The organism is Brevundimonas sp. (assembly GCF_027487935.1).
GTDB lineage: Bacteria > Pseudomonadota > Alphaproteobacteria > Caulobacterales > Caulobacteraceae > Brevundimonas.
Genome location: NZ_JAIYCP010000009.1, coordinates 1 through 113,973, shown reverse-complemented (window position 1 = coordinate 113,973; position 113,973 = coordinate 1). Strand labels below are relative to the sequence as shown.

The window sequence follows — 113,973 nt, the reverse complement described above, 5'->3', positions numbered from 1 at the left end:
GACCGTTGCTCGGCTCGCGGATATCCAATGTGGGCGACAAGATCCACAAGGCCGCCGCGGTGATCGCGAGCCGGTCGACGGATGATCTTTACCAGACCCTGATCTCCACCAACCCCGAGGCGGCGCGGGCGATGCGGGGCGGCGGCGGGAGCGCGATTGACCTGCCGTCCCTGTGCGATCGACCCGGCCATGAGGCCCTGTCGGACGCAGAGACCATGATGGCCCTCGACGCCGTCGGCTACCTGCCGGGCGACGTCCTGACCAAGGTCGACCGCGCGGCCATGGCGCAGTCGCTCGAGACGCGGGTGCCGTTCCTCGATCCCGACGTCTTCGCGTTCGCCTGGACGTTGCCCACCGGTATGAAGATCCGGGACGGCGTGTCGAAATGGCCGTTGCGTCAGGTGCTTTACCGGCATGTGCCCAAGGCCCTGATCGAGCGGCCCAAGATGGGTTTCGGCGTCCCGATCGGCGCCTGGCTGAGGGGGCCGTTGAAGCCCTGGGCCGCCGCCCTGCTCGACGCCCGGTCCCTCGAGGACGGCGGGATCTTCGACCCGGTCGGCGTGACCCGTCTGTGGGACGAACATCAGTCGGGGGTGAGAAACAACCAGCATCAGCTGTGGCCGATTCTCATGGCGCAGGCCTGGCTTGAGCAGAGCTAGCCCCGGCGTGGTACACGGGCCCGCACCCGCCCTTACTTCAGCGTGACCGAAAGCGACATGAAGACGATTCATACCGGAGTAATACGTTGCGTAGACTTCGCCGCCGCCCTCGGCGGCGGCCTGCTGCTGCTGCCTGTCGTCGTTGTGGTCGGGCTGCTTGTGCGGCGTGACAGCCCCGGCCCGGCCCTGTTCCGCCAGGAACGGGTGGGGCTGAACGAGCGGCGATTCACCTGCCTCAAACTCCGCACCATGTCGATGGGTACGCCGGTGGCCGGAACGCACGAGGTGCAGGCCTCGGCGGTGACCCCGCTGGGCCGCCGGCTTCGCCATCTCAAGCTTGATGAGCTGCCGCAGCTCTGGAACGTGATCCGGGGGGACATGAGCCTGGTGGGCCCGCGTCCCTGCCTGCCCAGCCAGGTCGAACTGATCGAAGCCCGTCGCGCGCGGGGCGTCTTCCAGGTGCGCCCCGGGGTGACCGGACCCGCCCAGGTCCAGGGCCTGGACATGTCAACGCCGGTCGCCCTGGCCGAAGAAGATGCGATCTGGGCCGCGCGACCGTCCGTGCCGCAGTATTTCGGACTGATTTTCCAGACCCTCGGCGGTCGTGGCCAGGGCGACCGGATCCGCGCAGGTTAGCGCGACCCGAGCCCCGCCCCTCGACCACGACCCCCTGTCATTTGGCGATTTTCTACCCATGCAGTCTTCGGCCCCGATCTCCTCACCCCTCGTGCTTTTCGTGACGAGCAGCACGGCGTCGTTCTTCAACCATCGCATCGGGGTTGCCCGCGAAGCCTTGCGGCGGGGGTACCGTGTCGCGCTGGCCGCGCCGGACATGGAGGGGTTCACGGCGCAGCTGACGGTCGAGCAGGTGACCCCGGTCTTCCTGTCCGGCGGACGCCGAGGCATTGATCCGCTTGGGGACATGACGGCGGCCTTCAACCTGGCCCGCCACGTCGGGACCGCGAAGCCGGACGTGGTGCACGCCACGGGCCTGAAAGGGATGTTCGTCACAGCCCTGGCGCGGCTCTTCGGCCGTTTGCCGCGGACCGTGACGACCGTCACCGGCCTCGGGGCTACCTATATCTCCGACGGGTTCAAGAACCGGCTGATCCGGGGCGGTATCGAGCAGGTCCTGAAGACGCTGTTGTGGAACCGGAACACGGTGACCATCTTCCAGAACGGCGACGACATGAAGCTTTTCGTGTCGCGAGGCGTCGCCCCGGCAGCCCAGTCTGTGCTGATCCCGGGGTCCGGCGTCGACATTTCGGAGTTCGCCCTCTCGCCGGAACCTGATACCGATGTGCCGGTCATCGTCTTCCCGGCCCGGCTTATCGCGACCAAGGGGCTTCGGGAGTTCATCTCAGCGGCTCAGCTTCTGCGCCAGCGTGGCGTGAAGGCCCGGTTTGCGCTGGTCGGCTCTGTCGACCCCGTCAATCCCGACGCTGTCTCCCAGGAGGAGATCGACCAGGCCGTCGCGCAGGGTAGCGTGGAGGCCTGGGGTTTCCGGTCCGACATGACCGCAGTGCTGGCGGGCTGCAATCTCGTCTGTTTGCCGTCCTACCGAGAGGGCGTTCCCAAGGCCCTGATCGAGGCCGCGGCCGTCGGTCGCGCGATCGTCGCCACGGACGTGCCCGGATGCCGGGAAATTGTCGTGTCGGGCGAGACCGGCCTGCTCGCCCCGGCGCGCGAGTTCGAGCGTCTGGCTGATGCCCTCCAGAGCCTGATCGAGGACGGTGCACTGCGAAGGCAGTATGGCCTGGCGGGTCGACGATTGGTCGAGACCGAATTCGCCCTCGACCATGTCGTGGCGCGGACCATCGCCCTTTATGATCCGCCTTCGAGATAAGAACCGGACGGTCCGGACCGCCTCATAGTCGGTGCCGAATCATGGTCCGTCCGGCGGCCAGGATGCTTGCGGAACAGCGTCGCTCCGGTCCCTGACATCCCGACTCGAACCAAATGACCCGACCGACCCCGCTCCGGCACAGCAATGTCGGAATTCGGAGTCCTTTGGTGTAAGCAAGGGTGGGGTGTTAAGCTCAGGTGAAAAGATGACGTTTTCCGCTGGACAACTGATCGGCGAATCCTCTGCCTTTCCCGCCATTGGTGACTTCAACAACGATGGACTGCTTGAGCCCTTCGGCTTTTTGAACCTGGGCGACTGGACGTTCAACATCGCGCCATCGCTCGCGCTGGACCTCATCGTTGCAGGCTATCAGGGGCGCATAAACCGTGACAACCGCGTTCTGGATCTCGATGGCGACGGCAATCTGGATGTCGTCTGGAACGTCTATTCAGATGCCAACGTGACCGGTTCCTTCACCCTGATCCTGTTCGGCGACGGTGCCGGCGGCTTCTCACGGGTGGAAGAACGACCGGACATCATCGGGTTCGGCGAGACGATTGTCGCCGCCGACTTCAACAACGATGGGCTCGTCGATATCTATAGCCCCGTCTACACACACCTTTTGGGCGTTGATTCCGCTTATCTTCTTCTCAACGAAGGCGGCGGGGTTCTGGGCGATAACGTCGCCGAGGTCTAGAATGTCGGCCTTTCCAACCTGCCTGCCCGGTATCGGGTGGAGGGTGCCCAGGGTGCCGATGTCAATTTTGACGGCTGAATCGACCTTTATGTCGGCAGCCACCTGTTCCTCAACCAGGGCGACCATTTCCTCGCCCAGCCCCTGTCGACCTTCCTGTTCGACGAAGGCGCAAACCTGGTCGATTTTGACAATGACGGGGATTTCGACCTCGTCCTGCGTCCCCAGCATCTCGGCCCGCAACTGGTCGAAAATGTCGACGGTGCCTTTGTCGACAGGGGGGTTCTGACCGGCTCCCAGTTCGTCGGCGGCTACGGCAGCAATGTCGGCGACCTCGACGGGAACGGTTGGCAGGACATCATCATCGGGGGACCGGGGATGATCTCGATCTTCATGAGTTACGAAGGGGTGTTCGAGCGCCTCGACATCGCCGCCGCAGGAAGCACCGACTTCGAGGCGATGGCGCTGGCCGACCTGAACGGCGATGGGGCGCTGAATATCGTGGGGCACGCGGACGATTTCGTCTATGTCTTCTGGAACCAGTTCGTCCAGGGGGATGTCGTCACCTTCAGGGTCCTCGGTGAGAACGGCGAGGATAACCAGTTCGGCCGGTCGCTGAGACTGACGCCCCTCGAGCAAAGCGATCTGGTCCTCGCCCGGGTGGTGGACAGCGGTTCCGGCTACCTCAGCCAGGGGCAGTACGACCTCGTGGTCGGCCTGCCGATCGGGGGTGTCTATAACGCCGAGGTCGCGCTGGCGACGGGAATGCTGCGTTTCGTGATCAGCGCAAATCAGCAGGTCACGACCTTTGCAGACGGACGGGTGGCGATTGTCGGCTCTGGTGATGCCGATACGATGGGCGGCGCGAACGGTGACGATGTGCTGACATCCGCCGGAGGGGACGACCTCATCCTCGGGTCGCTCGGCGTTGACGCCATCGACGGCGGTACCGGGCGCGACATCGTCGACTTCAGTGGGATGGCTGGCGGCATTGTCGCTGATCTGGCGGCGGGAACGGCGCTTGTCAGTGGCGAGGGCCAGACTCTTGCGGGCATCGAGGGCTTGATCGGCACCTCGGGCGATGACGAGTTGCACGGAGACGCAGCCTCCAATGAGCTGACTGGCGGCGATGGCGACGACCTTCTCGATGGCAACGCGGGGGCGGACATACTGCGCGGTGGCCGCGGTAACGACGTCTATATCGTGGACTCGGCGCTCGACGACGTCGCTGAGGCCTCCGGTGAAGGCGACGACGAGGTTCAGACCTCGCTCGCCAGCTATGCCCTGGGCGCAAGCGTTGAACGCCTCACGGGGACGTCGTCCGGCGGCCAGTCCCTTACCGGCAACGATACCGCCAACCTGATCCAGGGCGGAGCGGGCGCGGACACGTTCACGGGCGGTCTTGGCGATTACACCTATATCGTCGGCGACGCAGACGGGGTCGTCGAACTGGCCGATGGTGGGTACGATACGGTCCGGACCCATCTTGCGAGCTATGCGCTGGCGGACAATGTCGAGGACCTGGTCGGCCTTGCGGTTTCGGGACAGGCGCTGACGGACAACAGCCTCGGCAATCACCTCTCCGGAGGGGCCGGCGCGGATACCTTCGTGGGCGCGGGCGGCGACGACGTCTATACTGTCGGAACGGGCGACATTGTTGTGGAGGCACCGGGCGAGGGTGTGGACGAGGTGCGTACCGCGCTGGCCACTTATACACTCACCGAAAACGTCGAGATCCTGAGGGGCACATCCAACAGCGCCCAACACCTGTTCGGCAATGCATCGGCGAATACCATCGCCGGTGGGACCGGGCGTGATACATTCGAAGGGGGCGCTGGCGACGACCTCTATCTGGTGGGCCGGGGCGACATGGTTGTCGAGCTCACGGGAGCCGGAATCGACGAGGTCCGGACCGAACTGTCCACCTATACCCTGACCGCCAATGTTGAAAACCTGACGGGAATGTCAAACCTGGGTCAGAAACTGGTCGGAAACGACCTCGGCAACGAGATCCGGTCAGGGGGCGGGCTGGACGTTCTGATCGGCCGGGGCGGAGACGACTCCTACTGGATCACCAACACGTTTGACTCGATCGCAGAGGTGGATGGCGAGGGCTTCGATACCGTATTCACGACGGTCGATTTCATGCTTCAGGAAGGGGTTTTTGTGGAGGCCGTCGCGGCCGCCGACGCGGCCGGTACCTTGAATCTCACGCTGACGGGCAACAGTCTGGCCAACCAGATCACCGGCAATGCCGGGGCCAACATGATCTTCGGTGGCGGTGGCGCGGATGTCCTGGCGGGCCTGGGGGGCGATGACCGCTATTACATCGACAACCTCGGCGTCAGCGTTGTCGAGGCGGCAGCCGGGGGCAATGACGCTGTCCTGACCAGCGTCAATTTCGTGCTGGCCGAGGGCACCTATGTCGAGACCCTGCAGACCCGCGACAGTGGGGGAACCAGCAGCATCGACCTGACCGGCAACAGCCTGCCCAACACATTGATCGGCAATGCCGGGAACAATGTGCTCGACGGCGGAGCGGGTGATGATGTCCTCAACGGCCTGGGGGGCAGTGACGTTATGAACGGAGGCAACGGTCAGGACGAGGCTCACTTCCGGGGGAGCAAGAGCCAGTATACTGTGACAGCTGAAGGGGCGGGCTACCGCGTGGTCGACAGCGTCGCGGGCCGTGACGGTTCAACGTTCGTCAACAGCGTCGAAACGTTGCGCTTTCTGTCCGACGGCACCACGACAGTGCTCACCTATGGCTCAAACGCTGCCCAGCCTTCGGGCTCGACTGACGAGGGAGAGTCGAGCGGTCAGGCGCAATCCGGTCCGGGTGCCTTCGTCAGTCCTCACGCGGCAGACCTCCCGCCGACCCACACAGACGCCTTTGAGGGCCCTTCGGTCAGGGAGATCCGTCGGTCGCCGACGACCCGATCGCCGGGCTCGACGGCGTGCAGGGGATGAACCGGCACGGCGTTTTCCAGGCCAAGGTGCTGCCGGCGTTGCACGACGCCTTCCTGGTGCCTTCCCATTCCGGAGACCCGCAGGTGCTCCCCGGAAATCTCGACGTTATCCATCTCGATCCTGGCCCGACCCGTCCTGACGGTGACGATCTGCTGTGGTCGTTGCAACTCCCTGGTGACAATGCCCTGACGGTCCACGGACCTCATGGTCTACATCTTCTGCAGGAGGATTTCGGGGATATCCCCCGGCTGACGGACTTCGATCCCTGGCATTGAGGAATGGGCCGGCCAAATTCTCAGTCTTCCCGCCCCCCCACCAACGCCTCCACCACCCCCGGATCCGCCAGTGTCGACGTATCCCCCAGCGCCCCGACATCCCCCTCGGCGATCTTGCGCAGGATCCGTCGCATGATCTTCCCAGACCGGGTCTTCGGCAGGCCCGGGGCCCAGTGGATGACGTCCGGGGCGGCGATCGGGCCGATCTCCTTGCGGACGTGGGCGACCAGCGCCCGTTTCAGGTCGTCGTGCGGCTCGACGCCGGCGTTCAGGGTCACATAGGCGTAGATGCCCTGGCCCTTGATGTCGTGGGGGTAGCCGACGACCGCCGCCTCGGCGACGTCTGCGTGCAGGACCAGGGCACTCTCGACCTCGGCCGTGCCCATGCGGTGGCCCGAGACATTGATGACGTCGTCGACCCGGCCGGTGATCCAGTAATAACCGTCCGCGTCGCGGCGGCAGCCGTCGCCGGTGAAATATTTGCCCGGATAGGCGCTGAAATAGGTGTCGAAGAAGCGCTGGTGGTCGCCCCAGACGGTGCGCATCTGGCCGGGCCAGCTGTCGGTGATGACCAGATTGCCCGAGGCTGCGCCTTCCAGAACGACGCCCTCGGCATCGACCAGCTGCAGCTCGACGCCGGGCAGGGGTCTGGTCGCCGAGCCGGGCTTGAGGTCGGTGGCGCCGGGCAGGGGGGAGACCAGAATCCCGCCGGTCTCGGTCTGCCACCAGGTGTCGACGATGGGGCAGCGGCCCTCGCCGACGACCTCGTGATACCAGCGCCAGGCCTCGGGATTGATCGGCTCGCCGACACTGCCCAGCAGGCGCAGCGACTTGCGGCGGGTCGCCTTCACCGGCCCGTCGCCCTCGCGCATCAGGGCCCTGAGCGCGGTGGGGGCGGTGTAGAAGATTTCGACCTGATGCTTGTCGATCACCTGCCAGAAACGGCTGTGGTCGGGATAGTTGGGCACACCCTCGAACATCAGGGTGGTCGCGCCATTGGCCAGGGGGCCATAGACGCAATAGCTGTGCCCGGTGACCCAGCCGACGTCGGCGGTGCACCAGAAGACCTCGCCCGGCCGGTAGTCGAACACCAGCTCATGCGTCCAGGCCACCCAGAACAGATAGCCGCCCGTGGTGTGCAGCACCCCCTTGGGCTTTCCCGTCGAGCCCGAGGTGTAGAGGATGAACAGCGGGTCCTCGGCCTTCATCGGCTCGCAGGGGCAGTCGGCGCCGACGCCGCGTTTGGCCTCACCGTAGCGGACATCCCGGCCCGCGATGATCGGGACGTCGGCGTTCGTGTGGGCGATGACCAGCACGGTCTCGACGATGCCGGTGCCCGGCCGTTCCAGCGCCGCATCGACATTGGCCTTGAGCGGCACCCGCTTGCCGCCGCGCAGGCCCTCGTCGGCGGTGATGACGACCTTCGAGCCGCAGTCCGCGATCCGTCCCGCCAGACTGTCGGGGGAGAAGCCGCCGAAGACGACCGAGTGGACGGCGCCGATGCGGGCGCAGGCCAGCATGGCGACAGCGGCGGCCGGGATCATCGGCAGATACAGGGTGACCCGGTCGCCCTTCACCACGCCGAGACCCTTGAGGACATTGGCCATGCGGCAGACTTCGGCGTGGAGTTCGCGGTAGGTCAGGCCGCCGGACACCGTCGGCTCGTCGCCCTCCCAGAGGATGGCCGTGTCGTCGCCGCGGGTCTGGAGATGCCGGTCGAGGCAGTTGTGCGCGACATTGAGCACCCCGTCCCCGAACCAGCGGATCCGGAAATCGGCCTTGTCGAAGGAGACGTCCTTGATGTCGGTCGGCGGGGTGAACCAGTCCAGCCGCCGCGCCTGTTCGGCCCAGAAGGCATCGGGGGTTTCGCGGGCTGCGGTGCGGGCGGCGTCATATCCCGCACGCGTCATCCACGCGCGCTGCGCCCATTCGGACGGGACGGGGTAGACGGCGGGGTCGGTCATGGCGATGGACTCGATCTGCGGTGAACCGGGCTGGCGGGTTCTGGTTCCGGAAGATTAGGCGCTAAGCGGGAGGCTGCACATCGCGTTTGCCTTGCCCCTCTGATAGAACCCATCGCCGGACCCGTGCCGGTGTATGGAGCCGATACATTGGCGAACGACCGTTTCAAGTCCAGGCACGACAATCCCTCGCTTCCCTGGATTGCGACCGGCGTTCTGCTGGTCCTGGTTATCGCCCTGCTGGCCACCTATGTGCTGCGGCCCGGGCGCAGTCCGGCGGACGACGCACAGACGGCAGAGGCCGTTCGCAAGATGGATCAGTCCCAGAGCCAGGCGGATGCCCGGCGTGAAGAGAAGCGCAACGCCACCTCCCTGCTGTAGCCGGCCCGGGCCCTGTCAGGCGTGCAGGTCCACATCCTTCCGGTCACGGATGAACAGGAAGCCGACCACCACAGTGACGAGCGCCACCACGACCGGATACCAGAGGCCGTAGTAGATGTTGCCGGTCGCGGCGACCATGGCGAAGGCTGTGGTCGGAAGGAAGCCGCCGAACCAGCCGTTGCCGATGTGATAGGGCAGGGACATCGAGGTGTAGCGGATGTTGGTCGGGAACATCTCCACCAGGGCCGCCGCGATCGGGCCGTAGACCATGGTCACAAACATCACCAGTACGAACAGGATGGCGACCACCAGCGGCCTGTTGACGAGCGCGCTGTCGGCCTTTGCGGGATAGCCGGCTGAGGCCAGGGCGGTGCCGAGGCCGGCTTCCCATTCCGTCTTGCGGGCGGCGAAGTCGGGGCGGGACAGATCGCCGCCATCGAAGCTGTTGACGACGACATCACCGATACGGACCTCGGCCGTCGATCCCGCCGGAGCGGCGACATTGACGTAGGTGACACCGGCCTTGGCCAGGTACGACTTGGCCAGATCGCAGGAGCTGTCGAACACGGTCTTGCCGACCGGGTCGAACTGGAAGGCGCAGTCGGAAGGATCGGCATGGACGCTGACCGGGGCGCTGGCCGTGGCTGCGGCCAGTTGCGGATTGGCCGCGCCGGTCAGGGCATGGAAGAGGGGAAAGTAGGTCAGGGCCGCCAGCAGGCAGCCGGTCAGGATGATCGGCTTGCGGCCGACCTTGTCCGACAGCCAGCCCCAGAAGACGAAGAAGGGCGTCGCCAGGAGGAGCGAGATGGCGATCAGGATATTGGCCAGGGGGCCGTCGACCTTGAGCGTCTTTTCGAGAAAGAACAGGGCATAGAACTGGCCCGTATACCAGACCACCGCCTGACCTGCCGTCAGGCCGACCAGGGCCAGAAGCACCAGTTTCAGGTTCGGCCATTTGCCGAAACTGTCCTTGAGCGGCGTTTTCGATCCCTTGCCCTCGGCCTTCATGCGGGCAAAAGCCGGGCTTTCGGCCAGTCTGAGCCGGATCCACAGCGACACGCCCAGCAGCAGGATCGAGACGAGGAAGGGGATGCGCCAGCCCCAGTCCTTGAAGGCGTCCTCGCCGACAACCGTCCGTACACCGAGGATGACCACAAGGCTGAGCAGGAGGCCGGCGGTCGCGGTGATCTGGATGAAGCTGGTGTAGAGGCCTCGCTTTCCGGGCGGCGCGTGTTCGGCGACATAGGTGGCGGCCCCGCCATACTCCCCGCCGAGCGCCAGTCCCTGCAGCAGCCGCATGGCGATGAGGATGATCGGCGCCGCCACGCCGATGGCGGCGTAGGATGGCAGGAGGCCGACCACAAAGGTCGACAACCCCATCAGCAGCATGGTCACCAGAAAGGTATTCTTGCGCCCCCAAAGGTCACCCAGCCGGCCGAAGAAGATGGCCCCGAACGGCCGCACGGCAAAGCCGGCGGCGAAGGCCATCAGGGCAAAGATATAGCCGGTCGTCTCATTTACCCCCGAGAAGAACTGGACGGTGATGATCGCGGCCAGTGAGCCGTAGAGGTAGAAGTCGTACCATTCGATCACCGTCCCGACCGAGGAGGCGAGGATGACGAGCCGGTCGTCACGATCGACGGTGTGATCGGCGGCTGAGGCGTTGTCGGTCATTGGGTCCCTCCCCGGACTCAGGTCGGGACGAGCCTAGACCGGGAAACGGGAATGCGCACCCGGTTGCGTCAGGGGCGCTGATTCGAGGTCCGGGCGCGCGGTTCGGGGCCAAAGAAAAACCCCCGCCGCTGGTGCGACGGGGGCGATTCTCTCAGCCGAGAGGCTGGAAAGCTTAGTTGCTGTCGCTGTCGTCGTCGGTGGCGACAACGATCACGCCGATCAGGGCAGCGCCGCCGATGAGCAGCACGGCGATCGGGATGCCGGCGAATTCGCTGGAGGCACCGGCCTGGGCACCGACGCGGTCACCGACGCGGACGGTCGCGCTGTTGTTCTGGGCGACGGCCTGGCCCGCAACGAGCAGGAGGCCGGCGGTGATGGCGGCAATGGTTTTTTTCATCAGACGGACTCCGGGGGAGATGAGTTGAGAAGTAACTATAGGTCCATTAGCCGCAGCTGACTACAAAATTGTGAACGCCCATCTGAATTTCCCGGATTTCGCTGACCGTCGCGCCCGATTTTTCAGATGTCCGGCCCGCGAGGCAGCGGCTCGGAGGCAGTGCCCGTAACCGGCATTTGGTTATCGTGAGCCGGAGGCGTTTACCTTAATCAGCCATCCGGCCCGGCGAGGTCGGTCAGGTCGGCCCAGACGCTTTCGGCCGTCGGCCTTCGCCCGGCACCCCGTCCGCGCGCGGTGAAGACCCGTCCGTCCGCTGTGGTGACCCGCAGGGCGTTCCACTCGTCCGGAAGTTCGGCGAAGAGCGGGTCGCCGTCGACGGCGCAAAGGGTGACCCCGAGCGCGCCGCAGGTGACATCCAGCCGCGCCTGCTGCCGCAGCCGACCGGGCGGACGCGTCCCGTCGGCAGCGAGGGTCTCGCGGACGATTCCCTCCACCGCCGGCAGGGTGCCCAGCGCCTCATGGGCCAGGATGGCCAGCTTGGCGGCGGCATCCAGACCGGTCAGATCGGCGGACGGGTCCGCCTCCGCAAATCCGGCCTCCCGGGCGGCCTGCAGCGCGGCCTCAAACGGCCGATTCTCGGCCAGCCGATTGAGGATGAAGTTGCAGGTCCCGTTCAGAACCGCCTCAATCCGCACGACCGCGCCATGGGCCCTGGCGCGCCGGACCGTCTCGATCATCGGGACACCGCCGCCGACGCTGGCGGCATAGCGCAGGCGTGCGCCGGCCGCGGCGGCCAGGGCGGTCAGGCCGGGCAGGTCGGCGCCGATGGCCTGTTTGTTGGCACTGACCACATCCACGCCGCGCGACAGGGCCGCCCGGATCAGGGCCAGGCCGTCAGAGGCGTCGGATATGGCCTCGACCAGGATGTCGGGTTCGCGGGCCAGCAGGGCGGCGGGGTCCCGGAGGGCGAGGCCCGCCGGGATGACGGTGTCGCGCGGCCGGGCCGGATCGCGAATCAGCACGCCGACCACCTCGAACCGGGGATCGGCAAGGAGGCGCGGCAGCAGACCGCCGCCCACCACATCGCATCCGGCCAGGGCGATGCGCAGCACGCGCGCCGGGCTGCGGCGCTTTCGGCCCGGGACGGTTTCCGGGCCGGGCACCAGGGTCACCCCCGCGCCGAGCACGGCCGATCCGGACACGGGCTGGAGGGCGATGACGCCGATCGCATCGAGGGCGCCGGACAGGCGGGCCGCTGCGGTTGGGCCGCCACAGGCGACGGCGACGACCCGGCGGCCGCGCCGCACCTCCCGATAGACGGCCGAGGCCGCCTCGACGGGATCGGAGCCATCGAGCTGAAGCAGGGCGACTGGTTCATCCGTATACGGAGCGCCGTTCTGATGCGGGAGGGGCGAGGGGGTCCGGGCAAGGGGCAGTGCGGTCATGGCGGTCTCCTCAGGCGGCTTCGGCGGCCAGCGGCAGCGCAAGGGCATCCAGCGCCGCCGACAGGTCGGCCAGCAGGTCATCCTCATGTTCCAGGCCGATCGACAGCCGGAGCAGGCCGTCGGTGATGCCGGCGGTGATGCGCGCCTCGGGCGTCATGGCGGCGTGGGTCATCAGGGCCGGGTGGGCGATCAGGCTTTCGACCCCGCCCAGGGACTCGGCCAGGGTGAAGACCTTCAGCCGGTCGACAAAGGCCCGGACTGCATGGATGTCATACAGTTCGAAACTGAGCATGGCACCGAAGCCGGACTGCTGCCGGGAGGCGATCTCATGGCCCGGATGCCCGGCGAGGCCCGGATAGTGGACCCCGCGCACGGCGGGCTGTGTCAGCAGCCATTCGGCCACGCGGCCGGCGGTCGCCTGCTGGCGCTCGATCCGGGCGAACAGGGTGCGGACGCCCCGCAGGGTCAGCCAGGCGTCAAACGGCGACCCGGTAACGCCGAGGCAATTGGCCCACCAGGTCAGCCGCTCCAGATCGGCGGGGTCCCTTGCCACCACACAGCCGCCGACCACGTCGGAATGGCCGTTGATGTATTTGGTGGTCGAATGGATCACCAGATCGGCCCCCAGCGCGATCGGCTGTTGCAGGGCGGGTGACAGGAAGGTGTTGTCCACCGCCGCCTTGCAGCCGACGGCATGGGCCCGGGCGCAGAGGTCGGCCACGTCCACCACCCGCATCAGGGGATTGGACGGGGTCTCGATCAGGATCAGTTTCGGCTTCAGGGCGAAGGCGGCGTCCAGGGCGGCGCGATCGTTCTGGTCGACGAACTGCACCCTGAAATGGCCACGGCCGGCGCGGGCGCAGAGCAGGCGGTGCGTACCGCCGTAGAGGTCATGCGGGGCGATCAGCAGGTCACCGGGCTCAAGGGGGAAGAGCGCCAGATCGACGGCCGCCATGCCGGTGGCGGTCACCACCGCGCCGCAGCCCCCCTCGAGTTGCGCCAGGGTTTCGCCGAGCATGTCACGGGTGGGATTGCCCGAGCGGGTGTAGTCGTAGCGCCGCTTACCCTCCAGGCCGTCGAAACTGTAGTTCGAGGACAGATAGAGCGGCGGCATCACCGCACCGTGCGCCGGATCGCTGTTCACGCCGTAACGGGCGGCGGTCGTACAGGGGTGGGGGTCGGACGGACAGGTCATGCGGCGATCTCCTGGGTCGGAAGGGAAAGGGTGCTGAGGATGTCGTGCAGGGCGTGGCTGACCCGCTCGCGTTCCTTCAGGAAGGCGTCGTGGCCGAAGATCGAGGGGGCCTCGATGAAGCGGCGCAGGTTCGGGGCGCCGGCAGCCAGGTCGCGACTGTCCTCGATCGGAACCAGCCGGTCCGAGGTGAAACCGATGACGGTGAGGGGGCAGCGGATCGCCCCGGGCGCGACGGTGTGCCGATCCAGTGAATCCGACAGGGCGATCCAGCGTGCGGCGTCGGTCACGTCGCTGTAGGCGGCGCCGCGGGCGATCAGATAGTCGCAGACCGGATAGGGATCACCGGCCCGGGTGGGCGGGGTCGAGGCGAAGCGCACGCCGAACTCCTCGGCCGTGCGATAGCTGGTCATGGCCAGTTCACGGGCCAGGGCGATCCCCTCGGCCTCCCGACCGCAGTCACGGGCGAAGGCCAGCAGACGGCGCTGCACCCCGCGCAGCGCGGTCGCTGTCGGATGGGTCCGGTGCGCGGCCGAGATCACCGCCAGTTCGCCGATCCACTCCGGAAAGGCCGCCGCAAAGGCCAGACCGATGCAGCCGCCATAGGAGGCGCCGATAAAGAGGTCGACCCTCGGCTCTCCGATCCCGTCCAGCAGCCGGGCCAGCAGCCGGGCCTGGTCCGTGGTGGTCAGGGTGACCTCGGTCTCTCCGGTGCCGGGCGCGAGGTCAAAGGCCAGCACCCGCAGGCCGTCCAGATCGATCGGGCCGCCGGCCCTGACCGCCCAGGGCCACCAGCGCGTCGCGAAGCGCCCGCCGGAGATACCGCCGGCGACGACCACGAGGGGGCCCTGGCCCGGGCCGTGCAGCCGGCCGACGATCTCCGACGCGGCCAGCCGTTGGCCGGACTCCAGCCGAAATTCGGCGGCGATGGGCACCCGGACATCCTGTCCCGGCGCATCGTCAAAATGTCTCTTGGTGGACGCCACGGTCCGCTCCGCTCTCGCTCAGCGAAACCGGAGGGGCAGACCAATTCTTGCGTGACAGACCCGTGAAGTCAGCCGGTCCCCGGACGTAAGGGAACCGTCGCTTCACTCATCTCTCGCGGCTTCCGGGGAGGCCTCGCAGGAGTTGGCACCATCTCCGGGACTGGGTCGTCCCGGAAGGTTGCCCCGGCATCAAAGGGCCTATCCCTCCGCCGGTCTTGATGAGTGACTTCAAGGTGTCGAAGACTTCCGGTGCCGTCAATCCCCCTTGTTGCGGTGCGAAAGGAGGTCGGCCGTCAGGGCCGGGCGACCGGGTGATGGTCCGGTTCAGGCTTGTCGACAGATGATGACATCGCCATAGACTGGCGGCTCAGGGGCTAGTCGGGAGGAGCAGGCCATTGTTTTGCCAAGTCACGCCCCGGCCGAGGAATGCCGAGGCGACCCGCGCCGCCATCCTGACGGCCGCCCGGGAGCGTTTCTCGCGCGAGAGTTATGACGATGTCGGCATGCGCGATATCGCCGGGGATGTGGGCGTGGATGCGGCCCTGGTGTCCCGCTATTTCGGCTCCAAGGAAGACCTGTTTCTCAAGGTGCTGGAACACTGCGGCGACGCCCCTGACCTGATGGACGGGGATCGCGCCACCTTCGGCGACCGGGTCGCCCGGGAAGCCATTTTCGGCAGCGAACATGACGGGCAGCTGGAGCATCTGCTGGTGCTGTTGCGGTCGATCGGCTCGGCCAAGGCCAGCGAACTGGTGCGGCGCACGGCGGACGAAAGCTTCTTCGGTCCCTTCCAGGCCTGGATCGGCGGGAGCGACGCCCCCGTGCGGGCGCGCCTGGCGGCGGCCTTCATCATGGGCATGGAGGTCAGCCGTGAGCTGACCGGCGGACAGACCCTGACCCGCGAACAGTCCGAAAACATGCAAGCGCGAATGGCGGCAATCCTTCAGGACATCATTGACGGCTGACAGCGGTTTCGGCTGCCGGGGCCTGGCCGCGCGGCTGGAATTTCCGGATCACGCCGGACCAGGTCATCAGTATCCGCTCGCCGGCATGGATTTGGCCGCGGACGAAGATCAGGCTCTTGCCGGCGCGAACCACCTCGCCGGTCGCCTCGACCAGTTCCCCCACCCAGGCCGCATCGATGAAGGTGGAGTCCAGCGACACGGTCACCCCCGACGCCCCCTCCATCTCCTGATAGGCGATCTGGAACAGGGCGATGTCGGCGAAGGTCATCAGACAGCCGCCGTGCATCCGGTGCCCGGCATTCATGTGTTTGGCCTCGGCGCGGAAGGCGCAGCGCATCCGCCCGTCCGCGTCCGGGCGGAAATAGAAGGGGCCGACCACCTGATCGAAGGTGCCCTGCAGGTCGTACATCTGCCAGCCGGCGAACTCGCCTTCGGTGACGGTGACTTTCTGAACCATGCGGACCCTGCCTTCTTATTGCTCTCGCAATGCAGCATATAGGCACGATGAGCGACCCCATCGAATCCGCCATCTTCGAAAAACTGGCGAAGGCCGACCCCAAGGGCGTCGGCGGCAAGAGCATTGAACCGGCCGATGTGGCCAAGGCACTCCAGCCCGAGCAGTGGCAGCGAATGCTGCCCAAGGTGCGCCACAGCGCCCTGGCCCTGATGCGGCAGGGGAAGCTGACCATCACCAAGAAGGGCAAGCCGGTCGATCCCAATGCCTTCAAGGGGGTGATCCGCCTGCGCCTGCCGACCGAGGCCGAAACCGCCGCGGCTCTGGCGGCCCTGCCGCCGGCCGTCGAGGACGATGACGACTTCGCCTGATCATGCCTGGTTGGCAGGGTGAGGCCATGATGCGGTCCTGCGCAGCCTTGTTTGCGGTCCTGGCGCTCGCCGCCTGCGCCACGCCCGCCATCCAGCGGCCCCTGACCCCGCCGCCGGGCTTCACCGGTCCCGCCGTCGAGGCCGGTGGTCTGCGGATGGACGACGGTGCCCGCCTGCCGCTGGCGCGCTGGACGCCGGAAACGGGTGAACCCTGGGCCGTCATCATTGCCCTGCACGGCATGAATGACAGTCGCGCCGCCTTCCGGCTGGCCGGGCCCTGGTGGGCCGAGCGCGGGATCGAGACCTGGGCCATCGACCAGCGCGGCTTCGGCGAGGCGCCCGGCCGCGGCGTCTGGGCCGGAGAGGCGCGGATGACCGAAGACCTGCGCACCGCCGTCGCCCTGGCTCGCGCCCGTTATCCGCGCGCCGTCATCGCCGTCGCGGGCGAGAGTATGGGCGGGGCGGTGACCATCGCGGCCTTCGCCTCCGGCAGACCGCCCGACGCGGACCGGGTCATCCTGCTGGCCCCGGCCGTCTGGGGCTGGTCGGCGCAGGGACCGGTCAACGCCGCCGGCCTGTGGATCGCCGCCCGCACCATGGGCGAGCGGGCCGTGGAGGCACCGGAGTGGGCGGTGCGTGCCTTTCCAGCCTCCGACAACCGGCTGGAGCTGTTCCGTAACGGCCGCGATCCCAACAGCCTGATCTCGACCCGGTTCGACGCGCTCTATGGTCTGGTCGATCTGATGGAGACCGCCTCGATGCGGCTGGGTCAGGTGCGGGCCCCAACCCTGCTGCTGTACGGGGCCAATGACAATGTGATCCAGCGCGACCCCATGCGGCTGGCGCTGGAGCGGGCGGGCGAGCGGCCCGGATTCCGGACCGGCTTCTATCCGGACGGCTGGCACATCCTGAACCGCGACCTCCAGGCCGAGGTCATGTACCGCGACGTCGAAGCCTGGCTCAGCGACGCGGCGGCACCGCTGCCGTCCGGGGCGGGCGCTGTGCTGTCGGCCTTGCAAGAGGCGGGGCGGGACGCCGACTAGGCGCTCGCCGGCCGCTCTTCGAGATCCTCCCGGGATGCGACCGGACGCGGTGTTCCGACATTCCAGACGAGACCGACTTTCTCCATCGCCCGAATGACGGCCCAGCCGGGATCGACCTGCCCGGGCTCAAGACCGATCCGCGCGGATTCCGGGAAGGCATGGTGGTTATTGTGCCAGCATTCCCCGTAGGTCAGCAGCCCTAGGCCCGGGAGATTCGAGGCCTGGACCGAGGCTCCCCTGACGTTCCACCGACCGGCGCCCGGGTTGTGGCAGAAATAGGTGATCGTCCAGTGGCCGACGGTACTGACCAGCACGCGTGCGCATACGCCCCAGACCACCCACGGCCATCCACCGATCAGGAACAGGACGATCGCCAGCGGCACCTGCTGCCAGCGCCAGGTCGTTTCGAGGAATCGGTAGAACCCGTCGTCGGCAATTCGTGGCTCGATCCGCAGAACAGGCGGGCGGTCAAATCTGAACCGGTAGAACAACTGCCAGCTGAGGTCGCGAAACAGACCGCGCCGGTGGGAGAAGAAGTCGTGGCAGGCCGGCTGCCGCTGCGCCCAGTCACGCATGTCATGGACCTTGATGATTCCCATGGGCCCCGCCACGCCGACGATCACGCCGACGTAGATCAGAAACCGTTCCAGGGGCTTCCCGCACTGGAAGGCGCGGTGGATGAGCATCCTGTGCATGCCGACGCTGTGCCCGATCAGCAGCGTCAGATAGGTCGTGACGAGAAACAGGACGAAAGCGGACCATGAGAAAAACAGCGGACCGCCGATGATCGTGATTCCCAGCAAGCCGCCATTCCATAGCGCCTTGGGCCAGTCGATGACGGGGGTGCCTTCGGTCGGACTGGCGTTCGTGCCGTCTACGCGCAGGACCGGCTTCATCATCGCGACGCTCCCCTTTTCAGGCGGCATCCATAGCCGATGCAGCGATGCGTGTCCGACCCCACCCGTCGCGAAACCGCCATGCTTGCCCTGTTAAGCGTCACCGCGTATCAGCCGCCAAAATAAAAAATACCCCGGGAGACGCTCAAATGAGCATGACGCTGTTCGATTCCCCGTCGTTCGCGAACCACGAAGGCGTGCACGCCTTCTTTGACGAAAAGACCGGCCTGCGCGCCATCGTCGCGGTTCATTCCACGGCGCGCGGCCCGGCCTGTGGCGGTACCCGGATGTGGAACTATGCGTCCAGCGCCGAGGCGCTCGAGGATGTGCTGCGTCTGTCCAAGGGCATGAGCTACAAGAATGCGGTCGCCGATCTGGAGATGGGCGGCGGCAAGTCGGTCATCATCGGCGATTCCCGGACCCAGAAGACGCCCGAGCTGTTCCGCGCCTTCGGCCGGGCGGTCGATGCCCTGGGCGGCCTCTACTATGCGGCGGAAGACGTCGGCGTGTCGGTGTCCGACATCGCCGAGGCCCGCAAGGTCACCCCGTTTGTGCTGGGCCTGAACGACGGTCCGGAGGCTTCGGGCGACCCCAGCCCGGTCACCGCCGAGGGCGTCTATCGCTCATCCCTGGCCGTCGCCCGCCGGCTCTGGAAACAGGATGACCTGACCGGCCTGACCGTTTCGCTGCAGGGCATCGGCCATGTCGGCGGCTATCTGGCTGACAAGCTGCACGCCGCCGGTGCGAAACTGGTCATGACCGACGTCAATACCGCCCTGCTGGCCGAGGTCGCGGCCCGCACCGGTGCGGAGATCGTGACCCCCGACGCCATCTATGACGTCAAGGCCGACATCTATGCCCCCTGCGCCCTCGGTGCGACGCTGAACCCCCAGACGCTGGACCGGCTGACGGTCAAGGCCGTGGTCGGCGCCGCCAACAACCAGCTGGCCACCCCGGATATCGGCCGGATGCTGTTCGAGCGCGGCGTGCTCTATGCGCCCGACTATGTCGTCAACGGCGGCGGTATCATCAATGTCGCCTCCGAGCTGCGCGCCCGCCAGACCGGCACCGCCTATGACCCGGCCTGGGTAGAGGCCAAGCTGTCGCGCCTGATGGAAACCTTCGAGGAGGTGCTGGACCGTTCGGCCGCCGAGCAGCGCCCGACGCACCAGATCGCCGACGCCATCGCCGAGGCCCGTATCAACGCCGCCCGCGACGCCAAGGCCGAGCAGCGCCAGGCGGCCTGACGGCCGGATTCGCGCGCGGGGCGCATACGGAACACTATGGCGCATGCTTCCCGTTCTGATTCGGGCTGAGGCGCCATGACCGCAACTGCCGTGACCTCCTCCAGGGGCCGTTCCTTCGATCCGCTGCTGATCGTGATGGCGGTCGGATTCGTAATGGCCGTCGGGGCCCTGGCCTATCCGGCGTTCCGAGCCGATCCGACGAGTGCGCCCGGTCTGGTGCTGATCTTCACCGTCGGGGCCGTGGCCCTGATCGGCCTGTTCGCCTTCGCCCGTGGCGAGTCGCGCAAGCCCCTCGGCGACGCGACGGTCGAGCTGCTGGACGCCATGGGCGAGCCGGCGGCGCTGGTCTGGTCGACAGGGCAGGTGCTGGCGTTCAACGGGGCCTGGGCCGAGGCCAACGGCGCCACGGTCGCCCTGCCGAAGGGCAAGTCCGCCTCGGCCCTCTATATGGCGTTCGCCCAGGCCCGCGCGGGCGAACAGGGCCGCGCCATTGTGGTCATCGGCGATCGCGAACAGGAGGTCCTGATCGGACTGGCCGGGGAGGGGCGGTTCCTCGTCCGCGCCGCGCCCGAGGCCGTGCTGCCGGTCGGCACGGCCGTCTCGCCCCGTCATGCCGCGACCTCCAATGCGGTCGAGAGCCGGGCCATGGCCGCCGGTGCGCCCTTCGGCTCCGCCGTGATCGCCGCCGATGACCTGTTCTCCGGCAAGGTGGAGGAGGCCAACGCCGCCCTCGCCGTCCTCACCGGTCCCGCCGCCGCCCGCGACGCCGCCTTCGGCCATCTGTTTGATCCGGCCGGTGTCGCCGAGGCGCGGCTGAAGCTGGACAGCGGCTCATCGGGCCCGATCGAACTGGTCGCCCGCGCCCATCCCGACCGGATGCTGCATCTTTATGTCGCCCCCGAGGGGGATCGCCGTCGTGTCTGGCTGTTCGATGTCTCGGCCCAGAAGTCGATGGAGCTGCAGCTGTCGCAGGCCCAGAAGATGCAGGCCGTGGGCCAGCTGGCCGGCGGTGTGGCGCACGATTTCAACAACCTTCTGACCGCCATACAGCTGCAGCTGTCGGGCCTGCTGGAGCGCCATCCGGTCGGTGATCCCTCCTATGAGGGGCTCAACGAAATCCGCCAGACGGCCATCCGTGCCGCCGATCTGGTGCGCAAACTGTTGGCCTTCTCGCGCAAGTCGACCGTGCGGCGCGAGCGGCTGGACCTCGGTGAACTGGTCGGCGAGTTCGCGGTCCTGCTGCGCCGCCTGCTGCGCGAGGATGTGCGGCTGGAAACCGACTATGGCCGCGACCTGCCGGTGGTGCTGGCCGACAAGAGCCAGCTCGAGACGGCGGTGATGAACCTGGCCGTCAATGCCCGGGACGCCATGCGCGGCGTGGTGGAGCCGGGCGCGGGCGTGGTCACCATCCGCACCGCCCGTCTGACCGCCGACGAGGCCCGTCTGTTGGGCTGGAGCGCGGCCCCCACCTCCGCCGTCGCCCTGATCGAGGTGGCCGACAGCGGGCCGGGCGTCCCGCCCGAACTGCTCGACAAGATCTTCGAGCCCTTCTTCACCACCAAGGCGGTAAACGAGGGCACGGGCATGGGCCTGGCCACGGTCTACGGCATCGTCGAACAGGCGGGCGGCCATATCAATGTGTCGAACGCCGCGGCGGGCGGGGCCGTCTTCCGCATCTTCCTGCCCGAGGCGGCCGAGGCCGAACTGGCGGCGGTTCCGGTGGTCGAGAAGGTCGCGAAGGCGCCGAGGGACCTGTCCGGCGCGGGCCGTATCCTGTTCGTGGAGGACGAGGCCGCCGTGCGCGGCATCGCGGCCCGCCTGCTGCGTCAGCGCGGCTATGAGGTGATCGAGGCCGAGGATGGCGAACAGGCCCTCGAACTGGCCGAACAGCACGCGGGCACCATCGACATGATGATCTCCGACGTCATCATGCCCGGTCTGGACGGTCCGGCCCTGCTGAAGAAGGCGCGGCAATACCTCGGCGACGCCCCGGTCCTGTTCATCTCGGGCTATGCCGAAAGCGACTTTTCCGACCTGCTCCAGGACGAGGCCGGTGTGTCCTTCCTGCCCAAGCCGCTGGACATCAAGACCCTCGCCGAGCGCGTGAAGCAGGAACTCCACGCCGGCTGAAGCATCCGTAACTTGCCATTCGTGGCCGGGCGGCGTCCTCTGTCGTTTCGTGCCAAGGGAGCTTGCCGCCATGATGATCGATCGCCGCCGTCTTATGTTCACCGCTGCCGCCGGCGCGGGTCTCGCCGCCTGTGGCCAGGCCCTGGCGCAGACGCCCGGCGGCTCGGCCTCCGCCGCCCTGACGGCCCTGATGAACGGGATCGTCCAGACCTTCCTGCTGCAGTCGCCCGAGACCCTGACCGGACTGGGCATGGACAAGGGCCCGATGGCGGCCATGAAGTCCCGCCTCGATGACCGGTCCCAGGCCAAGATCGACGCCGACCGGGCGGTGTTCCGGGCGCAGATGGACCAGCTCAAGGCCATCGACCGCAATGCCCTGCCCGAGACCGAGGGCGTCTATCACGATACCCTGACCTTCTTCGGCGACACCCAGATCATGGGCGAGCGCTTCCCCTATGGCGGCGGCGGCTTCGGCCCCGCGCCCTATACGATCTCGCAGCTGACCGGGTCGTACCAGGGCCTGCCCGACTTCCTCGATACCCAGCATTCGATCGAGACCGCCGAGGATGCCGAGGCCTATCTGGCGCGTGTCGCCGCCTTCCCGACGGCCCTGGATCAGGAGACCGCCCGGATGCAGGCCGATTTTGCGGCCGGTGCCGTGCCGCCGGACTTCGTCATCGACAAGACCCTGCTCCAGCTGGCCAACCTCTATGAAACGCCTGCCGACCGGATGGTCCTGACGACCTCCATCGTGCGGCGGACGGGCGAGAAGAACATCGCCGGCGACTGGGCGGCCCGGGCACAGCGGATCGTCGAGGGCGAGGTCTATCCGGCCCTGCGCCGCCAGGCCGAGGCCATGCGCGCCCGCCGTGCCGAAGCGACCCACGACGCCGGCGTCTGGCGGCTGCCGGACGGCGAGGCCTATTACGACTGGGGCATCCGCAGCTATACCACCTCGACCCTGTCCGGTGCCGAGATCCATGAACTCGGCCTGCAACAGGTGGCGGAACTCTCGGCCCGGGCCGATGTCCTGCTCAAGGCCCAGGGCCTCACCCAGGGCACGGTCGGCGAGCGTATCGCCGCCCTCGGTCGGGACCCGAGCCAGCTCTATCCGAACACCGATGCAGGCAAGGAACAGCTGCTGGCCGACCTCAATGCCCAGATGGCCGACATGGCCAAACGCCTGCCCGAGTATTTCGGCCGGATCCCCGCCTCCACGGTCGAGATCCGCCGGGTGCCGGTCTTCATCGAGGCGGGCGCGCCCGGCGGCTATTACAATTCGCCGGCGCTGGATGGTTCGCGACCCGGTGCCTATTACATCAACCTGCGCGACACCTCGGAATGGCCGCGCATGCAACTGCCGACCCTGACCTATCACGAGGCCTCGCCGGGCCATCACCACCAGATCGCCCTGCAGCAGGAACAGGCCGACCGCCCGCTGCTGATGAAGGTGCTGGGCTTCTCGGCCTATTCCGAGGGCTGGGCCCTGTATTCGGAACAACTGGCCGACGAGATGGGGGTCTATGCCGACAATCCGGTCGGCCAGATCGGCTATCTGCAGTCCCTGCTGTTCCGCGCCACCCGGCTGGTCGCCGACTCGGGGCTCCATCACAAGCGCTGGAGCCGCGAACAGACCATCCGCTACATGGTCGATACCCTGGGCGACTCCGAGACTGCGGTCACGACCGAGGTCGAACGCTACTGCGTCTGGCCGGGCCAGGCCTCCAGCTACAAGGTCGGCCACAACAAATGGGTCGAGCTGCGCGCCCGCGCCCAGGCCGCCCTGGGCAGCCGGTTCGACATCAAGGCCTTCCACGACGCCGGCATGAATGCGGGCGGCGTGCCCCTGACCGTGCTCGACAAGATCATGACCGACTGGATCGCGGCCCAGCGGGGCTGAATGCCTGATGCGGTTTTCCGGGGTTCGCCAGCGGCGGCCCCGGAGCGTTCTTCCTGCCTCGAATGGATATCCCGATGATCGACCGCCGCCGCCTGATGCTGTCCTCCGCCGGCCTCGGCCTGATGGCGGCCATGCCTGCCATGGCCCAGACCGCGGCCCCCACGATGTCGCCGGCCGACGCCCGGCTGGACGCCATGCTCACCCGCTGGTTCGAGGAAAATGTCGACCTGTCGCCGGAATATGCGACCAACCTCGGGCTCGACCGGGGTGCACGCGCCCATCTGGCCGGCAAGCTGCGCCCGCTCGGCCTGGCGGACGCGGAGGCGGACCGCGCCCGCGCCCGCGCCCGCTGGGCCGAGATCCGGACGGTGTCGGACGAGGGCCTGTCGGATCAGGCGAAGGTGTCCCTGGCCGTCTATCGGTTCACGGCGGAAGGCGCGGCCCGGGCCGCCGACATCCCCTATGGCGGCGGTATCGGTCCCTATGTCGTAACCCAGCGGTCGGGGGCCTATTTCTCGGTCCCGGACTTCATGGCCAACCAGCACCGGGTCGAGACAGAGGCCGATGCGGCGGCCTTCATCGCGCGTCTGTCCGCCTTCGCGACCGTGCTGGATCAGGAAAGCGAGCGGATCGCGGCCGACGCCGCCATCGGCGTCAGGCTGCCGTCCTTCCTGATGGACAAGACCCTGACCCAGCTGCGGACGCTCCGCGATACGCCGGCCAATGACATGGCCATGCTGCAGGCGCTGATCCGCAAGACCGGCGAGCGCAACATCGGCGGCGACTGGGGTGCCCGGGCGGCCGGCGTGATCGACACCGAGATCAAGCCGGCCCTGACCCGCCAGATCGCGGTCTTCGAGGCCCAGCGCCCGAATGCGACCGAGGATGCGGGGGCCTGGAAACTGCCGCAGGGCGATACCGTCTATGCTCTGGCCCTGCGCGCCTTCACCACCACCGACTACAGCGCCCAGGACATCCACGACATCGGCCTGCAGCAGGTCGCTGAAATCCAGGCCGAGATCGACACCATCCTCAAGGGCATGGGGATGGCCGAGGGTTCGGTCGGCGCGCGGATCAAGGCGCTCAGCGAGGACCCGCAGCATCTCTGGCCCAATACGGACGAGGCCAAGGTCGAGCTGATCGGCTCACTGAACCAGCAGATGGCCGCGCTGGAGCCGTTGCTGCCGCGGGTGTTCAACACCCTGCCGGGTGCGAAGGTCGAGATCCGCCGGGTGCCGCCCTCGATCGAGCTGGGCGCGCCGGGCGGCTACTATCAGGCCGCCTCGCTGGATGGGTCGCGGCCGGGTGCCTATTACATCAACCTGTCGAACACGGCGAACTGGCCCAAATGGGGCCTGCCGACCCTGACCTATCACGAGGCCTCGCCGGGCCACCATTTCCAGATCACCGTCGCACGCGAGGCGGGCAGCCTGCCGCTGTATCGCCGGGTGGCCGGCAACTCCGCCTTCAACGAGGGCTGGGCCCTGTATGCCGAGCGGGTCGCCGCGGACGATCTGGATGTCTATGCCGGCAATCCGCTGGGTCGGGTCGGCTATCTGCAGTCCTATCTGTTCCGCGCGGTCCGGCTGGTGGTCGACACCGGCCTGCACCACAAGCGCTGGAGCCGCGACCAGGCCATCCGCTACATGATCGAGGAATGCGGCGAGCCGCCCGAGTCGGCCGAGAAGGAGATCGACCGCTACTGCGTCTCGATCGGCCAGGCCTGTTCCTACAAACTGGGTCAGACCGTGATCGCCCGGCTGCGGGCCGAGGCCGAGGCGCGACCGGGCTTCGACCTGAAGGCCTTCCACGACCGGGTGCTGCTGAACGGCTCCGTGCCGCTGGCGGTGCTGGAAGGGCTGATGCGGACCTGAGGGCCCGGACAGGCGGCCTTTACGGGGCTGCGCCCCTTTGCGCCCGCCCGCATGCCCCGCTATACCGCCGCCACACATTCATTCCCAATCAGAGGCGCGAAACCGCATGACCAGGATCAAGGTCGCCAATCCCATCGTGGACATCGACGGCGATGAGATGACCCGCATCATCTGGCAGATGATCAAGGACAAGCTGGTCTTCCCCTTCCTTGATGTCGAGCTCGACTATTACGACCTTGGCATGGAGCACCGCGACGCCACCGACGACCAGGTGACGATCGACGCAGCCCACGCCATCCAGAAGCACGGCGTCGGCGTCAAATGCGCCACCATCACCCCCGACGAGGCCCGGGTGAAGGAGTTCGGCCTGAAGAAGATGTGGAAGTCGCCGAACGGCACCATCCGCAACATCCTGGGCGGCGTGGTCTTCCGTGAGCCGATCATCTGCTCGAACGTGCCGCGCCTGGTGCCCGGCTGGACCCAGCCGATCGTGGTCGGCCGTCACGCCTTCGGCGACCAGTACAAGGCCACCGACTTCCTCGTCCCCGGCCCCGGCAAGCTGATGATGACCTTCACCGGCGACGACGGCCAAGTCATCGAGCATGAGGTGTTCCAGTTCCCGTCGGCCGGCGTGGCCATGGGCATGTACAACCTCGACGACTCGATCACCGAGTTCGCCCGCGCCAGCTTCGCCTTCGGTCTGGGCCGCAATTTCCCGGTCTATCTGTCGACCAAGAACACCATCCTGAAAGCCTATGACGGCCGCTTCAAGGACATCTTCCAGGACGTGTTCGACCGGGAATTCGCCGAAGATTTCAAGGCCGCAGGCCTGACCTATGAGCACCGGCTGATCGACGACATGGTGGCCGCGGCGATCAAATGGTCGGGCGGCTTCGTCTGGGCGTGCAAGAACTACGACGGCGACGTCCAGTCCGACGTCGTGGCCCAGGGCTTCGGCTCGCTGGGTCTGATGACCTCGGTCCTGATGACCCCGGACGGCAAGATCCTCGAGTCGGAAGCGGCCCACGGCACGGTCACCCGCCACTACCGCCAGCACCAGAAGGGCGAGGCGACCTCGACCAACTCCATCGCCTCGATCTACGCCTGGACGCGCGGCTTCTCGCACCGCGCCAAGCTGGACGACAACGCCGAACTGGCCACCTTCGCCGAGACCCTCGAGCGGGTCGTCGTCGAGACCGTCGAGGCCGGCTACATGACCAAGGACCTGGCGCTGCTGGTCGGCGACACCCAGGGCTGGCTGAGCACCGAGGGCTTCCTCGACAAGGTGGCAGAGAACCTCACCGTCGCGATGAAGAAATAGGCCCCGGCCGCGTCGGGTCGGGAGGTCCCGAAGGGCCGACGACCGCGGCCAAACAAGCAGAGGCCCGTCGGACTCGCGTCCGGCGGGCCTTTCGTTTGAGCCCGGCACCGGTTCGTGCATTGATGGGGCCTGTTGAGGGGGAGACGGTCTTGAACACGCCATCCGACGACCATCACCAGCCGGTCTGGGCCCGGAGCCCGAAGCGTCGTGGCGACGGCGGGGGCCTGCTCGGCAGGCTGGTCGGTTTCGTCGTCCTGGCCTCGGTCTTGATCTTCTTCGCCGCGCCCGCCGTGGCCTTCTTCGCCATCCGTTCGGCGGCCGAGACCAGCGACGTCGCCGGTCTGGCGCGACTGATCGACTACCCCGCCGTGCGCCAGTCCCTGAGGCCCCAGCTTGACGGTAACCCGGCGGCGTCCGCGCCCGCGCCGACGTTCCTGGAAGACCCCATCGGCGCGGTAAGACGTCAGATCGAGCAGGCGACCGCGCCCCGCACGCCGGATGTCGACTCCTATCTGACCCCTGCCGCCCTTGCGGCCCTGACCCGGGGCGAGGGACGCTCCGCCTCGCAGTATGTCGACGGCGGCCTGCCGTCACCGGACAATACGAATACCGGCGGTCCGATGCCGAAGCCGGTCTACTGGAGCATCAACCGGGCCCGGTTGAGCGTCGCCGACGAGGGCGGGGCCGAAACCGTGTTCACTTTCGAGCGCAAGGGGCCGTTCGAGTGGATGCTGGTCCACATCGGCCTGCCTGACGGTGTCGCGCCAGTGCCGGAGCCAGTGCCGGCACCGGTGACAGCGCCGCCGGCGCCGATGGTCGGCAAGAGCGGAGCGCGGGGCGGCTGACGGCGGCCCCCTTGGCGGCCCTCCGCGACTCGGGCAACCGTAGCGGCAAGGAGGCGTTACAACGCCAGAGGGTTGAATGAAGAAGTCACTGATCGTCAGCGTTTCTGTCGGGGCCCTGGCCCTCTTCGGTATCGCCTGGGCCGCCGCCCCGGTGCTGACGGCGCAGGCCCTGGTCCGCGCGGCCAAGGCCGGGGATGAGCGCAAGATCGAGGCGCTGGTCGATTTCCCGGCCCTGCGCGAAAGTGTGAAGGCCGAGCTCACTGCCGAGCTCGCGGCGCGGATGAGCCGCGATCCCCGCCTTGCCGACAGCGGGCTCGGCGGTCTCGGCATGATGCTGGCACCGTTGGTCCTGTCCGGCGCGGTAGATGCGGTGGTCACGCCGCGGGTGGTCGCTCACATGGTCACCACGGCCCAGGCTCCCCATGCGGCCCGCGGTCCGGAGCCCGAACCGGCCGGGGACAAGGCCGCCGGCGACGACATCCATCAGGCCTGGGGCTTTCGCAGCCTGAATGAATTCGCCGTCACCCTGACGGATCGCGACCAACCCGATGACCACCTCGCCCTGATCCTTGAGCGGCGTGGCCTGTTCGACTGGAAGCTTGCGGCCGTGGACCTGCAGACCGGGGCGGGAGCCTAGCCCGCCAGCGCCGTCCGGATCGCCGCCAGACCGTCTTCCGCCTTCGACCCGTCGGGCGCGCCGCCCTGGGCGAAGTCCGGCTTGCCGCCGGCCCCCTGTCCACCCATGGCGATGACGGCGGCGCGGGCGAGGTCGGCGGCGTTGACGCGTTCGATGATGTCACTCGTCGCGGCCACGGTGACCGCCGCCTTGCCGTCGGTGCCGCCGATCAGGGCGACGACGCCGGAGCCGCCCTGTTTCCTGAAGTCCTCGGCCACGCCGCGCAGGCCCTTGCCGTCGACGCCGTCGAGGATGCGGGCGATGACCGCTCAACCGGCTTGGGCTGACAATGCCCCGCGCGGCTCTCTATAGCTCACTAGCTCGGTACTGCCTATCCCATGGCAAGAATGAAGCCGGAAACGACAATGGAAAATAAGACAACGTAGAGAAGATAATAGCCAAATGTGGACCACAGGGAGCGATCGTAGAGAAGTTTCCATGCCTGAATGTAAAGAAAAACTACTCCGTATAACACCCTTTCGGCCCCGTCAGTGATGTTAGCGTAAGTAGCCAAGATACCATAAAACAACGTCAGCCATGGATAGAATATCGCCGTCAATGCAATGTTTACGATCATGAACTGGCCAAACGAAACGCCCTTCTTGCCGATGTTCAGCAGAAGGTGAAGAGGCCAGCCCGTCAGCGCGAGAAGGGTGACAAGCGCCGCGAGTACAATAGCCTCCGAAAGGCCCGGAAACGTCGGGTTTAAGGGGTTCGATTCCGAAGGAAAGAAGTACTCTACAATTGTTGCCAAAAAGATTGCCGACGCTGCAAAGGCAATGGCCCGGGAAAACGTGAATCTTCGCTCTTTAACTTCAGCAACCAACATCACCGGATTCATGGCGGTTGGCATAAAGCGGAAATAGTCAACAACGGGCCCGAACAGACCGGCCGATAAACCCGAAACCACGGTGTCCTTGCCGATTGCAGCACCGCATTGACCGCAGAATTTTCCAACTGCCATCTGTCCGCAGGCGGAACAAGCTACCGACATTCCCCATCCCCTGTCTACTTTAGGCCAAGATCACGCTACATTGCTTTCTTGACCTGCGCTAGGCTATGCTCTCACTCCGATTGGCGCTCGTCTGCATCCCGCAGTTGCAACGCGAACGTGTCCAGCCGTGGAAAACGGTCTTGTGCCATGAGGCATGCGAGCCCTTTGCGAGCAGGCGGATGGGTTCTGGAAGCGGGCGAGGTCGGTGGGGCGTGAAGAACCCTTCCGTCTCTCGGCTACGCTCCGAGCCTTGAGGATCGGCTCGTATACGAGCCGACCGCAAGCCCCATCGCGCCGCGAGGGGGAGGAGACGTGGCGGTTACCCCGCCAGTGTCGCCCGGATCGCGGTCAAACCATCCTCGGCTTTCGAGCCGTCCGGCGCGCCGCCCTGGGCGAAGTCCGGCTTGCCGCCGGCCCCCTGTCCACCCATGGCGATGACGGCGGCGCGGGCGAGATCGGCCGCATTGACCTTGCCGGCCATGTCACTGGTCACGGCGACGGTGATGGCGGCCTTGCCTTCGGTCACGCCGATGAGGGCCACGACGCCCGAACCGACCTGGGTGCGGAACTCCTCGGCCACGCCGCGCAGCCCCTTGCCGTCGACGCCGTCGAGGACGCGGGCGATCAGTTTGACGCCGTTGATCTCTTCCGGCGCGGCATTGGCGGCAGCGCCGCCGCCGCCGAGGGCCAGTTGCTTCTTCAGCTCGGCGACCTGTTTCTCCAGCGCGCGGCGGTCGGCGGTCAGGGCCTCGACACGGGCTGGAACGTCGGCGGTCTGGACCTTGAACGACTGGGCCAGCGATTTCGCCACCCCGGCCTGGGCCAGCAGGAACTGACGGGCGGCTTCGCCGGTCAGGGCCTCGATCCGGCGCACGCCGGCGGCGATGCCGGTCTCGGAGACGATCTTGAACAGGGCGATGTCGCCGGTGCGGGCGACATGGGTGCCGCCGCACAGTTCGACCGAATAGGGCTTGTCGGCCCGGACCAGGTCGCGGCCGAGGGTCAGCACCCGGACCTCGTCGCCGTATTTCTCGCCGAACAGGGCGACGGCACCGGCGGCGATGGCTTCCTGCGGGCCCATCATCTTCGTATCGGCGGGCAGGTTCTGGCGGATGACGGCATTCACCTCATCCTCCATCCGCGCCAGTTCGTCCTCGGTCACCGGGGCGTTGTGGCTGAAGTCGAAACGCAGGCGTTCGGCGTCGACCATCTGGCCCTTCTGCGCCACATGGCCGCCCAGCACATTGGCCAGGGCCTTGTGCAGCAGGTGGGCGGCCGAGTGGTTGGCGCGGGTGGTCAGGCGGGCGGCCGCGCTGGACCGCAGCTGCGCCCGGGCACCGATGGCCAGCACGCCCGCGGTCACTTCGATCCGGTGGGCGAACAGGTCACCGGCATGTTTCTGGACATCGAGGACCGTGGCCGAGCCCTGCTGGCCCGAGGCATCGGTCCATTCGATCTCGCCGCGGTCGCCGGCCTGGCCGCCGCCTTCGCCATAGAAGGGGGTCTGGTCGAACAGGACCTCGGCGGTCTGGCCGGTGGACAGTTCGTCCACGGACGAACCGTCCCGAACGATGGCCAGAAGCTCGCCCGAGCCCTCGACGGCGTCATAGCCGGTGAAGACGGTGGGGCCGAGGCGGTCACGCAGGGCCAGCCATTCGCCGGTCGAGGCCGTCTGGCCCGAGCCGGTCCAGTGCTCGCGGCTGCGGGCCTTCTGTTCGTTCATGGCGGCGTCAAAGGCGTCGGTGTCGACGGTGAAGCCGCGGCGGCGGGCCTCGTCCTGGGTCAGGTCGAGCGGGAAGCCGTAGGTGTCATAGAGGGTAAAGGCGGTCTGGCCCGACAGCACCCCGCCCTCGCTGAGGTCGCGTGACGCGTCCTCCAGCAGGCCCATGCCGCGGCCGAGCGTGGTGCGGAAGCGGATCTCTTCCTGCTTCAGCGTATCCTCGACGAAGGCCTGGGCACGCTTCAGCTCGGGGAAGGCCTCGCCCATCTCGTTGACGAGGGTCGGCACCAGCCGGTGCATCAGGGGGTCGGCGGCGCCCAGCAGGTGGGCGTGGCGCATGGCGCGGCGCATGATCCGGCGCAGGACATAGCCGCGGCCCTCGTTCGAGGGGGTGACGCCGTCGGCGATCAGGAAGGACGAGCTGCGCAGGTGGTCGGCGATGACCCTGTGACTGGCGGCCATGTCGCCGTTCGGATCGGTCGAGGTGGCCTCGGCCGAGGCCGTGATCAGGGTCTGGAACAGGTCGGTGTCGAAGACCGAATTCTTGCCCTGCAGGACCGAGGCGATCCGCTCCAGGCCCATGCCGGTGTCGACCGACGGCTTCGGCAGGGAGCGGACGATCTCGTCATTCTCCTTCTCGAACTGCATGAAGACGTTGTTCCAGATCTCCACGAACCGGTCGCCGTCCTCATCGGGCGAGCCGGGCGGGCCGCCGGGGACGTGGTCGCCGTAGTCCCAGAAGATTTCCGTGCACGGACCGCAGGGGCCGTTGTCGCCCATGGCCCAGAAATTGTCCGAGCCGGCGATGCGGATGATCTTGTCGTCGCCGAAGCCGGTGACCTTCTTCCAGATCGCCGCAGCCTCGTCGTCGTCGATATAGACCGTGACCAGCAGCCGCTTCGGGTCGAGGCCGAAATCCCGGGTGACCAGGGTCCAGGCGCGATCGATCGCATGTTCCTTGAAATAGTCGCCGAAGGAGAAATTCCCCAGCATTTCGAAGAAGGTCAGGTGACGGGCGGTGTAGCCGACATTGTCCAGATCATTGTGCTTGCCGCCCGCGCGGACGCATTTCTGCGAGCTGGTGGCGCGTGGGTAGGGCGGGGTCGAGGCGCCGGTGAAATAATCCTTGAACGGCACCATGCCCGCATTGACGAACAGCAGGGTCGGATCGTTCTGCGGCACCAGCGGCGCGGAGTGGACCTTCTCGTGCCCGTCGGCGGCGAAATAGTCGAGGAAGGTCGAGCGGATCTGTTTGAGGCTGGACATGGCGGTGTGCGTTCGGTCGGGGGAGATACGGGGAAGGGGCGTCATATAGGGGTTTCAGCCCCAATGCATCACCCGCCCGTGATCGTACCCGTGATCGCTGCGGTCGGCGGCCGGGAGGGCACCGATGGCGTGTGGGCACTCCAGGGGTGTAGGATGGGGCCATGTCGAAGCTTGAGGTCTGGTTTGACGGCGATTGCCCGCTGTGTCGGCGCGAAATCGCCGTGATGCGCCGGCTGGACCGGCGGGGGGCGATTGTCTTTACCGATGTGGCCGTCGGTAGCGGGCACTGCCCCATCGACCGGGCTGAGCTACTGGCCCGGTTCCATGCGCGGGAGGACGGGGTCATGCTGTCGGGCGCCGCCGCCTTTGCCGCCATGTGGCGCGCCATTCCCCTGTTGCGGCCCCTCGGGCTGGCGGCCCGCAACCGGACGGTGCTCGGAGCACTGGAGCGGCTCTACCTCGCCTTCCTGCGGGTCCGCCCGGCCCTGACGCGGGCGCTTCGCCGGTAAGGCGGGGCCCGCAAAAAAAGGGCCGCCCGGTCCGGGTGGAGACCAGGCGGCCCGCTCCGTCCGGCCCGGCCCTGCGGGGGTCGGAGGCGGGTCGCGGGACCCGGCCGGAGAAGGTTCATGCCTCCACCGCAGGGGCGGAGGTGTGTCGACGGAGCCGATCCGCCGACGGGACTACGCACAGCGTGGTGGAGGGGTTTGATCGTGGCTCCGGCGCGAGGGCGTCGTCGGCCGCATGCGACCGTCTCCAACCCTCCGCCGTCGTTCCGACGGTCCCCCTCCCCGGAAGGGGAGGGGTGTCCGGTCCTAGCCCTCGAGGTCCTGGCCTTCGTCCGGTTCGGGCGTGCCCAGCAGCTCTTCGGCGATCTTGCTGGTCGAGGCGCGCACGGCCTTCTCGATCGAGTCGGCGATGTCCGGATTGGCCTTGAGGAAGGCGCGCACATTCTCGCGGCCCTGGCCGATGCGCTGGCTGTCGTAGGAGAACCAGCTACCCGACTTCTCGACGATCCCGGCCTTGACGCCCAGGTCGATGATCTCGCCCAGTTTGGAGATGCCTTCGCCGTACATGATGTCGAAGATGACCTCGCGGAACGGCGGGGCGACCTTGTTCTTGACCACCTTCACCCGGGTGGTGTTGCCGACGACTTCGTCGCGGTCCTTGATCGCGCCGGTGCGGCGAATGTCGAGGCGAACCGAGGCGTAGAATTTCAGCGCATTGCCGCCCGTCGTGGTTTCCGGCGAGCCGTACATGACGCCGATCTTGTGGCGGATCTGGTTGATGAACAGGACGATGCACTGCGACTTGTTGATCGAGGCGGTCAGCTTGCGCAGGGCCTGGCTCATCAGACGGGCCTGCAGGCCGGGCAGGCTGTCGCCCATTTCGCCCTCGATCTCGGCGCGCGGCGTAAGCGCCGCGACGGAGTCGACCACCACAATGTCCACGGCGCCGGAACGCACCAGGGTGTCGACGATCTCCAGTGCCTGTTCACCCGTATCGGGCTGCGACACCAGCAGGTCGTCGAGGTTGACGCCCAGCTTCTGGGCATAGCCGGGGTCGAGCGCATGTTCGGCGTCGACAAAGGCGGCGGTGCCGCCGGCCTTCTGGATTTCGGCCACGGTGTGCAGGGCCAGGGTCGTCTTGCCCGAGCTTTCCGGCCCGAACACCTCGATCACCCGGCCGCGCGGCAGGCCGCCGATGCCCAGGGCCATGTCGAGGCCCAGGGAGCCGGTCGAAACCGAAGGAATGGCTTCGGTCACGCCGTTCTTGCCCAGTTTCATCACCGAGCCCTTGCCGAAGGCGCGGTCGATCTGGGCGATCGCCGCCTCCAGAGCCCGCTGTTTGTCGCCGTCGTCCCGCGTCACCAATTTCAGATTCGCCTGAGCTGCCACCTTGCCACTCTCCTTTGCCATGATTCCCGTCTGGTTCCGGGAGAGACCCGCCTGGACCCGCTCCCTGTTGAGCGGCAGTTAGTACACGGTTTGTTCCGGTTGCCAATATGTTCTTTTTTGACGGTCCGGGCGTTCCTGCGAGGATGCGACCGAATTTGACGTAGCGTCTGGCCGGGGCCTTCGGTTGTGGATCCACGACCTGAAGGTCGGTCGCCTCAGCCGCCGGGTGCCCCCGGCTGCAGAGTGTGGTCTGTCGAACGCAGGATCGGGGGTGATGCCGTCCTTGCCATTGTCATTTCAACGCAAGACGAATCATATTCCGTTCTTGCCGCCAATCCTCACCGGATTGGGCTAGGTGATGGTTGGGGCAGGCCTTGGGCCGCGCCGGGGGGCGTCATGCGTTTGACCTGTTACGATATGGACGAGGACGGCGTCGCCTTGATGTCGGCCATCGTGAACAGTCCGATCGCTTCGGTCATCAGTAACCCGCGCCTGCCGGACAATCCCATCATCGGGGTCAACAAGGCGTTTTGCGACCTGACGGGTTACGGCACGGACGAGATCCTGGGACGAAACTGCCGCTTTCTCGCCGGGCCGGCGACGGAGCCCTGGCTGACGGACCGGATTCGCCAGGGCACGCTGAACCGGAAGCCGACACTGGTGGAGATCCTGAACTACAAGCGCTGCGGCACGCCGTTCCGGAACGCTGTCCTGGTGGCACCCATATTCCTGCCGAACGGGGAGCTGGAGTATTTCCTCGGCTCCCAGGTCGAACTGGATGAAGGCGCGACCGGCCCCCTGTCCTGCCGACACCAAAGGGCGCGCGAAATCGTCGGGACGCTTTCGCCACGTCAACGCGAAGTCCTGCAGCAGATATCAGCCGGATATCGCAGCAAGCAGATATCCTTCAATCTCGGTCTCAGCGAGAAGACCGTAAAGATGCACCGGTCGCTGATCCTGGAAAAGATTGGCACACACAATGTGGCAGATGCGATTCGTCTGGCCGTTGAGGCCGGACTCTAGACTTCACGGTCAGACAACTGCTCGGACCATACCGCCTAAAGGCCGTATGGTGTGCCAATCCGCAAGCTCCTAACGATTAGCGTGGAGGGGTGGGCGCTGCTGGTTCGTTTTCATTTTCAGTCTGAATGAACAAATGCCGGCTCACTGAGCGGCAAGCTCCGGATCAATTCCGGGGCCAGTAATCGTTGAACAGTTCTTATATCAGTGACCTCTAGCCGTCCCGTTCAAAGTAAAAAACGAATAAGTATAATAACGGTATTAACCGAGGAAACGTCAATGGAATCTATGACTTTAGGCCAGTATGAACTGGTGTACAACGCGTTCTCGTTCAGTATTGCGACCATGGGCGCAGCCACCCTGTTTTTCTGGCTCAGCCGGGACACGGTAGCGCCCCAATACAGGGCGGCGCTGGTGATTTCGGGTCTGGTGACCTTCATCGCGGCCTATCACTACTGGAGAATCTTTGGCAGCTGGTCGTCGGCCTTTTCCGTCGATGCCGTTGCCGGCACGGTCGCGCCGTCCGGCGAGAAGTTCAACGATGCCTATCGCTACGTTGACTGGCTTCTGACGGTTCCCCTGCTGCTCGTCGAACTCATCCTGGTCATGGGTCTGTCGCGGGCTGCGACGATCTCGAAGGGCGTTCGACTGGGCGTGCTCGCCGCGCTCATGGTCGCCCTCGGCTATCCGGGCGAGATCGCCACCGACATGAGCACCCGCCTGCTGTGGGGTGCCCTCTCGATGATTCCGTTCCTGTTCATCCTGTTCGAACTGTTCGTCGGGCTGCGGGGATCGATCAAGAACCAGCCGGAAGAAGCCCGCGGCCTGGTCAATCTGGCGATCATCGTGACGGTTCTGTCCTGGAGCTTCTACCCGGTCGTGTACTTTGCACCGCTTCTGTTTGGTGCGGGGAATGCGAACATCGCCACGATGAGCGGAGATGCGGCCATGATCGTTCAGGTCGGCTACACCATCGCCGACATCGTCGCGAAGGCCGGCTTCGGTGTGCTCATCTTCATGATCGCATCGGCCAAGAGCCAGGAGTGGCGCGCAAAGAACGCCACCGCGGCTCACGCGTAAACCGGCTGAGTACCGCCGGGAAACAGGGAACGGGTGGCCTGTGGCCACCCGTTTTCTTTCATTACCGTCAGCGCGGTTGAGTCCTTGCGTCCCGACTCCTGCCTGACTGAACGGAAACAGTGACATGATCCTCGCGCTCCTTCTGCAAACGCCCATGGTCGAGGCGAAACAGATTGATCCTGCCGGTCAGGTTCAGATGCTGGACGAAGTGATCGTCACGGCACGCCGAACCGAAACGCCGGTGGAAGACGTGCCCGGAAGCGTCGAGGCGCTTGATGCGGCCGCCGTAAGCCAGGCCGGACTGTTCCGGGCCTCCGATCTGGCGGGCCTGTCCGCCAGTGTGACCGAGCGGTCCATTTTCGGCTCCTCGGCACCCCAGTTCTTCATCCGCGGCATCGGCTCGAACGATGTGAACCCCAGCGCCAATCCCGGGGTCGCGGTCTATCTCGACCAGGCTTTCATCGCCTCGCCCCTGGCCCAGAACGTCGCCCTGTTCGACCTGTCCGGAGCCGAGATCCTGAAGGGGCCGCAGGGCACCCTGTTCGGCCGGAACTCGACGGGCGGGGCCCTGATCTTCAAGACCAATGCGCCCGGCAACACGCCCGGGCTCGACCTCAGCGCCGGCGTCGGGTCGTTCGGGCTGCAGACCTATGACGTCGCCGCAGACACCGGTCGGCTGGGACCGATTCTGGCGCGGGTCGCCGCCACCTATCGCAAGTCGGACGGCTATACCGACAACACCCTCACCGGCGGCAAAGAGAACGGCATCGAGACCTTCGCCATCCGGCTGCGCGCCGACACCGACACGGGCGGGCCCTGGTCGGCCGGACTGATCGTCGACTACGGCAATGACCGGTCGGCCATGACGGCCCACGAGGGCCTCGGCCTGTTTGCCCCGGAGGGCTTTGCCACCCCGCCACCGGCCGGACCGGCCTTCATTCCCTGCGCGCCGCAACGGGTCCTCGCAGGGGAGTGTCTCAATCTTCTCGGCTATCGCTATTCGGCGGATCCGTTCTCGGAAGGCTTTGACCGCGACAGCCGCGAACATCTGGACACGGGCGGGGCGGTGCTGACCCTGCACCGCGCCGGCCCCATCGAAGCGACCTCGATCACCTCCTGGCGGTTCGCGGACCGGGATGTCCGGGAAGACACCGATGCCAGCCCGCTGGATCTGGTGTCCCTCGATTTCGACAACGAGAGCCGGGTCTTCACCCAGGAGTTCCTGTTCGGCGGACAGCAGGGCCGGTTTGACTGGCGCGCCGGTGCTTTCGGACTGGATGAGAGCCTGAGCACGACCAACCGGTTCTCGACCCTCGGCACCCTGCGCGCAGCCGGCGTCCGCTTTATCGACGATCCGTTCCTGTTTGCCTTCGGGCCGTTCCGACTGGCCCAGACCTACACCCTCGACACCCGGTCGGTTGCCCTGTTCGCGGAAACAGACTTCCGCGCGACCGACCGGCTTTTCCTCACCGCCGGTGCGCGGGTGACCCGGGAACGCACGTCCTTTGAAACCGAGACCCGTTTTCAGGAGGTCACGGCCAATCCGGTTCTCTCGCCGAAGCGGAGCGGCGAGCAGACCGACGACGCCATATCGTGGCGTCTCGCCGCCCGCTATGAGCTGGCAGCGCACCGGGTCGCCTATGTCAGTGTCAATCGCGGCTTCAAGTCCGGCAGTTTCAACGGCGGGGCGCTCTTCCCGACCGATACCATCGGCCCCGTGGCGCCGGAGTTTGTGACCGCGTGGGAGGCGGGCTCCACATGGCGGTTCACCGAGGGGCTGGCGGTCAATGCCGCCGCCTTCTTCTACGACTATTCGGACCTGCAGGACTTCACCCTGCGCGCCACACCGCCCCCGGCCCGCCAGGTGCTGGACAGCGCGGACGCCGAGATGAAGGGGATTGACGTCACGCTTCGGGCGGCCTTGCCCCGGAATGTGAACCTGCGGGTGAGCACATCCTGGCTGGATGCGACCTTCACCGATTTTGTCGACGCCAACGGGGTCGACCGGTCTGGCAACCGACTGACCGCATCCCCCGAATTCTCGGCGGTTGCGGCCCTGTCATGGCAGGGCAGCCTGGCCGGGGACTGGACCGTCGGCGCAGACCTCAGCGCCAACTACCGGACCGCCATATTCTTCGACAACACCAACGATCCCCTGCTGCAGTCGGAGGCACGAACCCTCGTGGATGCGGCCGTGACGATCGGCCATGTCCGGTCGGGCGTTTCCGCCAGTTTCGCCGTGCGCAACCTGACCGACGAGATTGTGGTTTCCGACGCCCTGCCGATCACCAACTATGGCTTCATCCAGCGGACGTTCGCGCCCCCACGCGCCTTCTTCTTCACGGTGAGGTCGTCCTTCCAGTAGCGGCTTCCGGGCGGCCGGGTCAGGCCGTCTTCGCCGCGACCATAGGCTCCATCACCTGGGCGGCGACCGACAGGCCGCCGCCGATCAGCAGGGCTGCCGCCGCCGCGATCAGGAGGGGGCGGGCCAGTCCCTGCCCGGGACTCAGCGGCCGGATCAGCATCAGCACCAGCAGGCCGAGCAGGGCCAGCACGCCGGGCAGGTCCATGCCGACGCCGAGGAAGACGCCGTGGGCCTGGGCCAGGATCCAGCCCCCGCCCGGCACGGCGGCGATCGCCGCCGGTGCCAGCGACTGCGTGCGGGTCAGTGACGGGTCGAGCAAGGCGGCCAGCGCGGCGGCGACGGCGGCCAGCAGCCCGGTCCAGACGAAGAGGAAGGCGGCCTCGGGCGCCAGCGCCTGTGCCGGGATCGCCAGGAGCAGGATCAGGCCGATCAGGCCCGTCCAGCTGCCCCAGGTCGAACGGGCGGCGAGCCCGGGGAAGAGCGACAGGCCGACGGCGGCCACAGCCGCCCCGATCACGATCGGGTTCAGCCCGCCCAGGGCCAGGGCCACGACGGCGGCCAGGGCTATGGCCCCGGCGACGATGCGGCGATCCAGCCGGGTCCGTCCGCCGAACAGGACGAGGGCGACCGCCAGCACGGTCAGGGCGGCCCCCGCCTCCATCCACGGCAGCCGGGCCAGCAGGGTGTAATAGGCGTCGGCACTGTCGGCCCGACCCGCCATGGGCCCGGCCAGAACCCGCACGAACTGGGTCAGGACCAGGCCCGTCGACAGGAACCACAGGCCGTCGAGCGCGCCGCGCCCGGCGTCGGCGAAGGTCAACTCGGCCCGGGTCCTCGCGCGCCAGACAGCCAGACCGAGGCCGAGGAAGGCCAGCCCCAGCAAGGCCCATCCCATCACCGGTGAATGACTGATGATGACGCGGCCGAACAGGTCGGCATAGACGACATTGGCCGTCGCGGCGGGCAGGGCCGGGGCCCGCAACAGGGCGTCCGCCGTCTCCAGCGCCTGTGAGCCGATATGCTGGACGCTGCCCGGGTCGAGCGCATCGGGGGTCGAGACGGCGGCGTGATACTGTTCCGGGCGGCCGATGAAGGCGAGATTGACCCCCTGCACGCCGCGCGCCTTGGGAATGGTGAAGTCGGTGCCGTTGGGCATGGCCTCATAGACGAAGACTGCCAGGGAGTTGGACGAGACCCCGCCCGTGGCGCGGGCACCGGCGCGGGCGAACAGGGCGATGGTTTCGGCATTGCCGCGCCCGGTCTCGAACATCATGGCCCGGCCGCCGCCGCCGCGCGCTTCCAGATTGACCACCGCCCCGATGCGGTCGCGCAAGGGATGACCACCCCAGAAGGCGCGGGCCCCGTCGAGGTTCAGCTCCTCGCCGTCGGTCAGGATGACGACCAGGGTCCGGTCGGCCGGCCCTCGGGCGCGAATGGCGCGAACGGCCTCTAGGATGGCGGCCACGCCCGTCGAGTCGTCCGCCGCCCCCGCGGAGTCGGGCACGGTGTCATAGTGGGCCATCAGGGCGACGGCGGGCAGGCGCGGATCCCGCCCGGGCAGGACGCCGACCAGATTGGTCAGTTCGATCCCGTGCGCCGAGCCGCCCTCGCGCTCGAGCCGTTGCGCCGCCTTGGGCGACAGGGCTCCGGCCTGGGTCGAGGTCTGCAGGCCGAGTTCGGCCATCCGTTGCAGGAGCACGGCCCGGACCCGCGCATGATCGGCCGAGCCGACGGGATGCGGGCGCTGTGCGATCTCGCGGATGTCGACCATGGCGCGTTCGGTCGAGAAGGCTGTGGCGGGGGCCCCGGCCCCGACGGGCGCGGGGACCTGCAGCGTCAGCACCGCGATCAGCAGCGCCAGAGCCAATGAGCCGACCAGCCAGAGTACCCGCATGATCCATCCTCCCCGATGTAAGGAGCAGGCTAGGCGATCCTAGCCCCGGCGCGAAGCCCTATGCCACGCGCTTCAGCGCCGCCGGCGATTTGACGAACAGGCCCTTGCGGCCGGTCACCGGGCGGAAGGCGATGGTGTCGTTCTCCGGCTGCTCATTGAGGCCGAGGAAGAGGCAGCCGTCATCGACCAGCCGCCGTTCCAGATTGTCCAGCATCGGGCCGCGCCGGGCCGGTTCGACGTCGCTGAGCACATGGCGACAGAAGATGATGTCGAAGCGATGGGAATCCGTGGGCGCATCGCACAGATTGGCACGGGCGAAATGGACCATGGCGCGCAGCTCGGCCCGGGCGATCCAGGCATCCTCGGCCTGGTCGAACCAGCGCAGCATGGTCGCGGCCTTGAGGCCGCGCTGGATTTCAAAGCCGGTGTAGGCACCCGACCGGGCCTTCTCCAGTGCGCGCTGGGAAAGATCGGTCGCGACGATCTCGACCGCGACCCCGGCCTCCTGGGCGGCGATGGCCAGGGACCAGGCCTCCTGGCCGGTCGAACAGCCGGCCGACCAGACCTTGATCGGCTGTCCCCCCCGCGCCCGCGAGAGAGCCGGCAGCAGTTCCTTGCCGAAGGTGTCGAAGCTGACCCGGTCGCGCCGGAACCAGGTCTCGGAATTCAGCAGGGTCTCGATCACGGCCCAGCCGAGGCTGGCGACGGGCTTGGCCCAGAGAGCCTCCAGCATGGCATCGACGGTTTCGAACCCTTCGCGCCGCGCCACCGGCCCGAGGCGGTGCTCGGCCAGCTTGATCCGGTCGCGCGTCAGCCGGAACCCCGCACGGGATGCCATCAGCGACTGCAGACGATCGAAGTCCTCGGGGCTCATGGGGTCAGACGACCCCCACTTCGGCGAATTTCGAGGTCAGGATCTCGCCGTCGAACGGCTTCATCACATAGTCGTCGGCCCCGGCCGACAGGGCCTCGGCGATGCGTTCGGCGCGGGTCTCGATGGTGCAGAACAGGACCTTGGGCGCCAAGCCGCCGGGCAGGGCGCGCAGTCGGCGCAGGAAGGTCATGCCGTCCATCACCGGCATCGACCAGTCCAGCAGGATCACTTCCGGGATCAGGCCGCTGCAGAAGGCAAGCGCCTCGGCCCCGTCGGCGGCCTCATCGACCTCGAAGCCGAGTCCCTCGACGATCCGGCGCGCAACCTTCCGGATGATCCGGCTGTCGTCGACGATGAGACAGGTTTTGGGAGTCAATATCCGGATTCCGAGAAACAGACGCACAACGCGCGCGTGTGCACGACTCCATCATCCCTTGAGCCGGTTAATGACTCCTTGGGACGGTCGCCCGGAAGTCAGATTGGCATGTGGATGGTCAGGGTGACACATCCCTCCTCGACGTGGACGTCCAGGGATCCACCGGCGTCATGAGCCGTCAGCCACAGCCAGTAGGGCTGGATCCATTGGCCGGGCAGGCCCTCCGTCAGGGGCTGTCCCGCCAGTCCCGCGATGGCCTCGCCTTTCAGGCGGGCGCGGGCACCTTCGGCGCGGCCTTCGATGACCAGTCCGGTCCCGTCGGTTCGTGTCGCGATGGTCGCCAGCCCGCCCGAAGGCAGCGCGGCCATGGTCAGATATCCGAGGTTCACCAGCGCCCGCGACTGGGCCTTGGAATAGGTCATGTCCTCGACCGCCCATGTCAGCGATGCCCGTCCGCCCTCGGTCAGGCCGGACACCAGCTCCCCCAGTTCGGCGCCCTGGAAGCGCTCGGACGAGGTCGCGGCCCCGAAGGCCACGCGGGCGAAGGCGACCAGGGCCACCATCTTCTTCGCACTGGCCTCGATCAGCCCCATGGCGTCGTCGCGCATGTCCTGCGCCGTCGGGTCCTTGAGCAGGTCCAGACCCGAGCTGATCGCACCCGCCGGGCTGATGAAGTCATGACACAGCTTGCCGGCGACCAGGGCCGCCAGCGCCTGGCCGTCGGGAAGCGTGGCGCTGTCGGGAAGGGGAGTGTCGGGGGCGGTGTCAGTCATAGGGCCTTGCGCGCAACAGTCGGGAACCGGCGGGACGCTGACCTGATTTGCCGGTTCGCGAAACCGGTCTGATGCTCTAATCGGGCGGTCATGAGTAAACGACTGATGGCCGACCTCGCGTCCGGCACCCTGACCGAGGCGCTGGCGGACATCGCCGAGGACGCCGCCCGGGTCATCCTTCCCTACTGGCGCACCGGTGTGGTGGCGGAGTCCAAGGCCGACGACAGCCCGGTCACCCGCGCCGACCAGGAGGCCGAGGCCCTGATCCTCGCGCGGCTGGCGACACTCTATCCCGGCGTACAGACCGTGGCCGAGGAAGCCGTCGCCGCCGACGGCGCGCCCGCCTCAGCCCATGACTGGTTCTGGCTGATCGATCCGCTGGACGGCACCCGCGGCTTCGTCGAGGGCCGGGAAGCCTTCACCGTCAACATCGCCCTGATCCACAAGGGATCGCCGGTCGCCGGCGTGGTCACGGCGCCCGCGACCGCCACGACCTGGCGCAGCGCCGCGCCCGGCGGCGGGGCCTTCCGTCGCCGGTTCGGCGATGTCTGGCAGGCCATCAAGGTGCGCAACCGGCCCGCCGCGCCCCTGGCGGTGATGAGCCACTCCATGACGGACGTCGAGGCCGGGCGGCTGGCCTCGCGCCACGGCTGCGTGAACTGGCAGGGCATGGATTCGTCGTTGAAATTCTGCCTGATCGCCGAGGGTCGTTTCGACGCCTATCCGCGCACCGGCCCGACCTCGGAATGGGACACGGCGGCAGGCCAGGCCGTTCTGGAAGCCGCCGGCGGCCGCGTCATGGCCGAAGACGGCCAGCCGCTGCGCTACGGCAAGCCGGGGTTCGGCAACGGCGGGTTTGTGGCGTTGGGAGGCTAGGGCTTGGGGCTTGGGGCTTAGGGCTTAGGGCTTAGGGCTTAGGGATTAGGTGGTGGGAATCCGGTACGAAACGCGGAACGAGACCCTTGGCGTCCAATCACCGCTCGACGCCGACCAATCCCTAAGCCCTAAGCCCTAATCCCCAAGCCCCTGACCTGCCTACGTATTCGCCGCCTGAACCTGCACCAGCATCGCCCGCTGAACCAGCGCCGGAGCCCCCCATTCGCGGGCGGTTTCCATGGCCTCGGCCAGCATCATGCCGACGGCGCGGGGTTCGCAACCGGTCAGACGCGCCTTGGCCAGGGCCAGGTGGGCCATGCCGATCTGGTCGGCGACCCATTCCAGCGGCTGGGCACCGGCGGACTGGACCAGGCCGCGCCGGACGACAGCTTCCAGCCCGGTCAGGCCGTCGACATCGCCCATGGCTTCGGCCAGCGCCGTCTCGGCCGCAAGCCTGCGTTCCCGCGCCAGGGCACCGAGGATCAGGCCGGGCTCGCGGGTCAGGGATTCCGCCTCGCACAGCCGTGACAGCGGCGTCTCGGTGTCGCCGGGAGCCAGTTGAACGGCCACCCAGTCCAGCGGGCTGTGATCGGGGGTGAACTGGTCGGCGGCGGCGGCGAACAGGGCCTGGCCCTGGGCAGTGGCAGCCTCGTCCTTCGCCAGCCGGGCCAGTGCCATCAGCCCGGCGCCGGCCAGGGCCAGGGCGCGGGCGCGGGTCAGCGGGCGGTAGTCCGGCGAGGCGGACTCGACCAGCACCCGCAGATCGCGGCCGGCCTGATCCAGCAGTCGCCCGTCGCGCCGCGCCACCCCGGCTTCCAGCCCGAGCGCCGCCCGGTCCAGCCGCAGATCATCGCTGACGGTCGCCGGCAGGGCCTTGGCCCCGTGCAGGGCAGCGTCCAGCAAGGCGGCCGCGTCCAGCATGGCGGCCGGCTCGCCTGAAAGCCGGGCCCGCCGCGCGGACAGCCGGGCGTGCAGGGCTGCGGCCGCCGAGCGGGTCGCCGCACGGTCCGCCGTGAGTGATTGTATGTCGGCCACGGCCGCATTCAGCTTTTCAGGCCCGCCGAACAGGTCAAAGCGCAACAGATGAATCTCGCCGGACTCGAGCGCCGCCATCGCCGTCTGATCGGGCGTGGCCGTGTGCCGCGCCGCATCCGAGGCCGCCGCTGCAGCCCGATCAAGGCTGGCCCGGTGCCCGGTCCGACGGGCGTGCTCGCGCCACAGGGCCGAGGCGCGCATCCAGCTGTCGAAGGGCTGGGCACAGGACACCCGACCGGCGTCGATGCACATCGACTGCGCCTCGTTGGCGACGAGGTCCGCCCCGACGAGCTCCAGCCAGCCGAGGTCCTCGCTCTCGCGCGCCTTTTCGAACAGCTTTCGCAAATCCCGGCCGAATTCGAACATGGGGTCTGGCGCTCCGGTCGTCCCGCTTCGGGACCATGACGCGTCCCTTGGCCCATGACTAGCAAACGCGAAGCCGCGCCGGCGGTTCGAAGGAGTTTTTCTGGTGATTTGATCGTGAACAGGCGTGAGGACCGGGCCGTCCCGTCCGTCCATCCACAGCCCACTTCGCCGCCCCGCGTCCCCCGGCGCTGACACCCGGCGAACCATGCCTTGGGGTTTGGCCGCCTAGCCCCGCTCCTTCGTCTTCGTGAACGCCACCTGGGGGAACCGCTCCATCACATAGCCGGTCTCCCAGCTGGACTTGGCCAGAAACACCGGGTCGTCGTCGATGTCGCGGGCCATCTGGCCGCGGTATTTGCCCATGAAATCCTCGAGATCGGCCTTGGTCCCGCCGATCCAGCGCGCCTCGGCCCAGGGCGAGGGTTCAAAGATGACCTCCAGCCCGTATTCCTCGCCCAGCCGGTCGGCCATGACCTCGAACTGCAGCTGGCCGACGGCGCCGACGATGAAGTCCGAACCCATTTCGGGCCGGAACAGCTGGGTCACGCCCTCCTCGGCCAGGCCGTCCAGCGCCTTCTTCAGGTGTTTGGCCTTGAGCGGATCCTTGACCCGCACGCGCTGCAGGATTTCCGGCGCGAAATTGGGCAGGCCGGCGAAACGGATCAGGCCGCTCTCGGACAGGCTGTCGCCGACGCGCAGGACGCCGTGGTTGGGGATGCCGATGACGTCGCCGGCATAGGCGTCCTCGGCCAGTTCGCGGTCGCTGGCGAAGAACATGATGGGGGCGTTCACGCTCAGCTGTTTGCCGGTGTTCTGGACCTTCAGCTTCATGCCGCGCTGGAATTTGCCCGAGGCCATGCGGAACATGGCGATGCGGTCGCGGTGGTTGGGGTCCATGTTCGCCTGGACCTTGAAGACAAAGCCGGTGACCTCGGCCTCGCCGGGGGCCACCGTCAGCGGGACCGGTTCGGCGGCGTTGCGGGTCCCGGCGGGGGCGGCCTTGTGCGCCTTCATGACCTTCGGCGGCGGCGCCCATTCGCCGATCGCGGCCAGCAGTTCGTCGATGCCGAAATGGCGCAGGGCCGAGCCCCACAGCACAGGCGTCATATGGCCCTCGAGGAAGGACTGGCGGTCGAACGCGGGATAGCCGCCCTCGACCAGTTCCTGCGCCTCCAGCAGGGCCTCATGTTCGCCGGCCTCGAAATACGACCCGGCTTCGGACAGCGGCAGGGCGTCGGGGTGGGGCACGTCCTCGGCGGCCCCGGCGGGCTTGCGGGCATAGGGCTGGAACCTTCCGGTGCCCATCTCGACCATGCCGCGCAGACGGTTGCCGCTCTGCGCCGGCCACCAGATCGGAGCCGGGTCGAGCTGCAGGCGCGAGGCGATCTCGTCCAGCAGCGCCATCGGGTCCTGGGCCTCGCGGTCCAGCTTGTTGATGAAGGTGATGATCGGGATGTCGCGCAGGCGGCAGACCTCGAACAGCTTCAGCGTCTGCGGCTCGATGCCCTTGGCGGCGTCCAGCACCATGATGGCGCAGTCGGCGGCGGTCAGGGTGCGGTAGGTGTCTTCGGAGAAGTCCTCGTGCCCCGGCGTGTCCAGCAGGTTGAACATCTTGCCGTCATGCTCGAACGTCATCACGGACGCAGAGACCGAGATGCCGCGCTCCTTCTCGATCTTCATCCAGTCGGACTGGGTGCGCCGGTTCTCGCCACGCGCTCGCACGGCCCCGGCCGCGCGAATGGCTCCCCCCGCCAGCAGGATATGCTCGGTCAGGGTGGTCTTGCCCGCGTCGGGGTGCGCGATGATGGCGAAGGTCCTGCGGCGCAGGGCCTCCTGTTCGAGAGAGCGTTTCGACATGGTGGCGGGGGTTAGCGCGGACGGGGCGGAAAGTCACCCGTCGGCGAAGCCGGTCGGTCAGGACGCGGGCGCGGGGGCTGCCTCCGGTTCCGCCTGCCCGGCCGCGGGCACCATCCCGGCCAACTGCATCGCCTGCTGCAGCAGCGCGCGCACCTCGGTCAGGCGGTCGCCGCCGTGCGGGTTGTTGGCGAGCGGCATCAGGTAGAAGACGGCCTCGCGGTACTGGCCCCGGTTCATCATGGCCTGTGCAGCCTGATAGCGCAGGGCTGAGACCTGTGGGGCCAGATCAACCCCGTTCCGCAGGACCTCCAGGTCATTGTCGCTGGGGTAGGTGGAGGCTCCGCGACGGTTCCGGTTCAGGGCCAGGTAGGTTCGGTAATCCAGACCATCCGCGGCGTAGGCGCGCGCCAGCGCGCGCCGGGCCTCGCTGTAGAGGGATTGGCGCCGGTCAGGATCGCCGTCCTTTTCGGCCTTGTCGCCGGCGTCCATCAGGGTCACGGCGAAGAACCGCTGCCCCAGCGGTTCGTCCGGATGCGCCCCGGCAATCGGTCGCATGACCTCCACCGCCTCGTTCGGCTGCTGCATGTCGAGGTAGGCCTGGGCGAGAACGCGCGCGGCGAAGGGATCGTCGGGGTACCGCGCCGCCACGCCCTGCGCCTCGGCCAGATTTGCAGCCCGAAGCGGTTCCGGGACGAAGCGTGCGAGCCGCAGGTCCAGCCAGATGAGCTCGCTCTCGGCAGGACTCAGCGCAGTGACGGTCACGTCAGCGGGGGGAAATGCATAGGGCTGGGACAGGAAATTGATACGTCCACTGACGTATCGGCGAACGTCGTCCTGAAGCTGGTCGGGGGTCCGGTCGATGGTCCCAGCCAAGGCCTCGACCGGATCCCGGCCGCTGTTGATGGCACCGAGGTAGAGGAACAGTTTTGCCTGCCGCTCCGGCGTGCTCATCAGATAGTGGGTGAGCGCCCAGGACTGGGCATAATAGAAATGTCCGCGTGATCCGGTGTCGTACGAGCGGGATCGCAGGACCTGTTCCATCGGCATCCAGCTGTTGGTCCCGAGAGTCAGGGAGTTCATCCGACCCGGGCTGTGCAAGCCGATCCGCATGCGGCTTGGTGAGAGGTCAGCGGTCGCGAAAAACTCCGCGAATCCTTCACTGAACCAGCCGGGAAAAGCCCCGTTCAGGTTCTGGTACATGTAGTGATGGCCGTATTCGTGGAACAGGGTGTGGTCGTTCTCGGGACCGGTTCCCCCGGTAACGGCGAAGATCCGCTCCTCCCCCGCTGTGTAGAACCCGCCGATGCTCTCGGGCATGTCTGGCCAGACCTTCAGCATGTCGGCACGCCCGTCGGCCAGATAGATGGTCAGGCGCGGGGGGATCACATCGGGATCACGGGGCGGAAACCAGGTGCGCAGTACCCGGTCGAACCGCTCGACCTTCTGTGCATAGTTCCGCAGGCTGCCTTCGCTCGTATTGCCGTAGATGACGAAATGTTCGCTCGTGGCCTTGCGCCACTCGGCCCGGGCGGGCGGGGCGAACAGCAGGAGTGAAGCGAGCGCGGCCAGCGCCACGGCTCTCAGGAATGACATCGCGCTCATGGAACCCCCGCTCCCCTGCCCAAGGCACAACCTTAGCTTGGGAGTTCGGTTCGGTTCAAGCCGGGTATCAGGCGGCCATACGCATCCAGACCGCACGGTCGGCGGTGCGGGCGTTCAGCTTGCCCTTGGCGGCGCGGGCCTTCAGCTGGAGCATGACGGTGTCGGGCAGGGCGCAGAACCGGGGCTCGACGAGGTTCGGATCGCAGCCGGCCGCCGGGGCGGCAAACAGGGCGGCGTTCACCTCGGGCGACCGGTCGTGGATCAGCCACGCCAGCCGGCGCGCCCGCTGCGGATCATTGAGGTGCAGCATCGGATCCTCGGAAAACAGTTCGCAGCCGAGTTCCAGCACATAGTCGAGCTCCAGGTTCTCGAAACGGCGCGCGTCGCCGGGCGTGACCGGGGAGGCCTCGTCCAGATCGAACACAACGTCGTTGAGAAGAAAGAGCATCGACAACACCCACCATCGCTCCGGGCTCATTGCGGCCCGTTGAAGCTGACCATAGGCGCCTGCACTTGAGGTTCCGTGTGCGAACGCAGTTAAGGATTTCGCACTGGCGGCCGGGGACGGTCACAGGTGGTTAGGGGGTGGCGGAGTGGGTGGTGGCGAGTGGCGAGTGGCTGGTGGTTAGTGGCTAGTGGTTAGTGATTGGCCGCCGGCCGGGGCGTGGTGCCAGCTGCGCCGCCCTTCCGCCGACAGTGATGCGAACAGCCACTAATCACTAATCGCTGGCCACTAGCCACTCGCCACTAACCACTAACCACTAATCACCCCCCGTCCCCCGCCACCTTCTCCGTAATAAAATGCCTCCCCTCGCGGTCCTCGATCTCGACCACCCAGAGGTCCGGGTCGTAGCCGGTCTGGCGCTGGATGTAGGCGTCGAGCTCGCTCTCGAACTCGCTCTCGACCGGCTGCATCCACAGCCGCTCGCCGTCGGGTCCGAAGGCCTCACTATAGAGTCGGGCGCGGCGGCTGGAGGTGTCGAAGGCCTTGACGATGACGGTCCCGGCGCGGGCGTCGCCCTTGCGTGCGACCGTGGCGAAGGCCCCGCCCAGCTCGGCCCGGCGGATCAGGGCGGACACCCAGAGGTCGCTCGAAAGAAGCAATTTGATAACCCTGCTCGGAAACCGGACCGGAACGCGTGATGCGTAAGGTGCGGTCCCATGACGATAGGCCAGACCGCCCTGAAGACCAAAGCCGCCCTGGCTGCCGCCGCCTTGCTGGCGCTGCCGACCCTTGCCCGGGCCGAGGCCGGCACCACCTATTATGAGCGCGCCTTCGTGGTTGCCGCCGACGCGCGCTGCAACCTGTTCGCCCCCCATATCGACGCGGCACTCCAGGCGGCCACGGCCCAGGCCCGCGGTGCCGCCCTGCGTTCGGGGACCGGTCCCTCCGAGCTCGCCGCCGCCGCCGACCGCGCCCGCGCCCGTGCCGCGACGGTATCCTGTTCCGATCCGCAGCTGGCCCTGGTCCGCGCCAGGGTGGACGGGGCCTTTGCGGGCTGGATGCGTACCCCGCGCATGGATTTCCCCGGCACCCGCCGGACCTGGACCGCCAACCGCATCCGCTCGGCAACCGCCAACTGGCGGCTGCAGCAGATGTCCATGGTCGGGGCCTCGCCGGTCGCCTTCGGCTATGCAGGCAAGGGCGATGCGCCGGACCTCACGGCGGTGGTCAGTTTCGTCGGCCGTTCGCGCCCCTATGCCGCCCGCATCGTGCTGCGCGATCCGGTCCGGGTGCAGCGGCCCTGGCTGGCCGGCGACGGTCTGGCTCCGGTCTCGGCCCGTGCCAGCCTCTGGGCCACGGGGGTCGCTCCGGCTGAAGCCACCCTGCTGGCCGCGGAGCGCCGGACCGGCGAGGCGTGGCGGTTCCCCGCCGCGGTCGCTGACGCACTCGGGCGCCTCGACCCGCGCGAGACCTTCGCCGTCGAATTCCATTTCCGCGACGGCAGTGTGGCGACGGCGAAATTCGAGGCCGGCGACTTCACGGCCGGGCGGGCGTTCCTGGCGATGGGGATGCTTTAGGGGCCTGCCGCGCCCTTTCAACCCCCGCCCTTCCGGGGCATCGGGATGATCTCGGCACCGCCCTCCGGCGCGGGGGCCCGCGCGATCACGGCTACGGGCAGGCGCACCGTCACCGCCGTGCCCTCGCCCAGCGTGCTGTCGATGCTCATCCGGCCGCCGTGCAGTTCGGCAAGGGCGCGGACCAGCGACAGGCCCAGACCCGTTCCCTGCCGACGCTGCTCGATCTCTCCGGCCTGTTCGAACGGCCGGCCCAGACGGCGGACGTCCTCCGGGGCGATGCCCACGCCGGTGTCGGCGACAATGACTTCCAGATAGGGGCCGATGGCCTCGACCGTCACCGTGATCGCGCCGTCCCGCGGGGTGAATTTCACGGCATTGGACAACAGGTTCAGGGCGATCTGCTTCAGCGCGCGCCGGTCGGCCGAGACCTCGACCGGATCGCCGGGCAGGACGCTGGACAGGCTGACGCCCTTGTCGTCGGCATTGACCCGGACCAGGGCCATGGCGGCCGAGACCACCTCGCGGGCATCGAACTGTTCCAGCGTCAGCGTATAGCGCTCGGCCTCGATCTTGGTCACGTCGAGCACATCGTTGATCAGGTCCAGCAGATGGCCGCCCGCCTGGTGGATGTTCTCGGCATATTCGCTGTAGCGGTCGGGCAGGGGACCGAAAATGCGCTGGCGCATGATGTCCGAAAAGCCGAGCACGGCGTTCAGGGGCGTGCGCAGTTCGTGGCTCATATTGGCCAGGAAGCGGGTCTTGCCGGCCTCTCGGGCTTCGGCCTCCTGTCGGGCGACCTCGAGGCCCAGTTCGCGGGCGTACTGGGCGGTCGCATCGAACAGCTGGGCGATCAGACGGGGCTCCGCAGGATCGTCCAGACGGCGCACGATCAACTGCACCCGGCGGTCCAGTGCCGTCCGCGGTGCGAACACGGCCGCACCGTCGTGACCCTTCAGGGCGCGCTCGATGGCGGCCAGAAGCTGCGGCCGGTCCGGCGCATGCAATGCGGCCACGAGACCGCTTTCGAACAGGGGATCGACCGGCAGGGAGACGGGCGGGGCCCCATAGGCGGCCAAAACTCGACCGGAAGGTTCCAGCACAAGGGTGAGGCCGGGCTGGGCGGCCAGCAGGCTCTCGAGCCGGGCCGTCTCGGCCTCGGCGGCGGTGAGCCGGGCCTCGCGCTGACGCCACGACAGACGGACCGCCAGGGCTGCGGCGGTGGCGGTCAACAGGGCCGAAATGGCCGCAAGACCGGGCAGGTGCGGGCCGGGGGTGACCGAGGCCGAGAGCAGGCCGGCGACGGCCGCGAGGCCCACGGCGAGGGCACCGAGCTGAACCGGCCGCGGTCCGCCGAGCGCGATCCCCGCTGCGAGGGGAAGAAAGACAAAGCCGCTGAGCGGACCCGTCAGGCCTCCGGACAGGGCGGCGGTCAGCAGGGCGGCGACGCTCCAGATGCCGAGCTGCGCCATCCGCTCGGGACCGCCGTCGCGCCGCAGCAGGGCAAGGCCCGTGAGGCCGGGCACCACCATGGTCAGGACACCGTAGAACACCGAGCCGTCGACGCCGCCGATCCAGCGCCCGCCGAGCGCCAGCAGCGCCACCGCCACCGCCCAACCCGCATGCCAGGCAGCCAGCGACGGACGATCGCTCGCCGGAGCGTCGGGCAGGGGCTTCGGGTCAGGGCGGGCGGACTGGATCAAGGGCAGGCTGGGACGGGCCGGACACCATACCGCCGGCCTCGCCAGACTAGCCCCCGGGATGAGTCGTCCAAAGCCCGCACCCGTTCCAGGCGACTGACGCCGGGGGCTTGCCGGGGATTTCCGGGGAAAGGGAGGGTGGTTGTCGTTAACGCCGGTCCGGCCTATCCAGCGCCCCATGACCGCCGCCGCGCCCATCGAAGACACCCTGGCCGAACTGGTCGAGGAGTTCGACCTGCTCGGCGACTGGGAAGGCCGGATTGAATACGTCATCGACCTGGGCAAGGGCCTGGCCCCCCTGGCGGATGAGGACCGGATCGAGGCCAACAAGGTGCCCGGCTGCGCCGCCCAGGTCTGGCTGGCCGTGCGCCGCGAAGGGGATCGTCTGGTCTTCGCCGCGGACAGTGACAGTGCCCTGTCCAAGGGCAACATTGCCCTGTTGCTCAGGCTGTATTCGGGTCGGAGCCCGGCCGAAATCCTGGCCTTTGACGCCCGTGCGGCCCTTGACCGTCTGGGCCTGCCTTCGGCCCTGACGCGTCAGCGTGCCAATGGTCTGAACAGTATGGTGGGCCGGATCCGCGACGCCGCCGCTCAGTAGTAGGAGCCGCGGACCGTCATCGTCGGGCGTTCGCCGGCCTGTTCACGAACCTCGACGGCCAGGCCATATTCGTCAGGGTAGGCGCTGCGGCGATCCCAGCGCCAGGCATTGTCCGGCGGGCTGGTCCAGTATCGCTCGTCGCGAAAGGCGCGGCGGCCGAGGTCCGCCAGCTCGCGGGCGCTGGCCCGGCTGGAGGAGATGATGCAGCTGACTTCATAGGCCGGGCGCGCATCACGTTCGACGGAGCCTTCCTCGATCCGGACCCGCCAGACGCCGTCCCGGGACACCATGGTGACCTCGGAAGCCCAGTCATCAAGCGGGGCGGTGTCATTCACCGGCCGGCGGAACTCGAGTTCGCGGGCCGCCTTGACCGACCGCTCGAGGGTCTGGGCCCGGTTGGCAAAGGGGAGGCACACCTCGGTCAGCAGTCCGGCGGGCACGGCCTCCTGGGCTGAAACGGGCAGGGCAATGGACAGCAGGCCGGCGGCCAGGACGCAACAAACTACTGGCTTCACCGTCATCCCCGAACTCGACGGCCACAGGAGCCTGCCGCCGCAACGCAATAGCGCGCCCCCGAAGGCGCGCGCTTTCAACTTCACCCTACGGCTGAATCCGGACAGGGAAAAGTTACGAGCCTGTAACCTGACACAGCGCGCCGTCCTTGTCGCCCCGCCACCCTGTCAGCCGATGCGGTAATGGACCGCAAGGGCGGCCAGGCCCTTCTGCAGCAGATGTTTGCCCTCGCGGCGGCGTAGCCCGAGGTCGCGTTCGGCCGCCTGCAGGGCCGAGGCGCGGATGCAGATGGCCTCGACCATGGGCCGGGCCGGGCCGCAGGCCGCGAGCGCAGCCTCAACCCGTCGCGCCGCGGCAAGGGCAGAATCCCCCGGCTCGGCCCGGACCGCCGACCCGCCGCCCGAACGGGGCAGGGCGTCCCAGCGCAGGGTGAGCGAGGGCCCGCGCGCCGCCTGCTCGGCGTCCAGACCCAGGCGGGCGGCCGCCGCGATCTGGGCGGCAACCAGCCAGGGTCGGCCGTCGACCGTCCTGCGCTGCGCCAGCCACAGGATCGCCGACTGGCCCAGATTGGCGCGCCTCTGCCCGGGCCGTCCGTCCGTCTCCATCACGGTGCGGGTCCCCTCGATCACGCCGGGCCGTCCCGGCTCGGGCGCCGGGGCACCGATGTGCGGTGCGGTCCGCGCGACCCAGCCTCCGTCCGGTCGCCGCCGCAGCCCGGGTGTCTCGACCAGCCGGCGGAAGCCGTCCTCATCGAGGACCAGAATGACGCGGCTGCGCCGATCCCGTCCGGGCCTGACCGCATAGCCGGCCGGCACAGCCTCGATCCAGCCGTCGCGCCGCGCCAGCAGCCGCCGTGCCCGGACGACCGCCGCCGTGTCCCCTGCCGGGCCGGTCATGCCGGCAGCTCGCAGCGCGGGGCCTCAAGCAGCTGGCTGACACACAGCTCCAGCCGTTCCAGCAGGGCATCGACCGACGGATGATCCCGCCCGTCCTCAGCCCAGCGGCAGGCCGCCGCCGCCGTCGCCCGGTTCAGGCCGAAGGCATGCGCCACCCGGTCCAGGGGCCAGCCGAAGGTGACATAGGCGGTGTAGAGGGCCAGCCAGCGGGCGCGGCAAACCCGGCCCTTGAGCCGCACAGAGGCGGTCATCTTCTCCACACTGATGCCGGTCGCCGCGGCGACCAGCTGCAAGGCCAGCCCGGCGCGGATCCGGTCCGCGTCGGTCACCGGCACCCGATAGGTTTCGACCATTTGAAACTCCCGTCATCCCGTAGCGCCGGTCATTTCTCACGCCGACGTCTGAGCGGAATATAATCCTATGGCTACGTCGAAAACGGACGCAGGGCGGGTCCGCTGACCGCACTGCGAAAAAATCTCGTTCGCTTGACTCAGGACTCTCGACGCCGATTCGCAAATCAGCCTACGATTCGTCTCAACGGGGTGGAGTTAACCTTTCTTAAGTTTTTCCCCGGTTAACTCCCGAACAAGGTTACCCGGCCTTCGATGTCGGAAATCACTGTCAAGCTTTGCCTGGAGGGGCATAAATGCGCGTCCTGCTTATCGAAGATGATCATGCGACCGCGCAGAGCATCGAACTCATGCTCAAGTCCGAGGGGTTCAACGTCTACACGACGGACCTCGGAGAAGAGGGCATCGATCTCGGCAAGATCTACGACTACGACATGATCATGCTGGACCTGAACCTGCCTGATATGAACGGTCTTGAGGTTCTGCGTCAGCTGCGCGTCGGCAAGATCAATACCCCGGTCATGATCCTGTCGGGCTCGACCGAGATCGAGACCAAGGTCAAGACCTTCGGCGGCGGTGCCGACGACTATATGACCAAGCCCTTCCACAAGGACGAGCTGATCGCGCGCACCCACGCCGTGGTCCGTCGTTCCAAGGGTCACGCCCAGGCCATCATCCACACCGGCGAGATCGCGGTGAACCTGGACGGCAAGACGGTCGAGGTGAACGGTCACCGCGTCCATCTGACGGGCAAGGAATACCAGATGCTGGAGCTGCTCTCGCTCCGCAAGGGCACCACCCTGACCAAGGAAATGTTCCTCAACCACCTTTACGGCGGCATGGACGAGCCCGAGCTGAAGATCATCGACGTCTTCATCTGCAAGCTGCGCAAGAAGCTGGCCACGGCCGCCGGCGGCAAACACTATATCGAGACCGTCTGGGGCCGCGGCTATGTCCTGCGCGACCCGTCGGAAAGCACCGCCACCGCCCCGGCCAGCGCCGCCGCCTGACCGGTCCGACGATCAAGACACTGAAACGCCCGCCGGAGTGATCCGGCGGGCGTTTTCGTTGGGCGGCAGCCAAGAGTGGACTGTTCGATGGTTAGCTGAGGGTGGCGAGCGGACATTTATTCTGACAACACTAGATTGCGGGTAGCGAGGGTCGCTGGAGGTCAGCACATGAAGTCGAGGGTGGGACGGCTGGAGTGGTGGGGGACGTTCGTCGTGACGTATTTCCTCTATCTCCAAGCCACGGAGTTCTTTGCCCGGAACCTGCTGCGGGACGGTGAAACCCTGTCTGCTGCGACCGTCCAATCCACGGTTCTTCTGGGCGTCGCCGAAGCGGTCTGCCTAGCGGTAGCTTTGGCGGTTCAACGCCACGTCTCAATAAAACGCGCGCGTGATCGAGATGCCAGACCAATCGCATTCTGGGTCTACGCAGCCGTAAGCGTTGCGACGTTCGCAATCAGTCTAATCGTTTTGGTCTCAGGGCTATCCCTGCCGTTCAGCACGTCATGGATACCGGTGCCGCAGTTCCTAGCCTTCGGCTGGGCGGCGATAGAGTTGGGAGCGAGGCCCGGCGATCCTATGGCGAACCGCTGGGGTCCGGTGCCCAAGCCACTGTTCGACATGGTTGGTCCAAAGTCAGACAACTACAAACCGCCCCGGATTTGACGCGAACCGCCCTAAAGTCCGCTTCGGCTAGGGACCCGACCCTGGCGCTCGTCCGCAACAGGACAACACCTTACCTCCGTCATCCTCGGGCTTGACCCGAGGATCAGACTGTCCGCCGCACGGTGTCAGCCGGCGCGCGCCTGTCTTCACCGCGCCGGCCTCTGCATCTGACCCTCGGGTCAAGCCCGAGGGTGACGGTCCTTGTCTGCCTTACCCCTGCGCCGCATACCCCTTGCCGCCGTTGGACGGCTTGCGGCGGCGCGGGCGGCGCTTGATTTCGCCGTCGGGCTTGGCCGAGGCCGTGGCCGGGGCCGAGCTGTGGCGCGGGTCGTTGTTGCTGTTGCGCGGACGCTCGCGCGCCAGCGGGTCGAAGGTGCGCTCCGGGATCGGGCGGGCGTCGCGGCCCGGGCCGGCCTTGCGTACGCGGTGCGGTTGCCCGCCGCCTTCCAGCTTGACGCCGTCGCGGCGCGGATTGCGCGGGCCACGCTGCTGCTGGCGGTCGCCGCGGCCGTCGTCGGGCATCGAGGCCTTGGACTTGACGCCCGAGGCCATGATCGACTGGTCCAGCAGGGCCAGCGACTTGTCGTTGCGGCGGTCGGTGGCCGGGATCTTCTGGCGCGTGACCTTTTCGATGTCGCGCAGCAGCTTCATCTCGTCGCCGGCCACGAAGCTGATGGCGGTGCCGTCGGCGCCGGCGCGGGCGGTTCGGCCGATGCGGTGCACATAGGCTTCCGGCACATAGGGCAGCTCGAAATTCAGCACGTGCGAGACGCCGTCGACGTCGATGCCGCGGGCGGCGATATCGGTGGCGACCAGGACGCGCAGCTTGCCGGCCTTGAAGGCGGCCAGGGTGCGTTCACGCTGGGGCTGGCTCTTGTTGCCGTGGATGGCCCCGGCCTCGACGCCGCCGGCTTCCAGATAGGCCGCGACCTTGTCGGCGCCGTGCTTGGTCTTGGTGAAGACCAGGCAGCGCGTATAGTGCGGATCCGCGAACATCTCGGTCAGCAGGGCGCGCTTGCGGCCCTGTTCGATGTGGATGATCGACTGGCTGATGCGCTGCACCGTGGTGGCCTGGGGCGTCACCGACACCTTGACCGGGTCCTTGAGCAGTTCGCCGGCCAGCTTGCCGATCTCCGACGGCATGGTGGCCGAGAAGAACAGGTTCTGGCGCATGGCGGGGATGCGGCTGACGATCTGGCGGATCGGCTTGACGAAGCCCAGGTCCAGCATCTGGTCGGCCTCGTCGAGGACGAAGATCTCGGTCGAGGACAGGTCCAGCGTCTTCTGCTGCATATGGTCCAGCAGACGGCCGGGGGTGGCGACCAGCACATCGAGGCCGGCCTGGATGGCGCGTTCCTGCGGGCCGTATTTCACGCCGCCAAAGACGACCGCGACCTTGAAGCCGAGGTGACGGCCATAGGTCTTGAAGCTCTCGGCGATCTGGCTGGCCAGTTCGCGGGTCGGTGACAGGATCAGGACGCGCGCGGTGCGCGGCTTGGGCGCGACGCGGTTGGCGGCGAGGCGGTGCAGGATCGGCAGGGCGAAGGCCGCCGTCTTGCCGGTGCCGGTCTGGGCGATGCCCAGCAGGTCCTTGCCGGCCATGACGTCAGGAATGGCCTGGGCCTGGATCGGGGTGGGGGTGGTGTAGCCTTCGGAGGCCAGCGCCTGCAGCAGGGCCGGATTCAGGCCGAAGGAGTCGAATGTCTTGCTCATGGGAGCCATGTCTTTCGCATGCGGCGACGCGCATCGACCGGGCTGACAAGCCATGGGCCGCGCACCGCCAGTCCCGACGGGGCCTCTGGGTGAGGCCTTCGGGGTGGATCGGGCGCCGCCCCGCGTGTCCGGGCAGCGAATGAATCTTGAGGGCCGGCCGCTGCTACAGTCAGGTCTTCGGAAGTCGGAAGACCCACACGCGCTGGAGCGCACCGGGGCATCGCAATTGTGCGACGCAGCGCAAATGGGCGCTCAATGCGGCCAAGTCAAGGCGGAGAGGTTAACCGCCGCCCAGCAGTCCGACCGCCAGATTGACCGTCAGGGCCACGATCACCGTGTTGAACAGGAAGGCGGTGACGCTGTGCACCGTCACCGTGCGCCGCAGTTTCCGGTCGAGGATCTGGATGTCGGCCGTCTGCAGGGCCACGCCGATGATCAGCGAGAAATGCAGGAAGTCCCAATAGTCCGGGTCCTCGCCGCCCGGGAACGCCAGTCCGCCCTGGTCCCCGTCCTTGCCCGCCGGGGCATAGAAGGCATGGGCATAGTGGAGCGCGAAGATCAGATGCACGAAGGTCCAGGACAGGGCCACGGTCGCCAGTGCCAGAACCGCGGCCCCGTCGGCCGCCTCGCCGCCGCCGGCCAGCCGCACCGCCTCGCCCACCACCACCGCTATACTGGCCAGGGCCGCGAACAGGGCCAGGGGCAGGACGGCACCGCCCGCCTGATCCAGTGCCGCCGCGCGCCGCCGGATATCGTCCGTCGACCGGGCACGCCTGAGCCTCAACAGGCTGTCGATCAGGAACAGCCCGACGCCGATGTCCCAGCCCAGGGCCAGCCGCGACAGCCATCCGCCGCCGACCGGCCACAACAGGCTGGAGCCCGCGATCAGCAACAGCAGGACCATGGGCCAGTGCAGGCGCAGCCAGGAGGGTGATGTCATGGGGTCGATGATGCGCTTCTCCTGTGCCCGTGCAAATGCCGTCTTCTTCGCAGGTGCAAAAATCCCCTCGACTTCCCCGAGGTCATCACGGAATGTTTCAGTCCCGCCCCGAGGAGTGCTCCATGTCGATGACGCCGCGTGCCGGTCTTGAGGTCGCCGGGGAACTGGCCGCCTTCATCGAGGCCGAGGCCCTGCCGGGGACCGGGCTGGAGGCGGACGCCTTCTGGTCCGGCGTCGCCGCCATCTTCGCCCGGTTCGCACCGGAGAACCGGCGGCTGCTGGCGGTCCGCGACGACCTCCAGGCCCGGATCGACGCCTGGCATCTTGGACGGCGGGGCGCGGCCCATGACGGCGCGGCCACCGAGGCCTTCCTGCGCGAGATCGGCTATCTGGTCGCGGAGCCCGCGCCCTTCACCATCGGCACGCGCAACGTCGACGCCGAGGTCGCGACCCTGGCCGGGCCGCAACTGGTGGTGCCGAGCCTCAACGCCCGGTTCGTGCTCAACGCTGCCAACGCCCGCTGGGGCAGCCTGTATGACGCCCTGTACGGCACGGATGCGCTGGGCGACCTGCCGCCGCCGGGACCCTATAACGCCGCGCGCGGGGCGCGGGTCGTGGCGCGGGCCAAGGCCTTCCTCGACGAGGCGGTGCCGCTGGCCCAGGGGTCATGGGCCGATCCGGGCGATCCGCACGGCGGCATCGCCCTGCGCGATCCCGGCCAGTATGTCGGCCACAGCGCGCGCGGGCGGCTGTTCCGCCACAACGGCCTGCATATCGAGGTCGTGTTCGACCGCGACCATCCCATCGGCCGCGATGATCCGTCGGGCATTGCTGACGTCGTGCTGGAGTCGGCCCTGTCGACCATCGTCGATCTCGAGGACTCGGTCGCTGCCGTGGACGCCGCCGACAAGGTCGCGGCGTATCGCAACTGGCTGGGCCTGATGAAGGGCGATCTGGTCGAGACCTTCGACAAGGGCGGCCGGTCGATGACCCGCGCCCTGAACCCCGACCGGGCTTTCACAGCGGCCGACGGCTCGGCCGTGACCCTGCCGGGCCGGTCGCTGCTGTTCGTGCGCAACGTCGGCCACCTTATGACGACGCCGGCCGTGCGGCTGGCGGACGGGTCCGACGCGCCCGAGGGCGTCCTGGACGCCATCGTCACCAGCCTGATCGGCCTGCACGACCTCAAGGGTCCCGGGACGGTCCGCAACAGCCGTGAAGGCTCGATCTATATCGTCAAACCCAAGATGCACGGGCCGGACGAATGCGCCTTCACCAACGCCCTGTTCGATGCGGTCGAGGACCTGCTGGGGCTGGCGCGGCATACGGTCAAGGTCGGGGTCATGGACGAGGAGCGCCGCACCTCGGCCAATCTCGCGGCCTGTATCCATGCGGTCCGGGACCGGATCGTCTTCATCAACACCGGCTTCCTCGACCGCACCGGCGACGAGATCCACACGGCGATGCAGGCCGGTCCGGTGGTGCGCAAGGGCGACATCAAGGCCTCCGCCTGGATCGCCGCCTATGAGGCCCGCAATGTCGCCATCGGCCTGGCCTGTGGCCTGTCGGGCAGGGCCCAGATCGGCAAGGGCATGTGGGCCGCGCCCGACCGCATGGCCGACATGCTGGAACAGAAGGCGGCCCACCCGAAGACCGGCGCCAACACCGCCTGGACGCCCAGTCCGACCGCCGCGACCCTGCACGCCCTCCACTATCACCAGACCGACGTCTTCGCCCTGCGGGACGCCATAGCGGCGCGACCGGTCCCCGGTCTCGACGACCTGCTGACCCCGCCACTGGCCCGTGGCGTCAACTGGTCCGGGGCGGAGATCGCCGAGGAGCTCGTCAACAACGCCCAGGGCCTGCTCGGCTATGTAGTGCGCTGGATCGACCAGGGCGTCGGCTGTTCCAAGGTGCCTGACATCCACGATATCGGCCTGATGGAAGACCGCGCCACCCTGCGCATCTCGTCCCAGCATATGGCCAACTGGCTGCTGCACGGCGTCTGCACGGCCGAACAGGTCGATGCCGCCCTGCTGCGTATGGCGGCGAAGGTCGACGCCCAGAACGCCGGCGACCCCCTCTACCAGCCGATGGCCACTGATCCCGCCGCCAGCCTCGCCTTCCAGGCCGCCCGCGCCCTGGTCTTCGACGGCGTCGCCCAGCCGAACGGCTATACGGAGCCGTTGCTGCATGCGTTCAGGCTGAGGACGAAGGGGAGGGCGAAGGGGAGGGCGAAGGGGAGGGCTTAGGGCTTAGGGATTAGGGATGAGCGGAGCCGCGGGCTCCGTCACAGCGCCCGGCCCAACCTCTCCCTAAGCCCTAAGCCCTAAGCCCTAATCCCTAATCCCTCGACCCTATTGCCCGCTTCCCGACCGCCACAGCTGGTTGGTCAGGGGTTCCAGCAGATAGCCGAGCGCCGTCCGCTTGCGCAGCAGCACCACCACCTCGACGGGCGCGCCGGGGCGCAGGGTTTCAGCACCCCGGCCGAGTTTGGCCAGTTCGGCGGCGGGGACGATGATCTCGGCCCGGAAATAACGGGCCCCGGTCTCCTGGACCGTGAAACTGTCAGCGGAAATGCGGGTGACCCGGCCGCGGATGATCGGCGGGTTGCGCTCGCGCAGGCCGGGGAAGCGGACCTCGGTGGTCTGTCCGATCCGCAGGTTGTCGACGTCATTGGGCGCGATCTGGGCGACGATAACCTGGGAGGCATCGCGGGGCACGATCTCCATCAGGGTCTGGCCCGCCTGGATGACGCCGCCCTGGGTGAAGATGGTCAGGCCGACGACCTCGCCCGAGACCGGCGCCCGCACCTGATTGCGCGCGAGTTGGGCCCGCAGCTCGTCCATGCGAGGTTTGACTTCGTTCAGCTGCACATCGATCTGGCGCAGCTGGTCGGCCACATCCTCATTCATCCGGGTCGAGACGCCGGACATCTGCAGCCGGGCCTCGCCGACGGCTTCCCGCGACTGGGCGATCTGGGCCCGGAGGGACCCCAGCTCACCGTCCAGCTGGGCGGCGGTCCGTTCCAGCGCCCGCACCCGGGTCAGGGGGGCGAAACCCTGTTCGGCGAGGCGGCGCATACCCGCCAGCTCCTCCTGAATCAGGCGCTGCTGCTCGACATTGGCGACGATCTGGCCCTCATAGCCGGCGATCTGCTCATTCAACTGGGCGACGCGCTGGCCCAGCACACCGGTCTCGGTGGTTCGACCGGTTCGGCGTGCGCCGAACTGCTGCTGCTGGATGCGCAGGGACTCGCGGGCCAGCCGCTGGTCCTCAACCGGCAGGTTGGCGAACTCGGCGGGGCTTGGAATACTGCCGAGTCTGTCGCGTTCGGCGATCAGCCGGGCCCGCTGGGCGATCAGGGCAAAGTACTGGCTGGAGGCGCCGCGTTCGATGGCCTTGAGCTCGCCGCTGGACAGCTGCAGCAAGACCTGGCCGCTGCGCACCGTATCGCCCTCAGCCACCAGCAGGGCGCTCACAACCCCGCCCTCGCGATGCTGCACGGCCTGCCGATTGCCCGAAATGGCGATCTGGCCCTGGGCATAGGCACCGGCATCGAGGGGGGCCAGCGCGGCCCAACCGAGGAAGATCACAAAGAACAGGACAATGATCGCGCCCCCGACGACCAGCTCGCGACGGGGGTTGTCGAGGGTCAGGGCCGGACCGGCGGGTGGTGTCGGCGGCACGGGGCCGTCGGGCGCGGGCGGCGTCGGGTCTGGCGGGGCACCGGCCTCGGTCATTGGGTGCGCCGGGGCTGGCTGGCCGGTTGCGCGGGCGGCTGGGGCTGCTGCTGATTTGGCCGGGATGTCGGTGGCTGGGCCGGCTGGGCGGGACGGCCGGCGGTGGCGCGCATCTTCTCCAGCACCTCCTCGCGCGGTCCCTCCAGCTGGACGACGCCGTCCCGCATCATCAGCAGCCGGTCGACCCGCGCCAGAACCCCGGCCCGGTGGGCGATGATGACCACGGCCGCGCCACGGGCGGCGGCCCCCAGAATGGCCTGCATCAGGGCGGCCTCGCCTTCCTGGTCGAGGTTGGAATTGGGCTCGTCCAGCACCAGCAGAACGGGGTCCCGATAGAGCGCCCGGGCCAGGGCGACGCGCTGGGCCTGACCGGCGGAAAGGCCCTGGCCATGGGGGCCGAGCCGGGTATCGTAGCCGTTCGGCAGGCGCAGGATCAGCTCATGGGCCCCCGCCGCCATGGCCGCCTTGACCGCGTCCCGGTCGGCCGTTTCCTGATCCACCCCGATGGCGGTCGAAAACCGCGAGATATTGTCCTTGATCGAGCCGGCGAACAGGCTGGGGACCTGGGGCAGATAGCCGATCCAGCGCGCCAGTTCGTCACCGTCCCGCGCGTCATACTCGGCGCCGTCGAGCCGCACGGTGCCGCCCTGCGGCTTGAAGGCCCCGGCGATGACCCGCGCCAGCGTGGTCTTGCCCGAACCGCTTGAGCCGACGATGCCCAGGGTTTCGCCGGGTTTCAGCGCAAAGGTGACGCTCCGAAGTTGCGGCGCCTCGGTGTCCGGAAATTTCACCGAGACCCCCTCGACCTGCAACCGGCCCCTGGGGTCGGGCAGGGTGGTGCGTTCGCGTTCGACCGAGGCGGTACCCGCGAACAGGTCGGTCAGGGTCTTCCAGCTGGCGACCGCCTGCACGAGGCTGGGCCAGACGCCGACCACCAGTTCGACCGGAGCCACGGCGCGGCTCAGCAGCACCGAGGCGGCGATGATGGAGCCCGGGGTGATGTCGCCCTTCACCGCCAGCCAGGCGGCGAGGCCCAGCGCTGCGGACTGCAACACGAGCCGAAGAAATTTGATCGCGCCGGAATAGTGGCCACCGGCCAGCTGGGCGTCGGCCTGGGCGGCGGTGGCCAGCTGGCGCTGCTCGATCTGACGCGCGATCGAGGACTGGCGCATGCCCAGGGCCCGGACGACCTCGGCCTGGCTGGCGACACCCTCCTGGGCGGCATAGGCGTGGTTCTGAGACTGGATGGCCTTGTTCAGGCGAGGCCGGGTGTCGCGCTCGTTCAGCCAGGCGAGGGCGAACAGAATGATCCCGCCGACCAGGGTCAGCAGCCCGATGGCCGGGTGAAGCAGGAAGCAGCACAGCAGGTAGATCGGGGTCCAGGGCGCATCGAACAGGGCCAGCATGCCCTGACCGCCGATGGCGCCCCGGACATGGTCGAACTCACGCAAGGCCTGGGTGTTGGGTGATTTCGCCTGAAGATCGACGACCCGCGACAGAACCTTGCCGGACAGCAGCCGGTCCAGCCGCAGCCCGGCGCGCAGCATCAGCCGGCCCCGCAACCAGTCCAGCGCCGCCAGCGCCGCGAGCGCGAAGACGGCGACCGCGGTGATCAGAACCAGGGTGGTCAGCCCCCCGGTCGGCACGACGCGATCATAGACCTGCATCATGTAGAGGGTGGGGGTCAGATACAGCAGATTGACCAGGGCCGAGAACACAAAGGCCCAGATGAAATGGGTCTTGCACGCCCTCAGCGCCTCGGCGAGGGGCTCGGTGCCCGGCTTGCTGGGGAGCAGGTTCTTCAACACGGGGGCGGCGGTTCCAACGGGATTGGGTCGTTAGTCTAACGGTTTGACGCGCTTACAGATAGGCGGTGCGGTTTCGACAGCAAATACCGGACTCCGGGCGTCATGGAGGCGGGATTGCGTCGGTCGGCTGCGCCCCTTGCAGGGTGGGGCCGGCAACCTGTCAGAAACGTAACTTGCTAGCCGAATTGCTGAATGACAAGACTCCTTGACTTTGAGGAGGGCTCCCATGCTGACGATCGAAAACCTGACCCATGTCTACGGCAATGGGACACGGGCGCTGGACGGCGTCAGCCTGAGCATTCCCAAGGGGATGTTCGGCCTGCTGGGGCCCAACGGTGCGGGCAAATCGACCCTCATGCGGTCGATCGCGACGCTGCAGACGCCGACCTCGGGCTCGATCCGGTTCGGCGACATCGATGTGATCCGGACCCCGGACCAGCTCCGCCGTGTGCTCGGTTATCTGCCCCAGGATTTCGGCGTCTATCCGCGCGTTTCCGCCTACGACATGCTGGATCACATGGCGGTGCTGAAGGGCATCTCCAACGGCAGGGATCGCAAGCAGACGGTCGAGGCCCTGCTGAACCAGGTCAATCTCTGGCCCGTGCGGGGCAAGGCGCTGGCCGGCTTCTCGGGCGGCATGCGCCAGCGCTTCGGCATTGCCCAGGCCCTGATCGGCAACCCCGAACTGATCATTGTCGACGAGCCGACCGCCGGCCTCGACCCGGAAGAGCGCAACCGCTTCCTCAACCTGCTGGCCGAGGTCGGCGAGAATGTCGTCATCATCCTGTCGACCCATATCGTCGAGGACGTCACCGACCTGTGCCCCCGCATGGCGGTGCTGGCCGGCGGCAAGATCCAGCTCGAAGGCGCGCCGATCGAGCTGATGCATACGCTCGAGGGGCGGGTCTGGACCAGAACCGTCGACAAGGCCGACCTGGCCGCATTCAGCAAGGCCCACAATGTCATTTCGAGCCGGCTCTTCGCCGGCCGTACCGTGATCCACGTCCTGTCTGACACCCATCCGGGTGACGGGTTCGAGCCGGCACCGGGCGGGCTTGAGGATGTCTATCTGGCGACCGTCAACGCCTCGCGCCGCGCGGCCTGAGGAACGGATCATGTTCGCCAGGATCGCCAGTTTCGAATTCCGCTACCAGCTGCGCCAGCCGGCCTTCTGGGTCATCGCCATCATCTTCGGCCTGCTGGCCTTCGGCGCGGTCGCCAGTCCGAACGTCCAGATCGGGTCGGGCGGCAATGTGCTCGTGAACGCGCCCTTCTCGCTGGCGATCGCGCACATCATCTTCAACGTCTTCTTCATGCTGGCGACGACGGCGATCGTGGCCAACGTCGTGGCGCGTGACACCCAAACCGGCTTCGGGCCGATGATCCTGTCCACGCGGATCACCAAGGGCGCCTATCTGTATGGCCGCTTCCTGGGGGCCTTTGCGGCCGTGGCGCTGTGCTACATGAGCATCGCCCTCGGCACCCTGGCGGGCACCTTCATGCCCTGGGTCGATCCCGAGACGATCGGGCCCTTGCGGCTGGGTGACTATGTTTATGCCTACCTCGTATTCGGCCTGACCGGCCTGTTCCTGACCTCGGCCCTGTTCTTCATGCTGGCCACGATCACCCGGTCGATGATGGCCACCTATATCGGCGTGGTCGCGGTCCTGATTGCCTATCTGGCCTCGACCGGTGTGCTGGGCTCGCGGCCTGAGTTCGAGGTCGCCATGGCCTGGGCCGAGCCGTTCGGCTCGGGCGCCTATGGTCTGGTCACCAAATACTGGACCGCCGCCGAGCGGAACACGCTGAATGCCCCGCTGGAAGGCGTGCTGCTCTGGAACCGGGTGATCTGGACTGCGGTCGGCGCGGCCTTCCTCGGTGCCGCCTATCTGCTCTACCGGCCCTCGCCGCGCGGGGCCAAGCTGAAGAAGCAGGATCGTCTCAAGGCGCTGGTCGAGAAGGACGTCGTCGTCACCCCCGTCGGCGCCCTGCCGCGCCCGAGCTACGGCTTCGCCAGCGGCCTGACCCAGCTGTGGTCCCGGGCCGTGTTCGAGACGGTGCTGGTATTCAAGAGCCCGGCCTATGTGGTGCTGGTCCTGCTGGCCATGGCCTTCGCTGTGGCGACCCTGTTCTTCACCGGAGAGATCTATGGCGCGCCGATCCTGCTGGTGACGCGCGTGGTGATCGAGGGCCTGACCGGGACCTTCGGCCTGATATCGATCGTCATCGCCATCTACTATTCGGGCGAACTGGTCTGGCGCGACCGGGACCGCAAGGTGCACGAGATCGTCGACGCCTCGTCGACGCCGGACTGGACCTTCCTGGTCCCCAAGACCCTGGCCCTGGCCCTGGTCCTGATCTCGACCCTGCTGATCGGCGTCCTCGCCGGCGTGGTGACCCAGACGATCAAGGGGTACACCGACTATGAGCTGGGCAAATACCTGCTCTGGTACGTGTTCCCGCAGTCGCTGAGTTTCCTGCAACTGGCCGTTCTGGCGATCTTCGTCCAGGCGCTGTCGCCCAACAAATTTGTCGGCTGGGCGATCATGGTCGTCTATCTGATCTCGACGCTGGTGCTGTCGAACCTCGGCTTCGACCATATCCTTTACCGCTACGGTGCGGGCATCGGCGTGCCCTTGTCGGACATGAACGGCCGTGGTGATTTCGCGGGCTTCGCGGCCTGGCTGGATGCCTACTGGAGCGCGTTTGCCGTCATCCTGCTGGTGCTGGCCTATGCCCTGTGGCGGCGCGGGACCGAGACCCGCCTGTGGCCCCGCCTGAAGCGGCTGCCACACCGGCTGAAGGGCCCCGCGGGCCTGATCGGAGGGGCGGCCCTGGCGGCCTTCGTCGGCCTCGGTGTCTTCATCTACATGAACACCAATGTCTGGAATGAGTACCGGACCCAGACCCAGCAGGAGGCCGAGCAGGTCGCCTACGAAAAGACGCTGCTGCGCTACGAGACCACGCCCCAGCCGTCGGTGGCCGATGTGCGGCTGGTCATGGACCTGCGTCCGCATCAGCCGAAGCTGACCACGCGCGGAACCTATGTTCTGGTCAACAACACCTCAGCGCCCCTGCCCGAGGTCCACCTGCGCTGGACCGGCGATCTGGATATGGTCAGCCTGACCGTCGAAGGCGCGACCGTCGCCCGCGAATGGAAGGATTTCGAATACCGGATCTACCGTTTCGCCAAACCGATGCAGCCCGGCGAACGCCGCACCGTGACCTTCGAGACCGTGCTGGAGCAGCGGGGTTTCCGGGCCAACGGCAACACCACCCGTCTGGTCGACAACGGCACCTTCGTGAACAACATGGAGTTCGCGCCGATGATCGGCATGGACCGCCAGGGCCTGCTGACCGATCGCAGCAAGCGCCGCAAGGCGGGCCTGCCGGCCGAGCTGCGTCCCGCCCGGCTGGAGGACGAGTCTGCCCGCCGCCGCAACTACATCGGGGCGGACTGGGTCACCGCCGACATCACCATCTCGACCGAGGCCGACCAGACCGTGGTCGCGCCGGGCCAGATGGTCTCGGACGTGGTCCGTGGTGACCGCCGCACCAGCCGGTTCTTGACCGAGTCCCCGGTGCTGAACTTCTTCTCGGTGCAGTCAGCCCGCTATGAGCGGACCGCACGGACGCACAACGGGGTAGAGATGGTGGTCTTCCACGACGCCGCCCATGACCGCAATGTGCCGCGGATGCTCGACGCCCTGTCGGCGTCGCTGGACTATTTCCAGACCCATTTCAGCCCCTACCAGTTCCGGCAGGCGCGGATCGTGGAGTTCCCTTACGGGGCGTTCGCCCAGTCCTATCCCAACACCTTTGCCTGGGCAGAAGGGCTCGGCTTCATCGCTGACCTCAGCGACGAGACCAAGGTCGACTATGTCACCTACGTCGGGGCCCATGAGTTCGCTCACCAGTGGTGGGCACACCAGGTGGTGGGTTCCGACCAGCAGGGGTCGACCGTCCTGTCCGAGACCCTGGCGCAGTATTCCGCGCTGATGGTCATGGAGAAGATGTACGGCCGGGAGCAGATCCGTCGCTTCCTGAAGCAGGAGCTGGACCGCTATCTCAGCGCACGCGGCACCGAGCGGCTGGAGGAGATGCCGCTGATACGCGTCGAGAACCAGCCCTACATCTACTATCAGAAGGGCGGGCTGGTCATGTATCTGTTGCGCGACCAGATCGGCGAGGAGGCGGTCAACCGCGCCCTGCGCCGGGTGCTGGCGCAGTACGCCTTCAAGGGCGCGCCCTATCCGCGCTCGCTCGACCTGATCGCCGCCATCCGGGCCGAGGCTCCGGCGGACAAACAGGCCCTGATCACCGACCTGTTCGAGAAGATCACCCTCTATGACGTCAAGACGACCGGGGTGACGGCCACGCGCCGCGCTGATGGCCGCTGGGACGTTGCGGTCACCGTCGACGCCCGCAAACTTTATGCGGATGGCAAAGGGGTCGAGACCGCGGCGCCGCTGAACGAGATGTTCGACGTCGGCCTCTTCACCGTCGAGCCCGGCAAGGCGGGTTTCGGCGAGGACGATGTGGTCCAGCTGGAGCGGCGCCCGATCCGGTCGGGTGTCCAGACCCTGCGCTTCATCACGACGCGGGAGCCGCGGTTCGCAGGCGTCGATCCGTTCAACAAATGGATCGACCGGGACTCGAACGACAATGTGCGGGCGGTCGGCTAGAGCCATCGGCGCTCCAGTTGACGCATGGGCCTCCAGCGACAAGAGTTCATCACAACGAGCACAACGGGCCACAGCGGACACGACGGGATCGGGACGGTGGCCCCATCGCGGATCGCTTCCTTCAGGCTCGATTTTTCGTCGGAGGGAGGTTCGGCGGCAAAGCCGCCCTTGTCTCATTTCGTTGCCGGGAAAGATCGACACACGCGGCAACCGCACGGTCCCGTCGTGGCCGCTGTGGCCTCGTTGTGCTCGTTGTGATGAACCTTTCGGCCCGCACCAACTGAGTCGACGAACGGTCCAGGACCTGGTTGTTCGGCCCGGGCTTGATCCCCTGGGCCGAGAGCCGCTCCATCTCCTCTTCCTGCGGGCTCATCTGCAGGCGGAGGCGGTTCAGCCCGGCGGCCTTATGGGCCTCGACCCGTTCGGCGATCTGCTCAGCTGTGCCGACCCGCTGCGGCCTTTCCGGCGGTGATCCGGTCGACCAGAGCGTCGATCAGGCGGTCGTGGGGATCGAAGCCGAGGACCGTCACCGGATCGGCGACGAAATTCGACAGCGCATTGATGTCGTAGAATTTCACCGAGCCGTCGCGGTCGTCGACCAGATATTCGACGCCACCGACATCGATCTGCGAGGCGCGGGCGATGTGTTCTGCGGCGGCGATGACCTCGGGCGGCGGGGTGATCGCCTCGATCTGGATCGAGGCCTTGCCCGGCGCGACCATGCAGACGTCGGCGAGGCACAGGTCGAAACCACCGGTCTCGACGCTGCAGGCATAGAGGAAGCGGCCGTTCAGGGTCTCGACCCGGACGATGCGGCCGTCGCGGGCCGGGGCCTGTTCCTGCACCAGGGCACAGCTGTTGATACCCATGGACACCGTGCCCGCGGCGACCGCCCCGGCCAGGTCTTCCGGCGTGTCGAACCGCTGGATGCCCGCGCCCGAGCCGCCGATGTCCGGCTTGACCAGCACCGGAAAGCGCAGGCCCGAGGCGGCCTTCGACAGGTCTGCCGCCCGGTGCACCATCCGGGTCTCGGGCGCGCCATAGCCGAGGCGTCGGATCAGGGAAATCTGCCGGCCCTTGGAGGTGTCGACCTCCAGCGCCGCACCGTTGACGACGCGGGCCCCCTGACCCTCCCAGTGATCGAACAGGGTGCGGGCGTAGAAGATCGGATGCTCGGTCTCGCGCAGGAAGGCGGACATGCCGATGCGGTTGAAGATCAGGGGCGCGGGCGGGGTGCCCGGTCCGGTGTCAAAGACATGGTCGCCGGCGTGAATCTTCGTCCAGTCGACGCCGCGGCGGTCGAGCGCGGCGAACAGCGGCTCGAACCATGCGGGATGCTCATAGAAGATCGCCAGGTCCGTCATGCGCGCGTGTCCACCCCTGTCGTCGACACTCCGGGGAGGCATCTCGACGCCGGTCCGATCTGGGGCGGACGCGCCGGTCCGTCAAGGCCGGAGGGGCGGGGTCCCGCTCGCCGACATCTGAGGCAAAAGGCCCCCCGGACACCCGTCCGCTTGACCCATGGTCGATGGCGAGCGCTGATTGCACCATGACACTCATTCAGCATCCGGCGGCGGTCGTAATCGGCGCATCAGGCGGGATCGGCGCGGCGGTAGCCCGTCAGCTCGAGCACTCCGGGCGGTTCGCCGTTGTCCATGCCCTGTCGCGTGCGGGCACGGGGTTCGATCTGGAGGACGAGGCCTCGATCGCGGCGGCGGCGGCAAGGGTGGCCGAAGGGCCGGCCCCGGCGCTGGTGTTCGTCGCCACCGGGGTGCTGCATCACGGGTATGAGCCGGAACGCAGCTGGCGCGCGCTCGACGCCGATCATCTGCTGCGCGACTACCGGATCAATGCGGTCGGCCCGGCCCTGGTCGCGAAACATTTCCTGCCGCTGCTGCCGCGCGACCGGCGGGCCGCGTTCACGGCCCTGTCGGCGCGGGTCGGGTCCATCGGCGACAACCGGCTGGGTGGCTGGCATAGCTATCGGGCGTCCAAGGCGGCCCTGAACATGATCCTGCGCAATCTGGCGGTCGAGCTGGGGCGCACCCATCCGCAGGCGGTGGTCGCGGGCCTGCATCCCGGCACCGTCGACACCGGCCTGAGCGCGCCGTTCCAGAAGGGGGTCAGGCCGGAGAAGCTGTTCACGGCGGAGCATTCGGCGGAGCGACTGCTGGCGGTGGTCGACGGCCTGACGCCCGCCGACAGCGGCGGCGTCTTCGCCTGGGACGGCGCGGGGATCCCGGAGTGACGACCGCGCACCCTCTGCGTCATCCTCGGGCTTGACCCGAGGATCAGACGCGAGTGGCGGGCTGGTTGACGGTGTCGGCCCTGCGATCGTGCCCGTGCGGCTTTGATGGAGCACCGGACGGTCTGATCCTCGGGTCAAGCCCGAGGATGACGGATGGGGTGTGTATTGACTCCCTCATACAGTATGCGGCATACACTGTGTGTCACACACTATGTGAGATGCAGGGCAATGGCATGAGCCTCGATCCGGACCTCTATGAATCGATGCGGCTGGAGCTGCGGCGCGGGTCGCTGGTGCTGGCGGTGCTCGCCTGTCTGAGGACCGAGCGCTACGGCTACACCCTGCGGCAGGCCCTGGCCGCCGACGGGCTGGAGATGGAGGAATCGACCCTCTATCCGCTGCTGCGCCGGCTGGAGAGCCAGGGGCTGCTGAACAGCGAATGGCGCGAGGAGGAGAAGCGGAAGAAGCGCTTCTACGTCCTGTCGCCGGGCGGCGTGTCGATGCTGGCCGCCCTGGCCGACGAATGGCGGGGCATCAACGCCTCGCTCGACAAGATTCTCTGAAACCCGGGCTGAAGGGGAAAAGCCGTGGACCTGATTGACCGCTATCTGAACGCCGTCGCCGCGCAGTTGCCGCAGGACGAACGCACCGACATCACCGCCGAACTGCGTGACCTGATCCTGAGCCGGTTCGAGGCGAAGGAAGAGGCGCTGGGCCGCGCCCTGACCGAGGACGAGCAGGAGGCGATCCTGCGCGAGATCGGCCATCCGCTGGTCGTGGCCGCGCGCTACCGCAAGGGGCCGGACTCGCTGGTCGGGCCGGAGCTGTTTCCCTACTGGCTGTTCGGGGTGAAGGCCGGACTGATGGTGCTGGCAGCGGTCTTCGCCCTCACCCTGTTCATCCGGGTGATCAGTGGGTCCGACAATTTCGGGCAGGATATCGCCCACGCCTTCCACGGCTTCTTCGGCGCCGGCCTGACCCTGATCGGGGCGGCGACGCTGGCGGCGGCCATCTTCGAACATCAGGGTATCCGGCCGGCCTGGCTGACGAAATGGCGGGTCAAGGATCTGGGGGCCTTCGGTCTGGCCGACCCTGCGGCCTGGGGCATGTCGATGACGGGAACCGAGACGGCGAAGGCCGCGAAACCGTCGTGGATGCCGAAGACGAAGCCGAAGGCCTGGCCGGGCGGGGATTATCTCTTCTCCTTCCTCGCCACCGGCATGTTCGTCCTGTGGTGGATCGGGGTGCTGCATTTCCCCGGCCTGGTGACAGTTGAGCTGCGCGGCGAGGATGCCGCCGTCAGCGGCGCACCGATCTGGTCGATCCTGTTCGGGCCGATCCTGCTCTATGCCTTCGCCCAGATGGCCGTCGACCTGGCCAGCCTGGTCCGACCCTATGCCGCCCGGGCGCGGGCGGCGGCCCGGATCGTTGTCGCCGGGGCCGGCCTGTGGCTGACCTGGCTGATCTTCCAGGCCGGCCACTGGTTCACCCTGACGCGCGGCGAGGAGACGGCGCGGATCGCGGGCGACTGGGCCATGCTCAACTTTGACACCCTCAGGACCCTCGGTGATGGCGCGCGAGATCTTGCCGGTGTCGCCGGCACCCTCTCGGTGGTGATGGTCTGGGTGCTGGCCGTCTCGGCGATCAGCCTGGCGTTCAGCATCCTCGCCAACCTCGGACGGCTGGCGCGGGGGTAGGATCCTCGCCCGGTGACGTATTTCGCTGCCCCTGTCATCCCGGCCGCAGCGAAGCGGAGAGCCGGGACGGGACTGACGAACCATTTCTCACCCTCCCGGACAGCCCGCTTGGGCTGAGCCGGGAGACAGGTTGAGGCAACTCCGGCGGTGGCCCTTTCAAAGACCGTACGGCAGCACCCCTTCTTCCGGCTCAGCCCTGTGGGCTGTCCGGAAGCAATGGATTTCTTGAGCCGCCACGTCCCGGCTCTCCGCTTCGCTGCGGCCGGGATGACAAGGCTCCGGTCCCCGGCGGCCGGCGGACGCGGCGTCGTCGGTTGCATGCGACCTTCTCCACCTCTCCACCCCCGTTTGGGCGGTCCCCCTCCCCCGACGCGGCCCGGCACCGCCATGTCCGAAAACCGCGAGACTTCCATGCCCGCAGCGATCATTCTGCGGACATGGAAAACGCGCACGAACTCGATCAGGAGGCCTGCTACCGCGCCGTTCTGACGCGGGATGCGCGGTTCGACGGGCGGTTCTTCGGCTGTGTGAAGACCACGGGCATCTACTGCCGCCCGGTCTGTCCCGCGCGGACGCCGAAGCGGGAGAATATGGTCTTCGTGGTCTCGGCGGCGGCGGCGGAGGAGGCGGGCTTTCGCGCCTGTCTGCGCTGCCGCCCCGAGACGGCCCCCGACATGGGCGCCTGGCGCGGCACATCGAATACCGTCAGCCGGGCCCTGGCCCTGATCGAGGCCGGCGCGCTGGATGAGGGGGATGTCGACGCACTGGCCGGGCGGCTGGGGGTCGGCGAACGGCACCTGCGGCGACTGTTCCGCCAGCATCTGGGCGCCGCCCCGGTCAGCGTGGCCCAGACCCGGCGCGTGCTGCTGGCCAAGGCCCTGATCCACCAGACCGATCTGTCGATGGCACAGGTGGCGCTGGCCTCGGGCTTCGGCAGTGTGCGGCGGTTCAACGAGACCTTTCAGGCCCTGTATGGCCGGCCGCCCTCGGCGCTGCGGCGACGTGGCGAGCGGCTGCATGTGGGCGGTGTTCGGCTGAGCCTGTCGTTCCGCCCGCCCTATGACTGGGATGCGATGTTTGAGGCCCTGACGGCCCGTGGCGATGCGGTCGAGGGGCGGCGGTGGTCGCGGGTCCTGACCCGGGGGGTGGACGGCGCGGACGGTGCGGTCACGGTCGAGCCGACGGAGGCCGGGCGGGTCTCGGTCTGCGTGGAGGCGGACGACCTCAGGGCCCTGCCGGGCGTGCTGGCCCGGGTGCGGCGGGTGTTCGACCTGTCGGCCGATCCCGAGGCGATCGGGCGCGACCTTTCGGCCGATCCGGTACTGGGGCCTTTGGTTGCGGCGCGGCCGGGGCTGCGGCTGCCCGGCGAGTGGATCGACGATGGGGACGAGGCGCCCAACGACCGCCTGGACGATGAGACGCTCGCCACCCGCGCCGAAACCTGGCGCCCCTGGCGGGCCTATGGCGCGCTGCATCTGGCCCTTGCGGGGATCAGCGGGAACCAATTGATGGAGAGCGACGATGCGAAACGCGCAGCCTGAGTCCCTGACCCTCGACCGGGTCGCCTCGCCGGTGGGCGAGGTGCTGCTGGTCACCGATGACGAGGGTGCCGTGCGGGCGCTGGACTTCGCAGACCATGAGGCCCGCATGAACCGGCTGCTGGAGCGGCATGCGCCGGGGGCATCCCTGACCGCCGGGGCTGCGCCCGGGCCGGTGCGGGCGGCGGTCGAGCGCTATTTCGCCGGTGACATCGGTGCGCTGGACGGGCTGACGGTCAAGACGGGCGGAACGGATTTCCAGCGATCGGTCTGGAAGGCGCTGCGGTCCATTCCGGCGGGCGAGACGCGCAGCTACGGCCAGTTGGCGGCGGCGATCGGTTCGCCGAAGGCGGTGCGGGCTGTGGGACTGGCCAACGGCCGGAATCCGGTCGGCCTGATTGTGCCCTGCCATCGGGTGATCGGGGCGAACGGGACGCTGACCGGCTATGCCGGCGGGCTGGAGCGCAAGCGCTGGCTGCTGCAGCACGAGGGGGCGTCTGTCGCCTGAGGGCTTGACCGACGGCGGTCTGCTGGCTTCATTTGGCACCGGGATACGGGGGAGTGAAACCATGAGACCATTGCTGCTTGCAACGCTGTGCGCGGGCCTTTGTGCAGGGCCGACCGCGGCGCTTGCGCAGGACGAGGATGACTGGGAGTTCCAGCACGAGGCCAGCCTGAACCAGACGGTCGCCGCCGTCCGCTATGACGCGGGCGTGGCCATTGTCGTCCAGTGCCGGGACCGCGCCTTGTCGCTCGCCCTGATCGGCATGCCCGCCGGGGTCGGTGGCCTTGAGGTGCAGGCCCGGCGCGCCGACGGCCGCACCGATCTCCAGACCTGGGTGCCCGGACCGGCATCGGGCATTCTGATGAGCACCGTGCCTGCGCGAGACATCCGCTTCCTGCGCGGCGGCGGCATCTATTCCGTTCGCACGGTCGATGGGGCCCCGCGGGCGCTGCGCACCAATTTCGACCTGCCGACGCAGTCGGCCAACCTCGATCGCGTGCTGAGCGCCTGCGGCTGGGGCCTGACGGACGACCGGGACCAACGGGTCAGGGCCGGTAGCGAGGTCAGGATCGAGATATCCCGGCGTGAACCCCCGCGTGGACGCGGAGCGAGAGCCGGCCGGCCGGACACCCCGCCGCCACCGCCGTCCGCTCCGACCGCGCCGGTGGCCGAACGTCAGATCAGCTGCGTGATTGAGCGGCTCAAGCTGACCGGTTGCCGGTTTGATCATCCGGCCCTCGCGGCAGGGGCGCCAAGCGGGGTCTCCCGGATCCTTCAAGTGCTGGAAAGCCTCGACCTGGAAGCACCGGACGGGGTCGCCACGGACGGTCAGGTCTTCTACCCGCCCGCCCTGGCCATGGTCACGCGCTAACGACGGCTCCGGGCCCCGGGGGCTTGCATTTCCCCGGCATCCGCCTAGATTGTCCCTGCTTATGCTGAAAGTGAGCATAAGTCGGCGGCGGTCAGGCAGACCGGTCGCCTTTCTTCGGGCCTCTGATTTGCTCAAATAGAGCATAAGGGATGCGAAATGGCTGACGGTGCGTTCGGAATGACTGAGGCCCTGGCGCGGGAAACCGCGCCGGTCTGGGCCAAGGTCAAGGATCATGTGACCCCCATGGAATGGCCGGCGCAGGCCGCCCTGATCAGCGAGATCAATGCGCTGAAGAAGACGCGCGACGCCGTCATCCTGGCCCACAACTATATGACGCCGGAGATCTTCCACGGCGTCGGCGACTATGTCGGCGACAGCCTGGGCCTGGCGAAGGAAGCCGCGCGGTCAAAGGCCGGGGTGATCGTCCAGGCCGGCGTGCATTTCATGGCCGAGACCTCGAAGATCCTGAGCCCGGACAAGACGGTGCTGATCCCGGACCTGAAGGCCGGCTGTTCCCTGGCGGCCTCGATCACCGGGGCGGATGTGCGGCTGATCAAGCAGCGCTATCCGGGCCTGCCGGTGGTGACCTATGTGAACACCACGGCCGATGTGAAGGCCGAGACCGACATCTGCTGCACCAGCGCCAACGCCGTCCAGGTGGTGGAGTTGGCAGCGAAGGCATGGGGCGTCGACCGCGTCATACTGATCCCCGACGAGTTCCTGGCCCGAAACGTCGCGGCCCAGACCACGGTCGGCATCATCGCCTGGAAGGGCCGCTGTGAGGTGCATGAGCGGTTCACCGGCGCCGACATCGCCGAGATGCGGGCGGCGTATCCAGGTGCGGAAATCCTCGCCCATCCCGAATGCCCCGAAGATGTGCTGGCGGCCGCCGACTTCGCCGGCTCGACCGCAGCCATGATCGACCATGTGACCGCGCGCAGGCCGAAGCAGGTGGTGCTGATCACCGAATGCTCGATGGCCGCCAATGTCGCCGGCGATGTGCCCGGGGTGCAGTTCATCGGCCCGTGCAACCTGTGCCCCCATATGCAGCGGATCACCCTGCTGAACATCCGCGACTGCTTGTTGAACATGCAGTTCGAGGTGACGGTGCCCGAGGACATCGCCGAACGCGCGCGACTGGCCGTGCAGCGGATGGTGGACCTGCCGCCGCCGACGGTTCCGGCGCGCTACGACATGGTCAAGGCGCGGCATCACGTGGCGGTGGAGCTGATCTGATGCACTATGTTCCTCCGGTCCGCGTCGTGGCGACGATCGACAAACGCAGCCTGCGGCTTCTCGCCCTCCTGGCCTTGTGGCTGCGCTCGGAAAAGGCCACGTCGTCAGGATGACAGACAGCCAGACACCCCGTCCTCCCGGTCCATGGGATCCCCGGCCGGAACCGACCGACCCCGCGCGGTCGGCGTCCGTGGCCGACCGGAGTCCGCCCCCCGCCGCCGAGCCGCCGCTGGACAAGGGTCAGCATCCGGTCTGGGCCGTGATCTCGACCCTGCTGCTGGGTGGTTTCATCTGGTGGGTGAGCCAGAGCTGGGTGATCGCTGTCGCCGCCATCTGGGGTCTGCTGGTGCACGAATACGGCCATGTGCTGGCGATGAACCGGCTCGGCATGGGGCCGGCGCGGATCTACATCATTCCCTTCCTCGGCGGCGTGGCCAGGAGCCAGCGCCTGCCGAAAAGCGAGTGGGACGGCGTGCTGGTGTCCCTGGCCGGACCGGGCTTCGGCCTGCTGGCCGCCATCCCCTTCTTCGCCGGCTTCATCGCGACCGGCGAGGGCATGTGGCTGCTGGGAGCGGCGGTCATTGCCCTTATCAATCTGGTCAATCTGGCCCCGGCGCCGCCACTGGACGGCTCAAAGGCGCTCGGCCCCGTGCTGGCGCGAATCCACCCGAATGTCGAACGCGGTGCCATGGTGCTGATCGGTGCCCTGGTGGTGTTCTGGGGCATCACCACCGGGCGGTTCATCCTCGCCGCCTTCCTTGCCATCGCCCTGATCGGTCACCTGCGTCGCGGAGCCTGGCGGCCTGAGGGGCGTCCCCTGACCGGTCGCGAGGCGGGCCAGAGCGTCGGCCTGTTCCTCGCCGCGGCCATCGCCTGTGTCGGCGTGGGCGTGGCGGCGCTGATGCCGCTGGCCGGCGGTTCGCTGGCGGGGGCCGTGACCATGGCCGGCGGCTTTCTCGGTTTCGGCGGGTGAGCCGCACCCTCCGTCATGACGGGCCGCTGATCATCGGCGGCGGGCTGGCGGGACTTTCGGCGGCGCTCGAGGCCGCGCCGCGCCAGGTGCTGGTGGTGACGCCGGCACCGCTGCTGGAGGCCTGTGCCTCGGCCTGGGCCCAGGGCGGGGTGGCGGCGGCGCTGGCGGCGGACGACGCGCCCGCCCTGCATGCGGCGGATACGACGGCGGCGGGCGCCGGGCTGGTCGAGGCCGAGGCGACCGGGGTCCTGACCGGCGACGGCCGCGCGACCGTCGAATGGCTGGCGTCGCTGGGCGCGCCGTTTGATCGTGACGCCGCCGGCGGCTTTGCCGTCAGTCTGGAAGCGGCCCATTCCCACGCCCGGGTTGCCCGGGTCGGCGGCGACGGGGCAGGGCGGGCCATCCTCTCGGCCCTGATCGCAGCGGTACGCGCCGCGCCGCATATCGAGATCTGGGAAGACGCGCGGCTGCGCGGCCTGATCCAGGACGCGGGCGGTCGGGTGCGCGGTGCCCTGATCGAGCGCGGTGCGCCGGGTTCGCGGCGGATGGTCGAGGTGCTGGCCTCCGCCGTCGTGCTGGCCACCGGCGGAGCGGGCGGCCTGTTTGCCCGGACCACCACCCCCGCCGCCCTGCTGGGCGAGGGTATGGCGCTGGCCTATGGCGCGGGCGCGGAGATTCTCGACCCGGAGTTCGTGCAGTTTCACCCGACCGCCATCGATGTCGGCCTGGACCCCATGCCCCTGGCGACCGAGGCCCTGCGCGGCGAGGGGGCCCGGCTGATCGACCGGGACGGCCGGTTCCTGCTCGGCGAGGCGGCGGATGCCGATCTGCAGCCGCGGGATGTGGTGGCGCGGGCCGTGCATCTCGCGGGCGCCGAAGGGCGGGGGGCCTTCCTGGATTGCCGCGCGGCGATCGGCGCCGCCTTCCCCGAAGAATTTCCGGCCGTGTTCGCCGCCTGTATGCGGGCCGGGCTGGACCCGCGCGAGACCCCGATCCCGGTCGCCGCGGCGGCCCACTATCACATGGGCGGGATCGCCGCCGGGCCGGACGGGCGCACCAGCCTGCCGGGCCTGTTCGCGGTCGGCGAATGCGCCGCGACCGGGGTGCACGGTGCCAACCGGCTGGCCTCCAACTCCCTGCTGGAAGCGGCCGCCTTCGGTCGACGCACGGGCCGGGCGGCGGCGGCGGAGACCTTGGGCAGCGGTGCCACCCTGGCGCCCGCGGTCGCGCCGGACCTTGCGCCCGAAGCCTTGCAGACCTTGCGCGAAGCCATGAGCCGGTGTGTGGGCGTGATGCGCGATGCGGCGGGCCTGTCCGACGCGCTGGCTGTCATGACGCGCCTTGAGGCCGGTGCCCCGGGCGCGCTGCCGCTGGCCGCGGCGCGGCTGATCACCAAGGCGGCGTTGGCGCGCCGCGAGAGCCGGGGCGGACATTTCCGCTCGGACTATCCGGAGGCGACCCCTGTGGCGGAGCACACGAGGTTGAGGTCGCAATCACAGGATGCAAAGTCTTTTGCCGACGTGGACAGGGCGGCATAGTGCCGGCCGGAGCAAGGCGATGACCACGACCCGCACGGGCATGCAGGAAGGTCCAACGGACTTCCGGTTCGATTTCGACCGGTTCGAACGCATGTTCGAGTTGGGGATTCTCAACGACCTCGGGCCGCGCATCGAACTGCTGGAGGGAAGGATCGTCGAGAGGTCTCCGATCGGCGGCGAGCATGGCGACACATCGGTTGACCTGGCCGTCGCCTTGACGAACACCCTCAACCGCATCCCGACGCTGCACGATGCTGTTCGTGTGTCCGCTGCGGTGACGCTCAGGATCGGAGACTACAGCGCGCCGGAACCCGATGTCCTCGTCGCCCGTCGTCGGAACGGCCGGAAATACTATGAAGCAGCGGACGCCGTCCTGGTGATCGAGGTTTCGGTCTCGACGCGGGACAACGACCTGACCATCAAACGGCCGCTGTATGCCCGCGCCGGCATTCCGGAGTTCTGGATCGTCGAGCCGGAGACCCGGCTGATCCGGGTCTTCCGCGACCCTCGCCCGGACGGAAGCTGGGGCGATGAGACGGTCGTGACCGACGGCGCGGTGACGCCGCTGTTCTCGGATCAAGTACACCTGACTCTGGCGGAACTGTTCTGAACCCCATGCTCCCTGACCTCCTGATCGAACCCGTTGTGCGCAGGGCGCTGGCCGAGGATCTCGGCCGTGCGGGCGATGTGACGGCGCAGGCCTGTATTCCGGAGGGCGCGCGGATGCGGGCCGTGTTCGCGGCGCGCAAGGCCGGTGTTCTGGCGGGCATCGACTGCGTGCGGCTGGCCGTGCTGGCCATGGACCCGGATGCGTCCGTGGAGCTGAAACTGCGTGACGGCGACGCCTTCGAGGCCGGTGCGGTTCTGGCCGAGGTCGAGGCCGATGCGCGGGCCTTTCTGGCGGCCGAACGGACGGCGCTGAACCTGCTGGGGCGGCTGTGCGGGATTGCCACCCTGACGCAGGCCTATGTCGCGGCGGTCGCAGGCACGAAGGCGCGGATCGCCGACACCCGCAAGACCACCCCCGGCCTGCGCGCGCTGGAGAAACATGCGGTGCTGTGCGGCGGCGGGGTCAACCACCGCTTCGGCCTGGATGACGCCATCCTGATCAAGGACAACCATGTCGCCGTCTGCGGCGGGGTGGGCGAGGCGGTCCGCCGGGCGCGCGCCGCCGTCGGTCATCTGATGAAGGTCGAGGTCGAGGTCGACAGTCTGGATCAGCTGGACGAGGCCCTGGCCGCCGGGCCCGATGTGATCATGCTGGACAATTTCACCCTGCCGATGCTGCGCGAGGCGGTGGCCCGCACGGCCGGGCGGATCACGCTGGAGGCCTCGGGCGGGGTCAATCTGGAGACGGTGCGCGGTATCGCCGAAACCGGTGTCGATGTGATCTCGGTCGGGGCCCTGACCCATTCGGCTCAGGCGCTGGATGTCGGACTGGACGCCATGCCCTGCTGACCTGCGGCTGCCGGGCGGAACGCGCGGCGCGAGGGGTCAGGATCAGGGTTTTCAGGACGGCGGCTGCAGGTCAGCAGCGCAGGACGCTGCGACCCCGGCTCGCCTCAAGCCGCCGGTGCAGCGGCCTCGACAACGACCGGGGCGGCGGTGTTTGCCGGTGCTGCGGGCACTGCGGACGCCGTCTCCGCGGGCTCCGTCCCGGCACCGCGCTCCTGGGCGACCAGCAGGTTGTAGGCCACCGTGCCGGCTTCGAGGACGGGTCCGGTCGGGTCGAGGCTGGCCTGGATCAGGCGCGGGCCATCCGTCACGGTCGACCGCCGGGCGGCATAGGAGAAGGCCTCGCGCGAGCCGGAACGGCCGCCGAAGCGATAGAACATATGGTCACCGACCTGTCCGACCGGCACCAGCGAATGACGCCAGGCCGGCGAGACGGCTGTGGTGTGGAAATGGGTTGCGTTGCCGACGCCCGCGAACACGGCTCCGGACAGGGCGGCCGAGGCCACCGCGCGGGCCCGGTTCCACGCGGCCTGATTGACCGGTCCGCGCATCGAGCCGTCACAGGTGAAACTGAATTGGCAGCCGGTCCGGCGCCCCGCACCCTGGAAGACCACGCCGCAGACACTGTTGGGGAAGGCGGAATGGCGCACCCGGTTCAGTACGACCTGGGCCACCGCCCGCATGCCGTCCCGGCCTTCGCCACGGGCTTCGTAATAGGCGGCCTGGGTCAGGCAATCGAGATCTCGCGACGCGTCGAGCGTACTGCTCAGACGGAACGGCATGGCCGCGACCGGGCCGGTCAGACGAATCCGGCGCAGGCCGGAGTCTGCTTGCCGGATCCGCAATTGTTCCAGACGGGCCGTCAAGAGCTCGGCCTGTCGGTCGCGCTGGGCGCCCCCGGCGACGGTATAGGGATCATGCCGACGCGCTATGGCCAGGGCGCTTTCGTCGAGACCACCCGCCGCGGCCGCCAGCGCTTCCTCGGTGAAGCCGGCGGCTGTCGCCCCCTCAATCCGCTCGGCCTGGGCCCGTACGGTGGTTGCCTTGGCCGCTGTGCCGCCGAGATAGGCACAGCCGATCGCCAGCCCCATCAACGCGCCGAACGCCGCCGCCGCCGCTCCGGGCCGAATCCGGACCGCACGATCTGCAGACGTCGTCACACGCGTATGCGGGGCTAGGGACAAGGGCCTGGTCCTGTTCGGCAGGGCGCAATGCCGCCCCCGGGTAGTCTCGCAACCGGGCGATCCTCTCCAATCTCTGGAAACCGGACCCGCAAACCGCCTGCGTTAATTCGACGACCGGCAAAGTGGCCAGCTGTCGAGGACGCGCCTTAAGCCAGCCGTTTGTGGCACCAATGTGGTTGATTCGCAAGAATCCCAAGCCCGCCAACATCGCGGTTTATCTGCATTGTAGTCAACAGGTTAGTGGGTCTGATTGTTCTGCATCATACACCAGTGCATCGCCCGGTTACTGTATTGGCTTTCATGTGAACGACATGGCGAGGGAGTCCGGTTGATATCGGCGGATTGAAAGGTGTCCCGGCTGTTGTCATCGTCCTCTCCTGACAGGCGAGTTTTACATGAAGCTGTGATCCGGAACTGGCGGCGTCGGGGAACGTTCAAGGCGCGTTGTTGGAAGGATTTCGTCATGAAGCGCGCCGTCACCACCCTTTCGGTCACGATCATCGCTCTCGGTGCCGCCGCCTGTGGCCAGACCATCGAGCAGAGGGCCGCCACCGGTGCCGTCGCCGGTGCGGTCGTGGCGGGGCCTGTCGGCGCGGCCGTCGGCGGCGTTGCGGGCGCCGCGGTCGCCCGGCCCGCCAAGCCGAACTGACACAGTCTGCCTTCGATCGAGCGGCGCGGACCCCGGGAAGGCCTCGCGACCTTGATTTTCGCTCCCATATGGGGTTAGCGACGCGCCGGGCTGCGCTGCAAACCGCCCGACTGCGTTCAAGCGCACCCATAAACGATCAAGGACATCGACGCCCTCCGCATGAGAGATCTGAAACAGACCGGCTTCACGGACCGCCTTACCGCCCAGCAGGAGGCCAAGAAGGCCCTGCTCGCCCGGTTCAAGCCCAAGGCCGCCGCCCCCGATCCCGAGTTCGACAAACTGGCCGCCAAGCGTGCGGCCGAGAAGGAGGCGCTGCGTCAGCAGCATGAACTCGCCAAGGCGGAAGCCCGTCGGGAAAAGGCCGAGCGGGAAGCCGCACGTCTCGCCGCAGAGGCCGAGGCCCAGGAAGCGGTCGAGGCGGAGAAGCGCGCCGCCCGCAAGGAGCGCAAGGCCCTGACCAAGGAAGAACAGAAGGCCGCCCGCGACGCCCGCTACGCCGCCCGCAAGGCCCGCACACGCTGAGGCGAGGGCAGGGCGTCCGGACTTGACCGCCCCGGCCTTTTCCGCCTGAAAAACGCCCGGCTTGACGCGCATCCTGCGTCATGGCCGGGACCTGACGCGGCTTGGGAGCCCATTGTTTGGCCAGGATCGACTGGACCGCGAAGCTGATGGGGATGCGCCGCCTGTTGGCCGCCATGCCCGTGGTTCTGGCTGCTTTCGGCGTCGCCGTGACCGCCAGTTCAACGCCGCGTCCGGAGATTGATCGTCGCGCCGAGACGGTCCGCAGTTTGACCGGCGGTCACCTCGGAGCCCGCGGTTTCGCCGCCATAACGGCCCGAATGGATGCTTCGCAGCTGGCCATCGCCCTGCGCCATGACCCCGAGACGCAGCGCGCGGCGCTTTACGGCCTGACCCCGGGCTGGGAGAGCCTGACCCTTGCGGGTCGGCCGACGCTGGACCTCGGCGTTACGGGTCTGGACGCGATGAAGCTGAATGCGGCGACGCCGGACGCCGCCCGGTTCTTGCGGGTCGCCGCGCCCTTCGTCTTCAAGCCCGCGACCGCTGAGGATCGCCGCCGGGCCCTGCGCTGCCTGACGCAAGGCATCTACTATGAGGCGGCGCTCGAGCCGACCGAAGGGCAGGAGGCGGTCGCCCAGGTTATCCTGAACCGGGTGCGTGACCCCAACTACGCCAACAGCATTTGCGGCGTGGTGTTTGAGGGCGCCGAACGCACCACCGGCTGCCAGTTCAGCTTCACCTGCGACGGTGCCCTGGCCCGGCCACCCGTCAGCTGGGCCTGGAACCGTGCCCGGGTTGTGGCGGAGCGGGCCCTGGCCGGCCATGTCTCGGCGCGGGTCGGCACGGCGACCCATTATCATGCCGACTATGTGCACCCGTGGTGGGCACCGACCCTGAACAAGCTGACCCAGATCGGGGCGCACATCTTCTATCGCTGGAAGGGCGTCTATGGCGAGCCGGCGGCCTTCCGTCAGCCCTATGCCGGACGCGAGCCCCTCATCGACGAGGCCCGGTTCTCGCGTCCCCGCATCCAGATCGCCTCGGCGAGCGAGGCCGAACTGGTCCTCGATGAGGCCGCCGCCAGGGGTGAGAGCATCATGCGGACCGTTGAGATCGACGGCCGGACCCGGGTCGTCGGGGTTGCGTCCCTGGGCGGTCGTCGCCAGGCCACCGCCGCCGAGATCGCGGCGATCAATCAGCGGCTGGCGGCCTTCGAGGCCCCGGCGGCACCGCCGCCCCCGTCGACGCCCCGCGTGGCTCCGCCCGGCGTCACGCCTATGGATGTCGAGGAAGTGGGCCGACCCGTTTCCTGATCCACCTGTCAGCCACGCGTGACCCGGCACCCCGGCTGTGCTGCAAGGTTTGCAGAGGCCCGGCAGGAGGCCCGGCAGGAGGCCGGCATCGTCAGACGCCGATCTTTTCCGTTTCCCTGTGCGAGATCGGGTCCAGGCTGCGGGCATGGTCCTGCTCGGCGAGGAAGCGGACGGCTTCCAGCGCGGCCATACAACCCATGCCCGCGGCGGTGACCGCCTGGCGGTAGATGTCGTCGGTCACGTCGCCGGCGGCCCAGACGCCCTCGATGGCGGTGGCCGTGGTCCCGGGCTTCACCACCAGATAGCCGCCCTGTTTGGTTTCCAGCTGGCCGGTGAACAGTTCCGATGACGGGGCGTGGCCGATGGCGATGAAGACGCCGTCGGCGCTGATGTTCCGGGTCTCGCCCGTCTGGACGTTCTTCAGCCGGGCACCGGTGACATTGACGCCGCCCAAGCTGTTGGTCTCGCCCAGGATCTCGTCGATGGCGCTGTTCCAGATCACCTCGACCTTGGGGTTGGAGAACAGCCGGTCCTGCAGGATGCGTTCGGCGCGGAACGCGTCACGGCGGTGGACGACGGTGACCTTCGAGGCGAAATTGGTCAGGAACAGCGCCTCCTCGACTGCGGTATTGCCACCGCCGACGACGATCACCTCCTTGCCGCGATAGAAGAAACCGTCGCAGGTCGCGCAGGCCGAGACGCCGAAGCCCTGGTATTTGGCCTCGCTCTCGATCCCCAGCCATTTGGCCTGGGCCCCGGTCGAGATGATCACCGTCTCGGCCAGCATCTCGGTCCCCGAGTCGAGCGTCAGGCGGAAGGGCCGCTGTGACAGGTCGGCCTTGACCACGATGTCCTCGATGATCTCGGTGCCGACGTGCGCGGCCTGGGCGCGCATCTGCTCCATCAGCCAGGGCCCCTGGATGACGTCGGCAAAGCCGGGATAGTTCTCGACATCGGTGGTGATGGTCAGCTGGCCACCGGGCTGCAGGCCGGCGATGATGACGGGGCTCAGCAGCGCGCGCGCCGCATAGATGGCGGCGGTCCAGCCGGCGGGGCCGGAACCGATGATGGCGACGCGGACAGTTCTGGGGGTGCTCATGGCGTCTATTTAGGCGGTGATTCCCCTTCGCGCGATGTTAGGCTCGACGGAAGCTGGGGAGAATCGAATGGCGCAGTCAAGCTACATGGGCGTGGGCATCGCCCTCGGCACGGCGATCGGAGCGGCGCTGGGGATTGCGCTGGACAACCTCGCGCTGGGCATCGGCGGCGGCATCGCCATCGGGGTGGCCCTTGGGGCAGGCTTTGACGCACAACGCGGGCGCAAGGGCTCAACGGACCGAAAGGACACTTCCGGTTCGGACAGCGGGACACCCTACGTCTTTGACGACGGCGCCGGGCGCGACAAGAGCTCGAATGACGGTCCGGACGGAGGGTCGGACAGCGGGTCTGACGGCGGCGGTGGAGATGGCGGCGGCGGCGGCGGCGGCGATTAACCCCTGCCCAGGCGCTCCAGCAGCACCCGCGCCGCCCGGTCCGTCTCGGCCAGCGGCGCATAGCTCCAGACGTTCAGCGAGCCATCGAACGGCCGCGCCGAGCCGCGTTCGCGCAGGTCGGCGTGCAGGCGGGCGAATTTGTCCGCGGGCTTCAGCGGGATCATCGGCAGGATATGCACCGGCGCGCCCGTCGAGGCGGCCTCTGCGGCCATGTTGGCGCTGTCCTCGGTGACCAGGATGTGGTCGGCGAACTTCAGGAAGGCGAAATAGGGGTTCGGACCTTCGCCATCCCAGATCAGGCCGGGCAGGTGGTTCAGCCGCGCAGTCAGGGCCGCCTTCGCCGCCGCCGGCGTGCGGCGCGAGAAGGTCAGCATCAGCGAACCGCCGGCGGCCTCCACGGCGGTCGCGATCCGCCCGGCGAGGTCGGCGGCATGGGTTTCGGTGAGATCGAACGCCCTTGACCGGCCCCCGATCAGAACCGCGACGCGCGGCCGGGGCAGGGGCTCCAGCCGGTCAGCGAAGGCGGCCGAGCCCTCGGCCAGCCGCTCCGCCGTCACCCGATGGGGTGATCCGGTGATCGACAGGACATTGGAGCCGGTCACGCCGTCATGGGCCGGGGCGACGACCAGGTCATAGGCGGCGATGTTCCAGCGGGGGTCCTGGGTCTGGACCACGAAGGTCTTGCCGCCCGACCGTTCCCGGACCCGCGCCGACAGCGGCAGGGTGGCACGTCCGGTGGCAATCCACAGGTCGGGCCAGGCCTCACCGGCGGCGGGTTCGACGGCATCGGACGACGGGTCCAGCATCCACCGGGCCTTCAGCGCGGACGGCAGTTTGTCGAAGGCCCTGCGCCAGCGGATTTGCTTGACGACGATGCGGGACGAAAAAAGGCGCTGGACGGCTTCCGCCAGACCCAGCGCCTGATTTTCCATGCCGGTCCGGCCGTCAGAGACGACCTGGATCGTAAGCGGGGTCTGGTCGGACCCTATTTCCACTCGACCTTGAGGATCTCATAGGCCTTGACGCCGCCGGGCGTGTTGACCTCAACCGCGTCGCCGACCGCCTTGGAGATCATGGCGCGGGCGATGGGGGAGGAGACGGAGATCTTGCCCGCCTTCACATCGGCCTCGTGCTCGCCGACGATCTGGTAGCGGGCCTCCTCCTCGGTGTCCTCGTCGACAACGGTAACCGTGGCGCCGAATTTCACCTGGTTACCGTTCAGCTTGGAGACGTCGATGACCTGGGCGCGGCTGATCTTGTCCTCGATCTCGGCGATCTGGCCCTCGATCCAGCCCTGACGCTCTTTCGCGGCGTGATACTCAGCGTTTTCAGAAAGATCGCCATGCTCGCGCGCTTCCGAGATGGCCGAGATTACGCTCGGCCGCTCCACGGACTTCAATTGCTTCAGCTGATCGTCGAGGACACGGTAGCCCTCGGCCGTCATCGGCACTTTTTCCATATGTCGTGAGTTTCTTGTTTCGCCCGACTGAAGATTTGGAGACACGCCGAGGTCGCTGGGCGCTTGCGACTGGCCAAAGAGACTAGGGCTTCAGGCCTCAAGGTTCAAGAGGCATGACGCAAGGAGGTTCTGTGCGGCCTGTCAGGCGGGGCGGCCTCCCCGTCTCGCCCGGACCTGTCGGATCAGGCTCCAGGTCAGCCATCCGACCGCCGCCAGACCCACGGCCATGAACAGGCTGGAGACGAGGAATATCCCGGCGGCGATGAAGGCAAGCACAAAGGCGACGGCGGCGACGAGGGCGGCAATGATCTGGACGGTTTTCAGCGGCATGGACCGATAACGTCCGGCGCGCGGGCGGGTTGCGAACCCAACACGCCCGGCCGCACAGTTGCGGCCGACTGTGGCATCGGCGCCCTGCGGCGGATCAGGCGTAGCTGTAGGGACCGCCGCGCTCCAGCGCCCGCTGATAGGCCGGTCGCGCATGGATCTTCTGCAGGAAGGCCTTCAGCTTCGGCTTGTCGGCACCGTAGCCGATCCGCGCACCCGCCGCCTCGACCGGAAAGCTCATCATGATGTCGGCGGCCGAGAACGCATGGCCGGCGAACCATTCGGACTTGCCCAGTTCGGCCTCCCAATAGCCGGTGTGGGCCGCAACCTGCGGGTCGATCATATTGGCGTTCATCGCCTTGCTGATCCCCTTGGCCACGCCACGCGCCAGGAAGGGGACGCGATTGGGCAGGACGGTGAAGATCAGCTTCAACAGCAGGGGCGTCATGGCCGACCCCTCCGCATAGTGCAGCCAGTAGGTCAGCCGCCGCGCCTCAGCCGTGCCCGCCGCCGGTCGCAGGCCGGCGGCCGGATAGGTGTCCAGCAGATATTCGATGATCGCCCCCGTTTCGGCGATCCGCGCCGCGCCATCGTCGAGGACCGGCGACTTGCCGAGTGGATGGATGGCCTTCAGCGCGGACGGGGCCAGATTGGTCTTCGGGTCGCGCTGATACCGCTTCACCTCATAGGGCAGGCCCATCTCCTCGAGCAGCCACAGGACCCGCTGCGAGCGGGAGTCGTTCAGGTGGTGGACGGTGATCATGGCGCGGCTCCCCTTGGATGACGCAGTTAAGGCGGTTGACGCGGCGTCGGTCCAGCGGATTCAGACGCGCCTCAACCCTTGGGCATCAGCGCCTGCGCCGCGACCACCATGGCCTCGACGCCGGTCGTGACCGAGGGCCTGGGGTCGATGCGGAACAGGGGGGAGTGGTGGCCGGGCGCCGTGGCGACGTCTTCCGCGGGCGTGCCGCCGACGCTGAAATAGACACCCTTCACACCGCTTTCGGGGGTGACGAACCAGGCGAAATCCTCGGCCCCCATGCCGGTGCGCGGCTGGTCGACCAGCCGCTCGGTGCCCATGGCCGCGCCGATGGCGGTCCGGACCCGGGCCGCCGTGGCGGCATCATTGATAGTGGCGGGTGTGGTCTCGGTCGGGGACCGGACGACGGTCGGCAGCCGGTCTTCGGGCACGCCCAGCGCCAGGGCGGTGCCACGGGCCACCCGGTCAATGCCGTCCAGCAGGGCCAGCCGGGTTTCGGGGTTGTCGGCGCGGACCGTCAGCTGCAGGTCGACGCGGTCGGAGATGATGTTGTGCTTGATGCCGCCGTGGAAGGCTCCGACGGTGACAATGGCCCCCTCAAGCGGATTGATGCTGCGGCTGGGCAGGGTCTGCAGGTTCATGACGATGGCCGAGGCGACCACGATGGGGTCGACCCCGAGATGCGGATAGGCTCCATGGGTGCCGATGCCGTGCACCGCGATGTCGACGCTGTCCGAGCTGGACGAGGAAATCCCCAACGGCAGGTCGATCAGCCCGCTGGCGAGGTCGGCCGAAACGTGGAAGGCCAGGGCGATGTCGGGCTTGGGAAAGCGGGTGTAGAGGCCGTCCTGCACCATGGCCCGGGCCCCGAAGATACGCTCCTCGGCCGGCTGGGCGATCAGCACCAGGGTGCCGGACCAGTCCTGCCGCCGCGCCATCATCTGCCGGGCTGTGCCGATCAGGGCGGTGATATGCACATCATGGCCGCAGGCATGCATGACCGGCTTTTCGATCCCGTCGCTGTCGACCTGACGCGCGGTCGAGGCATTGGCCAGACCGGAATCCTCGGCCAGCGGCAGGCCGTCCATGTCGGCGCGGATCATGACCGTGGGGCCGTCCCCATTGCGCAGGACGGCGACCACGCCCGTGCCGCCGACGCCGGTGGTGACGTCATAGCCCAGCGCCGTCAGCCGGGCCGCCATGATGCCGGCGGTGCGGACTTCGAGACCCGAGAGCTCGGGATTGCGGTGAAAGTCGTCGAACAGGGCTCCGAGGTTGGCGTCATAGTCGCGCGCAATGGACTGGCGCAGCTCGACATCGGTCGAGCCGGTCTGGGCGTGCGCCGCCCCGGCCGTGAACAGGGCCAGCATGGCCGTCGTCGCAAGAAGAAGTCGCATCGTTCCGCCCCCGGGTTTGAGTCTGCAACATTGGTCCGACGCCGATGGGCTGGCAACGGCCAATGCGTGCGATGGCGTCTTGCTTGAACCGTGTGCTATCAGACGCTATCATCGGCACTATGGCGCAACTCCTCGTCCGCAATGTATCCGAAGACGTGGTTCAGGCCCTCAAGGCCCGGGCAGCCGCCCATGGTCGCAGTGTTGAGGCTGAGCACAGGGCCTTGCTGGAACAGACCCTCGCCGCCGATCGACGGGCGCAGGTCGAGGCGTGGCTGAAGGCGGGCGAGCCGTTGCGGGAGCGTCTCAAGGGACGTGTGTTCACGCCGTCCGAGATCCTGATCCGTGAGAGCCGCGAGGAGCGGTGACACCGCTTGTCGTCGATGCCTCCGTGGCCCTGAAATGGGTGCTGGTCGAGCCGGACTCGGCTCTGGCCGAGGAGGTCCTGTTCAGCCCGCTCGTCGCGCCTGATTGGTGGCGGATCGAGGTCGCCAACGGTCTGTGGAAGGCGTTTGATCGGGACGAGATCGACCTGGACGAGGCGCGTGCCGGTCTGGCGCGGTTCGCGGACGTCGCCGTCGAGACAGAGGACGCCCTTGGATTGCTCGACGAGGCCATGATCCTGGCCGCCCGACTGGATCACGCGATCTATGACTGCCTCTATCTCGCCCTTGCGATCCGGAGGGACACGAGGTTGGTGACCGCCGACGGGAAGTTCGCAAAGACGGTGCTTCGGGCCGGATCGGACCTCGCCGTTCGCGTGGTCATGCTGGGGGATTTCAAGAAGTGACCGAACCGCGCCTGACCTCCCTCGCCCATGGCGGCGGCTGCGGCTGCAAACTGGCCCCGGCGGTGTTGCGGGACATTCTGAAGGGGATGCCGCTGGCCGGGCCCTTCGCCGATCTGATGGTCGGGACCGAGACCAGTGACGACGCCGCAGTCTGGCGGCTGAACGATCAGCAGGCCCTGGTGGCCACGACCGACTTTTTCATGCCGGTGGTGGACGACCCGTTCGACTTCGGCCGCATCGCCGCGACCAATGCCCTGTCCGATGTCTATGCCATGGGGGCGACGCCGATCTTCGCCCTGGCCCTGGTCGGCATGCCGGTGACTGTGCTGTCGACCGACACCATCGGCCGCATCCTGCAGGGCGGGGCCTCGGTCTGCGCGGCGGCGGGCATACCGGTCGCGGGCGGCCATTCGATCGACAGCGTCGAGCCGATCTACGGCCTTGTCGCCCTCGGTCTGGTGCATCCGGATCAGGTGCTGACCAACCGCGGCGCCCAGGCCGGCGATGTGCTGATCCTGACCAAGGCGCTCGGCGTCGGCGTGCTGAGCGCAGCCTTCAAACAGGAGCGACTGGGTCCGGACGGCTATGCGGCCCTGATCGCCTCGACCACGCGGCTGAACACGCTCGGGGCCAGGCTGGCGGGGCGGGCAGGGGTCCATGCCGTCACCGACGTCACCGGCTTCGGCCTGCTGGGCCATGGGCTGGAGATGGCGCGCGGGGCCGGGCTGACGGTCGAGCTGACCGCCGCCCCGCCCCTGCTGGACGGGGTCGAGGCCCTGGCGACCGGCGGCGTCCGCACCGGTGCCTCGGGCCGCAACTGGGCCAGCTACGGCGAGGGCGTCGACCTGCCGGCCGGACTGGACGACTGGCGACGCGACCTGCTGACCGATCCCCAGACCTCGGGCGGCCTGCTGATCGCCGTCGCGGCCGATCAGGCGGAGGCGGTGCTGGCCCTGGCCCACGGCGAGGGCCTTGCCCGGGCCGCCGTCGTCGGCCGTATCCTCGACGGCCCGCCGCGCGTCCGCATCGCCGGATGATCCGCCACACCACCGACCTGTCGCCCGCCGCCCGCGACGGCTTCGACGCCATCATCGATGTGCGCAGCCCGGGCGAGTTCGCGCTCGACCACATCCCCGGCGCCATCAACCTTCCGGTCCTCGACGACGCCCAGCGCGCGGCGGTCGGGACCGAATATGTCCAGGGCTCCAAATTCCTCGCCCGGCGCAGCGGCGCGGTCATGGTGGCGCGCAATATCGCGGCCCATCTGGAAGGGGCGCTGGCCGATCGCGGCGGAGGCTTCAAACCGCTGGTCCATTGCTGGCGCGGCGGCCAGCGGTCGGGCGCCATGGTCACGGTGATGGACCAGATCGGCTGGCCGGTCACGGTGCTGGACGGCGGCTACCAGACCTGGCGGCGGCAGGTGAACGCAGCGCTGTATGACGCACCGGTGCCGCACCGGCTGACCCTGCTGGACGGGCCGACCGGCTCGGGCAAGACGGCGCTGCTGGAGGCGCTTGCCGAACGCGGCATGCAGACCCTCGACCTTGAGGCCCTGGCCGCGCACCGGGGCTCGCTGTTCGGGGCCATGCCCGGCGGCCAGCCGTCGCAGAAGGCGTTCGAGAGCCGGCTGCACGACGCCCTGTCGCGGCTCGACCCCGCCCGCCCGGTGGTGGTCGAGGCCGAAAGCAGCCGCATCGGCGCGCGCCTGGTGCCGCCGTCGCTGTGGGCCGCCATGGCCGCCGCCCCGGTCATCGAGATCGTCGCCCCGGTCGAGGCCCGGGTCGCCCATACGGTCGCGACCTATGCCGACATCGCCGCCGATCCGGCCGCGCTGGATCTGGCCCTGAGCCGGCTGCCGCGACACCATGCGAAGGCGATGATCGCCGATTGGCGCGCCATGGCCGCGCGCGGCGCGCTCAGCGATCTGGCCCGGCAGTTGATCGAGGTCCATTACGATCCGGCCTATCGCCGCACCGGTGCCGACCGGGGCCGGCCGGTGCTGGACCGGCTGGTGCTGGAGGATCTTTCGCCCGCCGCACTGGCGATCGCGGCCCAAGGCCTCGCGGCGGGCCTCGACCGGGCGCGCGACCCGGCCTAGCTTCGCCGGATGACCCAGTCCCGCACCGCCGCCCTCTTCTCCTCGCTCAGCCTCCGCGTCCTGCTGGCCCTGGCCCTCGGCCTGGCCGCCGGCGCGGCCGCGCAGACCTATGGCATTCCCGGCGGGACCGGCACGGTCGCCCTGATCGAGGGGCTGGGCCAGCTGTGGCTCAACGCCCTGCGCATGACCATCATCCCGCTGGTCTTCGCCCTGCTGGTGACCGGCATCGCCTCCATCGCCGATGCGGCCGCGACCGGGCGGCTGGCGCTGAAGACGGTGGTGGTCTTTGCCCTGCTGCTGGTCGGGGCGACAGTATACGGCATAGCCGCGTCCGAGGGGCTGCATGCCCTGTGGCCCATCGACCCGGAGGGCGCGCGCCTGCTGCTGGCCGGAACCTCGGGCGACCAGGTGGTGCGGGAGAATGTCGGCGGCGGCGGGCTGGGCGCCTTTCTGACCGCCCTGGTGCCGCCCAATCCCATCGCCGCCGCGGCCGAGGGAGCCATCCTCGGGGTCGTGGTCTTCGCCATCATCTTCGGCTTTGCCACCACCCGCCTGCCCGACCGGCTGCGCCAGCCCCTGACAGTCTTTTTCGAGGCCGTGGCCGAGACCATGATCGTCATCGTCCACTGGGTGCTGCGGGCTGCGCCGATCGGCGTCTTTGCCCTGTCCCTCGGGGTCGGACTGCATACCGGGCTGGGGGCGGCGGGGGTGCTGGGGCACTATATCGCCCTGGTCTGCCTCAGCCTGATCGGCCTGATCCTGCTGACCTATGTCGTCGCCCTGGCCTTCGGACGGCTGTCCCTCGGCCGGTTCGCCGTCGCCGTGGCCCCGGCCCAGGTGGTGGCCATCTCGACCCAGTCCTCCCTGGCCTGTCTGCCGGTCATGGTCGAGCGGGCGATCGACCGGCTGGGCGTCTCGCCGGCGACCGCAGGCCTGGTCCTGCCGCTGGCGGTGGCGGTGTTCCGCATCACCTCGACGGTCGCCAACCTGGCCGTCTGCATCTATGTCGCCCACCTCTACGGCATCCCCCTGACGCCCGGCGTGCTGATCGCCGGCGCGGTCACAGCCCTGGCCATCAGTGTCGGCACCGTCGGCCTGCCGGGTCAGGTCTCCTTCTTTGCCTCCATCGCCCCCATCGCCCTGGCCATGGGCCTGCCCCTTGAGGTCCTGCCCTTGCTGCTGGCGGTCGAGGTGGTGCCCGACATCTTCCGCACCATCGGCAATGTCACCGCCGACCTCGCCGTCGCCCGGATTGTCGAGGGGCGGGATGCGGACGGAGAGGGAGAGGCGGCCTCGGGGGTCTAGGGACGAAAGCAGACGCTAAGAGAGTCCGCTCCGGGTGGGAAGCGGACATTACAGGGGGCCGCCCGTTCGCGGTTCTTCGGGCGGATAGGTGGGGCCGCAGTCAATGTCAGTCAGTCGCCGCGCCCTGACATCGTATTCTGCGCTGGCACGGATTCCTTTGGGACTGCTGTCAAAGTGGACTTCCACCTGATCCGCTCGAATCAGAGTCCGTCCCGGCGGGTAATTCCCTGCACCTTGGCCCTGACGAAAACTCACGGAAACTTTTGACCGGTCTGAACCAAGCCAGCCGCGCCCGACGACGGGTGCTCCTGTCCAGAAGTTACGACCCCAAGCATACTCGCGGGACGACCAACCCTCGATTGAGTTGATGCACGAGTCCCGGACCAGCAAGCGGTCGATCTCGTCCGCCAAGGCGGGGCTTGGGGGTTCTGCGGTCGTGGAGTTCAACAGCAGCAAACAAGCAGCCCCGATCCCCAGCGCGACGACCGCGAACCCCGCCTGAGATGCTCTCCGTCCCCCCATCGCCTCAGCATAGGCCGCCCGGCAAGGTCCGCAATGGGTCGGAAGCTGACTGTCGCCCACGGGTGGTTAGCGGACATGGTCGCTAAAGAAGCGCGACGCCGCCCGGCCCGCCTTCCCAACGCTGGGCTCGTTCCGCTGCCGCAGCGGTGTCTTCAGCGGGGACGCGGGTGATGAGCGGGCCGACATAGGGGTCGCGTGGGTCTCCGCGCGTGGGCAACTGCCAGCCAACGCTGCACGCGCGGCAGCTATTCTTGTCTATCAGGACAGAGGGCGCGTGGTTCAAAGAGGGCTCGCCGGGCGGCGTGAACTGCTGGACCAAGACCGACGAACCCTGATCGAAGATTTCGAAACCGAGGTCTGACTGGAATGGATGGTGTTCAGACTGAGCAACGGCAGCCGTCGCGGTCGCCACGTAGTCACATCGTTGAACTTTAGGGCCGGTGCAGCCCGGCGAGGCATGGTCCGCGCCAACAAGCAGAGCAAGCCCAGCCAACACCGCGAAAATCGAGAACGCGCCGAAACCCAATGGCAGCATACCGCCTGTTTTGAGCATTGCTGTCTCCCAACGGTTCAGACGAAACCAGCAATCAGCGGGGAAGTCGAGATGTCCGCTATGGGTCGGGAGCGGACGCCATCTCGTCAGCCAATAGCGGACATCTCCAACCGCTCCGACGTGGAAACATTGCGCCAGATGGTCTCGGGCATGAGTGTAAGGCGAACCCCATATTCGTCGGCAGCGGCAGCCAGGATTTGCCGAAACCACATCGGATAGGTCCATTCGCGCGGCACGGGGCTAACCAAGCACCTCCGAACCGGGTCCCAGCCGACTTCCATCGCAGTCCGGTAGATCGATGCGAAGTCTTCTTTTTGTGGAGTGACGCAGAGCCTACCTTCTCCGTCGATCTCGACGCTGACAATGCGGTCTTCCCTCATGCGCCAAAGGTGCCCGTTGCTACTGACCTAGACAAGGTCCGCAATGGGTCGGAAGCGGACTCTGGCTTGATCGCCGAAAGCAGACATCCAGAAGTCCACGCCCTCACCCCGCCACCCCTGACCGCTCCAGCGCCTCGGCGGTGCGGATCAGGGCCATGGCTTCCGCCGCCTGTCCCTGGCTCAGCAGCCAGGCGGCGCGGCGCAGGGCGCGTGACACCGCGACCTTGGGACTGATGTAAGGGGGCTCGGCTGTGTCGCCGGCCGGCGACAGCGCGGCGAGCGCGGGCGGCGGATCATCCGCCCCGCCGCGCAAGGGCTTGAAGTCCAGTCGTTCGGCGATGCGACTGCGCGTCCAGCCTTCCGCCATGGCGCGGCGTCTCAGATTGGACAGGCCGACGTCAAAGCGCCGCGCCACGGACGGCGCGGACTCCCCGGCGACATAGGCGGCCCGGACCCGGGCCCAGGTCTCCGGCCCCCGGTATTTGCGCAGGCGATGGTGCTCCATGCGAAGATGGTCGCATGCTGCTACGTCAGAAGCGGACGCACCCCATCTAACGCCGTCATCCTCGGGCTTGACCCGAGGACCAGAGGCGAGAGGCGGGCTGTGCGCCCGGGACGGCCCGACGACCTCGCCCCTTCGCCTCGCCACCGCGCACCGGACGGTCTGATCCTCGGGTCAAGCCCGAGGATGACGGCTGGGGGGGGGAAGAGGGAGGTGGCTAATCTTCCCCCATCTCTTCGGCCTCCAGCCGCGCCAGAAACGCCGCGACGCCGCCGTCATTCTCCGGCGGCAGTCGCGGGTCGGGCTGCTCACTCATGAGGAAGGGATACAGGTCGCACCACTGCGGATTCCGCTCCTCGATCAGCTGCATTTTCCACGGGCGGTTCCAGCGCTTCAGCGCCTTCTCGCGGCGGATGGCAGAGGTGACGCGCTCGAACGTCTGGTACCAGACCAGGATGTTGCAGCCGTAGCGTTTGCTGAATCCGCTTCTCGCTCCTTCGCGGTGCTCGCGGCCACGACGGTAGAGGTTGCTCGTCATGCCGATGTAGACAACGCCGAACGGCCGGCTGGCCTCGATATATGTCGCGATCAACGGGCGTTTGTCGTCCATGTGGGGAGTGACGCAGAACAACCGGAAAGCGTCAAGAATGAACAACTTCCGGTATTGTTGCCGCTTCGCCACCTCCCCCACCCCCGTCATCCTCGGGCTTGACCCGAGGACCAGAGGCGAGAGGCGGACTGTGCCTCGGGGACGGCCCCGCAATCCCGACCGTGCGCCCGGCCACGGAGCACCGGACAGTCTGATCCTCGGGTCACGCCCGAGGATGACGGGGGGTGGGAGAGGTTATGTCCTGCATGTCCCGGATGTCGCGACGATTGTCCCTCGAACGTCCCGGGATTGTCCTTCAAGAGTCCCGCTATTGTCCCCGTTATTCTACCGGATTGTCCTCGCTATCCCGCCGCATTGTCCCTCAAATGACTGGCCGACCTGTCGGGTCCACGGCGTGTTTGCGGGACCCGACACTGGTCGAAATCGTCACCAACGGGTCAGTCGTGGGCATAGTCCTGGATCGGTCGCACATCCAGTTCACCGGCCTTGATCGCCCCGATGGCCTGGGCGGCCGCAAGGGCCCCCGCCGTCGTGGTGTAATAGGGTATCTTCATCATCAGGGCGGTGCGGCGTAAGGAGAAGCTGTCCAGCAGCGCCTGTTTGCCCTCGGTGGTGTTGAAGACCAGCTGGACGCCGCCGTTTTTCATGGCGTCGACGATGTTGGGACGGCCCTCCAGCACCTTCTTGACGTGGCCCACGGCCAGGCCCTGTTCGGTCAGCCAGGTATGGGTTCCGCCCGTCGCGATGATGGAGAAACCCTCGGCGATCAGGGTCTTCACCGCCTCGACGATGAAGGGTTTGTCGCCGTCCTTGACGCTGACGAAGGCGCAGCCCTTGACCGGCAGGGTGGTGCCGCCGCCGATCTGGGATTTGGCGAAGGCGCGGGCGAAGGCGGGGGCCATGTCGGCCTCGCCCTCGCGTTTCCAGTCCAGCCCCATGACCTCGCCGGTCGAGCGCATCTCGGGCCCCAGGATGGTGTCGACCCCGGCGAAGCGGGCGAAGGGGAAGACGGCTTCTTTGACCGCGATATGGTCATAGGGCCGGTCCGTCAGGCCGAAGGATTTCAGCGGCACGCCGGCCATGACCTTGGCGGCGATGGCGGCGATCGGCTGGCCGATGGTCTTGGCCACGAAGGGGGCCGTGCGGGACGCGCGCGGATTGACCTCCAGCACGAAGATGCGGGGGTTTTCGCTGTGCGGCTCCTCGATGGCGAACTGGACGTTCATCAGGCCGCGCACCTTCAGGGCCCGGGCCATGGCCTCGGTCTGGCGCTTCAGCTCGGCGACGATCTCCGCCGACAGGGAGAAGGGCGGCATGGAACAGGCGCTGTCGCCCGAGTGGACGCCGGCTTCCTCGATATGCTCCAGCACCCCGGCCACGAAGACCGTCTCGTCATCGCACAGGGCGTCGACGTCCACCTCGGTGGCGCGGTTCAGATAGTGGTCGATCAGGACCGGGTCGTCGCCCGAGACCCGCATGGCCTCGCCGACATAGCGGTCCAGCTGTTCGCGGTCGTGGACGATGACCATGCCGCGCCCGCCCAGCACGTATGAGGGGCGCAGGACGACGGGATAGCCGACCTCATCCGCCTTGTCGGCGGCTTCCCGGGCCGAGCGGGCCAGGCCGTTGGGCGGCTGCATCAGGCCGATGTCATGCAGCATGGCCTGGAAGCGCTCGCGGTCCTCGGCCAGGTCGATGGAGTCCAGCGAGGTGCCGAGGATCGGCACGCCGTCCTCGTGCAGGGCATGGGCCAGCTTCAGCGGCGTCTGGCCGCCGAACTGGACGACGACGCCGATCAGGTTGCCGGCCGACCGCTCGACCTCGATCAGCTCCAGCACATCCTCGGCCGTCAGCGGCTCGAAATACAGGCGGTCGGAGGTGTCATAGTCGGTCGAGACGGTCTCGGGGTTGCAGTTGACCATGATCGACTCGACGCCGATATCGGCGAAGGCAAAGGCCGCGTGGCAGCAGCAGTAATCGAACTCTATGCCTTGCCCGATGCGGTTGGGACCGCCGCCCAGAATGATGGCCTTCTTCCGGTCCGAGGGGTTGGACTCGCACTGCGGAACCTGGCCCAGGGCCCCGGTTTCATAGGTCGAATACATATAGGCTGTGGCCGAGGCGAACTCGGCGGCGCAGGTGTCGATGCGCTTGAACGCCGGGCGGACATTGAGGCCGCGGCGCAGGCGGCGCACCTGTGCCTCGGTCGTTCCTGCGAGCTGAGCCAGGCGGGCGTCCGAAAAGCCCTTTGACTTCAACCGACGGAACTCGCGAGCGGCCTCAATGACTCCCTTCCCCTCGACGGGGAAGGGTTGGGGATGGGGTGGAGGCAGGGTGCCGGATGCGGCGCGCGCGTAAGGCGCTGTCGACGAGGCCTCATGCGTCCCATCCGGACGCAAGGTGCGACCACCCCCACCCAACCCTCCCCCGTCGAGGGGGAGGGCTTTGAGGAGGTCGGCCCCGGGCAATCCCTTGACCCGAAGATGCCCCTCTTCCCGCACGATGTCGGCGATCTGGCGCAGGAACCAGGGCTCATAGGAACAGGCGGCATTGACCTCCTCGACCGACAGGCCGTGGCGGAAGGCCTGGGCGATGACGAGGATGCGGTCGGGCGTCGGCTGGCCGAGGGCGCGCACCACGGCGGCGCGGGCACCGGCCTCGTCCTCGACGTCGACCACGCCGTCGATCTCGATCTCGTTGAAGCCGGTCAGGCCGGTCTCGAGGCCGCGCAGGGCCTTCTGCATCGATTCCTGGAAGGTCCGGCCGATGGCCATGACCTCGCCCACTGACTTCATCGAGGTCGACAGGGTCGCCTCGGCACCGGGGTATTTCTCGAAGGCGAAGCGCGGGATCTTGGTGACGACATAGTCGATGCTCGGCTCGAACGAGGCCGGCGTGACCATGGTGATGTCATTGGTCAGTTCATCGAGCGTGTAGCCGACCGCCAGACGCGCCGCGACCTTGGCGATCGGGAAGCCGGTGGCCTTGGAAGCGAGGGCCGAGGACCGCGACACCCGCGGGTTCATCTCGATCACCACCATCCGGCCGTCGGCGGGATTGATGGCCCACTGGACGTTCGATCCGCCCGTCTCGACACCGATCTCGCGCAGGACGTTGATCGAGCCCGTGCGCATCCGCTGGTACTCCTTGTCCGTCAGCGTCAGGGCCGGGGCGACGGTGATGGAGTCGCCCGTGTGGACTCCCATCGGGTCGATGTTTTCGATGGAGCAGATGATGATGCAGTTGTCCGCCTTGTCGCGGACGACCTCCATCTCATACTCCTTCCAGCCCAGGACGCTTTCCTCGACCAGCACCTCGGTGGTCGGCGACAGGTCGAGGCCGCGCTCGACGATCTCGTAGTATTCCTCGCGATTGTAGGCGATGCCGCCGCCGGTGCCGGCCAGGGTAAAGGACGGGCGGACGATGGCGGGCAGGCCGACGAAGGCCAGGGCGTCATCGGCCTCGTCGATGTGGTGGATGGCCTTGGAGCGCGGGCTCTCGAGGCCCAGCTTGTCCATGGCGTCGCGGAATTTCTGGCGGTCCTCGGCCTTGTCGATGACGTCGGCCTTGGCCCCGATCATCTCCACGCCCCATTTCTTGAGCGCACCCGAGGCGTCCAGCGCCAGGGCCGTGTTCAGCGCCGTCTGGCCGCCCATGGTCGGCAGCAGGGCGTCGGGCCGCTCCTTGGCGATGATCCGCTCGACGAAGGCCGGGGTGATCGGCTCGATATAGGTGGCATCGGCCACCTCCGGGTCGGTCATGATGGTGGCCGGATTGGAGTTAACCAACACGACCCTATATCCCTCGGCCTTCAGCGCCTTGCACGCCTGAACGCCGGAATAGTCAAACTCGCACGCCTGTCCGATCACAATGGGCCCCGCCCCAATGATCAGGATAGATTTGATATCTGTGCGCTTGGGCATTGTTTTTACAGGGCTTTCAGTTCGTCAAAACCGCGCACTCCCAGCCGTCATAATCCAGCTGGAAGGCCGCGGCCCAGGATTGCATCATGGAAGAGACCGGGGTGAAGGACGCCTCGTCCACGGACATGGTCGTCTCGAGGATGGTGCAGTCGTCCTGGCCCCGGGTCAGGAAACCGGCGCGCCGCGCCACCTCGTTCAGGTCCTCGTGATCCCCGTCCCCATAGAAGTAGAACAGCGTGTGCCGCGGGGTCACGCCCGAGTCGCCGTGCTCGGCCAGCGTCGCCCGAATCATGGCGTCGCGCTCTTCATGCGGGACCTCATCTTCAAGCACGGGCTGTCACGCTCCCTGCGCGCGCGAGCCCGCCAGCGGCTGTGACGCCGTGCGGGTCGGTCGGGTTGTCGGTTAAGCGCTTCGTCTAGAGACGGGCGGGCGGAGGGGCAAGCGGTTATCCGTCCGTCCGCGCCTCAATCCACGCCGGAAGTTCGGCTATGCGCTCCAGCGCCCCGTATCGTGCATGCCCCTCCGGGGCATCGGCCAGCTCATGCGCCCAGGTGACGACATAGGGGATGTGGACGGCGAAGGCCCCGGCCGCGAGGGCAGGCAGGACGTCCGACTTCATGGAGTTGCCGGCCATGACGGCCTCTTCGGGCCCCGTGCCGTGCCGGGCGAAGACGCGGTCATAGGTTCCGCGATCCTTCTCCGAGACGATTTCGACCGCCGCGAACAGGTCGCCGAGACCGGAGGCGGCCAGTTTTCGTTCCTGGTCCAGCAGGTCGCCCTTGGTGATCAGCACCAGCCGATACCGCTCCGACAGGGCGGCCAGGGCCTCATCGACGCCGGGCAGGGTCTCGACCGGATGGGCCAGCATCTCACGGCCTGCCGCGAGGATTTCGCGGATGGCGCGCGGTGGCGGATCGCCGTCGCACAGCTCCATGGCGGTCTCGATCATCGAGAGGGTGAAGCCCTTCACGCCATAGCCGTAGAGGCGAAGGTTGCGGCGCTCGACCTCAGCCAGGCGCGCGGCGATGGCCTCGTTGTCGTGGTCGGTCAGCAGGTCGAGGAACCGCGCCTGGGTCAGGCGAAAGATGGTCTCGTTGTGCCAGAGGGTGTCGTCGGCATCGAGGCCGACCGTGGTGATGCTCATCTCCGCGTCTTGGCCCATCCTCTGCAGATCAGGCAAGCGGAGTCCTGACCCGTCCAGTCGGGCGGGCCCGATCTCACCGGTTGACGGCGCGCGCCGGGCGGGGCCTTGATCGCCCCATGCAGGCTACGCTCTCCGCCCGACTCTACGGCTGTCCCGATGCCTGGGCACGCGAGCGATCAGCCGTGTTCGGTCGGGCCTGGTTGTTTCTCGGTCACGATGCCGAGGCCCCGGCGACCGGCGACTGGATCGCTACGGACGTCGCCGGTCACCAGCTGCTGGCGGTTCGGGGGAAGGACGGCGTCTTGCGCGCCTTTCACAATGTCTGCCGCCACCGGGCCGGGCCCCTGGTCACCGGGGCCAGCGGGCGTTGCGAGCGCGAGCTGGTCTGCGCCTATCATGGCTGGCGTTATGCACTGGACGGGCGGTTGCGGGCGGCGACGGGATTCGGAGCAGCGGACGGGTTCGATCCGCGCGAATTCGGTCTGCTGGCCCTGCGGCTGGAGACCTGGCGCGGTCTGGTCTTCGCCACGATGGACGCCGAAGCCGCGCCGCTGGCGGACCATGTCGCGCCACTGGAGGCCCTTCTGGCCGGGCGAGGGCTGGAGATCGCCGCGCCCGCCCTGCGCCGCTCGCACGATCTGGCCTGCGACTGGAAGACCTATGCCGAGAACTATCTCGAGGGATACCACATCGGTTCGGTCCACCCGGTGCTCGCCGACGAACTGGGCGGGGCAGAGTACCGGGTGCGGGTCGAGGGCGATTTGGTCCTGCAGGAGGCGGTCGGGGTCAATGACGGGCCGCAGGCTGGCGTCTGGGGCTGGCTGTGGCCCAATCTCGGGATCAACGTCTATCGCGACGGGGCCATGATCGAGCGGATGACGCCGGTCGGGCCGGGCCGGACGCGGCTGGACTATCTGTTCCTCAATGACGGCGGCGAGGGCGCGCTGGGCGAGGCCCTGACCGCCTCGGACCGCCTGACCGCCGAGGACGCCGCCATCTGCGAGGCGGTGCAGCGCAACCTGTCGGCCGGTGCCTATGACCGCGGCGTGCTCAGCCCCCACCATGAGATCGCCCTGGCCTGGTTCCAGTCCCGGATCGCGGAGGTTCATCCATGACCGACATCATCGAAGACCGTCACAAGCTGGGCTGGGGTCTCGCCGCCCTCGTGGTGGCGGGGAACATGATCGGCTCGGGGGTCTATCTGCTGCCTGCCACCCTGGCACCGGTCGGGTCGTCGAGCGTGGTCGGCTGGGGCGTCGCCGCTCTGGGTGCCGTGACCCTGGCCCTGGTCTTCGCAGCCCTCGGCCGGTTGCAGCCGGACGCAGACGGCCTTTCCGGTTTCGCCGAGCGGGGACTGGGGCGGTTCTTCGGCTTTCAGACGGCCCTGGCCTTCTGGACCGCCTGCCTTGTCGGCAATGTCGCCATTGCGGTGGCGGCGACAGGCTATCTCGGCTTCTTCTTCCCGGCGCTGAAGGAACCGGTCGCCGCCACCTTCTGCAACCTCGGCCTGATCTGGTTGACGACGGGAGCCTATATCCTCGGAGCCCGCGCGGCCTCGCGGTTCGCCGCCCTGGCCCTGGTGATCGGCCTTGTCCCCCTCGTCATCGCCGTGGCCGCCGGCATCTCGGCCTTCAACGGGGAGACCTTCGCGGCCTCGTGGAGCCCGTCAGGGAAGAGTCTGGCCGAAAGCGTGCCCGCCTCGCTGGCCCTGATCTTCTGGGCCTTCCTCGGCGTGGAGACGGCGGCGGTCCTGTCGGCCCGGGTCCGCAATCCGGCGCGCGACGTCGGCCGGGCCTCGATCGCCGGGGTTCTGCTGGCCTCGGCCATCTATGTCGCGGCGAGCGTGGCGGTGTTCGGCGTGATCCCGGCGGGCGTGCTGGTCGAATCGTCCAGCCCCTATGCCGATCTGACGGCGCGGGTGTTCGGGGCCTCGATCGGGGCGGCGGTCGCGGCCTGTGCCGTGATCAAGGCCGTCGGGACGCTGAGCGGCTGGGTCATGCTGGGCGGGGAGACGGCGAGGGCCGCCGCCCGATCCGGCTATCTGCCCTCAGGTTTCGGCGCCGGCGAGCGAACGCCGGTGGCCAACCCCCTGCTGGGCGGGGCGATCATGAGCGTGGTTGCGGTCATCTCGGGTCAGCCCACCCTTGGCGGGCAGTTCGGCATGCTGGTCGGCGTGACCTCGGTGTTGAGCCTTGTGGTCTACGGCCTGTGCTCCGCCTCCCTGTTCCGGCTGGCGCGCTGGACCCGGGCCCGGTTCATCGCGGCGCTGGGTCTGGTGTTCACGACAGCGGCGGTGGTGGCCGCAGCACCCGGCTATATCCTGCCGACAGCGATCTTCTTCGGGGTGACGACCGGGGCCTGGTTCGCCTTCAAGCCGGGCGGTGCGACGATGCCGGTTGACCCGACGACGGGGGCTCACTAGCAAACGCGCCGTTTGCTCGCCGGGATTCGGTGATAGAGAGCGCCCCATGACCACGACACTCCTCCCCGGCGTCACCGGCGTGCTTGCGCTCGCGGACGGAACCATCCTGCAGGGTCTCGGCTGCGGCGCGACAGGCTCCGCCCTGGGCGAGGTGGTCTTCAACACCGCCATGACCGGCTATCAGGAAATCCTGACCGACCCCTCCTATATGAGCCAGATCCTGGCCTTCACCTTCCCGCACGTCGGGAACACGGGGACCAATGTCGAGGACATTGAACAGATCGGCGGCGGCTCGGACACCTCGGCCCGCGGGGCGATCTTCCGCGATGCCCCGACGGACCCGGCCAACTGGCGCAGCGGGAGCGATTTCGACGACTGGATGAAACGGCGTGGCGTCGTTGGCCTTTCCGGGATCGACACCCGCGCCCTGACCGCCCGCATCCGCGACATGGGCGCGCCCCATGCCGTGATCGCCCACGACCCGTCCGGACAGTTCGACCTCGAGGCGCTGGTGGCACAGGCGAAGGCCTGGACAGGGCTGGTCGGGCTTGATCTGGCGAAGGACGCCTCGACGCGGCAGTCGTTCGACTGGGACGAGGGGCTGTGGGACTGGCCGGAAGGCTATCCGCGCGTGAACGCTGCCGACAGGTCTGTGGTCGTCATCGATTATGGGGTGAAGCGCAACATCCTGCGGGCCCTGGCCTCGACGGGCGCGAAGATCACCGTGGTGCCGGCCGATACGACGGCCGAGGCCATTCTGGCGCGCAGGCCGGACGGCGTCGTCCTGTCGAACGGTCCGGGCGATCCGGCGGCGACCGGCGTCTATGCGGTGCCCGAAATCCGCAAACTGGTCGACAGCGGCATGCCCCTCTTCGGCATCTGCCTCGGCCACCAGATGCTGGCGCTGGCGCTGGGGGCGAAGACGGTCAAGATGGACCAGGGCCACCACGGGGCCAACCATCCGGTCAAGGACCTGACCACCGGCAAGGTCGAGATCGTGTCGATGAACCACGGCTTTACCGTCGACCGCGACAGCCTGCCCGAGGCCGTCAGCGAAACCCACGTCAGCCTCTTCGACGGCACCAACTGCGGCATCGCCCTGACCGGTCGCCCTGTGTTCAGCGTCCAGCATCACCCGGAGGCCTCGCCGGGGCCAACCGACAGTCTTTATCTATTCCAGCGGTTCGCGGATTCGATGGCGGTTCGGCCTTGAGCTGGATCCCGCCGACCACCTTCAGTGAAAGAATCAAGCGGGCTGTATTCAACCCGCGGCAGGAGTTGAAGCGGGTCATCGCGCGGGAGCTTCGAAAGGGCGAGCCTGAGCTGCGGCTGCTGCCCGACCTGGTCGATCCGAAACGGGCGGCCGTGGATGTGGGTGCCAATCGCGGGGTCTGGACCCATCAGATAGCCGCGCTCTGCCCCAGGGTCTATGCCTTCGAGCCCAATCCCAAGATGTTCGCCATTCTGGATGCGGCGCGCCCCTCGAATGCCGAGGCCCGGCAGATCGCGCTTTCAGACCGCACCGGCATGGCCAGCCTGAAGGTCCCGCGGTCGGCGCGGGGCTTTTCAAACCAGCACGCCTCGCTGGAGACCAACTGGGCCGGTGCCATGGAGTTCGGCGTGGTCGAGGTCGCCACGGCCCGCCTTGACGAACTGGACCTTGAACCCGTCGGCTTCATCAAGATCGATGTCGAGGGTCATGAGCCGGCTGTGATTGCAGGGGCCGCCGGCCTGATCGCGCGCGACCGGCCGACGCTGCTGGTCGAGCTGGAAGAACGGCACTCGCACCGGTCCATCGAGGCCTCCATCGCCGAGGTCGAGGCGCTGGGCTATGACGCCTTCTTCTTCAAGAACGGTGCCCAGCGGCCCATCGTTGAGTTCGACCCGCAGGTGGACCATCGGGACGCGGTCGAGACCCCTACCTACATCTTCAACTTCATTTTCAAGCCGCGCCGTTAGTCAAGCCGCTGCTACGACGGGGTGTTCGGGGCTTGCCCGGGACCGTCATGGGTCTGTGCTCCGGGTCATGCTCTTGTGGGACATGGCGGTCCGTATCCTGACGACCCTGGCCGGCAATCGCGCCTTCGCTGATCGCAATGGCCTGTGTTTCCGTTACGCTGCCCTGCCGGATGACTCCGGAGCGTCGGCGCTGGATTTCAGCGTGGAGTCCATGAGCGCCGTTCATGAGGTCGGCCGCCAGGGTGCCCTTACTGGCACGGGCTGGCGGTAGCGAGCTCCCTGTCAGGGAAGCGGCGCTAAGCTGTTCTCTGCCCGAAGGGAACAGGCCTTGCGGACAGCGACTGGTGCCGCGTGCAGCCAGTAGTCGGCGTCATCCCGCCGGTTGCTCCTCAATCGCTCGGCACCGCGCATCCGCCGCAGGGCCGCATTGTCGAGCAGGCGCGCGTGCAGGGCGCGGGGTGACAGTGCGGGGATCGGCGGGGAACCGGGGACGGCGACGCTGTCGGGGCCTTGGGGCTCCACCGCCGGTTGGGCGATGGTCATGAACATGGGGCGGCTTTCTTACTCGTACGGGACTGCAGTCTTCGCTGCGGGTCCGCCTGTCACAGTCCGCTTCCAGGACGGCCGGATTCTTAATCCACAAGCCTGTGGACAGTTCTGCCTGATGCAGGAAAACTATGTGCATATTCAGGCATTTACTGTCTCGATTTGGCCTCTCTGGTTAATGAAAGGTAAAGCCACCCAAACCGGTGAGTCGCGCGCTATAAGGCGCAGGTGCGCTTCGATGATCGCTTCCTTGAAGAACTGAAGGCTCGCCTTCGGCCGTCCGATATCATCGGACGGACGGTGAAGCTCAAGCGTCAGGGCCGAGAATATGTCGGCCTGTCTCCCTTCACCAAGGAGAAGTCACCCTCCTTCTTCGTCAATGACGACAAGGGCTTCTTCCACGACTTCTCGTCCGGCAAGCACGGCGACGTCATCAGCTTTCTGCAAGAGACCGAACGGCTCAGCTTCGTCGAGGCGGTGCAGCGACTGGCCGGGGAGGCGGGCATGGCCTTGCCGGCCGAGGACCCGCAGGCAGCGGAGCGTGAGGCGAAGAAGCAAGGGCTGACCGACTGGATGGATTTGGCCCAGAAGTGGTTCGCGGCCAATCTGCGCCGGTCGCCGGGCAAGACCGCGCGCGAATATTTGGAAAAGCGCGGTCTGCCCGAAGACCAGTGGGAGCGGTTCGGTCTCGGCTATGCGCCGAATGACCGCGAGGGCCTTAAGGCGGCGCTCGTTCAGCGAGGGGCCAGGCCGGGCGATCTGGTCGAGGCGGGCATGCTGATCGCCCCCGAGGGCGGCGGCCAGCCCTATGACCGGTTCCGCGACCGGTTGATGTTCCCCATCCTCGACGCCCGCGGGCGGATCGTCAGCTTCGGCGGGCGGGCCATGAACCCCGATGACCGTGCAAAATATCTGAACGGGCCCGAGAGCCCGCTCTTTCACAAGGGCTCGACCCTTTACGGTCTGCCGGAAGCGCGCCGCATCCTCGGGGCCGAGTCAAAGAGCGATCAGGCCATTGTCGTGGTCGAAGGCTATATGGATGTCATCGCCTGCCATCGCGCCGGCATCCCCGCTGTGGCACCCATGGGCACGGCCCTGACCGAGGAGCAGATGGAGCGGCTCTGGCGGGTGTCGCACGAGCCGATCCTGTGTTTCGACGGCGATGCGGCGGGACGCCGTGCGGCTTACCGCGCCATTGATCGGGCCCTGCCGCAACTGAAGTCGGGGCGCTCGTTCCGCTTCGCCCTGCTGGAGGGCGGTCAGGACCCGGACGACATCCTGCGCGACAAAGGCGCGCCCGCGCTGCGTCAGGCCATGGCCGCGACCCGCCCGTTTGCCGAGGTGCTGTTCGGCAAGGAGGCCGAGGTTGAACCGCTCGACTCGCCCGAGCGCCGCGCGGGGCTGAAGGGTCGCCTGCGCCAGGCCGCCTCGGCCATTCAGGACAAGGATCTGGCGGAACAGTATCGCCGCGAACTGTTCGACCGCTTCGACGCCCTTTTCCTGGCGCGTCGCGCCCCGCAAGGCCAGGCGGCGACGGGGCCCGGCGGCCGCTGGCGACCCGGACCTCCGCCCAAACTGGGCCAGACTGCCGAAGGGGCCCAGGCGATGCAGTCGCTGAGCCGTTCGATCGAGCCGGTCGCTGCCGCGCTGGCCCATGGAGCCATCGACGATCCGGAGCGGATGGATGACCATCTCGAGGCCATTTCATCGCACGGGTTCGGGGATGCGTCGCTCGACGGCTTGGCGCAGGAGATGGTCCGGTTGCGCTTCTCGGGTCAGGACCTTGACTCGGCGGCCTTGCGTCGCCATCTGGCGCAATCGGGTCACGATGCTTTAGTGCGCGAGGTCGAGAAGGCGGCGGCAAAGTCCGGCGCGCCTTTCCTGGCCGCAAATGCGCCCCTCGCCGAAGCAAGGGTCCGATGGTCGCAGGCGTTCGACGCGCTAACTCGCGTGGCGGCGCTGGAAGAGGCACTGAGCTCGGCGGCAGGCATGCCGGGCCAGGATGAGGCGTTCCGCAGGCTTAAAGCCGAGCGGGATGCTTTGCGTCGCGCGATCAAAACCGGAGAGATCTGGGAAGACAGCACGGGTTCGTAACCAACGAACCCGCCACACGTTGTATTTGGCGGACGGCCTGATCAGCCGCTCCACCCGGAGAAAAGACTGCATGAGCGCCCAGACCGAGACGCAGGAAACCGAAGCCCAGAGCGACGGTCCGCTGCTCGACCTCACCGACGCCGGTGTGAAGAAGTTTATCAAGCAGGCCAAGGCGAGGGGCTATGTGACGATGGAGGACCTGAACAAGGTCCTGCCGTCCGAAGAGGTGACCCCCGACGCGATCGAGGACACGCTGGCGATGCTGTCCGAGATGGGCGTCAACGTCGTCGAGGCCGAGGAAGACGCCACCGAGACCACAGAGAAGGAGGGCGGCGAGGTCGCCGAGCGGGCCGAGACCAGCGTCTCCGAGACTCCGGCCAAGGCTGCTTATGATCGTACCGACGATCCCGTGCGGATGTATCTGCGGGAGATGGGTTCGGTTGAGCTGTTGAGCCGTGAGGGCGAGATTGCGATCGCCAAGCGGATCGAGGCCGGGCGGGATGCGATGATCTCGGGCCTGTGCGAGAGCGCGCTGACGTTCGAGGCCATCATGGTCTGGCGCGACGAGCTGGCCAACAACCGCATCCTGCTGCGCGAGGTCATCGACCTGGACGCCACCTACGGCGTGCTCAACCCGTCCTCCCTGCCGCACAACCAGCCGCCCGCCGGGACGGTGGTCGAGCCGGCCGAGCCGGAAGAGGGCGCCGAGCCCAAGCCGGAAACGGACGATGAGGAGGACGAGGATTTCGACGACGGCGGCGGCATGTCGATCTCGGCCCTCGAGGCCGAGCTGCGCGACGGCGTCATGGAGGTGCTGGACGCGGTCGCCGCCGACTTCGGCGCCTTCCGCAAACTACAGGACAAGCTGGTCGAAAGCCGGCTGAAGGGCGAACAGCTCTCGGCCAAGGACCAGAAGGCCTATGACGCCCTGACGGCGGGCATTTCCGGCCGGCTCAAGACGATGAAGCTGAACAACCACCGCATCGAGGCCCTGGTCGAGCAGCTCTACGCCATCAACAAGCGGCTGATGGGTCTGGAAGGCCGGCTGCTGCGCCTGGCCGACAGCTACGGCATCTCGCGCCCCGAGTTCCTGAAATCCTATTTCGGCGCCGAGCTGGACCCCACCTGGGCCGACCGGGTCAAGGAGATGGGCGTCCGCTGGACCAAATTCAGCGACAATGAAACCGCCCAGATCGCCCAGATCCGCGGCGACGTCGCCGCCGTGGCCACCGAGGCCGGCCTGCCGATCGACGACTATCGCCGCATCGTCCAGACCGTGCAGAAGGGCGAGCGCGAAGCCCGTCAGGCCAAGAAGGAAATGGTCGAGGCCAATCTGCGCCTCGTCATCTCCATCGCCAAGAAATACACCAACCGCGGCCTGCAGTTCCTGGACCTGATCCAGGAGGGCAATATCGGCCTGATGAAGGCGGTCGACAAATTCGAATACCGCCGCGGCTATAAATTCAGCACCTATGCGACCTGGTGGATCCGGCAGGCGATCACCCGCTCGATCGCCGACCAGGCCCGCACCATCCGCATCCCGGTCCATATGATCGAGACGATCAACAAGATCGTGAGGACATCACGCCAGATGCTGCACGAGATCGGCCGCGAGCCGACCCCGGAAGAACTGGCCGAAAAACTGGCCATGCCGCTGGAAAAGGTCCGCAAGGTTCTGAAGATCGCCAAGGAACCCATCAGCCTCGAGACCCCGATCGGCGACGAGGAAGACAGCCACCTGGGCGACTTCATCGAGGACAAGAACGCCATCCTGCCCATCGATGCGGCCATCCAGTCGAACCTGCGGGAAACCACCACCCGCGTGCTGGCCTCCCTGACCCCGCGCGAGGAGCGGGTCCTGCGCATGCGCTTCGGCATCGGCATGAACACCGACCACACCCTGGAAGAGGTCGGCCAGCAGTTCAGCGTCACCCGCGAACGCATCCGCCAGATCGAGGCCAAGGCGCTGCGGAAGCTGAAGCATCCGTCGCGGTCGCGGAAGCTGCGGAGCTTCCTGGATAGCTAGGGATTAGGGCTTAGGGCTTGGGGCTTGGGGATGCTTGTCATCAAGTCAGTTGGTGGGTTGGTCAGGAGGCCCTTCCTGCCAGCAGGGCCGGATACAGGTCCGTCCAGAGGGGATTGGCTTCTTCGATCAGGACGAATTTCCAAGGCCTTAGCCAGCGCTTGATCCGCTTTTCCCTCAGGATGGCCTGATCGACGTAGTGGTGGTGCTCGTACCAGACCAACTGGTCAGTCCCGCGCTCGCGACTGTAGCCGTCGATCTGACCATGCTTGTGTTCTTCAATCCGCCGGACCAGATCGTTGGTCATCCCGACGTAGAGCCAGCCGCAGGGTCCGCTGGCCAGAATATAGACCCAGTAGCTGTGGTCGGTCTTTCCCATCACGACACGACTTTGTCGGGCGAACATACAATCGTCAAGATTGTATTCGAGGCTGGTCGTCCCCGATACAGCGAAGCGGAGATCGCCCTTTTGTCATCCCCGACGAAGCGAAGCGGAGATCGGGGACGGAGTGAGTCCCCCTCTTTGGCCACGCCCGGACAGCCCTCAGGGCTGAGCCGGGCGACAGCCAGCGGCCACCCGTACAGGCGGGACCGAGGCTGAACGCCTCTGCCAGACGTCATACATTTGCGTCGCCGCCACCCGGCTCCCGGCTCAGCCCTTCGGGCTGTCCGGGAGGGGTCAGGGGGGATGCGCATGCCGTCCCCGATCTCCGCTTCGCTTCGTCGGGGATGACAAGGGCGGTGGAGGCTGAAGCATCCGTCGCGGTCGCGGAAGCTGCGGAGCTTTCTGGATAGTTGAGGTGAGTGGCGAGTGGCTAGTGGTTAGTGGTTAGTGGCTGGCCACCGCCGGGGCACAGGCGCTGCCTGCGCCGCCCTTCCGCCACCCGCGAGGCGGCAATCACCAACCACTGGCCACTAGCCACTAGCCACTAGCCACTAACCACTCGCCCCGCCCCTTGTCCCCGCCGCTCCTGTACCGCCTGAGTCCCGGTTCGTACCGGTCTTGCGGGGACAAGGCGGGACAGCGGGGGACATACGTCCGATTCTGACGCCGGGGCGGTCCAGACTGGCCGGATGACAGAGGATGGCGTCCGCACCCGTCGCAATTTTCCGGCCGAGACCTGGGCCGTGGTGCGTGACGCCTATCTGGGCGGCGAGACGGCCGAGTCGATCTCGCGGCGGCTGAACATCTCCATCAACACCATCCGCAAGCGCGCCTCGCGATGCGGCTGGACCCACGTCGCCCATGCGCGGGCCATCGCGCGCAGCGGCGACGAGGGCGGGTCGTCCGCCCCGGCCACACCCGAGGCGGCCATGACGGCGGCGCTGGGCCACGCTGCCAAGGCCATGACCGAGGGACGGGCCGCCGACGCGACCGCCCTGATCCGCGCCGCCGAGGCCATGGCGCGGGTGATCGGCGTCGATCCGGCAGACACGCCCTTGCGCATGCCGACCCGCGAACCCCTGACCCCCGAAGAGGACGCCGCGCGCGAGGCGGCGGCGAAGAAGGGCTGGAACGACATGCTGGACCTGATCGAGGCCCAGGCGGATGCTTTGGCGCGCCGGATCCTGGCCGATGCGGCCCATGCGCCGGCGGTGCACAGCGGCTTCGTCCATGCCTGGCGGGCGCAGTATCTGGGGCCCGAGGCCGCCGCCCGGGACCATGCCGACATGCAGGTCAACGCCCCCCACCGGCTCGCCTTCCACTGGCACGACGACGGCCGGCCCCTGCCCGTCGATGAGGTGCGGGCGATGTATTACGGGGTCTACCGGCGGCAGATCCGGGCGCGGGCGGGGTTGCCGGCGGTGGGGCCGGGGGATGAGGGGTGAGGGGTGTACGGTTGGCGCCCCTCCACCATCCTTCGCCTTTGGCTTCGGACGGTCCCCCTCCCCGCGGAGCGGGGAGGAGACGCGTGATCGGGTCTGGGGGCGTCAGCCCTCCTGCACCAGTTCGAACCCGGCGAAGATCATGCGGGTGCCGTCGAAGGGCATGGGCAGGGCCAGGATGCGTTCGTCCTGCGTCAGCTTTTCCCAAGCGGTGTCGCGCGTGGCCTTGTCGGGCCAGGTGATCCAGCCGACGGCGACGGTCTCGCCGTCCTGGAGGGCGACGGCGCGTTTGAAGTCGGTGACCTTGCCGTCGGGGACGTCCTCGCCCCAGCATTCGGTGACGCCGAGGGCGCCGTGCGCGCGGAAGAAGGGCGTGGTTTCGCGGGAGTGCTCCAGATAGGCGGCCTTGTTGGCCGTGGGCACCGGAATGACCGTGATGTCGAGGAAGGGCATGGCTGGCTCCGAGGGGCGAGGGGGCAGGCCGGAGGGGGCCCCGGCCTTTATCCCTTATCCCCCGTCCCTTCTCAAACCCGCGTTCCGCCAATGGACAGCGGGGGCGGGGCGCGGCATCCTTCGTCTGGGGGCGTTCGGAGGTGCGGTGTGTTCAATCTGGGCTATCTGAAGCATCGACTGGGCCAGTATGCGGCCCTGTGGGTCGGCGGCTTTCTGTTGAGCGGGGCCGCCATACTGATCGGGCTGATGTTCGCGGACCTGATGGTCGCGATCGATGCGGTGCTGCCGGTCCTGCTGGGCGGGGTGGCGCTGGGGCTGGGGGTCGGGCTGGTGCTGGGCCTGTTGTCGGGGGAGACCCTGGGGACCAAGCTGGCGCTGCTGCTGCTGGCCGTGCTGCTGGCGCTGCCGCTGTTGTGGGCGCCGGTGTCGGCGGCGGTGGCCGTGGCCTTCTTCGCCGACCGGTCGATCGAATATTCGGAGACCTATGCCGCCTTCCAGATCGGTGTGTCGCAGGTGCTGTTTCCGATCAGCCAGGCGCTGGGCGACGGAGACCTGTTCGGCTGGGTCTGGTCGGTGTTCCAGTGGGTGTCGACGGTGGTCGGCTTCTTCTCGGCCATGGCCAAGGTCTGGCCGGCGATCCGGCGGCTGCTGGGGCCGGAGCCGGTGACCGAGGGCTAGACCGTTCGTCGGCTCAGCCGGCGCGGGCTGAAAGGTTCATCACGGCGAGCACAACGCGGTCACAACGGACACGACGGGACCGTGCGGTTGCCGCGTGTGTCGATCCTTCCCGGCAACGAAACGAGACAAGGGCGGCTTTGCCGCCGAACCT

The 113,973-nt window shown here is 67.7% G+C and carries 104 protein-coding genes, 1 pseudogene and 1 riboswitch (1 of these 106 only partly in view); of the genes and pseudogenes, 58 read left to right on the top strand and 47 right to left on the bottom strand.

Going from position 1 to position 113,973, the window contains the following annotated elements; genetic code table 11:
• From asnB to Q0053_RS03825, 6 genes are all read left to right on the top strand, one after another.
• Positions 1-659: the 3' end of an asparagine synthase (glutamine-hydrolyzing) gene (gene asnB, locus Q0053_RS03850; RefSeq protein ID WP_298096269.1), read on the top strand. It extends 1,291 nt beyond the left edge of the window; only the last 659 of its 1,950 coding nucleotides appear in the window; its start codon lies off the left edge, out of view; its stop codon occupies positions 657-659.
• A gap of 57 nt (positions 660-716) precedes the next feature.
• Positions 717-1,295: a sugar transferase gene (locus tag Q0053_RS03845; protein WP_298096266.1), complete on the top strand. Its 579-nt coding sequence runs from the start codon at positions 717-719 to the stop codon at positions 1,293-1,295.
• Between the two features lie 58 nt (positions 1,296-1,353).
• Entirely contained in the window at positions 1,354-2,505 is a 1,152-nt protein-coding gene (locus tag Q0053_RS03840; RefSeq protein ID WP_298096263.1) for a glycosyltransferase family 4 protein, read from the top strand.
• Positions 2,506-2,710: 205 nt separating this feature from the next.
• Positions 2,711-3,202 (top strand): VCBS repeat-containing protein, encoded by a 492-nt coding sequence (locus Q0053_RS03835; protein ID WP_298096260.1) that lies wholly within the window; start codon positions 2,711-2,713, stop codon positions 3,200-3,202.
• 78 nt (positions 3,203-3,280) lie between these two features.
• Positions 3,281-6,169: an FG-GAP-like repeat-containing protein gene (locus Q0053_RS03830; RefSeq protein WP_367276675.1), complete on the top strand. Its 2,889-nt coding sequence runs from the start codon at positions 3,281-3,283 to the stop codon at positions 6,167-6,169.
• Entirely contained in the window at positions 6,166-6,444 is a 279-nt protein-coding gene (locus Q0053_RS03825) for a hypothetical protein (protein WP_298096255.1), read from the top strand. The genes Q0053_RS03830 and Q0053_RS03825 overlap by 4 nt, the downstream gene beginning before the upstream one ends.
• A gap of 20 nt (positions 6,445-6,464) precedes the next feature.
• Here Q0053_RS03825 and acs read toward each other — a convergent pair whose 3' ends face one another.
• Complete coding sequence (gene acs, locus Q0053_RS03820; protein ID WP_298096252.1) at positions 6,465-8,408, bottom strand: acetate--CoA ligase; 1,944 nt, start codon at positions 8,406-8,408, stop codon at positions 6,465-6,467.
• Positions 8,409-8,555: 147 nt separating this feature from the next.
• Between acs and Q0053_RS03815 the strand changes: the two genes are divergently transcribed.
• Entirely contained in the window at positions 8,556-8,786 is a 231-nt protein-coding gene (locus Q0053_RS03815) for a hypothetical protein (RefSeq protein WP_298096249.1), read from the top strand.
• Positions 8,787-8,801: 15 nt separating this feature from the next.
• Here Q0053_RS03815 and Q0053_RS03810 read toward each other — a convergent pair whose 3' ends face one another.
• The 5 genes from Q0053_RS03810 to Q0053_RS03790 form a co-directional block, all read right to left on the bottom strand.
• The gene (locus tag Q0053_RS03810) at positions 8,802-10,460 is read right to left on the bottom strand and encodes an MFS transporter (RefSeq protein ID WP_298096246.1); all 1,659 of its coding nucleotides are present in this window, start codon (positions 10,458-10,460) and stop codon (positions 8,802-8,804) included.
• 172 nt (positions 10,461-10,632) lie between these two features.
• On the bottom strand, positions 10,633-10,857 hold the full coding sequence (locus Q0053_RS03805; RefSeq protein ID WP_298096244.1) for a hypothetical protein: 225 nt from the start codon (positions 10,855-10,857) through the stop codon (positions 10,633-10,635).
• A gap of 209 nt (positions 10,858-11,066) precedes the next feature.
• Positions 11,067-12,302 (bottom strand): hypothetical protein, encoded by a 1,236-nt coding sequence (locus Q0053_RS03800; RefSeq protein ID WP_298096241.1) that lies wholly within the window; start codon positions 12,300-12,302, stop codon positions 11,067-11,069.
• Positions 12,303-12,312: 10 nt separating this feature from the next.
• On the bottom strand, positions 12,313-13,497 hold the full coding sequence (gene metB, locus Q0053_RS03795; RefSeq protein ID WP_298096238.1) for a cystathionine gamma-synthase: 1,185 nt from the start codon (positions 13,495-13,497) through the stop codon (positions 12,313-12,315).
• The gene (locus Q0053_RS03790) at positions 13,494-14,480 is read right to left on the bottom strand and encodes a homoserine O-succinyltransferase (RefSeq protein ID WP_298096236.1); all 987 of its coding nucleotides are present in this window, start codon (positions 14,478-14,480) and stop codon (positions 13,494-13,496) included. The genes metB and Q0053_RS03790 overlap by 4 nt, the downstream gene beginning before the upstream one ends.
• A 103-nt stretch (positions 14,481-14,583) precedes the next feature.
• Positions 14,584-14,705, bottom strand: a riboswitch (SAM riboswitch).
• 170 nt (positions 14,706-14,875) lie between these two features.
• Here Q0053_RS03790 and Q0053_RS03785 point away from each other — a divergent pair.
• Entirely contained in the window at positions 14,876-15,445 is a 570-nt protein-coding gene (locus Q0053_RS03785; RefSeq protein ID WP_298096233.1) for a TetR/AcrR family transcriptional regulator, read from the top strand.
• Here Q0053_RS03785 and Q0053_RS03780 read toward each other — a convergent pair.
• Positions 15,432-15,902: a PaaI family thioesterase gene (locus Q0053_RS03780; protein WP_298096230.1), complete on the bottom strand. Its 471-nt coding sequence runs from the start codon at positions 15,900-15,902 to the stop codon at positions 15,432-15,434. The two genes, Q0053_RS03785 and Q0053_RS03780, sit on opposite strands and share 14 nt — an antisense overlap.
• Positions 15,903-15,949: 47 nt before the next feature.
• On the opposite strand from Q0053_RS03780, the gene Q0053_RS03775 reads away from it, so the two are divergent.
• Entirely contained in the window at positions 15,950-16,270 is a 321-nt protein-coding gene (locus Q0053_RS03775; protein WP_298096225.1) for a DUF3253 domain-containing protein, read from the top strand.
• A 26-nt stretch (positions 16,271-16,296) separates the two neighbouring features.
• Positions 16,297-17,313, top strand: a complete 1,017-nt coding sequence (locus tag Q0053_RS03770) for an alpha/beta fold hydrolase (protein ID WP_298096223.1) — start codon at positions 16,297-16,299, stop codon at positions 17,311-17,313.
• Here Q0053_RS03770 and Q0053_RS03765 read toward each other — a convergent pair.
• Positions 17,310-18,212 carry an acyl-CoA desaturase gene (locus tag Q0053_RS03765; RefSeq protein ID WP_298096220.1) on the bottom strand — a complete coding sequence of 301 codons (903 nt, stop codon included), beginning with the start codon at positions 18,210-18,212 and terminating at the stop codon, positions 17,310-17,312. The genes Q0053_RS03770 and Q0053_RS03765 overlap by 4 nt on opposite strands.
• A 152-nt stretch (positions 18,213-18,364) precedes the next feature.
• On the opposite strand from Q0053_RS03765, the gene Q0053_RS03760 reads away from it, so the two are divergent.
• The 7 genes from Q0053_RS03760 (at position 18,365) to Q0053_RS03730 (ending at position 28,163) form a co-directional block, all read left to right on the top strand.
• Complete coding sequence (locus Q0053_RS03760; protein WP_298096331.1) at positions 18,365-19,456, top strand: Glu/Leu/Phe/Val dehydrogenase; 1,092 nt, start codon at positions 18,365-18,367, stop codon at positions 19,454-19,456.
• A gap of 75 nt (positions 19,457-19,531) precedes the next feature.
• On the top strand, positions 19,532-21,586 hold the full coding sequence (gene cckA / locus Q0053_RS03755) for a cell cycle histidine kinase CckA (protein WP_298096218.1): 2,055 nt from the start codon (positions 19,532-19,534) through the stop codon (positions 21,584-21,586).
• 73 nt (positions 21,587-21,659) lie between these two features.
• Positions 21,660-23,486 (top strand): DUF885 family protein, encoded by a 1,827-nt coding sequence (locus tag Q0053_RS03750; RefSeq protein ID WP_298096329.1) that lies wholly within the window; start codon positions 21,660-21,662, stop codon positions 23,484-23,486.
• A 74-nt stretch (positions 23,487-23,560) separates the two neighbouring features.
• Complete coding sequence (locus Q0053_RS03745) at positions 23,561-25,360, top strand: DUF885 family protein (protein ID WP_298096215.1); 1,800 nt, start codon at positions 23,561-23,563, stop codon at positions 25,358-25,360.
• A gap of 106 nt (positions 25,361-25,466) precedes the next feature.
• Positions 25,467-26,681 (top strand): NADP-dependent isocitrate dehydrogenase, encoded by a 1,215-nt coding sequence (locus tag Q0053_RS03740; protein ID WP_298096212.1) that lies wholly within the window; start codon positions 25,467-25,469, stop codon positions 26,679-26,681.
• Between the two features lie 149 nt (positions 26,682-26,830).
• Complete coding sequence (locus Q0053_RS03735; RefSeq protein WP_298096209.1) at positions 26,831-27,526, top strand: DUF2939 domain-containing protein; 696 nt, start codon at positions 26,831-26,833, stop codon at positions 27,524-27,526.
• Between the two features lie 76 nt (positions 27,527-27,602).
• Positions 27,603-28,163 (top strand): DUF2939 domain-containing protein, encoded by a 561-nt coding sequence (locus Q0053_RS03730; protein WP_298096205.1) that lies wholly within the window; start codon positions 27,603-27,605, stop codon positions 28,161-28,163.
• On the opposite strand, the pseudogene Q0053_RS03725 reads toward Q0053_RS03730, so the two are convergent.
• The 3 genes and pseudogenes from Q0053_RS03725 to alaS all read right to left on the bottom strand — a co-directional run.
• A pseudogene (locus tag Q0053_RS03725) lies at positions 28,160-28,477 on the bottom strand (DHHA1 domain-containing protein); the annotation flags it as partial. The gene Q0053_RS03730 and the pseudogene Q0053_RS03725 sit on opposite strands and share 4 nt — an antisense overlap.
• A 56-nt stretch (positions 28,478-28,533) precedes the next feature.
• Positions 28,534-29,166, bottom strand: coding sequence for a hypothetical protein (locus tag Q0053_RS03720; RefSeq protein WP_298096202.1), 633 nt, complete (start codon positions 29,164-29,166; stop codon positions 28,534-28,536).
• Between the two features lie 349 nt (positions 29,167-29,515).
• Complete coding sequence (gene alaS, locus Q0053_RS03715) at positions 29,516-32,182, bottom strand: alanine--tRNA ligase (RefSeq protein ID WP_298096324.1); 2,667 nt, start codon at positions 32,180-32,182, stop codon at positions 29,516-29,518.
• A gap of 161 nt (positions 32,183-32,343) precedes the next feature.
• Here alaS and Q0053_RS03710 point away from each other — a divergent pair, with 161 nt between their 5' ends.
• Positions 32,344-32,691: a DUF393 domain-containing protein gene (locus Q0053_RS03710; RefSeq protein WP_298096199.1), complete on the top strand. Its 348-nt coding sequence runs from the start codon at positions 32,344-32,346 to the stop codon at positions 32,689-32,691.
• A 303-nt stretch (positions 32,692-32,994) separates the two neighbouring features.
• Here Q0053_RS03710 and recA read toward each other — a convergent pair whose 3' ends face one another.
• Complete coding sequence (gene recA / locus Q0053_RS03705) at positions 32,995-34,077, bottom strand: recombinase RecA (RefSeq protein WP_298096196.1); 1,083 nt, start codon at positions 34,075-34,077, stop codon at positions 32,995-32,997.
• Positions 34,078-34,494: 417 nt separating this feature from the next.
• Between recA and Q0053_RS03700 the strand changes: the two genes are divergently transcribed.
• The 3 genes from Q0053_RS03700 to Q0053_RS03690 all read left to right on the top strand — a co-directional run bounded on the left by Q0053_RS03700 (position 34,495) and on the right by Q0053_RS03690 (position 38,542).
• Positions 34,495-35,100, top strand: a complete 606-nt coding sequence (locus tag Q0053_RS03700; RefSeq protein WP_298096193.1) for a LuxR C-terminal-related transcriptional regulator — start codon at positions 34,495-34,497, stop codon at positions 35,098-35,100.
• Between the two features lie 276 nt (positions 35,101-35,376).
• Positions 35,377-36,177, top strand: coding sequence for a bacteriorhodopsin-like (locus Q0053_RS03695; RefSeq protein ID WP_298096190.1), 801 nt, complete (start codon positions 35,377-35,379; stop codon positions 36,175-36,177).
• Between the two features lie 124 nt (positions 36,178-36,301).
• Positions 36,302-38,542, top strand: coding sequence for a TonB-dependent receptor (locus Q0053_RS03690; protein WP_298096188.1), 2,241 nt, complete (start codon positions 36,302-36,304; stop codon positions 38,540-38,542).
• A gap of 19 nt (positions 38,543-38,561) precedes the next feature.
• Here Q0053_RS03690 and Q0053_RS03685 read toward each other — a convergent pair whose 3' ends face one another.
• The 4 genes from Q0053_RS03685 to chpT all read right to left on the bottom strand — a co-directional run bounded on the left by Q0053_RS03685 (position 38,562) and on the right by chpT (position 42,459).
• On the bottom strand, positions 38,562-40,436 hold the full coding sequence (locus Q0053_RS03685; RefSeq protein ID WP_298096185.1) for a M20/M25/M40 family metallo-hydrolase: 1,875 nt from the start codon (positions 40,434-40,436) through the stop codon (positions 38,562-38,564).
• Positions 40,437-40,494: 58 nt separating this feature from the next.
• Positions 40,495-41,310, bottom strand: a complete 816-nt coding sequence (locus Q0053_RS03680; RefSeq protein ID WP_298096183.1) for a protein-glutamate O-methyltransferase CheR — start codon at positions 41,308-41,310, stop codon at positions 40,495-40,497.
• Positions 41,311-41,314: 4 nt separating this feature from the next.
• Positions 41,315-41,686, bottom strand: a complete 372-nt coding sequence (locus tag Q0053_RS03675; protein WP_298096180.1) for a response regulator — start codon at positions 41,684-41,686, stop codon at positions 41,315-41,317.
• A gap of 98 nt (positions 41,687-41,784) precedes the next feature.
• Positions 41,785-42,459 (bottom strand): histidine phosphotransferase ChpT, encoded by a 675-nt coding sequence (gene chpT, locus Q0053_RS03670; RefSeq protein WP_298096178.1) that lies wholly within the window; start codon positions 42,457-42,459, stop codon positions 41,785-41,787.
• 90 nt (positions 42,460-42,549) lie between these two features.
• Between chpT and cysQ the strand changes: the two genes are divergently transcribed.
• Positions 42,550-43,335, top strand: a complete 786-nt coding sequence (gene cysQ, locus Q0053_RS03665) for a 3'(2'),5'-bisphosphate nucleotidase CysQ (protein ID WP_298096175.1) — start codon at positions 42,550-42,552, stop codon at positions 43,333-43,335.
• 159 nt (positions 43,336-43,494) lie between these two features.
• Here the strand turns inward: cysQ and Q0053_RS03660 are convergent, their stop codons facing one another.
• From Q0053_RS03660 to Q0053_RS03640, 5 genes are all read right to left on the bottom strand, one after another.
• Entirely contained in the window at positions 43,495-44,736 is a 1,242-nt protein-coding gene (locus Q0053_RS03660) for a hypothetical protein (RefSeq protein WP_298096172.1), read from the bottom strand.
• A 225-nt stretch (positions 44,737-44,961) separates the two neighbouring features.
• Complete coding sequence (locus tag Q0053_RS03655; RefSeq protein ID WP_298096169.1) at positions 44,962-46,593, bottom strand: peptide chain release factor 3; 1,632 nt, start codon at positions 46,591-46,593, stop codon at positions 44,962-44,964.
• A gap of 57 nt (positions 46,594-46,650) precedes the next feature.
• Positions 46,651-48,195, bottom strand: a complete 1,545-nt coding sequence (locus tag Q0053_RS03650; protein WP_298096166.1) for a DUF1570 domain-containing protein — start codon at positions 48,193-48,195, stop codon at positions 46,651-46,653.
• Between the two features lie 67 nt (positions 48,196-48,262).
• On the bottom strand, positions 48,263-48,643 hold the full coding sequence (locus Q0053_RS03645) for a hypothetical protein (RefSeq protein ID WP_298096163.1): 381 nt from the start codon (positions 48,641-48,643) through the stop codon (positions 48,263-48,265).
• A 317-nt stretch (positions 48,644-48,960) separates the two neighbouring features.
• Positions 48,961-49,299 (bottom strand): DUF1491 family protein, encoded by a 339-nt coding sequence (locus Q0053_RS03640; RefSeq protein ID WP_298096161.1) that lies wholly within the window; start codon positions 49,297-49,299, stop codon positions 48,961-48,963.
• 57 nt (positions 49,300-49,356) lie between these two features.
• Here Q0053_RS03640 and Q0053_RS03635 point away from each other — a divergent pair, with 57 nt between their 5' ends.
• Positions 49,357-50,217 carry a hypothetical protein gene (locus Q0053_RS03635; protein WP_298096158.1) on the top strand — a complete coding sequence of 287 codons (861 nt, stop codon included), beginning with the start codon at positions 49,357-49,359 and terminating at the stop codon, positions 50,215-50,217.
• A gap of 17 nt (positions 50,218-50,234) precedes the next feature.
• On the opposite strand, the gene Q0053_RS03630 is transcribed toward Q0053_RS03635, so the two are convergent.
• Positions 50,235-51,917, bottom strand: coding sequence for a sensor histidine kinase KdpD (locus Q0053_RS03630; protein ID WP_298096155.1), 1,683 nt, complete (start codon positions 51,915-51,917; stop codon positions 50,235-50,237).
• A 175-nt stretch (positions 51,918-52,092) separates the two neighbouring features.
• On the opposite strand from Q0053_RS03630, the gene Q0053_RS03625 reads away from it, so the two are divergent.
• The gene (locus Q0053_RS03625) at positions 52,093-52,512 is read left to right on the top strand and encodes a SufE family protein (protein ID WP_298096152.1); all 420 of its coding nucleotides are present in this window, start codon (positions 52,093-52,095) and stop codon (positions 52,510-52,512) included.
• Here Q0053_RS03625 and Q0053_RS03620 read toward each other — a convergent pair.
• The 3 genes from Q0053_RS03620 to Q0053_RS03610 all read right to left on the bottom strand — a co-directional run bounded on the left by Q0053_RS03620 (position 52,506) and on the right by Q0053_RS03610 (position 54,274).
• Positions 52,506-53,027 (bottom strand): hypothetical protein, encoded by a 522-nt coding sequence (locus tag Q0053_RS03620; protein ID WP_298096149.1) that lies wholly within the window; start codon positions 53,025-53,027, stop codon positions 52,506-52,508. The genes Q0053_RS03625 and Q0053_RS03620 overlap by 7 nt on opposite strands.
• Before the next feature lie 165 nt (positions 53,028-53,192).
• A complete protein-coding gene (locus tag Q0053_RS03615) occupies positions 53,193-53,921 on the bottom strand; it encodes a DUF6456 domain-containing protein (RefSeq protein ID WP_298096146.1) in 729 nt (242 codons plus the stop codon).
• Positions 53,918-54,274 carry a chromosomal replication initiator DnaA gene (locus Q0053_RS03610; RefSeq protein ID WP_298096143.1) on the bottom strand — a complete coding sequence of 119 codons (357 nt, stop codon included), beginning with the start codon at positions 54,272-54,274 and terminating at the stop codon, positions 53,918-53,920. The genes Q0053_RS03615 and Q0053_RS03610 overlap by 4 nt, the downstream gene beginning before the upstream one ends.
• Before the next feature lie 293 nt (positions 54,275-54,567).
• Between Q0053_RS03610 and ctrA the strand changes: the two genes are divergently transcribed.
• Together ctrA and Q0053_RS03600 are read left to right on the top strand one after the other, a co-directional pair.
• A complete protein-coding gene (gene ctrA / locus Q0053_RS03605; RefSeq protein WP_298096140.1) occupies positions 54,568-55,281 on the top strand; it encodes a response regulator transcription factor CtrA in 714 nt (237 codons plus the stop codon).
• 168 nt (positions 55,282-55,449) lie between these two features.
• Entirely contained in the window at positions 55,450-55,944 is a 495-nt protein-coding gene (locus tag Q0053_RS03600; protein ID WP_298096137.1) for a hypothetical protein, read from the top strand.
• A 210-nt stretch (positions 55,945-56,154) separates the two neighbouring features.
• Here the strand turns inward: Q0053_RS03600 and Q0053_RS03595 are convergent, their stop codons facing one another.
• Positions 56,155-57,657, bottom strand: coding sequence for a DEAD/DEAH box helicase (locus Q0053_RS03595; RefSeq protein ID WP_298096134.1), 1,503 nt, complete (start codon positions 57,655-57,657; stop codon positions 56,155-56,157).
• Positions 57,658-57,937: 280 nt separating this feature from the next.
• Entirely contained in the window at positions 57,938-58,597 is a 660-nt protein-coding gene (locus Q0053_RS03590; protein ID WP_298096131.1) for a DUF1345 domain-containing protein, read from the bottom strand.
• A gap of 122 nt (positions 58,598-58,719) precedes the next feature.
• Between Q0053_RS03590 and Q0053_RS03585 the strand changes: the two genes are divergently transcribed.
• Positions 58,720-60,849 (top strand): malate synthase G, encoded by a 2,130-nt coding sequence (locus Q0053_RS03585; RefSeq protein ID WP_298096128.1) that lies wholly within the window; start codon positions 58,720-58,722, stop codon positions 60,847-60,849.
• Between the two features lie 105 nt (positions 60,850-60,954).
• Here Q0053_RS03585 and Q0053_RS03580 read toward each other — a convergent pair whose 3' ends face one another.
• Together Q0053_RS03580 and Q0053_RS03575 are read right to left on the bottom strand one after the other, a co-directional pair.
• Entirely contained in the window at positions 60,955-62,340 is a 1,386-nt protein-coding gene (locus Q0053_RS03580) for an HlyD family type I secretion periplasmic adaptor subunit (RefSeq protein ID WP_298096125.1), read from the bottom strand.
• On the bottom strand, positions 62,337-64,148 hold the full coding sequence (locus tag Q0053_RS03575) for a type I secretion system permease/ATPase (protein WP_298096124.1): 1,812 nt from the start codon (positions 64,146-64,148) through the stop codon (positions 62,337-62,339). The genes Q0053_RS03580 and Q0053_RS03575 overlap by 4 nt, the downstream gene beginning before the upstream one ends.
• A 226-nt stretch (positions 64,149-64,374) precedes the next feature.
• Here Q0053_RS03575 and Q0053_RS03570 point away from each other — a divergent pair, with 226 nt between their 5' ends.
• Complete coding sequence (locus tag Q0053_RS03570) at positions 64,375-65,253, top strand: ABC transporter ATP-binding protein (protein WP_298096121.1); 879 nt, start codon at positions 64,375-64,377, stop codon at positions 65,251-65,253.
• Between the two features lie 10 nt (positions 65,254-65,263).
• Complete coding sequence (locus Q0053_RS03565; protein WP_298096119.1) at positions 65,264-68,833, top strand: M1 family aminopeptidase; 3,570 nt, start codon at positions 65,264-65,266, stop codon at positions 68,831-68,833.
• Positions 68,834-69,267: 434 nt separating this feature from the next.
• On the opposite strand, the gene Q0053_RS03560 is transcribed toward Q0053_RS03565, so the two are convergent.
• Positions 69,268-70,197 carry an alpha-L-glutamate ligase gene (locus tag Q0053_RS03560; protein WP_298096116.1) on the bottom strand — a complete coding sequence of 310 codons (930 nt, stop codon included), beginning with the start codon at positions 70,195-70,197 and terminating at the stop codon, positions 69,268-69,270.
• Between the two features lie 185 nt (positions 70,198-70,382).
• On the opposite strand from Q0053_RS03560, the gene Q0053_RS03555 reads away from it, so the two are divergent.
• The 11 genes from Q0053_RS03555 to nadC all read left to right on the top strand — a co-directional run bounded on the left by Q0053_RS03555 (position 70,383) and on the right by nadC (position 80,897).
• Positions 70,383-71,081: an SDR family NAD(P)-dependent oxidoreductase gene (locus tag Q0053_RS03555; protein WP_298096114.1), complete on the top strand. Its 699-nt coding sequence runs from the start codon at positions 70,383-70,385 to the stop codon at positions 71,079-71,081.
• 233 nt (positions 71,082-71,314) lie between these two features.
• Positions 71,315-71,644: a PadR family transcriptional regulator gene (locus tag Q0053_RS03550; RefSeq protein ID WP_298096111.1), complete on the top strand. Its 330-nt coding sequence runs from the start codon at positions 71,315-71,317 to the stop codon at positions 71,642-71,644.
• A gap of 24 nt (positions 71,645-71,668) precedes the next feature.
• On the top strand, positions 71,669-72,778 hold the full coding sequence (locus Q0053_RS03545; protein ID WP_298096108.1) for a hypothetical protein: 1,110 nt from the start codon (positions 71,669-71,671) through the stop codon (positions 72,776-72,778).
• A 437-nt stretch (positions 72,779-73,215) separates the two neighbouring features.
• A complete protein-coding gene (locus tag Q0053_RS03540; protein WP_298096106.1) occupies positions 73,216-74,319 on the top strand; it encodes an Ada metal-binding domain-containing protein in 1,104 nt (367 codons plus the stop codon).
• Entirely contained in the window at positions 74,300-74,824 is a 525-nt protein-coding gene (locus Q0053_RS03535; protein WP_298096103.1) for a methylated-DNA--[protein]-cysteine S-methyltransferase, read from the top strand. The genes Q0053_RS03540 and Q0053_RS03535 overlap by 20 nt, the downstream gene beginning before the upstream one ends.
• Before the next feature lie 61 nt (positions 74,825-74,885).
• Complete coding sequence (locus Q0053_RS03530; RefSeq protein WP_298096100.1) at positions 74,886-75,692, top strand: hypothetical protein; 807 nt, start codon at positions 74,886-74,888, stop codon at positions 75,690-75,692.
• A 156-nt stretch (positions 75,693-75,848) separates the two neighbouring features.
• Positions 75,849-76,928 carry a quinolinate synthase NadA gene (gene nadA / locus Q0053_RS03525; RefSeq protein WP_298096097.1) on the top strand — a complete coding sequence of 360 codons (1,080 nt, stop codon included), beginning with the start codon at positions 75,849-75,851 and terminating at the stop codon, positions 76,926-76,928.
• 190 nt (positions 76,929-77,118) lie between these two features.
• Positions 77,119-77,901, top strand: a complete 783-nt coding sequence (locus tag Q0053_RS03520; protein ID WP_298096095.1) for a site-2 protease family protein — start codon at positions 77,119-77,121, stop codon at positions 77,899-77,901.
• Positions 77,898-79,439 carry an L-aspartate oxidase gene (locus Q0053_RS03515; RefSeq protein WP_298096092.1) on the top strand — a complete coding sequence of 514 codons (1,542 nt, stop codon included), beginning with the start codon at positions 77,898-77,900 and terminating at the stop codon, positions 79,437-79,439. The genes Q0053_RS03520 and Q0053_RS03515 overlap by 4 nt, the downstream gene beginning before the upstream one ends.
• Before the next feature lie 19 nt (positions 79,440-79,458).
• Positions 79,459-80,049, top strand: coding sequence for a Uma2 family endonuclease (locus tag Q0053_RS03510; RefSeq protein WP_298096090.1), 591 nt, complete (start codon positions 79,459-79,461; stop codon positions 80,047-80,049).
• A gap of 5 nt (positions 80,050-80,054) precedes the next feature.
• The gene (nadC, locus tag Q0053_RS03505) at positions 80,055-80,897 is read left to right on the top strand and encodes a carboxylating nicotinate-nucleotide diphosphorylase (RefSeq protein WP_298096088.1); all 843 of its coding nucleotides are present in this window, start codon (positions 80,055-80,057) and stop codon (positions 80,895-80,897) included.
• Between the two features lie 104 nt (positions 80,898-81,001).
• Here the strand turns inward: nadC and Q0053_RS03500 are convergent, their stop codons facing one another.
• Positions 81,002-82,078: a cell wall hydrolase gene (locus Q0053_RS03500; protein WP_298096085.1), complete on the bottom strand. Its 1,077-nt coding sequence runs from the start codon at positions 82,076-82,078 to the stop codon at positions 81,002-81,004.
• A gap of 463 nt (positions 82,079-82,541) precedes the next feature.
• Between Q0053_RS03500 and Q0053_RS03495 the strand changes: the two genes are divergently transcribed.
• The 3 genes from Q0053_RS03495 to Q0053_RS03485 all read left to right on the top strand — a co-directional run bounded on the left by Q0053_RS03495 (position 82,542) and on the right by Q0053_RS03485 (position 84,559).
• Entirely contained in the window at positions 82,542-82,727 is a 186-nt protein-coding gene (locus Q0053_RS03495) for a hypothetical protein (protein WP_298096082.1), read from the top strand.
• A 159-nt stretch (positions 82,728-82,886) separates the two neighbouring features.
• Entirely contained in the window at positions 82,887-83,249 is a 363-nt protein-coding gene (locus Q0053_RS03490) for a DUF6481 family protein (RefSeq protein ID WP_298096078.1), read from the top strand.
• Between the two features lie 116 nt (positions 83,250-83,365).
• Positions 83,366-84,559, top strand: a complete 1,194-nt coding sequence (locus Q0053_RS03485) for a cell wall hydrolase (RefSeq protein ID WP_298096076.1) — start codon at positions 83,366-83,368, stop codon at positions 84,557-84,559.
• Between the two features lie 91 nt (positions 84,560-84,650).
• Here the strand turns inward: Q0053_RS03485 and trxB are convergent, their stop codons facing one another.
• Positions 84,651-85,658, bottom strand: a complete 1,008-nt coding sequence (gene trxB / locus Q0053_RS03480) for a thioredoxin-disulfide reductase (RefSeq protein ID WP_298096073.1) — start codon at positions 85,656-85,658, stop codon at positions 84,651-84,653.
• A 67-nt stretch (positions 85,659-85,725) separates the two neighbouring features.
• On the opposite strand from trxB, the gene Q0053_RS03475 reads away from it, so the two are divergent.
• Positions 85,726-86,052, top strand: coding sequence for a hypothetical protein (locus Q0053_RS03475; RefSeq protein ID WP_298096070.1), 327 nt, complete (start codon positions 85,726-85,728; stop codon positions 86,050-86,052).
• Here Q0053_RS03475 and Q0053_RS03470 read toward each other — a convergent pair.
• The 5 genes from Q0053_RS03470 to Q0053_RS03450 form a co-directional block, all read right to left on the bottom strand.
• Entirely contained in the window at positions 86,049-87,047 is a 999-nt protein-coding gene (locus Q0053_RS03470) for a mitochondrial fission ELM1 family protein (protein ID WP_298096067.1), read from the bottom strand. The two genes, Q0053_RS03475 and Q0053_RS03470, sit on opposite strands and share 4 nt — an antisense overlap.
• On the bottom strand, positions 87,038-87,511 hold the full coding sequence (greA, locus tag Q0053_RS03465; RefSeq protein ID WP_298096064.1) for a transcription elongation factor GreA: 474 nt from the start codon (positions 87,509-87,511) through the stop codon (positions 87,038-87,040). Before greA ends, Q0053_RS03470 begins: the two co-directional genes overlap by 10 nt.
• 141 nt (positions 87,512-87,652) lie before the next feature.
• The gene (locus tag Q0053_RS03460; protein WP_298096061.1) at positions 87,653-87,841 is read right to left on the bottom strand and encodes a hypothetical protein; all 189 of its coding nucleotides are present in this window, start codon (positions 87,839-87,841) and stop codon (positions 87,653-87,655) included.
• 94 nt (positions 87,842-87,935) lie between these two features.
• Positions 87,936-88,601, bottom strand: a complete 666-nt coding sequence (locus Q0053_RS03455; protein WP_298096058.1) for a glutathione S-transferase — start codon at positions 88,599-88,601, stop codon at positions 87,936-87,938.
• Between the two features lie 71 nt (positions 88,602-88,672).
• Positions 88,673-89,995, bottom strand: a complete 1,323-nt coding sequence (locus tag Q0053_RS03450; RefSeq protein WP_298096055.1) for an amidohydrolase — start codon at positions 89,993-89,995, stop codon at positions 88,673-88,675.
• Between the two features lie 119 nt (positions 89,996-90,114).
• Between Q0053_RS03450 and Q0053_RS03445 the strand changes: the two genes are divergently transcribed.
• Genes Q0053_RS03445 through Q0053_RS03425 form a run of 5 tightly spaced genes read left to right on the top strand, consistent with a single transcriptional unit; the run spans position 90,115 to position 94,185 of the window.
• The gene (locus Q0053_RS03445) at positions 90,115-90,360 is read left to right on the top strand and encodes a hypothetical protein (protein WP_298096051.1); all 246 of its coding nucleotides are present in this window, start codon (positions 90,115-90,117) and stop codon (positions 90,358-90,360) included.
• On the top strand, positions 90,357-90,782 hold the full coding sequence (locus Q0053_RS03440) for a type II toxin-antitoxin system VapC family toxin (RefSeq protein ID WP_298096049.1): 426 nt from the start codon (positions 90,357-90,359) through the stop codon (positions 90,780-90,782). Before Q0053_RS03445 ends, Q0053_RS03440 begins: the two co-directional genes overlap by 4 nt.
• On the top strand, positions 90,779-91,819 hold the full coding sequence (gene selD / locus Q0053_RS03435; protein WP_298096046.1) for a selenide, water dikinase SelD: 1,041 nt from the start codon (positions 90,779-90,781) through the stop codon (positions 91,817-91,819). Before Q0053_RS03440 ends, selD begins: the two co-directional genes overlap by 4 nt.
• Positions 91,816-92,880 (top strand): tRNA 2-selenouridine(34) synthase MnmH, encoded by a 1,065-nt coding sequence (gene mnmH, locus Q0053_RS03430; protein WP_298096043.1) that lies wholly within the window; start codon positions 91,816-91,818, stop codon positions 92,878-92,880. Before selD ends, mnmH begins: the two co-directional genes overlap by 4 nt.
• A gap of 9 nt (positions 92,881-92,889) precedes the next feature.
• The gene (locus Q0053_RS03425) at positions 92,890-94,185 is read left to right on the top strand and encodes a cation:dicarboxylase symporter family transporter (RefSeq protein WP_298096041.1); all 1,296 of its coding nucleotides are present in this window, start codon (positions 92,890-92,892) and stop codon (positions 94,183-94,185) included.
• A 604-nt stretch (positions 94,186-94,789) separates the two neighbouring features.
• Here the strand turns inward: Q0053_RS03425 and Q0053_RS03420 are convergent.
• The 7 genes from Q0053_RS03420 to Q0053_RS03395 all read right to left on the bottom strand — a co-directional run bounded on the left by Q0053_RS03420 (position 94,790) and on the right by Q0053_RS03395 (position 101,820).
• Positions 94,790-95,260 (bottom strand): hypothetical protein, encoded by a 471-nt coding sequence (locus tag Q0053_RS03420; RefSeq protein WP_298096039.1) that lies wholly within the window; start codon positions 95,258-95,260, stop codon positions 94,790-94,792.
• Between the two features lie 86 nt (positions 95,261-95,346).
• On the bottom strand, positions 95,347-95,640 hold the full coding sequence (locus Q0053_RS13280; RefSeq protein ID WP_367276674.1) for a hypothetical protein: 294 nt from the start codon (positions 95,638-95,640) through the stop codon (positions 95,347-95,349).
• A gap of 103 nt (positions 95,641-95,743) precedes the next feature.
• Positions 95,744-96,145: a hypothetical protein gene (locus Q0053_RS03415; protein ID WP_298096036.1), complete on the bottom strand. Its 402-nt coding sequence runs from the start codon at positions 96,143-96,145 to the stop codon at positions 95,744-95,746.
• A gap of 214 nt (positions 96,146-96,359) precedes the next feature.
• Positions 96,360-96,752 (bottom strand): GIY-YIG nuclease family protein, encoded by a 393-nt coding sequence (locus Q0053_RS03410; RefSeq protein ID WP_367276673.1) that lies wholly within the window; start codon positions 96,750-96,752, stop codon positions 96,360-96,362.
• Positions 96,753-97,189: 437 nt separating this feature from the next.
• Entirely contained in the window at positions 97,190-100,675 is a 3,486-nt protein-coding gene (gene carB, locus Q0053_RS03405) for a carbamoyl-phosphate synthase large subunit (protein ID WP_298096033.1), read from the bottom strand.
• Positions 100,676-100,691: 16 nt separating this feature from the next.
• A complete protein-coding gene (locus tag Q0053_RS03400; RefSeq protein ID WP_298096030.1) occupies positions 100,692-101,006 on the bottom strand; it encodes a ribonuclease E inhibitor RraB in 315 nt (104 codons plus the stop codon).
• A 115-nt stretch (positions 101,007-101,121) separates the two neighbouring features.
• Entirely contained in the window at positions 101,122-101,820 is a 699-nt protein-coding gene (locus Q0053_RS03395) for an HAD family hydrolase (RefSeq protein WP_298096026.1), read from the bottom strand.
• 116 nt (positions 101,821-101,936) lie between these two features.
• On the opposite strand from Q0053_RS03395, the gene Q0053_RS03390 reads away from it, so the two are divergent.
• The 5 genes from Q0053_RS03390 (at position 101,937) to Q0053_RS03370 (ending at position 106,472) form a co-directional block, all read left to right on the top strand.
• Positions 101,937-102,935 (top strand): aromatic ring-hydroxylating dioxygenase subunit alpha, encoded by a 999-nt coding sequence (locus Q0053_RS03390; RefSeq protein WP_298096024.1) that lies wholly within the window; start codon positions 101,937-101,939, stop codon positions 102,933-102,935.
• The gene (locus Q0053_RS03385) at positions 102,932-104,242 is read left to right on the top strand and encodes an amino acid permease (protein WP_298096022.1); all 1,311 of its coding nucleotides are present in this window, start codon (positions 102,932-102,934) and stop codon (positions 104,240-104,242) included. Before Q0053_RS03390 ends, Q0053_RS03385 begins: the two co-directional genes overlap by 4 nt.
• Positions 104,243-104,288: 46 nt before the next feature.
• The gene (gene carA / locus Q0053_RS03380; protein ID WP_298096019.1) at positions 104,289-105,455 is read left to right on the top strand and encodes a glutamine-hydrolyzing carbamoyl-phosphate synthase small subunit; all 1,167 of its coding nucleotides are present in this window, start codon (positions 104,289-104,291) and stop codon (positions 105,453-105,455) included.
• Positions 105,452-106,201: an FkbM family methyltransferase gene (locus Q0053_RS03375; RefSeq protein ID WP_298096016.1), complete on the top strand. Its 750-nt coding sequence runs from the start codon at positions 105,452-105,454 to the stop codon at positions 106,199-106,201. The genes carA and Q0053_RS03375 overlap by 4 nt, the downstream gene beginning before the upstream one ends.
• An 82-nt stretch (positions 106,202-106,283) precedes the next feature.
• On the top strand, positions 106,284-106,472 hold the full coding sequence (locus Q0053_RS03370) for a hypothetical protein (protein ID WP_298096014.1): 189 nt from the start codon (positions 106,284-106,286) through the stop codon (positions 106,470-106,472).
• An 11-nt stretch (positions 106,473-106,483) separates the two neighbouring features.
• Here Q0053_RS03370 and Q0053_RS03365 read toward each other — a convergent pair whose 3' ends face one another.
• Entirely contained in the window at positions 106,484-106,750 is a 267-nt protein-coding gene (locus tag Q0053_RS03365; protein WP_298096010.1) for a hypothetical protein, read from the bottom strand.
• A gap of 225 nt (positions 106,751-106,975) precedes the next feature.
• Between Q0053_RS03365 and dnaG the strand changes: the two genes are divergently transcribed.
• Positions 106,976-108,841 (top strand): DNA primase, encoded by a 1,866-nt coding sequence (gene dnaG / locus Q0053_RS03360; protein ID WP_298096007.1) that lies wholly within the window; start codon positions 106,976-106,978, stop codon positions 108,839-108,841.
• Between the two features lie 70 nt (positions 108,842-108,911).
• Positions 108,912-110,867: an RNA polymerase sigma factor RpoD gene (gene rpoD, locus Q0053_RS03355; protein ID WP_298096005.1), complete on the top strand. Its 1,956-nt coding sequence runs from the start codon at positions 108,912-108,914 to the stop codon at positions 110,865-110,867.
• A 61-nt stretch (positions 110,868-110,928) separates the two neighbouring features.
• Here the strand turns inward: rpoD and Q0053_RS03350 are convergent, their stop codons facing one another.
• Positions 110,929-111,243, bottom strand: coding sequence for a GIY-YIG nuclease family protein (locus tag Q0053_RS03350; RefSeq protein ID WP_298096003.1), 315 nt, complete (start codon positions 111,241-111,243; stop codon positions 110,929-110,931).
• 695 nt (positions 111,244-111,938) lie between these two features.
• Between Q0053_RS03350 and Q0053_RS03345 the strand changes: the two genes are divergently transcribed.
• Complete coding sequence (locus Q0053_RS03345) at positions 111,939-112,694, top strand: hypothetical protein (RefSeq protein ID WP_298096000.1); 756 nt, start codon at positions 111,939-111,941, stop codon at positions 112,692-112,694.
• A 102-nt stretch (positions 112,695-112,796) separates the two neighbouring features.
• Here Q0053_RS03345 and Q0053_RS03340 read toward each other — a convergent pair whose 3' ends face one another.
• Positions 112,797-113,144, bottom strand: a complete 348-nt coding sequence (locus Q0053_RS03340) for a DUF1428 domain-containing protein (protein ID WP_298095997.1) — start codon at positions 113,142-113,144, stop codon at positions 112,797-112,799.
• 147 nt (positions 113,145-113,291) lie between these two features.
• Between Q0053_RS03340 and Q0053_RS03335 the strand changes: the two genes are divergently transcribed.
• Complete coding sequence (locus tag Q0053_RS03335; protein WP_298095994.1) at positions 113,292-113,822, top strand: hypothetical protein; 531 nt, start codon at positions 113,292-113,294, stop codon at positions 113,820-113,822.
• Positions 113,823-113,973 lie beyond the last annotated feature (151 nt).

Bases quoted from the DNA above. Each gene is read 5' to 3' on its own strand.
- Q0053_RS03615 (WP_298096146.1), bottom strand. From the start codon at position 53,921: ATGACCGGCCCGGCAGGGGACACGGCGGCGGTCGTCCGGGCACGGCGG.
- Q0053_RS03635 (WP_298096158.1), top strand. From the start codon at position 49,357: ATGACGATAGGCCAGACCGCCCTGAAGACCAAAGCCGCCCTGGCTGCC.
- Q0053_RS03415 (WP_298096036.1), bottom strand. From the start codon at position 96,145: ATGGAGCACCATCGCCTGCGCAAATACCGGGGGCCGGAGACCTGGGCC.
- nadA (WP_298096097.1), top strand. From the start codon at position 75,849: ATGGCTGACGGTGCGTTCGGAATGACTGAGGCCCTGGCGCGGGAAACC.
- Q0053_RS03560 (WP_298096116.1), bottom strand. From the start codon at position 70,197: ATGACGGACCTGGCGATCTTCTATGAGCATCCCGCATGGTTCGAGCCG.
- carA (WP_298096019.1), top strand. From the start codon at position 104,289: ATGACCACGACACTCCTCCCCGGCGTCACCGGCGTGCTTGCGCTCGCG.
- Q0053_RS03345 (WP_298096000.1), top strand. From the start codon at position 111,939: ATGACAGAGGATGGCGTCCGCACCCGTCGCAATTTTCCGGCCGAGACC.
- Q0053_RS03555 (WP_298096114.1), top strand. From the start codon at position 70,383: ATGACACTCATTCAGCATCCGGCGGCGGTCGTAATCGGCGCATCAGGC.
- Q0053_RS03565 (WP_298096119.1), top strand. From the start codon at position 65,264: ATGTTCGCCAGGATCGCCAGTTTCGAATTCCGCTACCAGCTGCGCCAG.
- metB (WP_298096238.1), bottom strand. From the start codon at position 13,497: ATGACCTGTCCGTCCGACCCCCACCCCTGTACGACCGCCGCCCGTTAC.
- Q0053_RS03695 (WP_298096190.1), top strand. From the start codon at position 35,377: ATGGAATCTATGACTTTAGGCCAGTATGAACTGGTGTACAACGCGTTC.
- Q0053_RS13280 (WP_367276674.1), bottom strand. From the start codon at position 95,640: ATGAGGGAAGACCGCATTGTCAGCGTCGAGATCGACGGAGAAGGTAGG.
- Q0053_RS03650 (WP_298096166.1), bottom strand. From the start codon at position 48,195: ATGAGCGCGATGTCATTCCTGAGAGCCGTGGCGCTGGCCGCGCTCGCT.
- Q0053_RS03740 (WP_298096212.1), top strand. From the start codon at position 25,467: ATGACCAGGATCAAGGTCGCCAATCCCATCGTGGACATCGACGGCGAT.
- Q0053_RS03510 (WP_298096090.1), top strand. From the start codon at position 79,459: ATGACCACGACCCGCACGGGCATGCAGGAAGGTCCAACGGACTTCCGG.
- Q0053_RS03585 (WP_298096128.1), top strand. From the start codon at position 58,720: ATGTCGATGACGCCGCGTGCCGGTCTTGAGGTCGCCGGGGAACTGGCC.
- Q0053_RS03580 (WP_298096125.1), bottom strand. From the start codon at position 62,340: ATGACCGAGGCCGGTGCCCCGCCAGACCCGACGCCGCCCGCGCCCGAC.
- mnmH (WP_298096043.1), top strand. From the start codon at position 91,816: ATGATCCGCCACACCACCGACCTGTCGCCCGCCGCCCGCGACGGCTTC.
- Q0053_RS03685 (WP_298096185.1), bottom strand. From the start codon at position 40,436: ATGCGGGTACTCTGGCTGGTCGGCTCATTGGCTCTGGCGCTGCTGATC.
- ctrA (WP_298096140.1), top strand. From the start codon at position 54,568: ATGCGCGTCCTGCTTATCGAAGATGATCATGCGACCGCGCAGAGCATC.
- Q0053_RS03730 (WP_298096205.1), top strand. From the start codon at position 27,603: ATGAAGAAGTCACTGATCGTCAGCGTTTCTGTCGGGGCCCTGGCCCTC.
- Q0053_RS03610 (WP_298096143.1), bottom strand. From the start codon at position 54,274: ATGGTCGAAACCTATCGGGTGCCGGTGACCGACGCGGACCGGATCCGC.
- rpoD (WP_298096005.1), top strand. From the start codon at position 108,912: ATGAGCGCCCAGACCGAGACGCAGGAAACCGAAGCCCAGAGCGACGGT.
- Q0053_RS03455 (WP_298096058.1), bottom strand. From the start codon at position 88,601: ATGATCACCGTCCACCACCTGAACGACTCCCGCTCGCAGCGGGTCCTG.
- Q0053_RS03490 (WP_298096078.1), top strand. From the start codon at position 82,887: ATGAGAGATCTGAAACAGACCGGCTTCACGGACCGCCTTACCGCCCAG.
- acs (WP_298096252.1), bottom strand. From the start codon at position 8,408: ATGACCGACCCCGCCGTCTACCCCGTCCCGTCCGAATGGGCGCAGCGC.
- Q0053_RS03385 (WP_298096022.1), top strand. From the start codon at position 102,932: ATGACCGACATCATCGAAGACCGTCACAAGCTGGGCTGGGGTCTCGCC.
- Q0053_RS03495 (WP_298096082.1), top strand. From the start codon at position 82,542: ATGAAGCGCGCCGTCACCACCCTTTCGGTCACGATCATCGCTCTCGGT.
- Q0053_RS03600 (WP_298096137.1), top strand. From the start codon at position 55,450: ATGAAGTCGAGGGTGGGACGGCTGGAGTGGTGGGGGACGTTCGTCGTG.
- Q0053_RS03655 (WP_298096169.1), bottom strand. From the start codon at position 46,593: ATGTCGAAACGCTCTCTCGAACAGGAGGCCCTGCGCCGCAGGACCTTC.
- trxB (WP_298096073.1), bottom strand. From the start codon at position 85,658: ATGAGCACCCCCAGAACTGTCCGCGTCGCCATCATCGGTTCCGGCCCC.
- Q0053_RS03835 (WP_298096260.1), top strand. From the start codon at position 2,711: ATGACGTTTTCCGCTGGACAACTGATCGGCGAATCCTCTGCCTTTCCC.
- Q0053_RS03660 (WP_298096172.1), bottom strand. From the start codon at position 44,736: ATGTTCGAATTCGGCCGGGATTTGCGAAAGCTGTTCGAAAAGGCGCGC.
- Q0053_RS03450 (WP_298096055.1), bottom strand. From the start codon at position 89,995: ATGCGACTTCTTCTTGCGACGACGGCCATGCTGGCCCTGTTCACGGCC.
- Q0053_RS03420 (WP_298096039.1), bottom strand. From the start codon at position 95,260: ATGCTCAAAACAGGCGGTATGCTGCCATTGGGTTTCGGCGCGTTCTCG.
- Q0053_RS03840 (WP_298096263.1), top strand. From the start codon at position 1,354: ATGCAGTCTTCGGCCCCGATCTCCTCACCCCTCGTGCTTTTCGTGACG.
- Q0053_RS03595 (WP_298096134.1), bottom strand. From the start codon at position 57,657: ATGAGCAAGACATTCGACTCCTTCGGCCTGAATCCGGCCCTGCTGCAG.
- Q0053_RS03425 (WP_298096041.1), top strand. From the start codon at position 92,890: ATGACCCAGTCCCGCACCGCCGCCCTCTTCTCCTCGCTCAGCCTCCGC.
- chpT (WP_298096178.1), bottom strand. From the start codon at position 42,459: ATGACTGACACCGCCCCCGACACTCCCCTTCCCGACAGCGCCACGCTT.
- Q0053_RS03825 (WP_298096255.1), top strand. From the start codon at position 6,166: ATGAACCGGCACGGCGTTTTCCAGGCCAAGGTGCTGCCGGCGTTGCAC.
- Q0053_RS03845 (WP_298096266.1), top strand. From the start codon at position 717: ATGAAGACGATTCATACCGGAGTAATACGTTGCGTAGACTTCGCCGCC.
- Q0053_RS03370 (WP_298096014.1), top strand. From the start codon at position 106,284: ATGGCGGTCCGTATCCTGACGACCCTGGCCGGCAATCGCGCCTTCGCT.
- alaS (WP_298096324.1), bottom strand. From the start codon at position 32,182: ATGTCCAGCCTCAAACAGATCCGCTCGACCTTCCTCGACTATTTCGCC.
- Q0053_RS03625 (WP_298096152.1), top strand. From the start codon at position 52,093: ATGACCGCCGCCGCGCCCATCGAAGACACCCTGGCCGAACTGGTCGAG.
- Q0053_RS03340 (WP_298095997.1), bottom strand. From the start codon at position 113,144: ATGCCCTTCCTCGACATCACGGTCATTCCGGTGCCCACGGCCAACAAG.
- Q0053_RS03780 (WP_298096230.1), bottom strand. From the start codon at position 15,902: ATGGTTCAGAAAGTCACCGTCACCGAAGGCGAGTTCGCCGGCTGGCAG.
- Q0053_RS03460 (WP_298096061.1), bottom strand. From the start codon at position 87,841: ATGCCGCTGAAAACCGTCCAGATCATTGCCGCCCTCGTCGCCGCCGTC.
- Q0053_RS03775 (WP_298096225.1), top strand. From the start codon at position 15,950: ATGAGCGACCCCATCGAATCCGCCATCTTCGAAAAACTGGCGAAGGCC.
- Q0053_RS03720 (WP_298096202.1), bottom strand. From the start codon at position 29,166: ATGGCAGTTGGAAAATTCTGCGGTCAATGCGGTGCTGCAATCGGCAAG.
- Q0053_RS03390 (WP_298096024.1), top strand. From the start codon at position 101,937: ATGCAGGCTACGCTCTCCGCCCGACTCTACGGCTGTCCCGATGCCTGG.
- Q0053_RS03745 (WP_298096215.1), top strand. From the start codon at position 23,561: ATGATCGACCGCCGCCGCCTGATGCTGTCCTCCGCCGGCCTCGGCCTG.
- Q0053_RS03770 (WP_298096223.1), top strand. From the start codon at position 16,297: ATGATGCGGTCCTGCGCAGCCTTGTTTGCGGTCCTGGCGCTCGCCGCC.
- Q0053_RS03645 (WP_298096163.1), bottom strand. From the start codon at position 48,643: ATGCTCTTTCTTCTCAACGACGTTGTGTTCGATCTGGACGAGGCCTCC.
- Q0053_RS03590 (WP_298096131.1), bottom strand. From the start codon at position 58,597: ATGACATCACCCTCCTGGCTGCGCCTGCACTGGCCCATGGTCCTGCTG.
- Q0053_RS03365 (WP_298096010.1), bottom strand. From the start codon at position 106,750: ATGTTCATGACCATCGCCCAACCGGCGGTGGAGCCCCAAGGCCCCGAC.
- nadC (WP_298096088.1), top strand. From the start codon at position 80,055: ATGCTCCCTGACCTCCTGATCGAACCCGTTGTGCGCAGGGCGCTGGCC.
- Q0053_RS03750 (WP_298096329.1), top strand. From the start codon at position 21,660: ATGATCGATCGCCGCCGTCTTATGTTCACCGCTGCCGCCGGCGCGGGT.
- Q0053_RS03810 (WP_298096246.1), bottom strand. From the start codon at position 10,460: ATGACCGACAACGCCTCAGCCGCCGATCACACCGTCGATCGTGACGAC.
- carB (WP_298096033.1), bottom strand. From the start codon at position 100,675: ATGCCCAAGCGCACAGATATCAAATCTATCCTGATCATTGGGGCGGGG.
- Q0053_RS03700 (WP_298096193.1), top strand. From the start codon at position 34,495: ATGGACGAGGACGGCGTCGCCTTGATGTCGGCCATCGTGAACAGTCCG.
- Q0053_RS03535 (WP_298096103.1), top strand. From the start codon at position 74,300: ATGCGAAACGCGCAGCCTGAGTCCCTGACCCTCGACCGGGTCGCCTCG.
- Q0053_RS03550 (WP_298096111.1), top strand. From the start codon at position 71,315: ATGAGCCTCGATCCGGACCTCTATGAATCGATGCGGCTGGAGCTGCGG.
- Q0053_RS03680 (WP_298096183.1), bottom strand. From the start codon at position 41,310: ATGAGCCCCGAGGACTTCGATCGTCTGCAGTCGCTGATGGCATCCCGT.
- Q0053_RS03475 (WP_298096070.1), top strand. From the start codon at position 85,726: ATGGCGCAGTCAAGCTACATGGGCGTGGGCATCGCCCTCGGCACGGCG.
- Q0053_RS03800 (WP_298096241.1), bottom strand. From the start codon at position 12,302: ATGACCGCACTGCCCCTTGCCCGGACCCCCTCGCCCCTCCCGCATCAG.
- cysQ (WP_298096175.1), top strand. From the start codon at position 42,550: ATGAGTAAACGACTGATGGCCGACCTCGCGTCCGGCACCCTGACCGAG.
- Q0053_RS03710 (WP_298096199.1), top strand. From the start codon at position 32,344: ATGTCGAAGCTTGAGGTCTGGTTTGACGGCGATTGCCCGCTGTGTCGG.
- Q0053_RS03570 (WP_298096121.1), top strand. From the start codon at position 64,375: ATGCTGACGATCGAAAACCTGACCCATGTCTACGGCAATGGGACACGG.
- Q0053_RS03760 (WP_298096331.1), top strand. From the start codon at position 18,365: ATGACGCTGTTCGATTCCCCGTCGTTCGCGAACCACGAAGGCGTGCAC.
- Q0053_RS03410 (WP_367276673.1), bottom strand. From the start codon at position 96,752: ATGGACGACAAACGCCCGTTGATCGCGACATATATCGAGGCCAGCCGG.
- Q0053_RS03805 (WP_298096244.1), bottom strand. From the start codon at position 10,857: ATGAAAAAAACCATTGCCGCCATCACCGCCGGCCTCCTGCTCGTTGCG.
- Q0053_RS03395 (WP_298096026.1), bottom strand. From the start codon at position 101,820: ATGAGCATCACCACGGTCGGCCTCGATGCCGACGACACCCTCTGGCAC.
- Q0053_RS03690 (WP_298096188.1), top strand. From the start codon at position 36,302: ATGATCCTCGCGCTCCTTCTGCAAACGCCCATGGTCGAGGCGAAACAG.
- greA (WP_298096064.1), bottom strand. From the start codon at position 87,511: ATGGAAAAAGTGCCGATGACGGCCGAGGGCTACCGTGTCCTCGACGAT.
- Q0053_RS03350 (WP_298096003.1), bottom strand. From the start codon at position 111,243: ATGGGAAAGACCGACCACAGCTACTGGGTCTATATTCTGGCCAGCGGA.
- cckA (WP_298096218.1), top strand. From the start codon at position 19,532: ATGACCGCAACTGCCGTGACCTCCTCCAGGGGCCGTTCCTTCGATCCG.
- Q0053_RS03540 (WP_298096106.1), top strand. From the start codon at position 73,216: ATGGAAAACGCGCACGAACTCGATCAGGAGGCCTGCTACCGCGCCGTT.
- Q0053_RS03530 (WP_298096100.1), top strand. From the start codon at position 74,886: ATGAGACCATTGCTGCTTGCAACGCTGTGCGCGGGCCTTTGTGCAGGG.
- Q0053_RS03445 (WP_298096051.1), top strand. From the start codon at position 90,115: ATGGCGCAACTCCTCGTCCGCAATGTATCCGAAGACGTGGTTCAGGCC.
- Q0053_RS03765 (WP_298096220.1), bottom strand. From the start codon at position 18,212: ATGATGAAGCCGGTCCTGCGCGTAGACGGCACGAACGCCAGTCCGACC.